Origin of the sequence: Streptomyces alboflavus, assembly GCF_000716675.1 — a bacterium.
GTDB classification, from domain to species: domain Bacteria; phylum Actinomycetota; class Actinomycetes; order Streptomycetales; family Streptomycetaceae; genus Streptomyces; species Streptomyces alboflavus.
Genome location: NZ_JNXT01000031.1, coordinates 1 through 91,376, shown reverse-complemented (window position 1 = coordinate 91,376; position 91,376 = coordinate 1). Strand labels below are relative to the sequence as shown.

92 protein-coding genes and 1 tRNA gene are annotated in these 91,376 nt (G+C 70.9%); 45 read left to right on the top strand and 48 right to left on the bottom strand.

Going from position 1 to position 91,376, the window contains the following annotated elements; genetic code table 11:
• Positions 1–216: 216 nt before the first annotated feature.
• The 3 genes from OO63_RS23420 to OO63_RS23410 all read left to right on the top strand — a co-directional run bounded on the left by OO63_RS23420 (position 217) and on the right by OO63_RS23410 (position 3,203).
• Positions 217–1,197 carry an ArsR/SmtB family transcription factor gene (locus OO63_RS23420; protein WP_030361256.1) on the top strand — a complete coding sequence of 327 codons (981 nt, stop codon included), beginning with the start codon at positions 217–219 and terminating at the stop codon, positions 1,195–1,197.
• A 111-nt stretch (positions 1,198–1,308) separates the two neighbouring features.
• Complete coding sequence (locus OO63_RS23415; RefSeq protein WP_030361255.1) at positions 1,309–2,337, top strand: glycoside hydrolase family 6 protein; 1,029 nt, start codon at positions 1,309–1,311, stop codon at positions 2,335–2,337.
• A gap of 107 nt (positions 2,338–2,444) precedes the next feature.
• Positions 2,445–3,203: a 2-phosphosulfolactate phosphatase gene (locus tag OO63_RS23410; RefSeq protein ID WP_030361254.1), complete on the top strand. Its 759-nt coding sequence runs from the start codon at positions 2,445–2,447 to the stop codon at positions 3,201–3,203.
• Between the two features lie 52 nt (positions 3,204–3,255).
• On the opposite strand, the gene glxA is transcribed toward OO63_RS23410, so the two are convergent.
• The 7 genes from glxA to OO63_RS23375 form a co-directional block, all read right to left on the bottom strand.
• A complete protein-coding gene (gene glxA, locus OO63_RS23405) occupies positions 3,256–5,235 on the bottom strand; it encodes a radical copper oxidase GlxA (protein WP_030361253.1) in 1,980 nt (659 codons plus the stop codon).
• A gap of 4 nt (positions 5,236–5,239) precedes the next feature.
• Entirely contained in the window at positions 5,240–7,042 is a 1,803-nt protein-coding gene (locus OO63_RS23400) for a glycosyltransferase family 2 protein (RefSeq protein ID WP_030361252.1), read from the bottom strand.
• Between the two features lie 506 nt (positions 7,043–7,548).
• Positions 7,549–8,196: a TetR/AcrR family transcriptional regulator gene (locus OO63_RS23395; protein ID WP_030361251.1), complete on the bottom strand. Its 648-nt coding sequence runs from the start codon at positions 8,194–8,196 to the stop codon at positions 7,549–7,551.
• On the bottom strand, positions 8,193–8,873 hold the full coding sequence (locus tag OO63_RS23390; RefSeq protein ID WP_030361250.1) for a DUF4166 domain-containing protein: 681 nt from the start codon (positions 8,871–8,873) through the stop codon (positions 8,193–8,195). The genes OO63_RS23395 and OO63_RS23390 overlap by 4 nt, the downstream gene beginning before the upstream one ends.
• The gene (locus OO63_RS23385; protein WP_030361249.1) at positions 8,870–9,640 is read right to left on the bottom strand and encodes a hypothetical protein; all 771 of its coding nucleotides are present in this window, start codon (positions 9,638–9,640) and stop codon (positions 8,870–8,872) included. The genes OO63_RS23390 and OO63_RS23385 overlap by 4 nt, the downstream gene beginning before the upstream one ends.
• Before the next feature lie 199 nt (positions 9,641–9,839).
• Positions 9,840–10,133 carry an MTH1187 family thiamine-binding protein gene (locus tag OO63_RS23380; protein WP_030361248.1) on the bottom strand — a complete coding sequence of 98 codons (294 nt, stop codon included), beginning with the start codon at positions 10,131–10,133 and terminating at the stop codon, positions 9,840–9,842.
• Positions 10,130–10,474: a DUF3817 domain-containing protein gene (locus OO63_RS23375; protein ID WP_030361247.1), complete on the bottom strand. Its 345-nt coding sequence runs from the start codon at positions 10,472–10,474 to the stop codon at positions 10,130–10,132. Before OO63_RS23375 ends, OO63_RS23380 begins: the two co-directional genes overlap by 4 nt.
• Positions 10,475–10,629: 155 nt before the next feature.
• On the opposite strand from OO63_RS23375, the gene OO63_RS23370 reads away from it, so the two are divergent.
• From OO63_RS23370 to OO63_RS23355, 4 genes are all read left to right on the top strand, one after another.
• The gene (locus tag OO63_RS23370; RefSeq protein WP_030361246.1) at positions 10,630–11,268 is read left to right on the top strand and encodes an AIM24 family protein; all 639 of its coding nucleotides are present in this window, start codon (positions 10,630–10,632) and stop codon (positions 11,266–11,268) included.
• A gap of 1 nt (position 11,269) precedes the next feature.
• Positions 11,270–11,920 (top strand): AIM24 family protein, encoded by a 651-nt coding sequence (locus tag OO63_RS23365; RefSeq protein WP_030361245.1) that lies wholly within the window; start codon positions 11,270–11,272, stop codon positions 11,918–11,920.
• Complete coding sequence (locus OO63_RS23360; protein WP_030361244.1) at positions 11,917–12,744, top strand: AIM24 family protein; 828 nt, start codon at positions 11,917–11,919, stop codon at positions 12,742–12,744. Before OO63_RS23365 ends, OO63_RS23360 begins: the two co-directional genes overlap by 4 nt.
• Positions 12,745–12,861: 117 nt before the next feature.
• Positions 12,862–13,338, top strand: a complete 477-nt coding sequence (locus OO63_RS23355; protein WP_030361243.1) for a MarR family winged helix-turn-helix transcriptional regulator — start codon at positions 12,862–12,864, stop codon at positions 13,336–13,338.
• Between the two features lie 282 nt (positions 13,339–13,620).
• Here the strand turns inward: OO63_RS23355 and OO63_RS23350 are convergent, their stop codons facing one another.
• Together OO63_RS23350 and OO63_RS23345 are read right to left on the bottom strand one after the other, a co-directional pair.
• Positions 13,621–15,219: a sensor histidine kinase gene (locus OO63_RS23350; RefSeq protein WP_030361242.1), complete on the bottom strand. Its 1,599-nt coding sequence runs from the start codon at positions 15,217–15,219 to the stop codon at positions 13,621–13,623.
• Complete coding sequence (locus OO63_RS23345) at positions 15,216–15,950, bottom strand: response regulator transcription factor (protein ID WP_051811109.1); 735 nt, start codon at positions 15,948–15,950, stop codon at positions 15,216–15,218. Before OO63_RS23345 ends, OO63_RS23350 begins: the two co-directional genes overlap by 4 nt.
• 134 nt (positions 15,951–16,084) lie before the next feature.
• Between OO63_RS23345 and OO63_RS23340 the strand changes: the two genes are divergently transcribed.
• A complete protein-coding gene (locus OO63_RS23340; protein ID WP_030361240.1) occupies positions 16,085–16,876 on the top strand; it encodes a PepSY domain-containing protein in 792 nt (263 codons plus the stop codon).
• Between the two features lie 217 nt (positions 16,877–17,093).
• On the opposite strand, the gene meaB is transcribed toward OO63_RS23340, so the two are convergent.
• Positions 17,094–18,050 (bottom strand): methylmalonyl Co-A mutase-associated GTPase MeaB, encoded by a 957-nt coding sequence (meaB, locus tag OO63_RS23335; RefSeq protein WP_030361239.1) that lies wholly within the window; start codon positions 18,048–18,050, stop codon positions 17,094–17,096.
• An 87-nt stretch (positions 18,051–18,137) separates the two neighbouring features.
• On the bottom strand, positions 18,138–19,340 hold the full coding sequence (locus OO63_RS23330; RefSeq protein WP_030361238.1) for an acetyl-CoA C-acetyltransferase: 1,203 nt from the start codon (positions 19,338–19,340) through the stop codon (positions 18,138–18,140).
• A 147-nt stretch (positions 19,341–19,487) separates the two neighbouring features.
• Here OO63_RS23330 and mce point away from each other — a divergent pair, with 147 nt between their 5' ends.
• The 5 genes from mce to OO63_RS23305 all read left to right on the top strand — a co-directional run bounded on the left by mce (position 19,488) and on the right by OO63_RS23305 (position 27,058).
• A complete protein-coding gene (gene mce, locus OO63_RS23325; protein ID WP_030361237.1) occupies positions 19,488–19,928 on the top strand; it encodes a methylmalonyl-CoA epimerase in 441 nt (146 codons plus the stop codon).
• A 249-nt stretch (positions 19,929–20,177) separates the two neighbouring features.
• Positions 20,178–24,062 (top strand): polarized growth protein Scy, encoded by a 3,885-nt coding sequence (gene scy, locus OO63_RS23320; RefSeq protein WP_030361236.1) that lies wholly within the window; start codon positions 20,178–20,180, stop codon positions 24,060–24,062.
• Positions 24,063–24,245: 183 nt separating this feature from the next.
• Positions 24,246–25,181: a coiled-coil domain-containing protein gene (locus OO63_RS23315; protein ID WP_030361235.1), complete on the top strand. Its 936-nt coding sequence runs from the start codon at positions 24,246–24,248 to the stop codon at positions 25,179–25,181.
• Positions 25,182–25,270: 89 nt separating this feature from the next.
• Complete coding sequence (locus tag OO63_RS23310) at positions 25,271–26,284, top strand: ABC transporter ATP-binding protein (protein ID WP_030361234.1); 1,014 nt, start codon at positions 25,271–25,273, stop codon at positions 26,282–26,284.
• Between the two features lie 3 nt (positions 26,285–26,287).
• Positions 26,288–27,058 carry an ABC transporter permease gene (locus tag OO63_RS23305; protein WP_030361233.1) on the top strand — a complete coding sequence of 257 codons (771 nt, stop codon included), beginning with the start codon at positions 26,288–26,290 and terminating at the stop codon, positions 27,056–27,058.
• An 8-nt stretch (positions 27,059–27,066) separates the two neighbouring features.
• Here OO63_RS23305 and OO63_RS23300 read toward each other — a convergent pair whose 3' ends face one another.
• A complete protein-coding gene (locus OO63_RS23300; RefSeq protein WP_030361232.1) occupies positions 27,067–27,951 on the bottom strand; it encodes a hypothetical protein in 885 nt (294 codons plus the stop codon).
• Positions 27,952–28,216: 265 nt separating this feature from the next.
• On the opposite strand from OO63_RS23300, the gene OO63_RS23295 reads away from it, so the two are divergent.
• From OO63_RS23295 to OO63_RS23285, 3 genes are all read left to right on the top strand, one after another.
• Positions 28,217–29,116, top strand: coding sequence for a hypothetical protein (locus OO63_RS23295; RefSeq protein ID WP_051811108.1), 900 nt, complete (start codon positions 28,217–28,219; stop codon positions 29,114–29,116).
• A gap of 107 nt (positions 29,117–29,223) precedes the next feature.
• Positions 29,224–30,441 (top strand): ATP-binding cassette domain-containing protein, encoded by a 1,218-nt coding sequence (locus OO63_RS23290; RefSeq protein WP_030361230.1) that lies wholly within the window; start codon positions 29,224–29,226, stop codon positions 30,439–30,441.
• A 158-nt stretch (positions 30,442–30,599) separates the two neighbouring features.
• Complete coding sequence (locus OO63_RS23285) at positions 30,600–31,460, top strand: ABC transporter permease (RefSeq protein WP_030361229.1); 861 nt, start codon at positions 30,600–30,602, stop codon at positions 31,458–31,460.
• Positions 31,461–31,490: 30 nt separating this feature from the next.
• On the opposite strand, the gene OO63_RS23280 is transcribed toward OO63_RS23285, so the two are convergent.
• Positions 31,491–31,832 (bottom strand): hypothetical protein, encoded by a 342-nt coding sequence (locus OO63_RS23280; protein ID WP_030361228.1) that lies wholly within the window; start codon positions 31,830–31,832, stop codon positions 31,491–31,493.
• Positions 31,833–32,079: 247 nt separating this feature from the next.
• Here OO63_RS23280 and OO63_RS23275 point away from each other — a divergent pair, with 247 nt between their 5' ends.
• On the top strand, positions 32,080–33,168 hold the full coding sequence (locus OO63_RS23275) for an LLM class flavin-dependent oxidoreductase (protein WP_030361227.1): 1,089 nt from the start codon (positions 32,080–32,082) through the stop codon (positions 33,166–33,168).
• Between the two features lie 173 nt (positions 33,169–33,341).
• Here the strand turns inward: OO63_RS23275 and OO63_RS23270 are convergent, their stop codons facing one another.
• Positions 33,342–33,734, bottom strand: coding sequence for an SCO5389 family protein (locus tag OO63_RS23270; RefSeq protein WP_030361226.1), 393 nt, complete (start codon positions 33,732–33,734; stop codon positions 33,342–33,344).
• A gap of 256 nt (positions 33,735–33,990) precedes the next feature.
• Between OO63_RS23270 and nucS the strand changes: the two genes are divergently transcribed.
• The gene (gene nucS / locus OO63_RS23265) at positions 33,991–34,662 is read left to right on the top strand and encodes an endonuclease NucS (RefSeq protein ID WP_030361225.1); all 672 of its coding nucleotides are present in this window, start codon (positions 33,991–33,993) and stop codon (positions 34,660–34,662) included.
• Positions 34,663–34,848: 186 nt separating this feature from the next.
• Here the strand turns inward: nucS and OO63_RS23260 are convergent, their stop codons facing one another.
• The 4 genes from OO63_RS23260 to OO63_RS23245 form a co-directional block, all read right to left on the bottom strand.
• A complete protein-coding gene (locus tag OO63_RS23260; RefSeq protein WP_030361224.1) occupies positions 34,849–37,482 on the bottom strand; it encodes an ATP-binding protein in 2,634 nt (877 codons plus the stop codon).
• A gap of 227 nt (positions 37,483–37,709) precedes the next feature.
• Positions 37,710–38,033, bottom strand: a complete 324-nt coding sequence (locus OO63_RS23255) for an STAS domain-containing protein (RefSeq protein ID WP_030361223.1) — start codon at positions 38,031–38,033, stop codon at positions 37,710–37,712.
• Between the two features lie 223 nt (positions 38,034–38,256).
• A complete protein-coding gene (locus OO63_RS23250; RefSeq protein ID WP_030361222.1) occupies positions 38,257–39,105 on the bottom strand; it encodes a 3-hydroxyacyl-CoA dehydrogenase family protein in 849 nt (282 codons plus the stop codon).
• A gap of 170 nt (positions 39,106–39,275) precedes the next feature.
• Positions 39,276–39,914, bottom strand: a complete 639-nt coding sequence (locus tag OO63_RS23245) for a TetR/AcrR family transcriptional regulator (RefSeq protein WP_030361221.1) — start codon at positions 39,912–39,914, stop codon at positions 39,276–39,278.
• A 97-nt stretch (positions 39,915–40,011) separates the two neighbouring features.
• On the opposite strand from OO63_RS23245, the gene OO63_RS23240 reads away from it, so the two are divergent.
• The 3 genes from OO63_RS23240 to OO63_RS23230 are packed head-to-tail and all read left to right on the top strand — an operon-like array spanning position 40,012 to position 42,189.
• A complete protein-coding gene (locus OO63_RS23240) occupies positions 40,012–40,794 on the top strand; it encodes an ABC transporter ATP-binding protein (protein WP_030361220.1) in 783 nt (260 codons plus the stop codon).
• Positions 40,795–40,832: 38 nt separating this feature from the next.
• Positions 40,833–41,588 (top strand): ABC transporter permease, encoded by a 756-nt coding sequence (locus tag OO63_RS23235; RefSeq protein WP_030361219.1) that lies wholly within the window; start codon positions 40,833–40,835, stop codon positions 41,586–41,588.
• Positions 41,589–41,601: 13 nt separating this feature from the next.
• A complete protein-coding gene (locus OO63_RS23230; protein ID WP_030361218.1) occupies positions 41,602–42,189 on the top strand; it encodes a cob(I)yrinic acid a,c-diamide adenosyltransferase in 588 nt (195 codons plus the stop codon).
• Positions 42,190–42,205: 16 nt separating this feature from the next.
• On the opposite strand, the gene OO63_RS23225 is transcribed toward OO63_RS23230, so the two are convergent.
• Positions 42,206–42,787 carry a hypothetical protein gene (locus OO63_RS23225; protein ID WP_030361217.1) on the bottom strand — a complete coding sequence of 194 codons (582 nt, stop codon included), beginning with the start codon at positions 42,785–42,787 and terminating at the stop codon, positions 42,206–42,208.
• A 215-nt stretch (positions 42,788–43,002) separates the two neighbouring features.
• Here OO63_RS23225 and OO63_RS23220 point away from each other — a divergent pair, with 215 nt between their 5' ends.
• The 3 genes from OO63_RS23220 (at position 43,003) to OO63_RS23210 (ending at position 47,033) form a co-directional block, all read left to right on the top strand.
• Positions 43,003–44,202: a sensor histidine kinase gene (locus OO63_RS23220; protein ID WP_030361216.1), complete on the top strand. Its 1,200-nt coding sequence runs from the start codon at positions 43,003–43,005 to the stop codon at positions 44,200–44,202.
• Positions 44,199–44,849, top strand: coding sequence for a response regulator (locus OO63_RS23215; protein WP_030361215.1), 651 nt, complete (start codon positions 44,199–44,201; stop codon positions 44,847–44,849). The genes OO63_RS23220 and OO63_RS23215 overlap by 4 nt, the downstream gene beginning before the upstream one ends.
• Before the next feature lie 222 nt (positions 44,850–45,071).
• The gene (locus OO63_RS23210) at positions 45,072–47,033 is read left to right on the top strand and encodes a glycosyl hydrolase family 18 protein (protein WP_487046639.1); all 1,962 of its coding nucleotides are present in this window, start codon (positions 45,072–45,074) and stop codon (positions 47,031–47,033) included.
• A gap of 163 nt (positions 47,034–47,196) precedes the next feature.
• Here the strand turns inward: OO63_RS23210 and OO63_RS23205 are convergent, their stop codons facing one another.
• The 25 genes from OO63_RS23205 to OO63_RS23085 all read right to left on the bottom strand — a co-directional run bounded on the left by OO63_RS23205 (position 47,197) and on the right by OO63_RS23085 (position 73,965).
• Positions 47,197–47,655, bottom strand: a complete 459-nt coding sequence (locus OO63_RS23205; protein WP_030361213.1) for a DUF2550 domain-containing protein — start codon at positions 47,653–47,655, stop codon at positions 47,197–47,199.
• Positions 47,656–47,804: 149 nt separating this feature from the next.
• Positions 47,805–48,179, bottom strand: a complete 375-nt coding sequence (locus OO63_RS23200; protein WP_030361212.1) for a F0F1 ATP synthase subunit epsilon — start codon at positions 48,177–48,179, stop codon at positions 47,805–47,807.
• A gap of 132 nt (positions 48,180–48,311) precedes the next feature.
• Positions 48,312–49,754, bottom strand: a complete 1,443-nt coding sequence (gene atpD, locus OO63_RS23195) for a F0F1 ATP synthase subunit beta (RefSeq protein ID WP_030361211.1) — start codon at positions 49,752–49,754, stop codon at positions 48,312–48,314.
• Positions 49,754–50,671: a F0F1 ATP synthase subunit gamma gene (locus tag OO63_RS23190; RefSeq protein WP_030361210.1), complete on the bottom strand. Its 918-nt coding sequence runs from the start codon at positions 50,669–50,671 to the stop codon at positions 49,754–49,756. Before OO63_RS23190 ends, atpD begins: the two co-directional genes overlap by 1 nt.
• 20 nt (positions 50,672–50,691) lie before the next feature.
• Positions 50,692–52,284, bottom strand: a complete 1,593-nt coding sequence (gene atpA / locus OO63_RS23185; protein WP_030361209.1) for a F0F1 ATP synthase subunit alpha — start codon at positions 52,282–52,284, stop codon at positions 50,692–50,694.
• 118 nt (positions 52,285–52,402) lie between these two features.
• The gene (locus OO63_RS23180) at positions 52,403–53,227 is read right to left on the bottom strand and encodes a F0F1 ATP synthase subunit delta (protein ID WP_030361208.1); all 825 of its coding nucleotides are present in this window, start codon (positions 53,225–53,227) and stop codon (positions 52,403–52,405) included.
• On the bottom strand, positions 53,224–53,772 hold the full coding sequence (locus OO63_RS23175; protein ID WP_030361207.1) for a F0F1 ATP synthase subunit B: 549 nt from the start codon (positions 53,770–53,772) through the stop codon (positions 53,224–53,226). Before OO63_RS23175 ends, OO63_RS23180 begins: the two co-directional genes overlap by 4 nt.
• 41 nt (positions 53,773–53,813) lie before the next feature.
• Positions 53,814–54,059 carry an ATP synthase F0 subunit C gene (gene atpE, locus OO63_RS23170; protein WP_030361206.1) on the bottom strand — a complete coding sequence of 82 codons (246 nt, stop codon included), beginning with the start codon at positions 54,057–54,059 and terminating at the stop codon, positions 53,814–53,816.
• A 74-nt stretch (positions 54,060–54,133) separates the two neighbouring features.
• Positions 54,134–54,952 carry a F0F1 ATP synthase subunit A gene (gene atpB / locus OO63_RS23165; protein ID WP_030361205.1) on the bottom strand — a complete coding sequence of 273 codons (819 nt, stop codon included), beginning with the start codon at positions 54,950–54,952 and terminating at the stop codon, positions 54,134–54,136.
• A gap of 228 nt (positions 54,953–55,180) precedes the next feature.
• Positions 55,181–55,642, bottom strand: a complete 462-nt coding sequence (locus OO63_RS23160; RefSeq protein WP_030361204.1) for a Cg1360 family ATP-synthase-associated protein — start codon at positions 55,640–55,642, stop codon at positions 55,181–55,183.
• 260 nt (positions 55,643–55,902) lie between these two features.
• Positions 55,903–57,330 carry an MraY family glycosyltransferase gene (locus tag OO63_RS23155; RefSeq protein ID WP_030361203.1) on the bottom strand — a complete coding sequence of 476 codons (1,428 nt, stop codon included), beginning with the start codon at positions 57,328–57,330 and terminating at the stop codon, positions 55,903–55,905.
• Between the two features lie 102 nt (positions 57,331–57,432).
• Complete coding sequence (locus tag OO63_RS23150) at positions 57,433–58,731, bottom strand: serine hydroxymethyltransferase (protein ID WP_051811107.1); 1,299 nt, start codon at positions 58,729–58,731, stop codon at positions 57,433–57,435.
• 277 nt (positions 58,732–59,008) lie between these two features.
• Positions 59,009–59,713, bottom strand: a complete 705-nt coding sequence (locus OO63_RS23145) for an arsenate reductase/protein-tyrosine-phosphatase family protein (protein ID WP_030361201.1) — start codon at positions 59,711–59,713, stop codon at positions 59,009–59,011.
• Positions 59,710–60,357, bottom strand: a complete 648-nt coding sequence (locus OO63_RS23140; RefSeq protein ID WP_030361200.1) for an L-threonylcarbamoyladenylate synthase — start codon at positions 60,355–60,357, stop codon at positions 59,710–59,712. The genes OO63_RS23145 and OO63_RS23140 overlap by 4 nt, the downstream gene beginning before the upstream one ends.
• Before the next feature lie 73 nt (positions 60,358–60,430).
• Positions 60,431–61,276, bottom strand: coding sequence for a peptide chain release factor N(5)-glutamine methyltransferase (prmC, locus tag OO63_RS23135; RefSeq protein ID WP_030361199.1), 846 nt, complete (start codon positions 61,274–61,276; stop codon positions 60,431–60,433).
• Positions 61,277–61,312: 36 nt separating this feature from the next.
• Entirely contained in the window at positions 61,313–62,389 is a 1,077-nt protein-coding gene (prfA, locus tag OO63_RS23130; RefSeq protein WP_030361198.1) for a peptide chain release factor 1, read from the bottom strand.
• 99 nt (positions 62,390–62,488) lie between these two features.
• Entirely contained in the window at positions 62,489–62,713 is a 225-nt protein-coding gene (gene rpmE / locus OO63_RS23125; RefSeq protein WP_030361197.1) for a 50S ribosomal protein L31, read from the bottom strand.
• A gap of 171 nt (positions 62,714–62,884) precedes the next feature.
• Positions 62,885–64,009 (bottom strand): LCP family protein, encoded by a 1,125-nt coding sequence (locus tag OO63_RS23120; RefSeq protein ID WP_030361196.1) that lies wholly within the window; start codon positions 64,007–64,009, stop codon positions 62,885–62,887.
• 373 nt (positions 64,010–64,382) lie between these two features.
• Positions 64,383–66,425 carry a transcription termination factor Rho gene (gene rho / locus OO63_RS23115; RefSeq protein WP_030361195.1) on the bottom strand — a complete coding sequence of 681 codons (2,043 nt, stop codon included), beginning with the start codon at positions 66,423–66,425 and terminating at the stop codon, positions 64,383–64,385.
• A gap of 388 nt (positions 66,426–66,813) precedes the next feature.
• The gene (thrB, locus tag OO63_RS23110) at positions 66,814–67,731 is read right to left on the bottom strand and encodes a homoserine kinase (protein WP_030361194.1); all 918 of its coding nucleotides are present in this window, start codon (positions 67,729–67,731) and stop codon (positions 66,814–66,816) included.
• A gap of 254 nt (positions 67,732–67,985) precedes the next feature.
• Positions 67,986–69,044, bottom strand: coding sequence for a threonine synthase (thrC, locus tag OO63_RS23105; protein WP_030361193.1), 1,059 nt, complete (start codon positions 69,042–69,044; stop codon positions 67,986–67,988).
• 6 nt (positions 69,045–69,050) lie between these two features.
• Positions 69,051–70,340: a homoserine dehydrogenase gene (locus OO63_RS23100; protein ID WP_030361192.1), complete on the bottom strand. Its 1,290-nt coding sequence runs from the start codon at positions 70,338–70,340 to the stop codon at positions 69,051–69,053.
• A 198-nt stretch (positions 70,341–70,538) separates the two neighbouring features.
• Complete coding sequence (lysA, locus tag OO63_RS23095) at positions 70,539–71,930, bottom strand: diaminopimelate decarboxylase (RefSeq protein ID WP_030361191.1); 1,392 nt, start codon at positions 71,928–71,930, stop codon at positions 70,539–70,541.
• A 22-nt stretch (positions 71,931–71,952) separates the two neighbouring features.
• Positions 71,953–73,005 carry an ArgS-related anticodon-binding protein NrtL gene (nrtL, locus tag OO63_RS23090; RefSeq protein ID WP_030361190.1) on the bottom strand — a complete coding sequence of 351 codons (1,053 nt, stop codon included), beginning with the start codon at positions 73,003–73,005 and terminating at the stop codon, positions 71,953–71,955.
• A 423-nt stretch (positions 73,006–73,428) separates the two neighbouring features.
• Positions 73,429–73,965: a response regulator gene (locus OO63_RS23085; RefSeq protein ID WP_078619310.1), complete on the bottom strand. Its 537-nt coding sequence runs from the start codon at positions 73,963–73,965 to the stop codon at positions 73,429–73,431.
• Positions 73,966–74,128: 163 nt separating this feature from the next.
• On the opposite strand from OO63_RS23085, the gene OO63_RS23080 reads away from it, so the two are divergent.
• Entirely contained in the window at positions 74,129–74,722 is a 594-nt protein-coding gene (locus OO63_RS23080) for a 3'-5' exonuclease (protein WP_030361188.1), read from the top strand.
• Between the two features lie 350 nt (positions 74,723–75,072).
• Here the strand turns inward: OO63_RS23080 and OO63_RS45530 are convergent.
• Positions 75,073–75,142: transfer RNA gene (locus OO63_RS45530), tRNA-Arg, on the bottom strand.
• Between the two features lie 328 nt (positions 75,143–75,470).
• A complete protein-coding gene (locus OO63_RS23075) occupies positions 75,471–76,181 on the bottom strand; it encodes a creatininase family protein (RefSeq protein WP_030361187.1) in 711 nt (236 codons plus the stop codon).
• A gap of 85 nt (positions 76,182–76,266) precedes the next feature.
• On the opposite strand from OO63_RS23075, the gene OO63_RS43700 reads away from it, so the two are divergent.
• Together OO63_RS43700 and OO63_RS43695 are read left to right on the top strand one after the other, a co-directional pair.
• Entirely contained in the window at positions 76,267–76,713 is a 447-nt protein-coding gene (locus OO63_RS43700) for a GntR family transcriptional regulator (RefSeq protein WP_078619309.1), read from the top strand.
• Positions 76,714–76,724: 11 nt separating this feature from the next.
• Positions 76,725–77,294: an HD domain-containing protein gene (locus OO63_RS43695; RefSeq protein WP_199819533.1), complete on the top strand. Its 570-nt coding sequence runs from the start codon at positions 76,725–76,727 to the stop codon at positions 77,292–77,294.
• Here the strand turns inward: OO63_RS43695 and OO63_RS23070 are convergent.
• Together OO63_RS23070 and OO63_RS23065 are read right to left on the bottom strand one after the other, a co-directional pair.
• Complete coding sequence (locus tag OO63_RS23070; protein WP_030361186.1) at positions 77,282–77,755, bottom strand: NUDIX hydrolase; 474 nt, start codon at positions 77,753–77,755, stop codon at positions 77,282–77,284. The genes OO63_RS43695 and OO63_RS23070 overlap by 13 nt on opposite strands.
• The gene (locus OO63_RS23065) at positions 77,755–78,522 is read right to left on the bottom strand and encodes a helix-turn-helix domain-containing protein (protein ID WP_030361185.1); all 768 of its coding nucleotides are present in this window, start codon (positions 78,520–78,522) and stop codon (positions 77,755–77,757) included. Before OO63_RS23065 ends, OO63_RS23070 begins: the two co-directional genes overlap by 1 nt.
• 892 nt (positions 78,523–79,414) lie before the next feature.
• Between OO63_RS23065 and OO63_RS23060 the strand changes: the two genes are divergently transcribed.
• From OO63_RS23060 to OO63_RS22980, 18 genes are all read left to right on the top strand, one after another.
• Positions 79,415–79,609 (top strand): hypothetical protein, encoded by a 195-nt coding sequence (locus OO63_RS23060; RefSeq protein ID WP_030361184.1) that lies wholly within the window; start codon positions 79,415–79,417, stop codon positions 79,607–79,609.
• Between the two features lie 99 nt (positions 79,610–79,708).
• A complete protein-coding gene (locus OO63_RS45525; protein WP_157854035.1) occupies positions 79,709–79,849 on the top strand; it encodes a hypothetical protein in 141 nt (46 codons plus the stop codon).
• Between the two features lie 169 nt (positions 79,850–80,018).
• Positions 80,019–80,831 (top strand): DUF4097 family beta strand repeat-containing protein, encoded by an 813-nt coding sequence (locus OO63_RS23055; protein WP_030361183.1) that lies wholly within the window; start codon positions 80,019–80,021, stop codon positions 80,829–80,831.
• 142 nt (positions 80,832–80,973) lie between these two features.
• Positions 80,974–81,264 carry a hypothetical protein gene (locus tag OO63_RS23050; protein WP_030361182.1) on the top strand — a complete coding sequence of 97 codons (291 nt, stop codon included), beginning with the start codon at positions 80,974–80,976 and terminating at the stop codon, positions 81,262–81,264.
• Positions 81,261–81,791 carry a hypothetical protein gene (locus OO63_RS23045; protein WP_051811106.1) on the top strand — a complete coding sequence of 177 codons (531 nt, stop codon included), beginning with the start codon at positions 81,261–81,263 and terminating at the stop codon, positions 81,789–81,791. Before OO63_RS23050 ends, OO63_RS23045 begins: the two co-directional genes overlap by 4 nt.
• On the top strand, positions 81,788–82,810 hold the full coding sequence (locus OO63_RS23040) for a hypothetical protein (protein WP_030361180.1): 1,023 nt from the start codon (positions 81,788–81,790) through the stop codon (positions 82,808–82,810). Before OO63_RS23045 ends, OO63_RS23040 begins: the two co-directional genes overlap by 4 nt.
• Entirely contained in the window at positions 82,810–83,196 is a 387-nt protein-coding gene (locus tag OO63_RS23035; RefSeq protein ID WP_030361179.1) for an RRQRL motif-containing zinc-binding protein, read from the top strand. Before OO63_RS23040 ends, OO63_RS23035 begins: the two co-directional genes overlap by 1 nt.
• A 67-nt stretch (positions 83,197–83,263) precedes the next feature.
• Entirely contained in the window at positions 83,264–83,626 is a 363-nt protein-coding gene (locus OO63_RS42370; protein WP_051811105.1) for a hypothetical protein, read from the top strand.
• Positions 83,627–83,721: 95 nt separating this feature from the next.
• A complete protein-coding gene (locus OO63_RS23025) occupies positions 83,722–85,950 on the top strand; it encodes a cell division protein FtsK (RefSeq protein ID WP_030361177.1) in 2,229 nt (742 codons plus the stop codon).
• A 141-nt stretch (positions 85,951–86,091) separates the two neighbouring features.
• Complete coding sequence (locus OO63_RS23020) at positions 86,092–86,388, top strand: hypothetical protein (protein ID WP_030361176.1); 297 nt, start codon at positions 86,092–86,094, stop codon at positions 86,386–86,388.
• The gene (locus OO63_RS23015) at positions 86,379–86,567 is read left to right on the top strand and encodes a hypothetical protein (protein WP_030361175.1); all 189 of its coding nucleotides are present in this window, start codon (positions 86,379–86,381) and stop codon (positions 86,565–86,567) included. Before OO63_RS23020 ends, OO63_RS23015 begins: the two co-directional genes overlap by 10 nt.
• A gap of 9 nt (positions 86,568–86,576) precedes the next feature.
• Complete coding sequence (locus tag OO63_RS23010; RefSeq protein ID WP_030361174.1) at positions 86,577–86,897, top strand: hypothetical protein; 321 nt, start codon at positions 86,577–86,579, stop codon at positions 86,895–86,897.
• A gap of 17 nt (positions 86,898–86,914) precedes the next feature.
• Positions 86,915–87,304, top strand: coding sequence for a hypothetical protein (locus OO63_RS23005; protein ID WP_030361173.1), 390 nt, complete (start codon positions 86,915–86,917; stop codon positions 87,302–87,304).
• A gap of 8 nt (positions 87,305–87,312) precedes the next feature.
• Positions 87,313–88,017 (top strand): exonuclease domain-containing protein, encoded by a 705-nt coding sequence (locus OO63_RS23000; protein WP_033264376.1) that lies wholly within the window; start codon positions 87,313–87,315, stop codon positions 88,015–88,017.
• The gene (locus OO63_RS22995; protein ID WP_030361171.1) at positions 88,010–88,189 is read left to right on the top strand and encodes a hypothetical protein; all 180 of its coding nucleotides are present in this window, start codon (positions 88,010–88,012) and stop codon (positions 88,187–88,189) included. The genes OO63_RS23000 and OO63_RS22995 overlap by 8 nt, the downstream gene beginning before the upstream one ends.
• Positions 88,190–88,279: 90 nt before the next feature.
• Positions 88,280–89,140, top strand: coding sequence for a bifunctional DNA primase/polymerase (locus OO63_RS22990; protein WP_030361170.1), 861 nt, complete (start codon positions 88,280–88,282; stop codon positions 89,138–89,140).
• A gap of 2 nt (positions 89,141–89,142) precedes the next feature.
• Positions 89,143–90,618 (top strand): hypothetical protein, encoded by a 1,476-nt coding sequence (locus OO63_RS22985; protein WP_030361169.1) that lies wholly within the window; start codon positions 89,143–89,145, stop codon positions 90,616–90,618.
• A gap of 511 nt (positions 90,619–91,129) precedes the next feature.
• Positions 91,130–91,333, top strand: coding sequence for a helix-turn-helix transcriptional regulator (locus tag OO63_RS22980; protein ID WP_078619307.1), 204 nt, complete (start codon positions 91,130–91,132; stop codon positions 91,331–91,333).
• Positions 91,334–91,376 lie beyond the last annotated feature (43 nt).

The following is a 91,376-nucleotide window of genomic DNA, read 5'->3' as shown; positions in this document are numbered from 1 at the left end:
CCCCCGTCCCCGCCCCGCCCCCTGCCCCAGCCGTCTCCCCCACACCTGCTCCCACGCCCGCCGCCTCGGCCCCGTCTCCGTCTCCGTCTCTCATGCGCTCACCCTGGCGGCACCCCGCACCGGTCCCTAAAGTTTCGGCTCCAGCCGAATCGACGGTGACGGTGACGGGCGACGGCGACGGCGACGTGGCCGATGACACGGGAGGGAGGACGGGCCGTGCCCTTCGAGCTGCGGTTCGGGGAGGACGATCTGCTGCGGTGCCGGTTCGCCGTGTCGCCCCTGTGGGAGACGCAGGAGGCGGTGCGGACGCTGAAGCGGCGCGAGCGGCACGCGTACCACCCGGGGTGGCTGCGGCGGATCAAGGAGGCGGGGGCGGGGCTCGACCTGGAGGCCGTGTGGCTGTTGATGCCGTCGCGCGGGCACAGCCCGGACTTCCTCGGGCCGCCGCCGCTCGGCCCGGCGACGGGGTTCGACGAGGAGATCGCGGCGGTGCGCGCGGCCGACCCGGAGGCCGCGCGGGACGACATGGCGAAGGCGCTCGCGGAGACTCCGGGGGCCGCGGCGAGCCCGCTCGGGCGGCATCTGCTCGACGACCCGGCGCGGGCGGTGCGCGAGCTTGCGGACGCCCTGGAGTGCGCCTGGCACGCGCTGGTCGAGCCGTACTGGCCCCGGCTCCGCGCCCTGCTCGAAGCCGACGTGGCGTACCACTCCCGGCGCCTCGCGGAGGTCGGCCTCGGCGCCCTGCTGCCCGAGCTGGACCGCCGCCTCGCCTGGGACTCCGGGACGCTGACGGCGCAGTGGCGCGGGCGGCACGTGCGGGACCTGGACGGGCGCGGCCTGGTCCTGATGCCGAGCGTGTTCAGCTGGCCGGACGTGATCAGCGGCTACGACCCGCCCTGGCAGCCGACGCTGGTGTACCCGGCCCGGGGCCTCGCCGGACTGTGGCGCGCCCCGGCCGACCACGCCCCGGACGCCCTCGCCCGCCTCCTCGGCCGCCATCGCGCCGCCGTCCTCGTCGCCCTCGCCGAGCCCGCGGGCACGTCGGCCCTCGCCCACCGCCTGGCCCTGGCCCCGTCGTCGGTGTCGGCGCACCTGACGGCGCTGCGGGACGCGGGCCTGCTCACCTCGCGCCGGTACGGGCACCAGGTCCTGTACGAGCGGACCCCGCTCGGGATCGCGCTCGCGGCGGGCGGCTGACTGCGGCGGCGCCGCGCGGTGTCGTACACGGGGACGATTGATCCCTTATGTCACGATTGCCGCACGACTCGCCTGCCCGTCACCGTCGACACCGTCGCTCAAGGGGTCTGGATGCACCGGCTGCTCCGTACGTTCACGGCACTCACGGCCGTCGCGGTCCTAGGGCTCGCGGCGGGGTGCTCCTCCGGGTCGGAACCGGACGGGGAGAAGAAGAAGGACGAGGGGACGCCCGCCGTCCGGCCCGAGGCGGCGCGCTCCGCGCAGCACCGCTTCTGGGTCGACCCGCAGAGCGAGGCGGCGCGGCAGGTCAGACAGTGGCAGCAGGAGGGCCGTACGCAGGACGCCGAGGCGCTGCGCCGGATCGCCGAGCAGCCGATGGCGGTGTGGCCCGCCGGGGACGACCCGGCGCCCGACATCGCGAAGGCCACCGCGGGCGCGGCGGACGAGGGCCGCACGGCGGTGCTCGTGGCGTACAACATCCCGCACCGCGACTGCGGCCAGCACTCGGCGGGCGGCGCCCAGGACGCGGCGTACTACCGCCAGTGGCTCGGCGCGTTCGCCGACGCCATCGGCAACAGCAAGGCCCTCGTGGTCCTGGAGCCGGACGCCATCCCGCACATCGTGGACGGCTGCACGCCCGCCCAGTACCACGAGGAGCGCTACGAGCTCCTGTCGGAGGCGATCGAGCGCCTCAAGCGGCAGCCGAACGTCAAGGTCTACCTGGACGCGGGCAACCCCGGCTGGATCAACGACGCGCGCAAGCTCACCCTGCCGCTGAAGCGGGCGGGCATCGAGAGGGCCGACGGGTTCTCGCTGAACGTCTCCAACTTCCAGAGCGACAGCACGACCAGCGCCTACGGCCGCACCCTCGCCGCCACGGTCGGCGGCAAGCACTTCGTGATGGACACCAGCCGCAACGGCAAGGGCCCGCTCGCCGGGGACCGCCAGGACGCCTGGTGCAACCCGCCCGGACGCGGCCTCGGCACCCCGCCCACCGACCGCACCGGCGACCCGCTCCTCGACGCCTACCTGTGGATCAAGCGGCCCGGCGACTCCGACGGGCCCTGCCGCGGCGGCCCCGCCGCAGGACAGTGGTGGCCGGACTACGCGCTCGGGCTCGTGCGCAACGCGAAGGCGTAGCCGATCTGATGATCGAGTGGACGGACTGTGGAGGTCAACTCGCGGACCGGGAAAGGCCTTTGGCCACGCTGGCCAAAGGCACCGGCCACCTGGCAGCCTGAGGGCGCATGGGGCGTGAAGACTTCTCGCAGGCGGGCTACGGCGTACGGTTCGAGTGGGGCACGGCCGGAGCGAAACGCCTCGCGCCCGCCGTCGCCAGTCTGGTGATCGTCGACGTCCTGTCGTTCACCACGTCGGTGTCGGTCGCCGTCGAGTCCGGGTCCCGGGTCTTCCCGTATCCGTGGCGCGACGAGAGCGCGACGGCGTTCGCCCGCCAGATGGACGCCCGGCTCGCGGTGGGCCGCAGGGCCGTCACCGAGGCCAGCCCCTGGTCCCTGTCCCCGGCCGCCCTGCGACGCGCCCCGCTCGCCCCGCGCCTGGTCCTGCCCTCGCCCAACGGCTCGGCCATCGCCGCGTCGGCGGGCGGTGCGGACATCGCCGCCGGGTCGCTGCGCAACGCGACCGCCGTCGGCCAGTGGCTCGCGGACCGGGGCCACGGCACCCCCGAGCACCCCGTCGGCGTGATCGCCTCGGGCGAGCGCTGGCCGGACGGCACGCTGCGGCCCGCCCTGGAGGACCTGCTCGGCGCGGGGGCCGTGATCACCGCGCTGCGGGACCGCGGCGGCACGGCGCTGTCCCCGGAGGCCGCGTCGGCCGCTTCGGCGTTCGTCGCGGCGGTGGACGTGGGGGACGCGGTGGCGTCCTGCTCCTCGGGCCGGGAGCTGGCCGACGGCGGCTACGCGGAGGACGTGGCCATCGCGACGGAGCTGGACGCGTGCGCGGTGGTGCCGGTGCTCACGCACGGGGCGTTCGTCGCGGCCAAGTGAAGAGGCGGGGCGGGACACTCGGTCCCACCCCGCCCCCACGCCGCGGGGGCCGCTACTTCACGTGCACCCACTTCGCCTCCGACGACGCCCCGGCCGCGTCCGTCACGAACAGCATGTACCAGCCGGGCGGCACCAGCGCCGCGTCCTCACGGGGCACGTCCACCGTCACCGAGCCCGGCCCCTTGGTGAGCCCGAGCGCGATCGAGCGCTGCTCCACGTCCGTGGTGTGCGTGACGGCGCTCGGCCGCATGAGCCGGGCCGAGACCAGCTTCTCCGGGTGCGCGGTGCGGAAGGTCGCGCGGCCGTCGGCGGGCAGCACGCCGGGGCCCTCACCGAGCACGGGCCGGTTCTTGCCGGACTTGTGCAGGGCCGGCGGCGTGAAGATCTCCATGCGCTGCTCGAAGTGGCCGAGCTTGGTGTTCTGCTCGTCGTCGAAGAGCGGGTCGGAGCCGAAGGTGGCGACGCGCCCGTCGGGCAGGAGCAGGGCCTCGGAGTGGTAGTTGCGGCCGACCTTGGGGTCGGCGGCGGGGCGGAAGGCGCCCCGGCCCGCGTTGGCCTTCGGATCGTAGAACTGGGCCTTGAAGATGTTGCTCGCGCTGCGGCCGCGGTAGTCGGTCGAGCCGTTGGTGGTGAACACCGAGTCGTCCGGCATCAGGACGCTGTTCAGGTAGCGCGTGCCCTGGGGCAGTTCGGGCCCGGTCCGGAAGGTGGGGTTGTCCTCCTTCAGGTCGATGACGGCGGTGCGCTTGGTGGACTTCTCGGACTCGCCGACCCCGCCGCCGCCGAGGATCATCACCTTCTGGTCCTGGGCGGGCGGGAGCAGCACGGACGCCGACGTCTCGGTCTGGTCGAGGTCGGTGAGGCCTGGCACCTTCTCGAACTTGTTGGTCTTCAGGTCCCACAGGCCGGGCGCGCGGCCCTTCTTGGCGGGCCCGTAACCGGCGTTGGAGGCGGGGTAGAAGAGCTTGCCGCCCTTGGTGAGGAACAGCGCCGGGTAGGTGGGGAAGTAGCGCTTGGGCCCGTCGGTCCACTTCTTCGTCTTCGGGTCGTAGATCTCGTTGTCGCCGGGGTCGATGACGCCGACGTCGTCGAGCCCGGACACGGCGAGCACCCGGCCGTCCTCCAGGCCGACCAGGGTGGGGTACCAGCGGGCCTTGTCCATCGGCTCCACGGGGATGTACTTCTCCGCGACCGGGTCGAACTCGTAGGCGGCCTTGATGCCCTGGAAGTCCTGCTTGTCCATGGTGAGCTTCTCGGCGATGCCGTACGTGTTGTCGGCCTCCTTGCCGGTCAGCCCCTCGATCTCGTACTGCGCCGACTTCTCCGTGACCGAGGGGGCGCCCTCGCGGACGGCCTCCACGAAGACCCGGGCCTCGCTCGCGACGACCTTCGTCTTCCAGGGCTGCATCGCGCCCGACTTGGAGTACGTGATCTCGAAGTCCCGCTCGGCCTTGGGGACCGTCACGTCGAACCGGCTGACGTACTCGACGCCGGACGGCGAGCGGAACTTGGTGCCCTTCTTCAGGACGACGGGCTTGTCCGGGTTCTCGTTCTTGACCCGCATGCCGCCGCCGGCCCGCTCCACCTCGCCGTCGAGGAGTTCGTAGCGCGCGGTGCCGCCCGCGACCAGGAGACGGCCGTCGGGGAGCTGGGCGTGGCCCGAGCAGAAGAAGTCCTCGGGGGTCTCGATCTTCTTGAAGGTGTTCTTCTCCGGGTCCCACAGGACGGTGTCGAAGGACCCGGCGTCGAACTTCTCCTGCTCGTTCCCGGACCCGGCGACGATCAGGACCTTCCCGGTGTGCAGGAGGGCGGCGTGGATGGCGTTGGTGCGGAACTCCTCGGGAATGCCGACCTGCTGCCACGACCCGTACTTCTTCATGTAGCCGGGCCGGGAGATCTTGTACTCGTGGTACTTCTCCTCGGCGAAGGAGACCGCGGCGGGGGCGTTGAGGCCGATGAGCACGGCGCCCGCGCCCACGCCGAAGACGATCTTCTTGGTGCGCTTGGAGAACTCGGGGGGCCGAAAGGGCATGGCGTCAGTTACCTCCAGTCGTCGTGCCGGTGGCGAAGGCGGGCTCCGGCTCGCCGTCGGTGTCCGCGCCGCTGTCCTGCCGCCGCAGGGCCGCGGCGGCCTTGCGGGCCCGCTGCTCGCGGACCGCGGTGAAGGACCACACCGCGACCGGCGCCAGCGAGATGGCCAGGGCGAGCACCGCCCAGGTCCGCATCGCGACGTGCGTGTGGTCGAGCACGAACGACGCGACGAGCGAACTGGCGAGCACCACCGCCCAGAACAGATGGATGCGGAAGGTGAGCAGCCGGTCAGGGGTGGCCCCGCCGCCCTTGGGGGTGACGACGAAGCGGCACGGGCGGCGCAGCGCGGCGGCGCCGAGCGACTTGGCGTAGATGGGCGCGGACAGCGCGGACATCGCCATCCCGGCCAGGCCGCCGGAGCCCTCGGGTTCGTGCGGCGAGACGTTGTGGCGCCGGTTCCACAGGTAGAGCCCGATCTGCAGGGCGGCGGCGTCGCTGTAGAGCATCAGCCACACGGAGGCGGCGACCTGGGTGCCGGAGGCCCCGAACCACAGGAAAAGGACGCAGCTGAGGGCGCCGAGCAGCCAGTTGACGGCCGTCATCGGGTAGTAGACGAGCATCAGCGTGTACGAGAAGAGGCGCCCTGGAGGCATCGTGAACGGCGCCTTCCAGTACTGCTTGATCAGCGTCTCGTAGGTGCCGCGCGACCAGCGCATCTGCTGGGTGAAGAAGTCCGTCCAGGAGGCCGGGCCCTCGCCCACGGCGAGCACGTCCGGGGTGTACACCGAGCGCCAGTGCCGTCCGGTGACCGGGTTCTTGTGCCGGTGCAGCTCGAAACCGGTGGCCATGTCCTCGGTGATCGAGTCGTGGAGGCCGCCGACCTGGCGCAGGGCGGCGATGCGCACGACGTTGTTGGTGCCGACGAACATGGGTGCCCGGTAGCGGTTGCCGGCGCGCTGGATCAGGGCGTGGAAGAGGAACTGCTGGGACTCGGCGGCCTTGGTGACGGGTGAGACGTAGTTCCCGTACACCTGCGGGCCCACGACGAAGGCCACGTCCGGGTCGCGGAAGAAGCCCATCATCCGCTCCAGGAAGTTCGGCAGCGGTACGTGGTCGGTGTCCACGGAGGCGAAGAAGTCGTAGTCGCCGCCGTGCATGGCCAGCCAGGCGTTGTAGTTGCCGTGCTTGGTGCGGGTCTTGTGGGGGCCCTTCTTCCGGTTCCACTCCGCGACGCCGAGGCGGGTGAAGTGGCGTACGCCCAGCTCCTCGCAGAGCGCCTTCGCCTGGTCGTCGTCGCCCTCGTCGAGCAGCCAGACGTCCAGGGGGCCGGTGTGGTGTATCCGGACGGCGCCCTCCAGGGTGGCGCGCACCATCGCGAGCGGTTCCTTGCCCGGTACGTACGTCGTGAGGAACGCGACGCGGGTGCCCTCCTCGGGCACGACCGGGACGGGGTCGCGGGCGACCATCGTGGCGTGCGCGATCGACACCACGTTGACCAGCATGAACACCTCAATCAGGCCGATCGCGACGAGCATCGTCACGTCCAGGCCGACCAGCCAGCGGTCGCCGCCCTCACGTTCCGTCCAGTGGGTGGGCCAGACGAGGTACACCAGCAGGGCGCCGGTCAGGAGGGGGGCCAGCGTCATCAGGAGGAGGGCGCGTATTCGGTGGGGCTCGCGGGCGAGGAGCGGCCGGTACTGCACCCGGTAACCGGCGTGGCCGGTGCCGGTGCCGGCGCCGCCCTCCGGCTCGGTGAGCGGTCCGGCGAGCCGGCTGTGGGTGTCGTAGTCGTAGCCCTCCGGCCGCACAGCGCCCTCCAGGTGATCGAACAGGCCGATACCCTCACAAAAGTGGAGATTGGTCGGCGTGTCGAACCGGACGCGTCCGTGCGAGCGGTTTTGCCTGCGGCTCGCTTGAGGACGGGGGGCGCCCCGTGCCCCTGGGTGGCCGCCCTTTCCCGCCCGCTTCGCGGCGGATCTCTCCCACCCGCCCACCCGTTTCCACTCGACCGCAGGCCTCGGGCCGCCTGTGCCACCTGAGGCCGCCTGGCGTCCGCCCATCCGCTGTGGCCTGTAGCCCGCCCGCTCCGCGGCGGATCTCTCCCACCCGCCCACCCGTTTCCACCCGGCCGCGAGCCTCGGGCCGCCTGCGCCGCCTGAGGTTGTTCGGCGGCAGCGGGTCTCGGGGGAGCCTCGCTGCAGCTGCCGCCCCCTCTGTGGGCAGGCGTTCCGCAGGGCGGAACGGGTGGGCACAGCCCAGGGCGAGGGCCACTGTGATGTGTGGGGAAGGGCAGTCCGGCCCCCGGCCCGGGGCGTCAGGGGCGCGTCGCGCGGCGCAGGTGGTGGCGTACTGCTCGTTGGGCCACGGGGCCCAGCTCGTCCAGGGCTGTGATCAGTGCGCCCAGCTGGTCCAGGGCGTCCAGGGCCCGCAGCGCCCCGCCACGGTCGACGCCTTCGTACAGCTCGATGCCGACGAAGGACGCCGCGACGGCGCGTGCCAGGCCGGCGGGGTCGGTGAAGTCGCCGAGGGGCGACGAGCCGAGGACGCGTACGAGGACCTGCTCGACCTCGGTGACCCACAGGGAGAGGCCCGCGGCCGTCGCTGCGGCGAGACGCGGCTGCGTCTGTGCCCCGGCGAGCAGCTGGGCGAGCACGGCCACATGCCCCGCCTCCCGCTCCTCCTCGTGCATCTCCCGGCCGAAGGCGAGCAGTTCACCGAGGGAGGAGACCGCGGCGAGCCGCTCCCGATAGCGGCCGACCCGCTGCTCCGTCGCGTACCGGCACGCTTCGGAGAGCAGTTCGTCGACGGACCCGAAGTGGTAGAAGACGAGCGCCTGGTTCACCCCGGCGGCCGCCGCCACGCTCCGCGCCGACGTCTTGGCGATCCCCTGCTCGGTGAGCGTCCGCACGGCCCCTTCGAGGAGCTTCTCCCGCGTCCCGGGCCCCGCCTGCGGGCGGCTCACGCGCGCACCTCCTCACGCACGGGCCGCAGCCCGTCCCGCACCCCGCACTCCCGTACGTCCCGGTACGCCGCCGCGAACGACCCCTCGTACCCGAACAGCGGCCCGAAGTAGCGGTTCACGACCCGCACCCGGATCCGGAAGCGGCCGGACCGTTCGTCGTAGGACTCGCGCACCTCCGCGTCGCCGCCGATGACGTCGGGCACGGGCACGTCCACCGGGCCCTCCCGGAACCGGTGCGCCCCGGACCGGATGACGAGCGACCCGTCGGGCCGGGCGGAGAAGTGCAGGTCGCTCGCGAGGTGCTGATGGGTGCCCAGGTAGTCGAGCACCCGGTCGCCGCGGGGGCCGAGGACCATCTGGGCGTCGAAGCGCCGGGCCCTGCCGGGCAGTTGGAAGGTACGCACGAAGGTCACCGTCTCACGGCCGAAGGAGTCGGCGTACGGCACGTTCTCGATGGTGAAGGGGATGTTCCGGCCCGCGCGCGGGACGAGGATGTTGCGGGTCGCGCCGACCGCGAGGAACGGCTTCACGAAGCTGCCCCCGTGCCAGATCCGGTCCATCACGCCCTGCCCGAAGCACGCCTCGCCGCTGTCGAGCCCGACGGAGAAACGCCGCTGGAGCGCCGGGTGCAGGCGCTCGAAGTCGGCGCCCATCACGGTGCGGAAGATCGACGTCATGCGGGCTGCTCCTCGGAGTCGGCCGGGCGGTCGGCGGGTGCGGTGAGGCGGTCGAGCAGGCGTGGGGCGCGTACCGGCGCGGGGGGCGTGCGCAGGCAGCGGCGCGCCGCCGGAGTCGTCGGCAACGGCGGCACGACGCACATGAGGACCGCGGCGGCGAGCGCGGCCGTCAGCGCGAGCACCGTCCCGGCCGCCGGTCCGGCGAGGAGTCCGGCCGCCACGGCCACCAGTGCGCGGACGGCGACCTCGCAGAGGCCGTGCGCGAGCCCCCGCCGGGGGCTGATCCCGCGCTCAAGCCACAGCCGCAGCCGGTCGAAGGACCAGGCCGTCGCCCAGCTCATCAGCGGCCGCAGCGCGAAACGGTCGGCGAGCGCCCCCGCCCGTCCCCACCGCGGCCGGTAGTCGTAGCCGGTGAGGAAGCGGACTCCCTCGGCCGTCGGTACGTAGCGCCAGTAGCCGCTGCCCTCGGCGAGCAGCGACAGCGGGTGCGGCGAGGCGAAGCGGAGCGCCGATGTCCGGGTCCCGTCGGGGCGGCGCTTCTCGCCGGCGCTGACGCCGGTCCCGGCGATCGTGAGGAAGGGCAGGACCCGCGTCGCGTACCGGAAGCGCTGTGGTGCCCCCGGCTCGGCGGGCAGGTAGTCGATCTCCGTGAAGCGCAGGTCCCAGCGCTGGTGGGACGCGGGCTCCTGCGTCCTCTCCCACAGCGTGTCGAGGTCGGCGCGGATCAGCGCCTCGACGTACAGACTCGGCGGACTCCCGTAGCTCATCGCATACCCCCAGGCAGACCCCTGTTTGAGCGACTGCTCAAACCCTCAGGGCGGCAATCTACAGCGAGTTTGAGCAGTCGCTCAAGTACGGGTCCGGTGGCTCGGCAGGGGAAGCGCCACTCCGCGCGTGGGCATGCGAAAAGCCCCCGCCGGGTCTCCCCGGCGGGGGCTCAAGGGGCGGCCGGATCGGCCGCGGCGATCACGCGGACAGGTGGCGCTCCACCGTCTCGACCTTGGAGGTCATCCCGTCCGTCACGCCCGGGCGGATGTCGGCCTTGAGGACGACGGAGACGCGCGGCGCCCGTGCCTCGACGGCGGCGACGGCGCGCTTGACGACGTCCATCACCTCGTCCCACTCGCCCTCGATGGAGGTGAACATCGCGTCGGTCCGGTTGGGCAGACCGGACTCGCGGACGACGCGGACGGCGTCGGCGACGTACTCGCCCACGTCCTCGCCGACACCGAGCGGCGCCACGGAGAAGGCGACGATCACGCGTTCACGACCCCTTCGCGGCGGGCGCGCGAGGCCATGACCGCGGCCTCGGCCTCGCGCTTCAGCTTGCGGTCGGCGAAGAAGCCACCGGCGGGCAGCACGGAGAGGACGAAGTAGAGGATGCCCGTCTTGGCGTCCCACTTGGTGCGGTTCCAGGCGTCGAGCCAGAACAGGACGTACAGGATGAAGAGCAGGCCGTGGATCATGCCCATCGCCGGGACGGCGTTGAAGTCCGTGGTCCGCTTCAGCACCGAGCAGACGATGAGCAGCAGGAAGGACACGGCCTCGGGAATGGAGACCAGGCGGAGGCGGCGGAGTGCGGAGGCGGTCTTGATGTCCACGGGTCACCTTCGGGGCGCGGGGGCGGCGTCGATCTTGTGAACGGATGCACAAGCGCCCCCATTGTGGCATCAGGGACTCCTCGGGGAGTTTCCGGGGTCCGGTCAGGGTCGGCGACCCTGTCGCCGGGGACCGCGCTGCGGATACCTTCGCCTTCGTGGCTACGTTCCGATTGCAGGGCAGCAGAATGCTCGCCGTCGACATGACCGGCGACGCCGTCAAGGCAAAGAACGGCTCGATGGTCGCCTACGACGGCACGATGACCTTCAAGAAGCTGACGGGGGGCGGTGAGGGCATCCGCGGCATGGTCACGCGGCGCCTCACCAATGAGCAGATGACGGTGATGGAGGTGAAGGGGCACGGCACGTGCTGGTTCGCCGACCACGCGACGGAGATCAGCCTGGTCGGGCTCCAGGGCGAGAAGCTCTATGTGGAGTCGAGCAATCTCCTGTGCGCCGACGCGAGCCTGCGCACGGGCACGACGTTCACGGGCCTGCGCGGCGCGACGCAGGGCAACGGCGTCTTCACCACCACCGTCGAGGGCATGGGCCAGGTGGCCCTGATCTCGGACGGCCCGGCGGTGATCCTGCGCGTCACGAAGCAGTACCCCCTCCATGTGGACCCGGGGGCGTATGTGGCGCACCAGGGCGATCTCAAGCAGAGCTTCCAGTCGGGCGTGACCTTCCGCACGCTCATCGGAGAGGGCGGCGGCGAGGCCTTCCAGATCCGCTTCGAGGGCGAGGGCCTCGTCTATGTCCAGGCCAGTGAGCGCAACACGATCGCGGGAGACGTGTGACATGCCGTTCCGTGAGGTCAACGCGAAGATGGTCGAGGCGACCGTCCAGCCGGGCACCAAGATGTTCAGCCAGCGCGGCGCCATGCTCGCCTACAAGGGCGATGTCACCTTCACCCCCAACGTGGCCGGCGGGCAGGGCGGCCTGATGTCCATGATCGGGCGCAGGCTCGCCGACGAGTCGGTCCCGCTGATGACGGTCGAGGGCAGCGGCACGGTCATGTTCGGGCACGGCGGCCACCATGTGCACGTGATCAGCCTGACCGGCGACACGATGTACGTGGAGGCGGACCGCCTGCTCGCCTTCGACGGCACCCTCCAGCAGGGCACGATGTTCCTCGGCTCGCAGGGCGGCGTCCTCGGCATGGTGCGCGGCCAGGTCTCGGGCCAGGGCCTTTTCACCACGACCCTGAAGGGCCACGGCGCGGTGGCCGTGATGGCGCACGGCGGCGTGGTGGAGCTGCCGATCACCCCCCAGCGCCCGGTGCACGTCGACCCCCAGTCGTACGTGGCGCACCACGGCGACGTGCGCAACAAGCTGTCCACGGCGCTCAGCTGGCGCGACATGGTGGGCCGCGGCTCGGGCGAGGGCTTCCAGCTGGAGCTCAGCGGCAACGGCGTGGTGTACGTCCAGGCATCGGAGGAGAAGCTGTGAGCACACCCGTGATCTTCGACCCGATGACGCTGCCGAGCGACGACAACGTCAACGCGTACACCTTCTGCGTGGAGCTGTCGGGCAGCCAGTGGTTCCTGCAGAAGGGCAAGATGATCGCCTACTACGGGCGCATCGACTTCAACGGCATCGGACACGGCCGCCTGGACCGCCTCGTGCGGACGTCCTTCCACTCACCGCTGCACGCGAGCGACTGGGTGGTGGCCGAGGGCGAGGGCAAGATGCTGCTCGCCGACCGCGCCTTCGACGTGAACTCCTACGACCTTCAGGACGGCAACCTCACCATCCGCGCGGGCAACCTCCTCGCTTTTCAGCCAACTCTCGCGCTGAAGCAGTCCATCGTCCCCGGTTTCCTGACCCTCATCGGGACCGGCAAGTTCGTGGCGGTGTCGAGCGGTCCGGTGGTGTTCATGGAGCCGCCGATCCGGGTGGACCCGCAGGCGCTCGTCGGCTGGGCGGACTGCCCCTCGCCCTGCCATCACTACGACCACCAGTACATGACCGGTGTGATCGGCGGCCTGCGGGCGCTCACCGGGATCGGCGGCACCTCCGGGGAGGAGCACCAGTTCGAGTTCGTGGGCGCGGGCACGGTGCTGCTGCAGTCCTCGGAGGCGCTGATGCCGGAGACGGCGACGGGCGCGGTGCCGCACCAGGACGGGGTGCCGGGCGGCCAGGGCGGTCAGCGCGGCCAGGGCGCCCAGGGCTCATCGGGACAGCGGGGGCAACATGGCCAACGTGGACAGCAGCCGCAGGGACCGCGCCTTCCCGGACAACTAGGGGACCTCCAGCGTCGCTTCGGCCTGTGAGCGGTAGTCTGCGGAGTGTGACGGCGAACGCCTGTACCCCTCGAAATCCGAGGGGTGCGAGGCGTGTCACACCCCGACACTCGTTCACCATTCAACTTCTTAGGTAGAATCGATTCCATGGAGACCGAGACGGCCCCGCAGTGGCTGACCGACGAGGAACAGTGCGCCTGGCGCACCCACGTGGAGGTCAACAGGATGCTGACGTACCAGCTGGAGAAGGATCTCCAGCCGTTCAACCTCACCATGAACGACTACGACATCCTCGTACATCTCTCCGAGTCCGAAGACCACCGGATGCGTATGAGCGACCTCGCGGCCGCCACCCTGCAGTCCAAGAGCCGGCTCTCCCACCAGATCACCCGCATGGAGAACGCGGGCCTGGTCCGCCGGGAGAACTGCGAGTCCGACCGACGCGGCCTCTTCACCGTGCTCACCGACGAGGGCATGGACACCATGAAGCGCGTCGCACCCCACCATGTCGCCTCCGTGCGGCAGCACTTCGTCGACCTGATCTCGCCCGAGGCGCTCGGCGACCTCCACAAGGCGCTGACGCCGATCGCGGAGCACTTGCGCGGACTGCGCGGCAAGCCATGACGCTGTCGCTGTGACGTAGCGGGGTGGGGCGGGCGAACCCCGCCGCTTCACTGCTTCGCTGGAGGTGCAGTGTCCGACTGCGGGCCGTCAGTGGCTGGTCGCGCAGTTCCCCGCGCCCCTTCGGGGCGCTCACGTACCGCGAGGCTCGGCGATCGGTAGGCGCAGGGTGGGCGAACCCCGCCGCTTCAGCGCTCCCCCGGAGGCGCACTGTCACACTGCGGGCCGCCAGTGGCTGGGCGCGCAGTTCCCCGCGCCCCTTCGGGGCGCTCATCCTTGGGGCGCTCACGTACCGCGAGGGTCAGCGACAGGCAGGCGCAGCACGAAGACCGCTCCCCCACCCGGGGCGCCGTCGACCGTGAGGGTGCCGCCATGGCGCGCGGCCACGTCGCGGGCGATGGCGAGGCCGAGACCCGCGCCTCCCTCATCACGGCTGCGCGCGTCGTCGAGCCGTACGAACCGCTCAAAGATCCGTTCCCGCTCCTGCGGCGGCACTCCGTCGCCGTCGTCCGCCACCTCAAGCACGGCCCAGTCCCCGTCGGCCCGAGTGGTGACCACGACCCGGGAGCGGGTGTGCCGCTGCGCGTTGGTCACGAGGTTGCCGAGCACCCGCGCCAACTGACCGCGGGAACCGGCCACTTCGACACTCTTCAGTTCCGTCGTCACAGCCACCCGGTCCCCCGTGCGCTGCGACAGCTCCTCACGGGTCAGGGCCGCCAGATCCACCCGGCCCTGGCCCGGCTTCTCACCGGCGTCCAGGCGGGCGAGCAGCAGCAGATCGGCGGCCAGCTCCTGGAGGCGCACGGTGTCCTCGACGGCGCCGGGCACGTCGAGGAGGTCCGGGTGGGCGGCGCCCACCTCCAGCTGGGTGCGCAGCGAGGCGATGGGGCTGCGCAGCTCGTGGGAGGCGTCGGCGACGAAACGGCGCTGGCGCTCCACCGAGGTCTGCAGGGCCGCCAGGGTCTCGTTGGTGGTCCGGGCCAGGCGCGCGATCTCGTCGTGCGTGTCCGGCTCGGGCACCCGGCGCGCCAGGTCCTCGGACGCGGTGATCGCCGCCATCTCGGCGCGGATCGCGTCCACGGGCCTGAGCGCGCGGCGCGTGACCAGCCAGGTCACGCCCGCGATCACGGCGAGCAGGACCGGGAAGCCGATCAGCATCGCGGTCAACGCGGTCTTCACGGCGCTCTGTTCGGCGGCCAGGGGGGCACCGGCGTGGACGGTCAGCTCGCCCTTCGCCTCGGTGTCCACGCGCACGGCGGCGAAGCGGTAGTCCTGGGTCTCGCCGTCGACCCGCGCCGAGCCCTCGCTGGTGCGGGTCTTGTCGGAGAGGGCACCGGCCACGGGGGAATCCTTGTCCTCTGCGGCGTCCTCCGCCGCCTCCTCGGCGGCTTCCCTGCGGTCCTCGGCGGCTTCGCTCGCGTCGCTCTCGTCGTCGCTGTCGTCACTGTCGTCGCTGTCATCGGCGTCGTCGCCGGTGTCCGTGGGTTTCGGGGTGGGCTTCGCAGTGGGCTTCGCGCTGGGATTCTTGGAAGGCTTGGAGCTGGGCCCGGGCTTCAACAAGCCCGGTTCGGGACGTACGGCGCTCACTCCCGTGCCCGTCACCGACTCCAGCTCGTCGCTGGCCGCGAGGAGGCGGTCCTTCTCGTCCACGACCTGGACGGGGTTGTCCTCGCCGTCCGGGAGCTCCAGCTCGCGGTCGGTGCTGATGGCGAGCTGCGCCGCCACCTTCCGGGCGGCCGACTCGGCCTGCGAGTCGGCCTGGTCGATGAGGCTCGCGCGCAGCGAAAGGAGCACGGCGGCGCCCGCGGCGACCAGGGCGAGCGCCACGACGAGGGTCGCGCCCACGGTCGCGCGGGCGCGCACAGAGCCGAAGAGCCGCCTCATCGGGGGGCCTCCAGTCGGTATCCGGCACCGCGGACGGTCTTGATCAGCGGGGCGCCGAGCTTGCGGCGCAGCGTGCTCACGTACACCTCGACGATGTTGGGGTCGCCCTCGTACGCGAAGTCCCAGACGTGGTCCAGGATGTCGGCCTTGGACACCACCTGGCCGGCCTTGACAAGGAGCTGCTCCAGGACGGCGAACTCCTTCGCGGTGAGGGTGATCTCCGTGCCCGGTTCGCCCTCGCCCGCGCCGCGCACCACGCGCCGGGCGGCGGTGTCGATCCGCAGGTCGCCCAGGGTGTGGACGGGCGAGGGGGACGCGGCGCGGCGGCGCAGCAGGGCCTTCACGCGGGCGACGAGGACGACGTACGAGAACGGCTTGGTCAGGTAGTCGTCGGCGCCGGTGTCCAGGCCCTCGGCCTCGTCGTACTCGCCGTCCTTCGCGGTCAGCATCAGGATCGGTACGTCGTGTCCGGCGGCGCGCAGGGTCGAGCAGACGCGGTAGCCGTTCATGCCCGGGAGCATGATGTCCAGGATCAGCAGGTCGTACGAGCCCTCCGTGGCGCGGTGCAGACCGTCCAGGCCGTCGTGGACGACGTCGACGGCGTAGCCCTCGGCCATCAGGCCCTTGGCCAGGGAGAGGGCAAGTCGCTTCTCGTCTTCCACGATCAACAGACGAAAGGGGTGACGCGCAGCGTCTCGAGCAGGGTGGTGGTGGGAGACGGGCGGGAGCATGCGTTCAGGATGCCTGAGCCAACCTGAAGAGTTCTTCAGGCTCCTTCAGGAGGGCTTCAGGAACGTTCAGGCAACTTGGTTCTCGTCGGAACGGACGGCCCCGCAACGGGGCCAACCACTCGGGAGGAACCCTCATGAAGCGCAACATCGTCATCGCCACCGTCGTCGCCGCCACGCTCGTCGGGGGCGGGACCGCGACGGCCTTCGCGCTGGGCGGCGACGACGAGTCGTCGGCGGCGGGCAAGTCCAGTGTGCAGCTGAAGCACGACGACAGCCGGGTGAACGACGACCGGGACGACGCCGACGACGCCGCCGAGGACGCGGCGGACGACGCCCAGGACCGTCGGGACGACGCCCGGGACGACCGGGACGACGACCGCGACGACGCTCGTGACGACGACCGGGACGACCTGGACGACGCCCGTGAGGACGCCCGTGAGGCGCAGGGCGACAAGGCCGAGAACGCCGCCGAGGCGAAGGGCGCGAAGGTCGACGCCGCCGAGGCCGTCGCCGCCGCGCTGAAGGCGAAGCCGGGCACCGCCGTCTCCGTCGACCTCGACGACGAGAACGGCGGCCTGATCTGGGACGTCGACGTCCTCGGCAAGGACGGGCGTACCTGGCACAGCGTCCAGGTCGACCCGGGCAACGGCAAGGTCCTCGGCTCGCACGTCGACCGAGACGATGACGGGGACGACGCCGCGGAGACCTCGCGGATCGCCGCCGCCCTCAAGGGCTCCTCGGTCACCGCGGGCGAGGCCGCGAAGGCCGCCGCCGACAAGGGCAAGGTGACCTCCGTGGACATCGACGACGACGGCGCCCGTGTGAACGTCTGGGACGTCGAGACCACGTCGGCCGACGGCACCGAGGCCCACTGGAACGTCGACCTGACCTCCGGCAAGGTCACCGCCGACCGCTACGACGACTGACCCTCCGCGCCCCACCCCAAGACCACGGCGCCCCCACCCCCCAGGGCGCCCCGCCCCGCCACTCAGTGGCGGACCCCCCGGCCCACCCACCCACTGCCGTCGGCCCCGAGCCCCGGCCCGGGTGGGTGGGCTCCCCCATCCCACCGGCCCGCGCGACGCCGTGCGGGCCTCCGGCCGGCCCCGGCCCAGCCCCGCAACAAGGCCCCGGCCGGGCCCCTCAGCCCGAAGTCAATCCCTCCACCAGCGAATCCGCCGCCGCATAAGGATCCAGCTCCCCCGCCACGATCCGCTCGGCCAGCGCCCCCAGGCGCACGTCACCGTGCAGGTCGGCGATCCGCTCGCGCAGGGCGGTGACGGCGATCGCCTCGACCTCGCCCGCCGCGCGGGTGGCGCGGCGGGAGGCGAGGACGCCGCGCTCCTCCATCCACGCCCGGTGCTTCTCCAGGGCCTCGACGAGTTCGTCGGTGCCCTCGCCGCGGGCGGCGACCGTCTTGACGATGGGGGGCCGCCAGTCCCCGGGGGAGCGGGACTCGCCGAGGCCGAGCATGTGGTTCAGCTCGCGCGCGGTCGCGTCCGCGCCGTCGCGGTCGGCCTTGTTGACGACGTACACATCGCCGATCTCCAGGATCCCGGCCTTCGCCGCCTGGATCCCGTCGCCCATGCCGGGCGCGAGCAGGACCACCGACGTGTCGGCCTGCGCGGCGATCTCCACCTCGGACTGGCCGACGCCGACGGTCTCCACCAGGATCACGTCGCAGCCGGCCGCGTCGAGCACGCGGATGGCCTGGGGGGCGGCCCAGGCGAGCCCGCCGAGGTGGCCGCGGGTGGCCATGGAGCGGATGTAGACGCCGGGGTCGGACGCGTGGTCGGACATCCGGACGCGGTCGCCGAGCAGCGCGCCGCCGGAGAACGGCGACGACGGGTCGACGGCGAGCACCCCGACCCGCTTCCCAGCCCGCCGATACGCGCTGACCAGCGCCGACGTGGACGTCGACTTGCCGACGCCGGGCGATCCGGTGAGCCCGACGACGTACGCGTGCCCGGCCAGCGGAGCCAGCGCCGCCATCACCTCGCGCAGCTGCGGCGACGCCCCCTCGACCAGCGAGATGAGCCGGGCCACGGCCCGCGGCCGGCCCTCGCGGGCCTGCGCGACGAGGGAGGGGACGTCCTGCATTGCGGCTCCGTTCCGTACGTTACGTGGACGAGTCGAGCGTCAGCGGCGGGGCGAGGGGCCGGGGCAAGCACGCCCCGGCCGACCGTCTCAGCTCTTCGCCACCTTCAGGATGAGCGCGTCGCCCTGGCCACCGCCGCCGCACAGCGCGGCCGCGCCGACGCCGCCGCCGCGCCGCTTCAGCTCCAGGGCCAGGTGCAGGACGAGACGGGCGCCGGACATCCCGATCGGGTGACCGAGGGCAATGGCCCCGCCGTTGACGTTCACCTTTTCCGTGGACACCCCGAGGTCCTTCATTGACTGGACCGCGACGGCGGCGAAGGCCTCGTTGATCTCGATGAGGTCGAGGTCGTCGACGGTCAGGCCCTCCTTCTTCAGGGCGTGCCGAATGGCGTTGGACGGCTGCGACTGGAGGGAGTTGTCGGGGCCCGCGACATTGCCGTGCGCGCCGATCTCCGCGATCCAGGCGAGGCCGAGCTCCTGGGCCTTGGCCTTGCTCATCACGACGACGGCGGCGGCGCCGTCGGAGATCTGCGAGGCGGTGCCCGCGGTGATGGTGCCGTCCTTGGCGAAGGCGGGGCGCAGCTTGCCGAGCGACTCGGCGGTGGTCTCGGCGCGGATGCCCTCGTCGCGGGAGACGAGCACCGGGTCGCCCTTGCGCTGCGGGACCTCGACGGGGGTGATCTCGGCGTCGAAGGTGCCGTTCTTCTGGGCGGCGGCGGCGCGCTGGTGGGAGAGGGCGCCGATCTCGTCCTGCTCCGGGCGGGCGATGCCGAGACGGGTGTTGTGCTTCTCCGTGGACTCGCCCATGGCGATGTTCTCGAAGGGGTCGGTCAGGCCGTCGTGGGCCATCGCGTCGAGCATCTCGATGGCGCCGTACTTGTGGCCCTCACGGGACTTGGGGAGCAGGTGCGGGGCGTTGGTCATGGACTCCTGGCCGCCCGCGACCACGATGTCGAACTCACCGGCGCGGATCAGCTGGTCGGCGAGGGCGATGGCGTCCAGTCCGGAGAGGCACACCTTGTTGACGGTGAGTGCCGGGACGTTCATGGGGATGCCCGCCTTGACGGCGGCCTGGCGCGCCGGGATCTGCCCCGCCCCGGCCTGAAGCACCTGCCCCATGATCACGTACTGCACCTGGTCGCCGCCGATGCCCGCCCGGTCGAGCGCCGCCTTGATCGCGAAGCCGCCGAGGTCCGCGCCGGAGAAGGACTTGAGCGAGCCGAGCAGACGCCCCATGGGCGTGCGCGCGCCCGCGACGATCACTGAGGTGGTTCCGGTCGTTCCAGACATGTGGCACGGCCCCTTCCAGCTGGGGAGCTGAGGAGAGTGAACGAGGGTTTACTCGAATGTACTGAGCGGTACGGCGCACGTCACCGGGCAGCCGGTGTGATCGCGCGCACGTTGCGTAATCACGGTCGGGGGCGCTGCACTTGACGCATGCTGACGCGAATCGACCACATCGGGATCGCCTGCCGGAACCTCGACGAGACCGTCGAGTTCTATCGTGCTACGTACGGTTTCGAGGTGTTCCACACCGAGGTCAACGAAGAGCAGGGCGTGCGCGAGGCCATGCTGAAGATCAACGAGACCTCGGACGGCGGCGCCTCCTACCTCCAGCTCCTGGAGCCCACCCGGGAGGACTCCGCCGTCGGGAAGTGGCTCGCCAAGAACGGGGAGGGCGTGCACCACATCGCCTTCGGCACGGCCGACGTCGACGGCGACGCCGCGGCCATCAGGGACAAGGGCGTCCGGGTGCTCTACGACCAGCCGCGCATCGGCTCCATGGGGTCCCGGATCACCTTTCTGCACCCCAAGGACTGCCACGGGGTCCTCACCGAACTCGTCACTTCCGCACCCGCCGAACAGACGGAGCACTGACCCCCACATATCCGGGCCGGTAGGGTTGGGGGCGGCCGTCCGAAACCTTGGGCGGTCGCTTGCCGGGGTCCGGGTTTCGGGGGACGAGCATCGGGGCAGCAGCCCGAGCTCCACTGTTGATCTGACACCATTCTCCGGGGGTCCCGTTCGGCGGCTGGACGGGACTCGTACGGCAGGGGTGTGAGACCAGGAACGGGGTCACCCCTGCTCGAGCGAAGCCGAGAGCTTGGGGAAGGACGGGACCGCGCAGTGCGGGGCTACGAGAGCCAGGACAGCCGACGACCGGCTGAGGCCGACCATCTTTCTCGGTTCGAGGCCGAGATGGACCGGCTGAAGACCGAGCGGGAGAAGGCCGTCCAGCACGCCGAGGACCTCGGCTACCAGGTCGAGGTGTTGCGCGCCAAGCTGCACGAGGCGCGCCGCAACCTCGCGTCCCGGCCTGCCTACGACAGCGCCGACATCGGCTATCAGGCCGAGCAGCTGCTGCGGAACGCGCAGGTGCAGGCCGAACAGCTGCGCGCCGACGCCGAGCGCGAGCTGCGCGACGCCCGCGCCCAGACGCAGCGCATCCTCCAGGAGCACGCCGAGCAGCAGGCCCGGCTCCAGTCGGAGCTGCACGCGGAGGCCGTGTCCCGGCGCCAGCAGCTCGACCAGGAGCTGAACGAGCGCCGCCAGACCGTCGAGTCGCACGTCAACGAGAACGTGGCGTGGGCGGAGCAGCTGCGCGCCCGCACCGAGCAGCAGGCCCGGCGCCTCCTCGACGAGTCGCGCGCCGAGGCAGACCAGGCCCTCGCCGCCGCCCGCGCCGAGGCCGAGCGCGTCGCCGAGCAGGCCCGCCAGCGGCTCACCGCGGACGCCGAGAGCGCCCGCGCGGAGGCCGAGGCGCTCCTGCGCCGGGCCCGCACCGACGCCGAGCGCCTCCTGAACGCCGCCTCCACCCAGGCCCAGGAGGCCACCGAGCACGCCGAGGCGCTGCGCTCGTCCACCGCCGCCGAGTCCGACCAGGCCCGCCGCAAGACCGCCGAGCTGAGCCGGAGCGCCGAGCAGCGCATGGCGGAGGCGGAGACGGCGCTGCGCGAGGCGCGCACGGAGGCCGACAAGGTCGTCGCCGAGGCCAAGGAGGCGGCGGCCAAGCAGCTGGCGTCCGCCGAGGCCGCGGGCGAGCAGCGCACGCGTACGGCCAAGGAGCAGGTCGCCCGGCTCGTCGGCGAGGCCACCAAGGAGGCCGAGGCCGCCAAGGAGGCCGCCGAGCAGAAGGTCCAGGACGCCCGCGCCGAGGCCGAGAAGCTGATCGCGGACGCCGCGGAGAAGGCCCGTTCGATCACCGCCGAGGAGACGGCGTCGGAGATCGCGAAGGCCGCGCGGACCGCGGAGGAGGTCCTGGACAAGGCGTCCGAGGAGGCGAAGGCGACCACGCGCGCCGCCGCCGAGGAGGCCGAGCGGGTCCGCGCCGAGGCGGAGGCCGAGGCCGACCGGCTGCGCGGCGAGGCGCACGACATCGCCGAGCAGCTGAAGGGCGCGGCGAAGGACGACACCAAGGAGTACCGCGCCAAGACGGTCGAGCTGCAGGAGGAGGCGCGGCGGCTGCGCGGCGAGGCCGAGCAGCTGCGGGCCGACGCGGTCGCCGAGGGCGAGAAGATCCGCGGCGAGGCCCGGCGCGAGGCCGTCCAGCAGATCGAGGAGGCGGCGCGCTCCGCCGAGGAGCTGCTCGGCAAGGCCAAGGCCGACGCGGAGGAGGCCCGGCAGGCCGCGACCACCGAGGCCGAGCGGGTCCGCACGGAGGCCATCGAGCGGGCCACCTCCTTGCGCAAGCAGGCCGAGGAGACCCTGGAGCGCACCCGCGCGGAGGCCGAGCGGCACCGCACGGAGGCCGCCGAGCAGGCCGAGACGGTCACGTCGGAGGCGCAGACCGCCGCGCAGGCGCTGCGCGAGGAGACCGAGCGCGCGGTCGCGGCCCGCAAGGCCGAGGCCGACACCGAGCTGACCCGGCTGCACACCGAGGCCGAGGAGCGCCTGGCCGCGGCGGAGCAGTCGCTGAGCGACGCCCGCGCCGAGTCCGAGCGGATCCGCCGTGAGGCCGCCGAGGAGACGGAGCGCCTTCGCACGGAGGCGGCCGAGCGGATCCGGGCGCTGCAGTCGCAGGCGGAGACGGAGGCCGAGCGCCTTCGCACGGAGGCCGCGGCGGACGCCTCGCAGGCGCGTGCCGAGGGCGAGTCGGTGGCGGTGCGGCTGCGTTCGGACGCGGCCGCCGAGGCGGAGCGGCTGAAGACCGAGGCGCAGGAGTCCGCGGACCGGGTGCGCGCGGAGGCCGCCGCGGCCGCCGAGCGCGTCGCCGCGGAGGCCGCCGAGGCCCTCTCGGCCGCGCAGGACGAGGCGGTCCGGCGCCGCCGCGAGGCCGAGGAGACCCTGGGCGCGGCGCGCACGGAGGCCGACCAGGAGCGGGAGCGGGCGCGCGAGCAGAGCGAGGAACTGCTCGCGTCGGCGCGCAAGCGCGTGGAGGAGGCCCAGGCCGAGGCGGTCCGTCTGGTCGAGGAGGCCGAGGCGCGGGCCACGGAGCTGGTGTCGGCGGCCGAGCAGAAGGCCCAGTCGGTCCGGGACTCCGTGTCGGGCCTGCAGGAGCAGGCGCAGGAGGAGATCGCGGGCCTGCGCTCGGCGGCCGAGCACGCCGCGGAGCGCACCCGCAGCGAGGCGCAGGAGGAGGCGGACCGCGTCCGCGCCGACGCGTACGCGGAGCGGGAGCGGGCCGGCGAGGACGCCAGTCGTACGCGCAGGGAGGCGGCGCAGGAGGCGGAGGCCGCCAAGGCCCTTGCCGAGCGCACGGTCGCGGAGGCGATCGCGGAGTCCGAGCAGCTGCGGTCGGACGCGTCCGAGCACGCCCAGCGGGTGCGCACGGAGGCGTCGGACACCATCGCGACAGCCGAGCAGGACGCCGCCCGCACCCGTGCCGACGCCCGCGACGACGCCAACCGCATCCGCAACGACGCGGCGAGCCAGGCCGACACCCTGATCGGCGAGGCCCGCAGCGAGGCCGAGCGCCTGACGGCGGAGACGATCGCCGAGACCGACCGGCTGAAGGCCGACACGGCCACCGAGGCCGAGCGGGTGCGGGCCGAGTCCGTGGCGAAGGCCGAGCAGCTGATCTCGGACGCCTCGGGCGACGCCGAGCGGCTGCGCGCGGAGGCCGCGGAGAACGTGGGCTCGGCGCAGCAGCAGGCCGAGCGGATCCGCACCGAGTCCGCGCGCGTCAAGGAGGAGGCCGACGCCGAGGCCGAGCGGGTCAGGTCGCAGGCACGCGAGGAGGCCGAGCGCACCCTCGACGAGGCGCGCAAGGAGGCCAACAAGCGGCGCACGGAGGCCGCGGAGCAGGTCGACACGCTCATCACGGAGGCCGCGGCCGAGGCGGAGAAGCTGACGGCGGACGCCCAGGAGAAGGCGCTCAAGTCGGCGACGGACGCGGAGGCGCAGGCCGACACCATGGTCGGCGCGGCCCGCAAGGAGGCCGAGCGTCTGGTCGGCGAGGCCACCGTCGAGGGCAACTCGCTGGTGGAGAAGGCGCGTACGGACGCCGATGAGCTGCTCGTCGGTGCCCGCAGGGACGCGACCGCGATAAGGGAGCGCTCCGAGGAGCACCGCGACCGCATCACGACGGAGATCGAGGAGCTGCACGAGCGCGCCAGGCGCGAGTCGGCGGAGGCGATGAAGACCGCGGGCGAGCGCTGCGACGCGCTGGTCAAGGCCGCCGAGGAGCAGCTGGCGGAGGCCGAGGCGAAGGCCAAGGAGCTGGTCGCGGACGCCAATTCGGAGGCGAGTTCGGTGCGGATCGCCGCCGTGAAGAAGGCCGAGGGCCTGCTCAAGGAGGCCGGGACGAAGAAGGCCGAGCTGGTGCGCGAGGCCGAGCGGCTGCGTGACGAGGCGCGGGCCGAGGCCGAGCAGATGGTCGACGAGGGCAAGCGGGAGCTGGAGGTGCTCGTGCGGCGCCGCGCGGACATCAATGCGGAGATTTCCCGTGTCCAGGACGTGCTCGAGGCGTTGGAATCCTTTGAGGCCCCGCAGACCGGGGGCAAGGACGGTGGCGTCAAGGCGGGGGCCGCGGCCGGTGCGACTCGTTCGGGTGGCAAGCCGTCAGAAGGCTAGCCACCGGGCCTGTTCCGTGCTCGGCGAGGACCTTCGGCCCTGTCGCTGGCAAGCAGTCTGCCGGTTAGCCACTCAAAAGGGGTGTCATTCTCCAGATCAAACGGGCATACGCTCGATGACACGCCGCAACGCCCCCTAGGATTCCCTCTATCACCTCACCCGGTCTCATTCGACAGGAACCCCATGAGCGACACTTCCCCCTACGGCTTCGAGCTTGTGCGGCGTGGGTACGACCGCGCTCAGGTGGACGAACGTATCTCCAAGCTCGTCTCCGACCGAGACTCCGCTCTCACCCGTATCACTGCTCTGGAAAAGCGCATCGAGGAACTCCACCTCGAGACGCAGAACGCCCAGGCTCAGGTGGCCGACGCCGAGCCGTCGTACGCCGGGCTCGGTGCTCGCGTCGAGAAGATCCTCCGTCTCGCCGAGGAGGAGGCGAAGGACCTGCGCGAGGAGGCGCGGCGCGCCGCCGAGCAGCACCGTGAGCTCGCCGAGTCCGCGGCCCAGCAGGTGCGCAACGACGCCGAGTCGTTCGCCGCCGAGCGCAAGTCCAAGGCCGAGGACGAGGGCGTCCGCATCGTCGAGAAGGCCAAGGGCGAGGCGAGCGCGCTGCGCGCCGAGGCGCAGAAGGACGCGCAGTCCAAGCGCGAGGAGGCGGACGCCCTCTTCGAGGAGACCCGCGCCAAGGCCGCCCAGGCCGCGGCCGACTTCGAGACGAACCTCGCCAAGCGGCGGGAGCAGTCCGAGCGCGACCTGGCCTCGCGTCAGGCCAAGGCCGAGAAGCGCCTCGCGGAGATCGAGCACCGCGCGGAGCAGCTGCGCCTGGAGGCGGAGAAGCTGCGCACGGACGCCGAGCGCCGCGCCCGCCAGACCGTCGAGACGGCACAGCGCCAGGCCGAGGACATCGTCGCGGACGCGAACGCCAAGGCGGACCGGATCCGCAGCGAGTCGGAGCGGGAGCTGGCGGCTCTCACCAACCGCCGCGACTCCATCAACGCCCAGCTGACGAACGTCCGCGAGATGCTCGCGACGCTCACCGGCGCGGCTGTCGCCGCCGCGGGCACGCCCGCGGAGGACGAGCCGATCTCGCGGGGGGTCCCGGCCCAGCAGAGCCGCTGACGCGGAGAGCGCCAACACGGGGTGAACGACGACGGAGCCCCCTGCCACGCCGAGTGGCAGGGGGCTCCGTCCCGTCTTAGCGTGTGCGCATGATCGAGCTTGAGGGGCTTACCAAGCGGTACGGCGAGAAGGTCGCCGTCAACAACCTCACCTTCACCGTCCACCCGGGCACCGTCACGGGCTTCCTCGGGCCGAACGGCGCGGGCAAGTCGACGACGATGCGGATGATGCTGGGGCTCGACAACCCGACCGCGGGCGATGTGCGGATCGACGGCAAGCACTACGCCCAGCTGAAGGACCCGCTGAAGTACATCGGCGCGCTCCTCGACGCCAAGGCCATGCACGGCGGCCGCAGCGCCTTCAACCACCTGCTGTGCCTGGCGCAGTCCAACGGCATTCCGCGCGCCCGGGTCCACGAGGTCCTGGACACCGTGGGCCTGACGGCGGTCGCCAGGAAGAAGGCCAAGGGCTTCTCGCTCGGCATGGGCCAGCGCCTGGGCATCGCGGGCGCGCTGCTCGGCGACCCCGAGATCCTGATGTTCGACGAGCCGGTGAACGGGCTCGACCCCGAGGGCATCCACTGGATCCGCAATCTGATGAAGTCCCTCGCCGCCCAGGGCCGCACGGTCTTCGTCTCCTCGCACCTGATGAGCGAGATGGCGCTCACCGCCGAGCACCTCGTCGTCATCGGCCAGGGCCGGCTGCTCGCCGACACCTCCATGTCGGACTTCATCCGGCAGAACTCGCGCTCCTACGTCCGCCTTCGCTCCCCGCAGCGCGAGCGTCTCCTTGACGTGCTGCACGAGGCGGGCATCACCGCCGTCGAGGCGGGCAACGGCACGCTCGAAGTGGACGGCGCCGGCTCCGAGCAGCTGGGCGAGCTGGCCGCGCAGCACCAGCTCGTCCTGCATGAACTCAGCCCGCAGCAGGCCTCGTTGGAGGAAGCTTTCATGCAGCTCACGGCCGAGTCGGTGGAGTACCACGCGCACGCGGACCACCAGCCGCCCACCACCGCCGACCCCGGTTCGGCACCGCCGCCCGGCGGGACTCCCCCGGGTCAGGGCTGGGGCGCCACCTGGCAGCAGCCGGGGAAGGGGAACTGAGCCATGGCCGCGACGCAGGTACTCAGGTCGGAGTGGACCAAGATCCGCTCGGTGGCCTCGACCGTCTGGACGCTCGGCCTCGCCGTCGTCGTCACGATCGCCCTCGGCATGCTGATCAGCATCCTGTCGAAGAACGACTACGACAACCTCAGCCGCGAGGACAAGATCACCTTCGATCCGACGTACATCAGCTTCGCCGGGATGTCGCTCGGCCAGCTCGCGATGATCGTCTTCGGTGTCCTGGTCGTCTCCAACGAGTACAACACCGGCATGATCCGCACCTCGCTCGCGGCGGTCCCGCAGCGCGGCACGTTCCTGTTCAGCAAGGTCGCGGTCGCCGCGCTGCTCGCGTTCGTGGTCGGCATCGCCACCAGCTTCGTCGCGTTCTTCCTCGGCCAGGCGATGCTCGGCGAGTACAAGGCGCACCTCGGCGATCCGGGCGTGCTGCGGGCGGTCATCGGCGGTGGGCTCTACATGACGCTGATCGCGATGTTCTCGATGGGCGTCGCCGCGATGCTGCGCAGCCCGATGCTGTCCCTCGGCATCCTGATGCCGTTCTTCTTCCTGATCTCCAGCATCCTCGGCAATGTGTCGGCGACGAAGAAGATCGGCCGCTTCCTGCCCGACCAGGCCGGAAGCAAGATCATGCAGGTGAAGTCGCCCTTCGACGACGACACCCCGTACGGCCCCTGGGGCGGACTCGGCATCATGGTGGCGTGGACGGCCCTGGCCCTGCTCGGCGGCTACGTCCTGCTGAAGAAGCGCGACGCCTGACGCCCGCCTCAGCCGGCCCCCTGCCCGTCCCCCGGCGGCAGCAGGTCGTCGAACCGCGACCAGCCGCCCCACCGCCACACGTCCTTGTCCAGGTCCGGCTCAAGCGGCACGAAGCGGCCCAGCTCGAAGTCCCCGGCCTCCAGGTCGAACCAGCGCTCGTCCGCGACCTCCGTGCCCAGGCGCACCGTGCGCGCGCTCAGCCGGACGAGCAGCTTGACCCCGCTCGACCGCGACAGGTCCTTGCCCTGGATCTCGCGGAACGGCAGCCGTGGCACCGGGGCCTCGATCGGTATCCACACGGTGAAGGGCGCGCCGCGCTCCACGGCGAGCCAGTAGCGCTCGTCGGCGGGCTCGCCCTTCTCGTCCAGGACCTTCAGCCACTTCTTGTAGATGACGAGGCTGCCGTCGTGCGGTGAGGGCTCCAGGTAGCGCAGGTGCGCCCGGGCCCTGAGGTCGACGACGGACAGGTTGTCGAAGCGGTTGTAGAAGCGGATGGCGATGACCGCGTCCTGGCCGCTCGCGCAGCGCAGCGCGTAGTCGGGAAAGTCCGTGGTCCTGGCCTGGGAGATGCTCGCGCGCCGCCGCCAGACGAAGGGCCGCAGCGCGAACATCTTGATCAGCACGATGCCGAGGAGGACCGCGGGGGCGAGCGCGCCGGTGATCGAGGCGACGGTCGCGAGCAGTTGCTGCGCGGTGTTGTCGCGCTGCGGTTCGAGATTGTCGGTGCCGACGCAGGCGCGCAGGACCGTGAGGCCGAGGTCGAAGACCTGTTCCTGGGCTCCGAAGCGCTCCCCCAAGGACCGCTTCGACGTCTCGGCGAGCGTCCACAGCGCCGCGACGAGGGCGGAGAGGACCGCGAGCGCGGCCAGCGCCATCAGGAGCAGCGAGTGCACGGAGTGACCGGCGATCCACCAGCGAACGGATTTCCGGTACCGCGGGTGCGGACCCCGCCCGTGTCGTCGCGACCGATCCACCACCAGCCTCAAGTCCCCTCGTTGTCAGGCCAGTTGGAGAGGCAACCTAGAATGGACTGGCATCTTTCCCAGGACACGTCCCGAGCAATCGCGCCACGGGAGGCGAGGGCGGGTCCCGGGACGGTCGGACCCCGCGTGGCAGGCTGCGTCTCCGCATCGCGCGACCATTCCGAAAGGCGTCACCGTGACGACAAAGGACCGAAGCCTCGCAAGCCTCGGCTTGGACGACGTACCGGCGAGAGCGCCGCTGACCTACCCCGGACGCCCGACCCCCGGCCCTTCCCTCCTGACCGGCGACGAACTGCTCCGGCTTGACGTGCGCCCGCGGCGGCTCGGCGACTGGCGCGTCACGGAGCTCGACGGGCAGCCGCTCGACGCCGTCCTCACCGACCTCGGGCAGGCGAGCACGGGCGACCGGCACCCGGTCATCGCGGTCGGCTCGAACGCCTCGCCCGGCCAGGTCGCGCACAAGCTCACCCGCCTCGGCATCCCGGCGGCGGTGCCGATGGCGCCGGTGCGGGTGGAGGGGATCGCCGTGGGCTGCTCGGGGCACATCAGCCCCGCCGGGTACGTGGCGGCCACCCCGTACGTGGAGCGCGCCGCGGCGACCGAGCTCGTCCTGACGTGGCTGGATTCGGCGCAGCTCAAGGCGGTCGACGAGACCGAGTTCCCGGACTACCGGCGGGCGGTGCTTCCGGGTGACCAGTTCCCGATGACGCTGCCGTCGGGCGAGCGGCTGAGCGGCGCGTACATCTACTTCAGCGCGCACGGCGTCCTCACCGACCCCGGCGGCGCCCTGCCCAGGCCGGGCGGCGGCGACCAGGCGACGCTGCTGCGGGCGCTGCTCGCGGCCTCCCCGCGCCTGGGGAAGCTGGTCGGGCCGGACCCCGAGACCTGGGTGGCCCGCGCCGGAGCCGAGCGTTCCGTGCGCGAGGAGGGCACCCGCGTCTTCGGCGAGGAGGGCTGGGTGCTTCCACAGACGGACTTCCTGCCGTACGCCGACGAGTCCGCGGAGCTGCTCCGGTACGACGACCTGCCTCCGCTGGGCGGCTCCCTGACCGATGGACCCGCCCCCTCGGCTTGACCGGAGTTTTACTCGCTCTTGGCTGGAACCGTCAGCCCACAGATATCCTCCTAACCCTTACGGGGGCGTGTGCCCCGACGTCCTGAACCATTCGATGGGTGCGGAGAATGATCGAGGCAGTCGGCCTGACGAAGCGCTACGGCGCCAAGACAGCCGTGTACAACCTTTCCTTCCAGGTGCGGCCCGGCACCGTGACCGGCTTCCTCGGCCCCAACGGGTCCGGCAAGTCGACGACGATGCGCATGATCCTCGGGCTCGACGCGCCCTCGCAGGGGCAGGTGACGATCGGCGGCTACCCGTACCGCAAGCTGCCGAACGCGCCCCGCCAGGTCGGTGCCCTGCTCGACGCCAAGGCGGTGCACGGCGGTCGGCACGCCCGCAACCACCTGCTGTGCCTCGCGCAGCTCTCCGGCATCCCGGCCCGGCGCGTGGACGAGGTCCTCGGGGTCGTCGGCCTCCAGGAGGTGGCCCGGAAGCGCTCCAAGGGCTTCTCGCTCGGCATGGGCCAGCGCCTCGGCATCGCCGCCGCGCTGCTCGGCGACCCGCAGGTGCTGCTCTTCGACGAGCCCGTCAACGGCCTCGACCCCGAGGGCATCCTCTGGGTGCGCAACCTGATGAAGTCGCTCGCCGCGGAGGGCCGCACGGTCTTCGTCTCCTCGCACCTGATGAGCGAGATGGCGCTCACCGCCGAGCACCTGATCGTCATCGGCCGCGGACAGCTGCTCGCGGACATGAGCGTCAGGGACTTCATCTCGGCGAACTCCGCCGACTTCGCCCGGGTGCGTACCCCCGACACCGACCCGCAGCAGCGCGAGAAGCTCACCGCCGCGCTCACCGAGGCCGGCGGCCAGGTGCTGCCCGAGCAGGACGGCGCGCTGCGCGTCACCGGCCTGCCGCTGCCCCGCATCAGCGACCTCGCGCACGGCGCGGACGTCCGCCTGTGGGAGCTCTCGCCGCACCAGGCCTCGCTGGAAGAGGCGTACATGCGCATGACGCAGGGCGCCGTCGACTACCGCTCCACCGTCGACCAGCGCGCGGGCCTGCAGCAGCAGCTCCCGCCCGGCGCCATGGCGCAGCCGCAGCAGCCCCAGCTGCCGGTGCCCGGCCAGAACCAGCCCGGCTGGTACGCCCCGCCGCCGCCCCAGCAGGGCGGCCAGCCCTTCGCGATGCCGCAGGGCGCGCCCGCCGCGCCGCCCGCCCCCGACGCGAACCCGTACGCCGCGGCCCCCCAGGCCCCGGCCGCGGCCCCCCAGGCCCCGGCCGCGGCCCCCTCCGCCGCGCCCGACATGACCAAGAGCGCCACCGACAACGAGGAATCCCGATGACCACGCCTCCGACTCCGCAGCAGCCGCAGGCGCAGCCCCAGCAGCCGCAGGACCAGCAGGCCCCCGCCGCCCCGGCCCAGCAGCCCCAGCCCCCCGTGCAGCAGCCCCAGCAGGCCTACGCGCACGCCGGGGCCCCGGTGCCGCACGGCGCCCCGGGCATGGCGGGCGCCCCCGCCGCGCCCGCGCCCGCCGCCCCGGCCCCGCCGTCGGCCTGGCAGCAGGCGATGAGCAACGCCTACACCTCGCCGATCCCGATCAAGAAGACCAACCTCGGGCACGCCCTCGCCTCCGAGTGGACGAAGATCAAGTCGGTCCGCTCCACGGTGTGGACGCTGAGCATCTTCCTGATCCTCGTCATCGGCATCGGGCTGCTCGCCGTCGCGAACACGCAGGCCGACGACTACCGCGACGTGCCGTTCACGGTCCCGGCGTTCTTCGGCCTGATGCTCGGCCAGATCTGCCTGATCACGCTGGGCGTCCTGGTGACCTCGTCCGAGTACGGCACCGGCATGATCCGCACCACGTTCACCGCGTCGCCGCAGCGCCACCGCGTGCTCGCGGCGAAGGCGCTGATCTTCTTCATCATCGCCTTCGTGGCGTCCGCGGGCTCGATCCTGCTCGTGGGTCTGATGGCGTCGGGCGCGCACAGCGGCCCGGAAGCGGGCGACATCGCCTGGGGCGGCACGGTCGTCAAGGGCGCCCTGTACGTCTCTCTGCTCGGCGTGCTCGCGCTCGCCGTCGGCTCCATGCTGCGCCACTCCGCCGGTGCCATCACGACGATGCTCGGCGTGGTCCTGGTGCCCGCGATCCTGCCGGGCTTCCTCGGCATCTGGGACAGCACCCAGAAGCTCGGCGACAAGATGGCCGACTACAACGCCATCAACTCGCTCGCCAAGATCTTCCGGATCGACGGCCTCGACAGCACCAGCACGGGCACGTCCCAGCTGATGCTGCTCGTCGTGATCACGGCCGCCGCCGTGATCGGCGCCTTCGCCCTCCTGGAGAAGCGCGACGTCTGACCGGACCTGGCCCGCCCCGCGGGAACGGCCCTAGTACCTCGGCGCGTTACGGGACCGCCGCACCCGCGTGGTGCGGCGGTCCTTCGCGTTCCAGCACGCCGTGTGCCAGTGCCTGCGCTCGTCCACGCCCGAGTGCTCGGGCCAGGCGACCACGTGCGCGAGGCCGGAGGGGATCTCCTGGTCGCAGCCCGGGCAGCGGTAGGTCTTGCCGGCCGCGCTGGCGCCCGCGACATGGCGCACGCTCCACTGTTCGCCCTGCCAGCTCTCGGCGCGCTGGAAGCCGCCGTAACGGCCGGCGGGCTCCGCGCCCTCGGCGGCCTGGCCCGGCCTGGGATCTCCGGCGCCCTTGGGGCGGTTACGACGCGGCGACACGGGACACCTCACGGAAGGGACAGTACTTGGCGTGGCTCGGCTGGGCGGGCCGCCGACAGCGGGCGGCGGTATGTCCAGCCTACGCACCGTACCGAGGGGTACACGTCCTCCACCAACCCCCACAGATCCCCCCTGCGCCGCGCAGAAAATCTGCCAATCTGCCCGCGAAGCCGTGCCTTTGGCACTTGTCACGCGTTGTTGCCGGTAGGGGAGTGCCTGCATCGGTGCCAAGGAGGCAGGAAGTTCGATGCGCTTAGGAAGTTTTGTGCTGGCCGCCCAGTTCCCGGGCCAGGGCCACGGGGAAGCACTGCACCGCGCCGTGCGGTCCGTCGAAGTCGCCGAGGAAGCGGGCCTCGAATCGGCCTGGCTCGCCGAACACCACTTCGTGCCGTACGGCACCTGTCCTTCCGCGATCACGCTCGCGGCCCTGCTGCTCGGCCGCACCCGGCGCATCCGCGTCGGCACGGCCGTCAGCGTACTGCCCACCGTCCATCCCGTGGCCCTCGGCGAACAGGCCGCGCTGCTGCACCTCACCTCCGGCGGGCGCTTCTCGCTGGGCGTGGGACGCGGCGGCCCCTGGGTGGACCTGGAAGTCTTCGGCTCGGGCATCGAGGCGTACGAGAAGGGGTTCCCGGAATCCCTCGACCTGCTGCTCAGCTGGCTCAGCGGGGCGGGCCGGGTGGCGGGCCCCGGCGGCCGGTTCGCCTTCCGCGACGTCGCGGTCGTGCCGCGCCCGACGGAGTCCCTGTGCCCGGCCCCGGCCCCCTTCCCGGACCGGCCCGCGCCGCCGGAGCCGGACGGCGCCGGGCCGTCCGCGGGCCCCGAGGTGGTCGTCGCCTGCACCTCGCCGTCCAGCGTCCGGCTCGCCGCGGCCCGCGGCCTGCCGATGCTCCTCGGCATGCACGTGGGCGACGAGGAGAAGGCCGAAATGGTGGCGTTGTGGAGCAGGCACGCGCGGGCCGCGGGGCGCACGCCGGACGAGGTGGCGCGGGCCGCGCACGTCTCGGCCGGGGTCGCCCAGATCGCGGACCGGCGCGTGGAGGCCAACGAGACGCTCACGAAGGCGATGCCGGGCTGGCTGAAGTACGGCCTCGACGCCCATGTCACGGTCGACGGCCGCGTTCGCGCCATGCGCGACCCTCTCGGGTACACGGAAATGCTGTGCGGCATCCACCCCGTGGGGACCCCTCAGGTCTGCGCGGACCGCCTGGCGGCGACCTCCGAGCGCACAGGCATCACCCGCTTCGCACTCCTGGTGGAAGGCTCAGGCGACCTCGCGACGACAGAGGAGAACGTACGCCGCCTGGGCACAGAAGTACTCCCCCAACTGACCTGACCAAGCGCCCCAAAGGGGCGCGGGGAACTGCGCGCCCAGCCCCCACAGCCCCGCAGACAAGAAAAAAAGGGGGCCACCCCCAAGGGAAACCCCACACAAAGGCGCCCCCGCCAGAAGAATGCTGCCGCCCCGGACTGAAACACCTCCCGCGTACGGAGCGGCAGCAACTGTCCTCAGCAGTCGCGAAGCTTCGGCGACTGATTCAACAACTGGCCACGGATCGAGGTGAACTTGGCCAGCCTGTCGTCTGCGGAGCCGTCCAGCGGGAACACCGCCACACGGTGGCAGTTCTGGAACGCCAGGCGGACACCGAAGTGGCGCTGCAGGGCGCCGCGAATCGCGTCACTCGCGAGCGCGCGGAGCAACTGACCGCGCGCCTGCTCGTCCGGCGGCGGCGTCTGGTTGTCGGCGAACTCGCCGCCGTCGACCTTCAGCTGGGCCACCAGGGAGCTGACCATCTCCCACGCATAAGGCAGGGAGGTCCGGACGCAGTCGACGAATGCTGCTTCGTCGACCTCGCCTCGCTCGGCCTGTTCCAACAGTGCCGGTGAGACGTCGAGCGACATGGGTTCTCCTCTCGCACCCCCAGGGAGCAGGGGCTTACGGACAGGGAAGGAGCTCGCATACGCAGCGTGCACGTGCGACGACCTCCTGCTTATACGGTAGGCAACGGCTCGGTGGACCACCAGGAGATTGGGCGCATAACCGGCCAGGATCGAACGGGTTCATCGCTGGACAAGTGGTGCGGTCCAAGGGCCCGCGGAGTCGGGAGCGACCCACGGAGTTCGCCGCACCACCCCGCGTCGAGTAGCGTTGCCGACCATGCGTCTCGTCATCGCCCGCTGCTCCGTGGACTACGCGGGCCGGCTCACCGCCCACCTCCCGTCGGCCCCCCGCCTGATCCTCGTCAAGGCGGACGGAAGCGTCTCCATTCACGCTGACGACCGGGCCTACAAGCCCCTCAACTGGATGTCGCCGCCGTGCGCCCTCAAGGAGGGCTCCGGCGACGACGCCGGTGTGTGGACGGTCATCAACAAGGCGGGCGAGAAGCTCATCATCACCATGGAGGAAGTCCTCCACGACTCCTCGCACGAACTGGGCGTCGACCCGGGTCTCATCAAGGACGGCGTGGAAGCACACCTTCAGGAGCTGCTCGCCGACAGGATCGAGACACTCGGAGAGGGATATACGCTGATCCGCCGCGAGTACATGACGGCGATCGGCCCGGTCGACATCCTCTGCCGCGACGCCGACGGGCAGACGGTCGCCGTCGAGATCAAGCGCCGCGGCGAGATCGACGGCGTCGAGCAACTCACCCGCTACCTGGAGCTGTTGAACCGCGACCCGCACCTGGCTCCGGTCCGGGGTGTCTTCGCCGCCCAGGAGATCAAGCCGCAGGCGCGCGTGCTCGCCACCGACCGCGGCATCGGCTGCGCCGTCCTCGACTACGACGCGCTGCGCGGCATCGAGGACGACAAGCTGCGCCTGTTCTGAACCGCCCGCCCCACCGGGGCGACCCGCACGTGCGAAGGGGCCGGACTCCCGAGGGAATCCGGCCCCTTCGCGTATCCGTGCGTTCCCGCCCCTTCGCGCATCCGCGCGTTCCCGGCCAGGGGGGCGCGACCGGCCCACGGGCACGCCCCCGTGTGTCCGGGCGCCTCCGTCGGCGCGTACGCCCCGTCAGGTCACCGCCGCCGCACCGGACCCGGACGTGCCGCCCGTCGTCGGGCCGGAGGAGGTGACCGGGCTCGACGACGTCGGGCCGCTCGCCGACGTGGAGGTGTCCGGCGAGGACGGCGGCGACGGGGTGGTCGGCGGCGGCGTGGTCGGCGGAGTGGTGGGCGGGGTCGTCGGCGGAGTCGTGGGCGGCTTCGTCGGCGGCTTCGTGGGCTTGGTCGGCTTGTCCGTCGGCTTCGTGGGCTTGTCCGTCGGCTTGGTCGGCTTGTCGCTGGGCTTGGTCGGTTTGTCGGTGGGCTTCGTGGGCTTGGTCGGCTTGCCCGACGGGTCCTTCGGTCCTTCGCTCTTCGAGGGCTCGCCGCTCGCGCCGGGCTTCGGGTCGTCGGAGGTGCCGGGGACGCCGTCCTCGCCGGGGTCGGCCGGACCCTCGGAGGAGCCGTCGCTCGGCTTGTCCGCGCCGAGGCCGCCGCCGTCGTCGTCCGCGCTGGCCGACTGGTCGGTGCGCACCCGGTCGGGCGGCCCGTCGTCCTTGTCGGAGGTCGCGCCGAGCGTCACCACGGTGCCGAGGACGGCGACGAGGAGCGCGCCCGCCCCGGCCGCGACCAGGTTGCGCCGGGTGCCGCGCACGATCGAGCGGCGCGTCGATCCGGCACCGGAGCCCGCGGCCGCGCCGGCGCCCGCGGGGACGGCCTGCCGGGTGACGACGGTGTCGGCCTCCGGAGGCGGCGGCGCGGGCAGCGCGAACGCCGCGGGGATGCCACCGGGCGGCGACGCCGACTCCTCGTACCGGGCGTCGGGCACCTCCTCGCCCGCCGTCGCCCGGCCGTCCGGCAGCAGCCCGCCGGAGCGGTCGGCGACCAGGGCCAGCGCCCTGCGGCCCGCGATCATGCCGCGCTTGTCGGCGAGGGCGCCGCGCAGGCCGATGGAGGCCTCCAACTCGGCGCGGGCCCGGTCGAGGCGTCCGGCGCAGAGCGCGAGGATGCCCAGCTCGTGGTGGAAGTAGGCCTCTTCGGCGACCTCGCCGGAGGTGCGCGAGGCTTCCTGCCCAGACCTGAGCGCCCGCTCCCAGGCACCCCAGTTCAACCCACCGGCGAAGGCGGGCGCGGCCGTGCGGGCGAGGAGCACCGCGGCGGACGGCTCGGTGCCGCCGTCGGTGCCGCCGTCGGTCCCGGCTCCGGGGCCGTTGACCAGGGCGGTGAGCGCGGCGAGGACCGCGTCGGCCTCGGCGGCGACCCGCTCGGGGGCCACCGAGGGATGCCCGGACCACCAGGCGTAGTGCCGGGCGGCGGACTGGGCGTTCGCGGCGGCGTCGTCGGCGTATCCGGCGCCCTCCAGCTGGGTGCACACCCCGGCCGCGAGGCGGTAGTGGCCGCCGACCGGGGTGACGAGGGCGCAGTCGACCAGTTCGGCGAGCGCGGCGTCGGCGTGGGTGTCGCCGACGAGCGCGGGCAGGTGGGCCGGGTGCGGCAGTTCGCCGCCGAGCGCGACGGCGAGCCGCAGCGCGGCGCGCGCGGACGCGCTGAGCCGGGAGGCGAGCAGCGCGGCGGGCGCGGCGCCGTCGGCGAGGGACGGCAGCGGCACGTCGTGCCCGGCCGTCTCGAAGGGCGCGTCGTAGCCGGGGTCCTGGCCGGGGCCGTACTCGTCGAAGGCGCCGGGGTCGGCGAGGAGCCGGTCGCGCTGCCGCAGCAGGGCTCCGGCCTGGACGAAGCGCAGCGGCAGGCCCTCGGACTCGAACCACAGGTCGCCGGCCCAGTTGGCCTCGTCGTCGGTGAGGACGCGGCCGACGACGCGCTCCAGGAGCTCCAGGCCCCCGCCGCGGCCGAGGCCGCCGAGGAAGACCTCTTCGAGGTGGGACTCGGGCGAGGGCGCGGCGATGTCGGGCGTCGCGGCGACGAGGAAGGCGCACTCGGGGGTCGCGTCCAGGAGCTCTTCGAGGGCGGCGCCGCCGAACTCCAGGTCGTCGAGGACGACGACGGCGCCGATGTCGCGGAGCAGTTCGCGCAGCATGGCCCGGTCGGGGCGGTGCAGGGGCGCGTCGTGGACGGCGGCGAACAGGTCGTACAGGAGGTCGCCGACGGTGCGGTGGTATCCGCTGAGGCGGATCACGCCGTCGGGGGCGAGGTCCGCGCAGTCCTCGGCGACGGCGGCGAGCAGCGCCGTGCGGCCGGATCCGGCGGGTCCTGTGAGGCGCACGGAGCGGCCGCGGGCGAGCAGGCGCACCAGGCGCTCGCGCTCCTCCTGCCGTTCGAGCAGGGGCAGGCGGGGCAGGGCGGGGCCCGGCGGCACCGGGGGCTGGGCGGCGCGGCGGCGTTCGGCGCGCTCGACGGCGGAGTGCTTGGGCGGGTGTCCGGGCTGCTCCCCCGGCGGGCAGGGCTCTATCTCGCTGCCGTCGACGGGGTTCACGGTCAGCAGGAAGTCGCCGGACACCACTTGGACGGTGCGGGCGACGGCGGGCGGCCCGAAGTCGGCCGTGGCCGAGGGGCCTGGTGCGGGTGGGCCCGGTGGTGCGTCCTGCGGCGTCCGGTGCTCGGGTGCCGCCGCGCCGTCGTCGTGGGTGCCCTCGCGGCCGATGCCCGCGCCGTCGCGGTCGTCACCGTCGTGGCCGTACTCTTCCGGTCCCCGGTTCATCGGGTCCATGGTCTCAGCCCCCCAGATGCGTCGTGTGCGAAGCCCCCTCCGGCCTTGAGCACACCGCGCTGTCGCTTCTGGTCCGGTGCCCCCCGTGCGGGTTCGTCTATCGGCAGGCGACCGAACCCTAAACCTTCTTCAGTATCCCCGTGGAGGGCGGGGTACCGCCCAGTCCGAGACGTCACAGTCTCGTGAGGATTGTGCGTGAGGGAGCGCTCCCGCCCCCCTCGCGCGGCTTATACGCGAGGGAGGGATTCGACCCCGATGCCGCCTTCGATGGCGAGGATGCGGTGGAGTCGGGTGGCGACGAGGAGGCGCTGCATCTGCGGGGGTACGCCGCGCAGCACCAGGCGGCGGCCGCAGCGTCCGGCGCGCCGGTGGGCGCCCATGATGACGCCGAGTCCCGTGGCGTCCCACGAGTCGAGTTCGGACAGGTCGAGCACCAGGTCGCCGGCGCCGTCGTCGACGGCCGAGTGCAGGACCGTACGGGCGTCCGCCGCGCTGCGTACGTCGAGGCGTCCCCCGACGACCAGCTGGGCCTGGTCGCCCCTGATGTGCATATGCGCTCCCCAAGAGTGCGGTGTCGTATGTGGCGCCTGTGCCGCAAGGCGTCTGTGTATGTCACAGCAACTGACTGCCGCTCGGGTAAGGAAGTTGCCGTCTGTAAGCGAACCGATACCGAATTCACCCCGAGGGGTGATCCCAGGAGGCGTACAGGCGTCGGTATCCGCGTCAGTGCTTGTCGAGGCTCAGTGCTTGTCGAGGCTCAGTGCCCGTGAAGGCTCAGTGCTTGTAGAAGCCCTGCCCGCTCTTGCGCCCGATGTCACCGGCGTCAACCATCCGGCGCATCAGCTCCGGCGGGGCGAACTTCTCGTCCTGGGACTCCGTGTAGATGTTGTCGGTGGCGTGCAGCAGGATGTCGACGCCGGTGAGGTCGGCCGTCGCGAGCGGGCCCATGGCGTGGCCGAAGCCCAGCTTGCAGGCGATGTCGATGTCCTCGGCGCTGGCGACGCCCGACTCGTAGAGCTTGGCGGCCTCGACGACGAGGGCGGAGATGAGACGGGTGGTCACGAAGCCCGCGACGTCGCGGTTGACGACGATGCAGGTCTTGCCGACGGACTCGGCGAACTCCCGGGTGGTGGCGAGGGTTTCGTCGCTCGTCTTGTGGCCGCGGACCAGCTCGCACAGCTGCATCATGGGCACCGGCGAGAAGAAGTGGGCGCCGACGACGCGCTCCGGACGGTCCGTCACGGCCGCGATCTTGGTGATCGGGATGGCGGAGGTGTTGGAGGCGAGCACGGTCTCGTCGCGCACGATCTTGTCGAGGGTGCGGAAGATCTCGTGCTTGACCTCGAGCTTCTCGAACACGGCCTCGACGACGACGTCCGCGTCGGCGGCGGCGTCCAGGTCGGTGGTGGTCGTGATGCGGCCGAGCGCGGCCTCCGCGGCGGCGACGTCGAGCTTGCCCTTGGCGACGAACTTCTCGTACGAGGCCTTGATGCCGTCGGTGCCACGGGTCAGCGCCTCGTCGGTGACATCACGCAGGACGACGTCCCAGCCCGCCTGTGCGGATACCTGGGCGATGCCGGACCCCATGAGTCCGGCTCCGATGACGGCGAGCTTCCGTGCCACGTTACGACTCCCCTTACTTACCGACGACTGAGCGCTTACCCGCTGTTTACGTATCGCTCTGGCCCGGACATTAGCGCTCACAGCCGCTCAGGGGACCGCTAAGAGACGCACGCCACGTCCCATTTGACGGACATCACACCGGGAGGGGTCCCGGTGTGACCGTCGGGGTGTCATGTGGCCGTGCGGATCCCGTAGTTGAGGACCTGCTCGCCTAGCACGTCCTCCAGTTCGTCGAGCAGGTCGAGGGCCTCGCGGGAGACCTCCTCGGGCACCCGGCGCGCCATCATCTCGGCGCCGATCCAGGCGAAGACCGTGCCGTACGCCCAGGTGAGCTGGCCCGCGACGAGTTCGGGGAGGCGGCCGGGTACGGGGCCCGCCTCCTCGCGCAGGGTGGTCTCCAGGTCCTTGAGGCTCTCCTGCTGCAGGGCCCACAGGCGGGAGCGCAGGGCGGGCGACTCGGCGATGACCTTCATGAAGTCGGCGTACCCGGCGAAGAGCCCGACGGTCGGCGAGACACCCTCGACCAGGACGCGCAGCTCGCGCAGGACGGCGGCGGCGGGGGACTCCCCCACCCGGCGCCCGCGCACCCACCGGGAGAGCCGGTCGACCATCTCGACGCCGCGGTCGAGGAACAGGTCCTCCTTGGCCGGGAAGTAGTTGTAGACCGTGTTGACCGAGACGTCGGCGGCGTCGGCGATCTCCGCGACGGTCACGGTGACGAATCCGTGCTCGACGAACAGACCGGTCGCGATGTCCGAGATCCGCTGCTTGGTCTGCCGCTTCTTCCGCTCCCTGAGCCCCTCAGTCATGCCCCCATCGTAGCTTCGCTGGTCTCCATGAAAACTTGAGCTCACCGAAAATTTGGGTGCATTGCAAAATTCCAGAGTCTCTGTTTTTGTGGTCTCCATGGCAATCATCAGCACGGCCGGACTGGCCAAGACGTATCCGACGAAGGCGGGCCCCGTGGAGGCCGTGCGCGGCATCGACCTGACCGTCCAGCCCGGCGAGATCCTCGGCTTCCTCGGCCCGAACGGCGCGGGCAAGACGACCACGCTGCGCATGCTCACCACGCTTCTGCCGCCCACCGCCGGCGCCGCCACCGTCGCGGGCTTCGACCTGGCCCGCGAGCCGGCGGCGGTGCGCGGCCGGATCGGGTACGTGGCCCAGTCGGGCGGCGTCGACCTGAACATCTCGGTGCGCGAGGAACTGGTCACCCAGGGGCGGCTCTACCGCCTCACCAAGGCCGAAGCCGTCGCCCGCGCCGAGGAGTTGGCCCGCGACCTCGGCCTGTCCGACCTGCTGGAGCGCAAGTGCGCCGCACTCTCCGGCGGCCAGCGGCGGCGGCTCGACATCGCCATGGGCCTGATGCACCGGCCCGCGGTCCTCTTCCTCGACGAGCCGACGACGGGCCTCGACCCCGGCGCCCGCGCCGACCTGTGGGACCTGGTCCGCCGCCTGCGCGCCGACCACGGCACGACCGTGTTCCTGACCACGCACTATCTGGACGAGGCGGACGCCCTGGCCGACCGGATCGTCGTCGTGGACCAGGGCGTCGTCGTCGCCGACGGCACGCCGAGCGCCCTCAAGCTCCAGTACGCGGGCTCGGCCGACGCGCCCCTCCAGGACGCCTTCCTCGCCATCACCGGCCGCGGCCCGGCCCCGGTCGACCGCACCCCGGTCGCCGTCTAGCCCCGGACCCCAGCCCGACCACGACCCCAGGACACCCCATGCCCGCACTGCTCTCCGACACCGCCCTGGTCTTCGGGCGCTACGCCCGCCAGACCCTGCGCTCCAAGTTCCAGATGCTCTTCGGCGTCCTCACGCCCCTGCTCTACCTGCTCTTCTTCGGGCCGCTGCTCACCGATCTGCCGCTGGGCTCGCGCGGCGACTCCTGGCAGGTGCTCGTGCCGGGGCTGCTGCTCCAGCTCGGCCTCTTCGGGGCGACGTTCAGCGGCTTCGCGATCATCATCGAGAAGCAGTTCGGCGTGGTGGAGCGGATGCGGGTGACGCCCGTGAGCAGGCTCGCGCTGCTGCTCGGGCGGGTGCTGCGGGATGCCGCGCTGTTCGTGTTCCAGGCGGTGCTGCTCGTCCTTGCGGCGCTCGCCATGGGCCTGCGGGCGCCGCTCGCGGGCGTCCTCATCGGCTTCGCCTTCGTGGGCGTCCTGACGCTCTCGCTCGCCTCGCTCTCGTACGCCCTGGCCCTGAAGGTCTCCAAGCCGCACGAGTTCGGGCCCGTGGTGAACGCCGTGAGCATGCCCTCCATGCTGCTCTCCGGCCTGATGCTGCCGATGGCCCTCGCGCCGGGCTGGCTGGACGTCCTGTCGCACTTCATGCCGTTCCGCTACCTCGTGGACGCGGTGCGGGCGGCGTACGTCGGCGACTACGCGAGCCACGCGCTGCTGTACGGCGTGGTGACGGCCGCGGCGTTCGCGGCGCTGTCCGTGATCGTGGGCACGCGCGTGTTCCGGACGGCCGGGGCCTAACTACTCTGGCCGCATGGTCAATCTGACGCGCATCTACACCCGGACCGGCGACCAGGGCACCACCGCCCTCGGCGACATGAGCAGGACCTCCAAGACCGACCTCAGGATCTCCGCGTACGCGGACGCCAACGAGGCCAACGCCGCCATCGGCACCGCCATCGCCCTCGGCGGCCTGGCCCCGGAGGTCGTGGCGGTCCTCACCCGGGTCCAGAACGACCTCTTCGACGTGGGCGCCGACCTGTGCACCCCCGTCGTCGAGGACCCGAAGTACCCGCCGCTGCGCGTCGAGCAGCCCTACATCGACAAGCTGGAGGCGGACTGCGACCGCTTCAACGAGGACCTGGAGAAGCTCCGCAGCTTCATCCTGCCGGGCGGTACGCCGGGCGCGGCCCTGCTGCACCAGGCGTGCACGGTGGTCCGGCGGGCCGAGCGGTCCACCTGGGCGGCGCTGGACGAGCACGGTTCCGCCGAGAAGGGCGGCACCATGAACGCGCTCACCGCGACCTACCTCAACCGCCTCTCCGACCTCCTCTTCATTCTCGCCCGAACGGCGAACAAGGAGGTCGGAGACGTGCTGTGGGTGCCCGGCGGGGAGCGCTGAAGGCGGCGGGAGGGCTTCAGACCTTGGTGAGGTCGTGCGGGCGCTCGTCGCGCTCCCCCGGGGCCGGGGCGGGCTTCCGCTTCGGGAACAGCGTGTAGCTCAGCGCGATCAGGCCGTGGATACCGGCGGCGCGCCACGCGGTGTACATCCACGAGTCGAGCGAGCCCGTGCGGCCCGGGTCGTCCACGTACCACTTGGCGAGCAGCAGCAGCCCGGACGCGACCGCCGCCGCGACCACCGTGCCCAGCCAGACCTTGCCCTCGTGCTGGGCACGCGGCCAGCCGTAGCGCGGCGGGCGCGGCACCGGGGTGCCGTTGAAGCGGTGCGCGGCGTGGCCGTCGAGCCACTTCACGGTGCGGTGGCCGTGGCCGACGGTGTAGCCGATGTAGACGGCGGCCAGGCCGTGCTTCCAGCTCGGGTCGGCGCCGTTCTTCAGGTCGATGGCGGTGACGACGAGCAGGAGCAGTTCGAGCAGTGGCTCGCAGAGCAGGATCGCGAGGCCGAGGCGCGGCATCTTCAGCAGATAGCGGGCGCCGAGACCGGCGGCGAGGATCACCCAGAAGCCGACCTCGCAGATGATGATCAAGGTGACGATCACGGCTCGTTCCTCCTGCTGCGTTGTCCCGGGGGACGACCCCCGGCTCCCCGGCCGAAGGGCCGGACCCTGTTCCTCGTGCTCACTCCTCCAGGCTCCCGCCGGTCAAGGGGCGGATCGTCGTCGCGAGTGACGAATCGCGGCTGCATCCTTCGATGTACCGGGGCTTCACCCGGCATAGGGAGGCCAGGGCCCGCCGGGCCGTGTTGGATGGAGTCATGCCGCTGTCGCTCCCCCGCCGCCCGGACGTCGTCGACGTCCGCATCTGTGTGGTCAGTCTGGTCAGCGGTCTCGGCCTGTACGCGCTCGGCATCACGATGCAGAGCCGCGCGCTCGGCCCGAACTGGTCGCTCCTGCCGTTGTTCGTCATGTCCGGCCTGGTGCTCATGCGCCGCACCGCTCCACAGTTCGCGCTCGCCGTTGGCACCCTCGCGCTCATCGCCGACCAGTTCACGACCGGGAATCTCGCGACGGTCGTGATGTTCACGGACCTCGTGTACGCGGCCGTGGTGTACGGCACGCCCGCCCAGGCTCGCCGCATCCCCGTGACGACGGGCCTGATCACGGTCGCGGTGACCGTCGGCTTCCTGGCCTGGTTCCGGCAGGCGGACGCGATCCTGGTGGGTGCCGTGACCGCGCTCGTGTCGTTCGCACCCGCGACCACGGGCGTCCTGGTCCGCAACCACCGGGAGGCCGCCGACCTGGCCAGGCTGCGCGCCGAGCAGACCGCGCTGCTCGCCGAGAAGGACCGCGCGCAGGCCGTCACCGCCGAGCGCGCGCGGATGGCCCGCGAGCTGCACGACATGGTCGCCAACCACCTGTCGGCCATCGCCATCCACTCCACGGCCGCGCTGTCCCTGGACGACCCGCGCACCACGAAGGACGCGCTCACCGTCATCCGCGAGAACAGCGTGGAGGGCCTGGCCGAGATGCGCCGCCTCATCGGCATCCTGCGCGACTCCAGCGGCGACCTGGAACCGGCCGCCGCCCCCACCCTGGACGGCCTAGGCGCCCTCGCCGGGAACGCCCGCACCAACGGCCTGGACGTCCGCCTCGACGACGCCCGCACCCCGGACGACGCGCCCCTGCCCGCGCCGGTCGAGCTGGCCGCGTACCGCATCGTCCAGGAGTCCCTCACCAACGCCCTCAAGCACGCCGCGCCCGGCCAGGTCACCGTGGCCCTCGTCCGGGAGCGCGACGGGCTCCGCGTGCGGGTGACCAGCCCGTTCGGCGAGGTCAAGGGGCCGCGCGCACCCGGCTCCGGCGCCGGTCTCGTCGGCATGGAGGAGCGGGCCGCGCTGCTCGGCGGGACCTTCGAGTCCGGCCCCGAGGTGCATCCGGACGTGCCCGGCGCCAAGGTGTGGCGGGTCGAGGCCCGCCTGCCCATCGACCCCAAAGACCAAGGAGTCCCCGAATGATCCGCGTGCTCGTCGCCGAGGACCAGTCCGCCGTGCGGGCGGGCCTGGTCCTGATCCTGCGCAGCGCGCCCGACGTGGAGGTGGTCGGCGAGGCCGCGGACGGCGAGCAGGCGGTGGCCCTGGCCCGGGAGCTGCGGCCCGACCTGATCCTGATGGACGTGCAGATGCCCCGGCTCGACGGCGTCTCGGCGACCCGCCAGGTGGTGGCCGAACAGCTGGCGGACGTGCTCGTCCTGACCACGTTCGACCTCGACGAGTACGTCTTCGGGGCGCTGCGCGCGGGCGCGTCCGGCTTCCTCCTGAAGAACACGGAGGCGAGGGACCTCCTGGAGGCGGTGCGCACGGTGGCCCGCGGCGAGGGCCTGATCGCCCCCGCGGTGACCCGCCGCCTGATCGCCGAGTTCGCCACGCCGAAGCGCACCCCGCGCCAGGGCAGCACGGTGGACCCGGCGGTGCTCGACACCCTCACCCGCCGCGAACGCGAGGTCCTCTCCTGCCTCGGCGAGGGCCTCTCCAACGCGGAGATCGCGGGCCGCCTGGACATGGCGGAGGCGACGGTGAAGACCCATGTGAGCCGGCTGCTCGGCAAGTTGGAGCTGCGCAGCAGGGTGCAGGCGGCCGTGCTCGCCCAGGAGCTGGGGGTCTGAGGAAGCGTCAGACTGGCGCGGGCAGAGCTCTACCGTCCTGCCGCAGCCCGCACACCCGGCCAACGGCGAGCGATAAATAGCCCGTCCGGCGATTGAGGACGAGCCCGAAGGGCGATCGGGGGCGCCCGACACCAAGGGACACCCAACCGCCCAGGGCCCAGGGGCCAGGCCTCTTGACCGTTGGTCCAGACCTTTCTATTCTCGCGGCACTGCGGTGGGCACATGACAGGCACAGATCAGACACAGCGTGCTCACGGGCGTCGCAGGGATTCACCCCCACCCCGGAACTCGACCGAGGAGCACCCCTTGCGCGTCAGACACAGGTCAAGACATCGGCTGACAGCCGGGCTCACCACTCTGCTGCTCCCGCTCGCCACCCTGGTCGCCCTCGGCGGCAACGCCGAGGCGGCCCCGGACACCGCGCCGAAGAGCGCCCAAGCAGCCCCCAAGGCCGCCGCCGGGGCCACCGCCACGTACGCCAAGACCCAGGACTGGGGCTCCGGCTTCGAGGGCAAGTGGACCATCAAGAACACCGGCACCACCGCTCTCAGCTCCTGGACGGTCGTGTGGGACTTCCCCGCGGGCACCAAGGTGACGTCGGCCTGGGACGCGACCGTCACCAACTCGGGCGACAAGTGGACCGCGAAGAACCTGGGCTGGAACGGCTCCCTCGCCCCGGGCGCGAGTGTCTCCTTCGGCTTCAACGGCTCAGGACCCGGCTCCCCGGCCAACTGCACGCTCAACGGCGAGAGCTGCGACGGCGGCGGCCAGCCCGGCGACAACCCGCCCTCCGCCCCCGGCACCCCGACCGCCTCCGGCATCACCGACACCTCGGTGAAGCTGGACTGGAAGGCCGCGACCGACGACAAGGGCGTCAAGAACTACGACGTGCTGCGCGACGGCGCGAAGGTCGCGACGGTGACCGGCACCTCGTACGCGGACTCCGGGCTCACCAAGGGCACCGACTACTCGTACAGCGTCCAGGCCCGTGACACCGCGGACCAGACCGGGCCCGCGAGCGGGTCGGTGAAGGTGCGCACCACGGGCGGCGGCACCGACCCAGGCCCCGGCGACAAGGTGAAGCTCGGGTACTTCACCAACTGGGGCGTCTACCAGCGCAACTACCACGTGAAGAACATCGTGTCCTCCGGCTCCGCCGAGAAGATCACGCACATCAACTACGCGTTCGGCAACGTCCAGGGCGGCAAGTGCACCATCGGTGACGCCTACGCCGACTACGACAAGGCGTACACCGCCGACCAGTCCGTCGACGGCGTCGCCGACACCTGGGACCAGCCGCTGCGCGGCAACTTCAACCAGCTGCGCAAGCTGAAGGCCAAGTACCCGCACATCAAGGTCCTCTGGTCGTTCGGCGGCTGGACCTGGTCCGGCGGCTTCACCGACGCCATGAAGAACCCGGAGGCGTTCGCGGACTCCTGCTACAAGCTGGTCGAGGACCCGCGCTGGGCCGATGTGTTCGACGGCATCGACCTGGACTGGGAGTACCCGAACGCGTGCGGCCTGAGCTGTGACAGCAGCGGCCCGGCCGTGATGAAGACGATGATGCAGGCGTTCCGGACCAAGTTCGGCGCGAACAACCTCGTCACCGCCGCCATCACCGCCGACGCCTCCCCCGGCGGCAAGATCGACGCCGCTGACTACGGCGGCGCCGCGCAGTACACCGACTGGTACAACGTGATGACGTACGACTTCTTCGGCGCCTGGGACGCCAAGGGTCCGACGGCCCCGCACTCGCCGCTGACCGACTACCCGGGCATCCCGAAGGGCGGCTTCAACTCCGCGGCGGCGATCAACAAGCTGAAGGCCAAGGGCGTACCGGCCAAGAAGCTCCTGCTCGGCATCGGCTTCTACGGCCGAGGCTGGACCGGCGTCACCCAGAAGGAGCCAGGCGGCACGGCCACCGCGGCCGCGCCGGGCACCTACGAGGCGGGCATCGAGGACTACAAGGTCCTCAAGAACTCCTGCCCGTCCAACGGCACGGTCGCGGGCACGGCCTACGCGCACTGCGGCAACAACTGGTGGTCGTACGACACCCCGGCGACGATCCGCGCCAAGATGGCCTGGGCGAAGGAGCAGGGCCTCGGCGGCGCCTTCTTCTGGGAGTTCAGCGGCGACACCGCGAACGGCGAACTGGTGGCAGCGATCAATGACGGCCTGAAGTAACAGGCCCACACGACGAAGCCGGGTTGACGGGAACGCCCCCCGTCAGCCCGGCTTCTTCATGGATTCGACACCCGACGCCCGAGGGGGTCGCGCCCCAAAGGGGCGCGGGGAACTGCGCGCCCAGCCCCCACAAACCCGCAGACGACAAACCCGCAAGACGCCGTCAGGCGACATTCACCCGCTGCCCAGGAGGCGCAGCCTCCAGCCACGCCAAGAACCCGGTCAGCGCATCCTCACTCATGGCGAGTTCCAGCCGCACCCCACGGTGCAGACACCCCAGAACGACGGCGTCCGAAAGCAGCGCAAGCTCCTCCTCGCCGTCCGGGGCGCGCCGGTCGACGACCTCGATCGCCGAGCGCTCCAGGATGCGGCGCGGCCGGGGGGCGTAGGAGAAGACGCGGAACCACTCGACCCGGTCGCCGCTGTAGCGGGCGACGCCGTAGCCCCAGCCCTTGCCGGAGACTCCGGCGGAATCCTCGGGCTCCGGGGCGTGCCAGCGCAGGCTGCAGTCGAAGGTGCCGCCGGAGCGCTGGATCAGCCGGCGGCGCAGTCCGAAGACGAAGAGCCCCAGCAACACCAGCGCGATCAACACAAGTCCGCACACGAGCAGAACGAGGATCATCGGCACCGACCTCCTCGCCTCAACACGACTTCTCGAAACGGACCAAACAACCGCACCCGGAACCGCACCCGCATCGCCTCAGCCGCGACCAGGTCCGGAAGGCTCCGGTCCTGGCCGCGGCTGAGTCACGTTACGCCGCGCGCCGGGGGTCAGCGCGCCGCCACCGCACGAAGTCGAACGTCGGCGCGCCGCTCGGCGGAGGCGTCGGCCTCCGACTTGGCACGCTCGAACGCCCGCTCCGCGCGCTGGACGTCGATCTCGTCGGAGAGCTCGGCGATCTCGGCGAGCAGCGACAGCTTGTTGTCGGCGAACGAGATGAATCCGCCGTGCACCGCGGCGACGACCGTCCCGCCGTCGCTCGTACGAATGGTCACCGGGCCCGACTCCAGCACACCGAGCAGCGGCTGGTGACCGGGCATGACGCCGATGTCGCCGGACGTGGTGCGCGCGACGACCAGGGTGGCCTCGCCGGACCAGACACTGCGGTCCGCGGCGACCAGCTCGACATGCAGCTCAGCAGCCAAGGGTGGCTCCTCGGGTCACCACCCGGCGGTTCAGCCGGGTGTTGGGTCAAATTCTAGTGGGCGTAGGGAGAAGGGCGGACACGACCCCGTGTCGCGGGGTGTACCCGCCCCTCTCCCGATGAGCTGCTTGGCTCAGGAGACGCCGAGCTCCTTGGCGTTCTTCTTCAGGTCCTCGAGACCACCGCACATGAAGAACGCCTGCTCCGGGAAGTGGTCGTACTCGCCGTCGCAGATCGCGTTGAAGGCCGCGATCGACTCGTCGAGGGACACGTCCGAACCGTCCACGCCGGTGAACTGCTTGGCGGCGTGGGTGTTCTGGGAGAGGAAGCGCTCCACACGACGGGCACGGGACACGACGAGCTTGTCCTCTTCGCCGAGCTCGTCGATACCGAGGATCGCGATGATGTCCTGGAGGTCCTTGTACTTCTGCAGGATTCCCTTGACGCGCATGGCGGCGTCGTAGTGGTCCTGCGCGATGTAGCGCGGGTCCAGGATGCGGGACGTGGAGTCCAGCGGGTCCACGGCCGGGTAGATGCCCTTCTCGGAGATCGGACGGGAGAGCACCGTCGTCGCGTCGAGGTGGGCGAAGGTGGTGGCCGGGGCCGGGTCGGTCAGGTCGTCCGCGGGGACGTAGATCGCCTGCATCGAGGTGATCGAGTGACCACGGGTCGAGGTGATGCGCTCCTGGAGGAGACCCATCTCGTCGGCCAGGTTCGGCTGGTAGCCCACCGCGGAGGGCATGCGGCCGAGCAGGGTCGAGACCTCGGAACCGGCCTGGGTGAAGCGGAAGATGTTGTCGATGAAGAACAGCACGTCCTGCTTCTGCACATCGCGGAAGTACTCCGCCATGGTCAGACCGGCCAGGGCCACGCGCAGACGCGTGCCCGGCGGCTCGTCCATCTGGCCGAAGACCAGCGCGGTCTTGTCCAGAACGCCGGCTTCCTCCATCTCGACCATGAGGTCGTTGCCCTCACGGGTGCGCTCGCCGACACCGGCGAAGACGGAGACACCGTCGTGCAGCTTGGCCACACGGACGATCATTTCCTGGATCAGCACGGTCTTGCCGACACCGGCACCACCGAACAGACCGATCTTTCCACCCTTGACGTACGGGGTGAGAAGGTCGACGACCTTCAGGCCGGTCTCGAACATCTCGGTCTTGGACTCGAGCTGGTCGAAGGCCGGGGCCTTGCGGTGGATCGTCCAGCGCTCGGCGTCGGCGACCGTGGACGCGTCGTCGTTCAGGACCTCACCGAGGGTGTTGAACACCCGGCCCTTGGTGACGTCGCCGACCGGGACGGAGATGCCCGCACCCGTGTCGGTCACCGGGGCCTGGCGGACCAGGCCGTCGGTGGGCTGCATCGAGATCGCGCGGACCACGCCGTCGCCCAGGTGCTGGGCGACCTCGAGGGTCAGCGTCTTCTTCGCGCCCTCGGTCGACGGGTCGTCGACCTGGACGTGCAGGGCGTTGTAGATCTCCGGCATCGCGTCGACGGGGAACTCCACGTCGACGACCGGGCCGATGACCCGGGCGACGCGGCCCGTGGCAACGGCCGTCTCAACAGTGGTCGTCATTACTTGTCACTCCCCGCGGTCGCGTCGGACAGGGCTGCTGTGCCGCCGACGATCTCGCTGATTTCCTGGGTGATTTCGGCCTGGCGGGCCGCGTTGGCAAGCCGGGACAGATTGTTGATCAAGTCTCCGGCGTTATCGGTGGCCGACTTCATCGCGCGGCGCGTGGCGGCGTGCTTGGAGGCAGCCGACTGCAGCAGCGCGTTGTAGATACGGCTCTCGACGTAGCGCGGCAGCAGGGCGTCGAGGACGTCCTCCGCCGACGGCTCGAAGTCGAACAGCGGCAGGATCTCGTCCTTCGCCGTCGACTCCTCGGCCACCTCTTCGAGGCTGAGGGGCAGCAGGCGGCCGTCGACCGCCGTCTGCGTCATCATCGACACGAACTCGGTGTAGACGATGTGGAGCTCGTCCACGCCGCCCTCGGCCGTCTCCGTCTCGATGGCCTCGATCAGCGGGCCCGCGACCGCCTTGGCGTCCGCGTACTCGGGCTGGTCGGTGAAGCCGGTCCACTGCTTCGCGATCTTGCGCTCGCGGAAGTTGTAGTGGGCCACACCGCGGCGGCCGACGACGTAGACGTCGACCTCCTTGCCCGCGGCCTCGAGGCGCGCGGTCAGCTGCTCCGCGGCCTTGATGGCGTTGGAGTTGAAGGCGCCGGCGAGACCGCGGTCGCTCGTGAGGAGCAGCACCGCGGCACGCGTCGACGTCTCCGGCTCGGTCGTCAGCGGGTGCTTGGTGTTCGAACCGGTGCCCACCGCCGTGACCGCGCGCGTCAGCTCGGTCGCGTACGGCGTGGAGGCCGCCACCTTGCGCTGCGCCTTGACGACGCGCGAGGCGGCGATCATCTCCATCGCCTTGGTGATCTTCTTGGTCGCCGTGACGGATTTGATGCGACGCTTGTAGACCCGGAGCTGGGCTCCCATGAGTCAGGTCCCTTCCGTCGTCACTTGCCGGCAGCGGCAGGAACGTCCTCGCCGAGAAGCTTCCCGTCCGAGGTCTCGAACTGCTTCTTGAACTCCGCGACGGCGTCACCGATGGCCGTGATGGTGTCGTCCGACATCTTGGCGCCCTCCTTGATGGAGGTCATCAGGCCCTGCTCCTTGCGGTGCAGGTAGTCGAGCAGCTCGCGCTCGAAGCGCCGGATGTCGTTCACCGGTACGTCGTCCATCTTGCCGGTGGTGCCGGCCCAGACGGAGATGACCTGGTCCTCGGTCGCCATCGGCTGGTACTGCGGCTGCTTGAGCAGCTCGACCATGCGCTGGCCACGCTCCAGCTGCGCCTTGGACGCGGCGTCCAGGTCGGAACCGAAGGCGGCGAACGCCTCCAGCTCACGGAACTGGGCGAGGTCCACGCGCAGTCGTCCTGAGACCTGACGGATCGCCTTGTGCTGCGCGGAACCACCGACTCGGGAGACGGAGATACCGACGTTCAGCGCGGGGCGCTGACCGGCGTTGAACAGGTCCGACTCCAGGAAGCACTGGCCGTCGGTGATGGAGATGACGTTGGTCGGGATGAACGCCGACACGTCGTTCGCCTTGGTCTCGACGATCGGCAGACCGGTCATCGAGCCCTTGCCCATCTCGTCCGAGAGCTTCGCGCAGCGCTCGAGCAGGCGGGAGTGCAGGTAGAAGACGTCACCCGGGTAGGCCTCGCGCCCCGGCGGGCGGCGGAGCAGCAGGGACACGGCGCGGTAGGCGTCGGCCTGCTTCGACAGGTCGTCGAAGACGATGAGGACGTGCTTGCCCTCGTACATCCAGTGCTGGCCGATGGCCGAGCCGGTGTACGGCGCCAGGTACTTGAAGCCGGCCGGGTCGGACGCCGGGGCGGCGACGATGGTCGTGTACTCCAGGGCGCCGGCCTCTTCCAGGGCACCGCGCACGGAGGCGATGGTGGAGCCCTTCTGACCGATGGCGACGTAGATGCAGCGGACCTGCTTGTTCACGTCACCGGAGCGCCAGTTGTCGCGCTGGTTGATGATCGTGTCGACGGCCAGGGCGGTCTTGCCGGTCTGGCGGTCACCGATGATCAGCTGACGCTGACCGCGGCCGATCGGGGTCATCGCGTCGACGGCCTTGTAGCCGGTCTCCATCGGCTCGTGCACCGACTTGCGCTGCATGACCGTGGGGGCCTGCAGTTCAAGGGCGCGGCGGCCGGACGTCTCGATCTCGCCGAGGCCGTCGATCGGGTTGCCGAGCGGGTCGACGACGCGGCCGAGGTAGCCCTCGCCCACCGCGACCGAAAGGACCTCGCCGGTGCGCTGCACCGACTGACCCTCCTCGATGCCGCTGAACTCACCGAGGATGATCGAACCGATCTCGCGCTCTTCCAGGTTCAGCGCGAGACCAAGGGTCCCGTCCTCGAACTTCAGCAGTTCGTTGGCCATGGCCGAGGGCAGGCCCTCGACCTTCGCGATGCCATCGCCGGCCAGGGTGACCGTACCGACCTCCTCGCGCGAGGCCGCGTCCGGCTTGTACGCCTGGACAAAGTTCTCCAGCGCGTCCCGGATCTCCTCCGGCCGGATCGTGAGCTCCGCCATCTGGGTTCCCTGCTCTCCTTGTTGGGCCCGAAGTTTCTTTGGGGGATCTGGGGGCTCCCCCCAGAAACTTTGCATCCTGTGCACGGCCCAACCAGGGCCGTCGATCTTGCTTGTTGAGTTACTGGCCCGCCATACGGCGGTGCGCGTCCTCGATGCGGTCCGCGATGGAGCCGTTGATGACCTCGTCGCCCACCTGCACCCGGATCCCGCCGAGGACCGTCGGGTCCACGTCGAGGTTCAGGTGCATCTGGCGCCCGTAGATCTTCGCGAGCGCCGCGCCGAGCCGCTGCTTCTGCTGGTCCGACAGCGGAACAGCGGAGGTGACGACGGCGACCATGCGCTGCCGGCGGTCCGCGGCCAGCTTGGAGAGGGACTCGAGGCCCTCTTCCAGGCTACGTCCACGGGGCGCGGTCACAAGACGCTCGACCAGACGCTCCGTGACGACGTCCGCCCGGCGGTCGAGCAGGCCGTGCACCAGGCCGCTCTTGGCCGTGGCGTTCACGGCCCGGTCGGTGAGCGCCGACCGCAGCTCGGTGCTGGAGGAGACGATCCGGCCGAACCGGAAGAGCTCGTCCTCGACGTTGTCCAGCGCGCCCGACTTCTGCGCGGCGGTCAGGTCGGCGAGGTTGGTCAGCTCCTCCAGGCCGTCCACCAGGTCGCGCGACTGCGACCAGCGGGAGCGCACCATGCCGGCCACCAGGTCGGCGGTCTCGCCGCCGACCTTGCCGCCGAGCAGCCGGGACGCCAGCTCCGCCTTGGCCTCGCCGGACTGCGCCGGGTCGGTCAGGACTCGACGCAGCGAGACCTCGCGGTCGAGCATCGCGGTGACCGCGGCCAGCTCGTCCGCGAGCTGCTTCGCGTCGACCGAGGTGCTGTCGGTCAGCGCGTCGAGACGCTCACGCGCGGCGGCCAGGGCCTCGCGGCTGGCTCCATGCGCTGTCATCGAGTGGCCTCTGCCTTCGCGTCGAGGTCGTCGAGGAAGCGGTCGATGGTGCGGCTCTGCCGGGCGTGCTCTTCGAGCGACTCGCCGACGAGCTTGCCGGCCAGTTCGGTGGCCAGCTGGCCCACGTCCTGGCGCAGCGCCTGCGCGGCGGCCTTGCGGTCGGCCGCGATCTGGGTGTGACCGGCGGCGACGATCTCCTCGCGCTGCCGCTGGCCCTCGGCCCGCATCTCGGCGATGAGCTGGGCGCCCTGCTCCTGCGCCTCCTGGCGCAGCCGCGCGGCCTCGTGGCGGGCCTCGGCGAGCTGAGCCTTGTACTGCTCGAGGACGCTCTGGGCCTCGGTCTGAGCGGCCTCGGCCTTCTCGATACCGCCTTCGATCGCCTCCCGGCGCTCGTCCAGAACCTTGTTGATGTTCGGGATGAGCTTCTTCCAGAAGAAGAAGAAAACGATGGCGAAGGCGATGGCGCCGACAAGCAGCTCGGGGCCCGGAGGAATGAGCGGGTTCTGCTCTTCCTCGGCCGCCAGCTGAACCAGGTTGGCGATCACATCAGTGCCTTTCGTCGAACGGGACTATTCGTCTGCGGCGATCAGGAGCCGTAGACGAACGGCATGACGATGCCGATCAGGGCGAGCGCCTCACAGAAGGCGAAACCGAGGATCTGGTTGGCACGGATCAGACCGGCGGCTTCGGGCTGACGGGCGAGCGCCTCGGTGCCCTTGCCGAAGACGATGCCGACGCCGATGCCCGGGCCGATGGCCGCGAGGCCGTAGCCGATGGAGCCGAGGGCCTTGATGTTGCCTTCGAGGGCGGCGAGCTCGAGAGTCGCGGACATGCCGTTACTTCCTTCTCTTTCTTGGACCGGTGGGGGTTGGCCACCGGGCGCTTAGGGGGTTGCGGGGAGGGTGCTCAGTGGTGCTCGGCGAGAGCGCCCTGGATGTAGGAGCAGGCGAGGAGCACGAAGACGTACGCCTGGACGGCCTGCACGAAGAGTTCGAAGCCGATCATCGCGATGGTCATCACGAAGGAGACACCGGCGGCCGGGATCAGCCAGCTGTTCAGCAGGTACCAGGAGGCGACGGTGAACATCACCAGCATCAGGTGACCGGCGAACATGTTGGCGAAGAGTCGCACCGCGTGCGTGAACGGGCGCACGAGCAGGTTCGAGAAGAACTCGATGAAGGCGACGAGCCACTTGATCGGGCCGAGCGAGTTGTCGTAGCCGGTGATGTTCTTCCAGCCGCCGACGAAACCGTGGCGCTTGAACGTCAGGGGGACCCAGACGAAGTACACGATGCCCGCGAGGACGAACGGGTAGGCGATGACCGACGACACCGGGAACTGGGCCAGCGGGATCACCGACCAGATGTTCATGATCCAGATGAAGAAGAACAGCGAGACCATCAGGGGGACGTACTTCTCGCCGTCCTTCTTGCCCATGGTCTCGTACACGATCCCGCGGCGTACGAAGTCGTAGCCGGCCTCGCCGATCATCTGGACCTTGCCCGGGACCATCTTCGCCTTGCCGAAAGCGGCGTAGAAGAAGGTCACCACCAGCGCGGTCGAGATCAGGGCGAGCAGCATCACCTTGTTGAACTCGAACCCACCGACCTCGAAGATCGGCTTGAAGAGGAACGAGTGCAGGCCCGGAGCCGGGAAGCCACAGCCGTTGTCGGACATGATCCGACAGCTCCAGTCAAAGGCGAGCTCAGTTTGGTCAGCACTCACCGCGGGCTCCTTCGGCGTGACGCATAGGTACGGCAACCTCGTTGTCGTGTCGGCGCGGCGCGCAGCCGCGGGTCGGCACCGGACTGGTGTTTCGGAAGTGTGAGCGGCGCTCAGGCATCGAGCCTCGCGATGGTGCAGGCGTCAGCTCAGATGCCCGCGCCTGCAGTGCCGCAGTTGGCACCGGACGATAGCAGGATCTCGAACGGGCATTTATCCCGGCCCTACCACTCACGTCGTGGACCCCGACTTCTCCGCCTTTTCGCTCTTCTCGGAAGAGTTGGCGGAGGAAGGTTCGGGTTCCGGGTCGACGTAGAAGATCTTGGCCTTCATGTGCGCGCGGGCCTGTGACGCCATCCACACGACGGTCGAGACGGCGAGAGCGAGCGCGAAGACCTTCGGGTTGAACAGGGTGGTGTCCTTGAACAGACCCATGAAGATGAGAAGCAGCAGCAACTGGGCGACGTAGAGCATCATGCCCATCGCCTGGAACAACTGCGGAAGCGATTTTGCCGTCCGCTGGAGGACGTACACACCGAGCCCCATGAAGGCGACGACCACCACGGTGCCGACGACAGCGCCGAGTGCTCCCTTGCCGCCCGAGACCACGCCGCTGACGACGGCGATGATCGCGCCGACGGCAGCCGTGGGCACGGCGCACTGCAGGAGATTCCGGGTGTCTTGAGACGGCATGGCGGCAACTCCGCTTACAGATGGGGGCAGGGTGTCGTCATGGACGAGCGTAGACCCGGTCCGAGTGGGGTCCTCGGGCCAAGAGACCGTCGCACTACGGTCCTTCGGCTCTGTCGCCGGGTTTCGTGAACGGTATCACAAACTATTTGATGAGGTCTTTACCTGTCAGGTGTGCCCGCCGTCACACATGAGAAGTAATCCGCGCGTCTGTGCACTTTGGCGGGCGACTTGTCTGGTAATGGGCCGCTTTGGCGGTCGCGTCAACGCGACGAACCGGCCTTGCGCCGGTCCAGGAAGCGCGGGCGGGTGCCGAGGGCGGTCGCGCCGTTGACGCCCGCGCCGACCGGCCGACGGGACCCCCCGTCCTCGCCGGCGCCCGCGTCGGCCCCGGCGGACTCCCCCGCGCCCTCCCCGGCCGTCTCCGCGGCCCCGGCGGCCCCACCGGCACCGGCGGCCACAGCGGCCCCCGGCGTCCCGTACGCGGCCTCGTCGGCGGCCGCACGCGCCGCCAGCTCCGCCCGCCTGCGCCGGTACCGCGGCGGCACGAAGCTCTCCGCCCAGCCGGGGGTGTGCGGGGTGAAGCGGGGCAGCAGGAGCAGGGCGAGGCCGACCGCGCTGAGGAAGACGATCAGGAGCAGGATCCACATGCTCGTGGAGTGCACCGAGTAGGCGACGGTGCCGAAGGCGATGAGGGCCGACCAGAAGTACATGATCAGGACGGCTCGGCTGTGCGAGTGGCCGACCTCCAGGAGCCGGTGGTGCAGATGGCCGCGGTCGGCGGCGAACGGCGACTGGCCCTTCCAGGTGCGGCGCACGATGGCGAGCACCAGGTCCGCGAACGGGATCGCGATGATCGTCAGCGGCATGAGCAGCGGGATGAAGACCGGGAGCATCGCGTGCGTGGCGTCCCGGGTGCCGCCCAGGTTCAGCTTCATCGCGTCCGGGTCGACCTGCCCGGTGATGGAGATGGCGCCCGCGGCGAGGACGAGGCCGATGAGCATCGACCCCGAGTCGCCCATGAAGATCCTGGCCGGATGCATGTTGTGCGGCAGGAAGCCCAGGCACATGCCCATCAGGATGGCCGCGAAGAGCGTTGCGGGGGCGGCGGCCTCGATGCCGTACCCGTACCAGATGCGGTACGCGTACATGAAGAACGCCGCGGCCGCGATGCACACCATGCCCGCCGCCAGGCCGTCCAGGCCGTCCACGAAGTTCACCGCGTTGATCGTGATGACCACCAGGGCGACCGTGAGGAGCGTGCCCTGCCACTGGGTCAGGGAGACCGTCCCGGCGCCCGGGATGGGCAGCCAGAGGATCGTCAGGCCCTGCATGACCATGACGCCAGCGGCGATCATCTGGCCGCCGAGCTTGATCAGCGCGTCGATCTCGAACTTGTCGTCGAGGACCCCGATGAGCCAGATCAGCGCGGCGCCGGAGAGCAGCGCGCGCGGCTCGTTCGACTTCGTGAAGACCTCATTGAGGTTCGGCAGGTGGTCGGCGACCAGAAGCCCCGCGCACAGCCCGAAGAACATCGCGATTCCGCCGAGCCGGGGCGTCGGCTCCCGGTGCACGTCGCGCGCGCGGATCTCCGGCATGGCGCCGGCCACGATCGCGAACTTCCGCACCGGGCCGGTCAGCAAATAGGTCACCGCGGCCGTGATGCAGAGCGTCAGCAGATATTCACGCACGGGCTTCCCCACAGGTATCGCTGGCCATCTCAGCACCACACCCTAGCTTCGCGCGCATAAGGTTGGGGACGTCTGGGTAGCGACGATCGTTGCACAAGTCCGCTACGCAGGTGCCGATCGCCCTCTCCCCGCACTCGGATACGGCGGAAATCGGCCTGCCATTTCCCGCACCGCGTCCCTGACTTTGGCCTCCTCACGGACCGCGCCCGCGAACAGCGCGGCGATTCTTGCCATTTCACCCTCGCCCATGCCCTGTGTGGTGACGGCCGCCGTGCCGAGCCTGAGGCCCCGGCCGTCGCCGACCGTGACATCAGCGGCTCCGCCGTGGGGCAGCGCGCAGGTGTCCAGGACCAGTCCGGCCGCGGCGAGACGGCCGCGCGCCACCGCCGCCGACACCCCCTGCGGAGCCGGGTCGGCCAGAATCAGGTGCGTGTCCGTGCCGCCGGTGCTGATGTCGAACCCCTCCCCCGCGAGCGCCTGCGCCAACACCCTCGCGTTCGCCACGACTTGATGCGCGTACGCCGTGAAGGCCGGTGTCGCCGCCTCGCCGAACGCGACCGCCTTGGCGGCGATCGTGTGCATCTGGGCGCCGCCCTGCGTGAACGGGAACACCGCCCGGTCCACCCGCTCCGCGAGCTCCCGGCGGCACAGGATCATGCCGCCGCGCGGGCCGCGCAGCACCTTGTGCGTCGTCGCGCACACCACGTCCGCGTACGGCACCGGGTTCGGCGCCGCGCCGCCCGCCACCAGGCCCACGGGGTGGGCCGCGTCGGCGATCAGGTGGGCGCCCACGTCGTCCGCCACCGCGCGGAACGCCGCGTAGTCGATGTGCCGCGGGTAGGCGATCGAGCCGCACACGATGGCCTTCGGCCGGTGGGTGCGCGCCAGCGCCCGCACTTCCTCGTAGTCGATCAGCCCCGTCTCCGGGTCGAGGCCGTACCCCACGAAGTCGAACCATCGCCCCGAGAAGTTCGCGGGCGAGCCGTGCGTGAGGTGACCGCCGTACGGCAGGCCCATCGCCAGGACCGTGTCGCCCGGGCGCAGCAGGGCCGCGTAGGCCGCGAGGACGGCCGCGGATCCCGAGTGCGGCTGTACGTTCGCGTGGTCGGCGCCGAACAGGGCCTTCGCTCGGTCCGTGGCGATGCGCTCCGCCACGTCCACCAGCTCGCAGCCGCCGTGGTGGCGGGCTCCCGGGTAGCCCTCCGCGTACTTGTTCGCCAGCGGTGAGCCCAGGGCCGCGAGGACGGCCTCCGACGTGAAGTTCTCCGCCGCGATCAGTTGCAGGCTGCTCGACTGCCGCTCCAGCTCGCCGAGCACCACGTCGGCCAGCTCCGGGTCCTGCCGCCGCAGCCCCGCATACGCCGCCGCAGCGGCGGCGGGTCCCGCGTCGGCCGTCGTCATCCTTCCAATGTAGGCCGGGGGCGGTGGCGCTGCGCGGTGGGCGCTACCGCGAAGGTCCCCAACCCCGCCCCTTCCCGAAACCGGGGGCTCCGCCCCCAGACCCCCGCTCCTCAAACGCCGGAGGGGCTATTTCTAGCCCGTCCGGCGATTGAGGACGAGCCGCGGAGCGGCGATTCGGCGGAGGCTGTCCCACCCGCCCGGGACCCCCCACCCGGGGGCCCGGGGGCAGCGCCCCCGGTTTCGGGAAGGGGCGGGACTGGGGAAAGCCCCGCAGGGACTACGCCCGCGCCGCCGGCACCCCCGTCAGCGCCGTCACCACGGGCTCCAGCGCCTGCTGGATCTCGCCGCCGACGGAGCGGAAGAAGGGGAGGGGGGCGCCGTAGGGGTCGTAGACCTCGTCGGCCTCGGCGGAGGGGGCGAGGAGCCAGCCACGGAGGGCGGCGGCGGCACGCACGAGCGCGCGGGCACGCTCGACGATGCCGTCGGTGCCGTCGGGATCGGGCAGCGTGGCGGGATCTATGGCCCGCACGAGCCGGGTGAACTCCTTCAGGGTGAAGGTGCGCAGCCCGGCGGAGTGCCCCATGGAGATGACCTGGGCCCGATGGTCCCGGGTTGCGGTGAGGACGAGGTCGGCCCGGATGACGTGGTCGTCGAGCAGCTCCCGCCCCACGAATCCGGAGGCATCGGCGCCGAAGTCCGCGAGGACGGCCTCGGCGTTGGTCTCCATGGGCGCCCCCTCGTGCCCCCAGGTCCCGGCGCTCTCGACGACGAGCCCCCCGGTGAGCGGGTCACCGAGCCGGTCGGTGAGGGCATGCCGGGTCAGCCGCTCGGTGATGGGCGAGCGGCAGACGTTGCCGGTGCTGACGTGGAGGATGCGGAAGCTGCCGGGTGTGCCCGCGGCTCCGAGGGAACCGAAGGACACCGAGTGCTCGGCTGTCTCACTGCGGCCCGCTATGCCACGCCCCGACTCAGGGGCCCTCAATTGGCCACCTCGAGGTCGGGTACGACCTTGCGCAGCTCGTCCGCGTCGAGCGCGCCGGCCCGCAGCAGGACGGGCACCTTGCCGGTCACGTCCACGATGGAGGAGGGCACGATGCCGGGCGTGGGCCCGCCGTCGAGGTAGACGGAGATGGAGTCGCCGAGCATCTCCTGGGCGGCGTCGCAGTCCTCAGGCGCCGGGTGCCCGGTGAGGTTGGCGGAGGACACGGCCATCGGGCCGACGTCGGTGAGCAGCTCGATGGCGACGGGGTGCAGGGGCATCCGGATGGCGACGGTGCCGCGGGTGTCGCCGAGGTCCCACTGCAGGGAGGGCTGCTGCCGGGCGACGAGGGTGAGGGCCCCCGGCCAGAAGGCGTCGACGAGCTCCCAGGCGGACTCGGAGAAGTCCGTGACGAGGCCGTGCAGGGTGTTCGGGGAGCCGATGAGGACGGGCGTCGGCATGGAGCGGCCGCGGCCCTTGGCGTCGAGGAGGTCGGCGACCGCCTCGGGGCTGAAGGCGTCGGCGCCGATGCCGTACACGGTGTCCGTGGGCAGCACGACCAGTTCGCCACGGCGGACGGCGGACGCGGCCTCGCGCAGACCGGTCGTACGGTCGGTCGCGTCGTTGGTGTCGTATCGCCGTGCCATCAGCTGGCCTCCTCGTACACGTACGTCTCGTCGGCGTACATCACGTGCATCGTCTTCTGCGTCGCCGCGGTGGTCACGGCATCGCCTTGCGGGCGGTCGCGAACCGCGGCCGGTTGTTCAGGTCGGGGTGGTCGGCGGCATCCGCCCAGCCCCGCTCCTCCGTGAAGATCCACGGCACTTGGCCGCCCTGGGTGTCCGCGTGCTCCACCACGACGACCCCGCCGGGCCGCAGCAGCCGGTGCGCGGTGCGCTCGATGCCGCGGATCAGGTCGAGGCCGTCCTCGCCGGAGAACAGGGCGAGTTCGGGATCGTAGTCCCGGGCCTCCGGCGCAACGTACTCCCATTCCGTCAAAGGGATGTACGGGGGGTTGGAGATGACCAGGTCGACCTGGCCGTCGAGGTCGGGGAACGCGTCGCGCGCGTCGCCCTGACGGAGGTCGACCCTGGAGCCCTCGACGTTCTTGCGGGTCCACGGCAGCGCGTCCGAGGACAGCTCCACGGCGTGCACGCGCGAGCGCGGGACCTCCTGCGCCATGGCGAGGGCGATGGCGCCGGAGCCGGTGCACAGGTCGACGATCAGCGGCTCGACGACGTCCATCGCGCGCACGGCGTCTATGGCCCAGCCGACGACCGACTCGGTCTCGGGGCGGGGCACGAAGACGCCGGGCCCGACCTGGAGCTCCAGGTAGCGGAAGAAGGCGCGCCCGGTGATGTGCTGGAGCGGCTCGCGGGCCTCGCGGCGCGCGATGGTCTCCCAGTAGCGGGCGTCGAAGTCCGCGTCCTTGACGGAGTGCAGCTCGCCCCGCTTCACGCCGTGCACGAAGGCGGCGAGCTCCTCCGCGTCGTTGCGCGGCGAGGGCACGCCGGCGTCGGCCAGCCGCTGGGTGGCCTGGGCCACTTCCGCGAGCAGCAGGTTCACGCTGGTCCTCCGGGGGCGGTTCGTCGAAGGGTGGGCTTACGCGGCGGCGAGCTTCGCGGCGGAGTCCGCGTCGACGCAGGCCTGGATGACGGCGTCGAGATCGCCGTCGAGCACCTGGTCCAAGTTGTACGCCTTGAAGCCCACTCGGTGGTCGGAGATGCGGTTTTCCGGGAAGTTGTACGTACGGATCTTCTCGGAGCGGTCGACGGTGCGGACCTGGCTGCGACGGGCGTCCGCCGCCTCCTTCTCCGCCTCCTCCTGCGCCGCGGCGAGAAGCCTGGAGCGCAGGATACGCATCGCCTGCTCCTTGTTCTGGAGCTGGCTCTTCTCGTTCTGGCAGGAAGCGACGACTCCGGTGGGGATGTGCGTGATGCGCACGGCGGAGTCGGTGGTGTTGACGGACTGCCCGCCGGGGCCCGAGGAGCGGTAGACGTCGATCCGCAGGTCGTTCGCGTGGATCTCGACGTCGACCTCCTCCGCCTCGGGCGTGACGAGGACACCGGCCGCGGAGGTGTGGATGCGGCCCTGCGACTCGGTGGAGGGCACGCGCTGCACGCGGTGCACCCCGCCCTCGTACTTCAGCCGCGCCCAGACGCCCTGGCCGGGCTCGGTGGCGCCCTGGCCGCCCTTGGTCTTCACGGCGACCTGGACGTCCTTGTAGCCGCCCAGCTCGGACTCGGTGGCGTCGATGATCTCGGTCTTCCAGCCGACGCGCTCGGCGTACCGCAGGTACATGCGCAGCAGGTCACCGGCGAACAGCGCCGACTCGTCGCCGCCCGCGCCCGCCTTGACCTCCAGGATGACGTCCTTGTCGTCGCTCGGGTCGCGCGGCACGAGCAGCAGCCGCAGCTTCTCGGTGACGTCGTCGCGCTCCTTGTCCAGCTCCTTGACCTCGGCCGCGAAGTCCGGGTCGTCGGCGGCGAACTCGCGCGCGGTCTCGATGTCGTCACCGAGCTGCTTCCAGGTGCGGTACGTCGAGACGATCGGGGTCAGCTCGGCATAGCGCTTGTTCAGCTTGCGAGCGTTGGCCTGATCGGCGTGGACCGAAGGGTCGGCGAGCTTCTTCTCCAGGTCGGCGTGCTCGCCGACCAAATCCTCGACCGCCTCGAACATCGGGGGCTCCTGGTTCTGCGTGAAGGGGCTGCGGGACGGCAAACGCCGGTCCCGGCCGCCCCCTGGTGAGGGCGGCCGAAGACCGGCGCAGGTGGCTCGCTACTTCTTGGCGGAGCCGGCAGCCTTGCCGAAGCGGGCCTCGAAGCGGGCCACACGGCCACCGGTGTCGAGGATCTTCTGCTTGCCCGTGTAGAACGGGTGGCACTCGGAGCAGACCTCGGCGCGGATGGTGCCGCCGGAGATCGTGCTACGGGTGGTGAACGACGCGCCACAGGTGCAGCTGACCTGCGTCTCGACGTACTCGGGGTGGATGTCGCGCTTCAAGGTGTCTCCTAGTTTCGGGAGGGCACCGGGTCGCAGACGCGGGATGCGGATGCGTGAACCGGGGCCGACGTACCAGTCTGCCAGGACTGGCCGCATCTGCCCAAACCGGGGTCGGCCCGGAAGTATTCCCGGAGCGACCCCGGAGGGGTATGAGGGTGTGCCCCGTGAGGGTCAGTCGCTGGTGACGACCTTGCCGGCGCTGCCCTTGTCGCCCGCGGACTTGTCGGTGGCGGACTTGGGGATGGGCTTGTCGGCCTTGAGGGCGTCCCAGACCTGCTGTCCCGCCTCCTCCAGGGGAAGGACGCGGTTGCGGTCGGCCGGGTCGTACTGGATGGGCAGCGTGACCATCTTCATGTCGCCCGAGCCGATGCCCTTGAGGCCATTGGCGAAGCCCGCCAGGTCCTTGACCGTGTCCAGCTCGGAGTCGGTGGTGATGGCGCTGGTGGCGGAGTCCGCGAGGTCGTAGAGCTTCTTCGGGTTGCCGAAGAGGTTGATGTCCTTGACCTGGTTCATCAAGGCCTTGATGAAGGCCTGCTGGAGCTGGATGCGGCCGAGGTCGCTGCCGTCGCCGACGCCGTGCCGGGTGCGGACCAGGCCGAGGGCCTGCTCGCCGTTCAGGGTGTGGGAGCCCGCCGGCAGGTCGAGGTGGCTGTCCTTGTCCTTGATCGGCTGCTTGGTGGTGATGTCCACGCCGCCGAGGGTGTCGATGAGCTTCTTGAAGCCCGTGAAGTCGACCTCGACGTAGTGGTCCATGCGGATGCCGGACATCTTCTCGACCGTCTTCACGGCGCAGGCCGGGCCGCCGACCTCGTACGCCGTGTTGAACATCTGGCGCTGGCCGCCCGGGTCGACCTTGCCGTCGCCGTCCTTGACCGCGCACTCGGGCCGGGTGATGAGGGTGTCGCGGGGTATGGAGACCACGCTGGCCTTCTTGTGGCCCTTGTAGACGTGCACGATCATCGCCGTGTCGGAGCGGGCCGCGCCCTCGTCCTTGCCGTACTTGGCGTTCTTGCCGGAGCGCGAGTCGGAGCCGAGGACGAGGATGTCCTGGGAGCCGTTGTCGATGTTCTCGGGGCGGTCGGTGCCGAGCGCGGCGTTGATGTCGACGCCCTTGATGTTGCCGTTGAGCTTGAAGTACACGTAGCCGAGGCCGGTGCCCCCGAGGACGACCACGGCGGCGGCGGACCACGCCGTGATGACGAGCGCCTTCTTGCGCTTGCTGCGCGGCTTGCGTCGCCGGCCGCCCTTGCCGCGGTGCTTCGGCTTCGCGTCGGCGGGGCTGCTCTCGTCGGTCATGCGCTCCTCAGTCCTCGTCGGTCGGGTACCCCCTGCTTTCAGGGCCAGGCATTGGCTTTTCGTCAATTGTCAGACGTGAAAACCGAAAGAAGGGTTGCATGGCACCCTGTGAGCGCCCCGAGGTCCGACGGCTACGCACTGTGTGCGTCGTCTAGTACTTTTGGCCCCCCACCTGCGGTTTCGCTCGCGAGGACGCTACCGCCCGTGACCGTAAGAAACTCTTATCCGTGTGGGCAAGGTCTCTCGGCCGGGCTCGGCCCTCACCGGTGCCGACCGGCCTCTCCCGCACACCCCGACATACGGAAGGGGCCGCTCCCGTCGTGAGACGGGAGCGGCCCCTTCCGGTGCGCCTGGTGTGGGCGCCCGCGCCAGGTCAGTCGTTGCCGTTGCCGGGGGCAGGCGTCGTCTTCTGGATCTGGAGCAGGAACTCCGCGTTCGACTTCGTCTGCTTCATCTTGTCCAGGAGCAGCTCGATCGCCTGCTGCTGGTCGAGCGCGTGCAGCACGCGGCGCAGCTTCCAGGTGATGGCGAGCTCGTCGCTGCCGAGCAGGATCTCTTCCTTGCGGGTGCCGGACGCGTCGACGTCCACCGCCGGGAAGATGCGCTTGTCGGCGAGCTTGCGGTCGAGCTTGAGCTCGGCGTTGCCGGTGCCCTTGAACTCCTCGAAGATCACCTCGTCCATGCGCGAGCCGGTGTCCACGAGCGCCGTGGCGAGGATGGTCAGCGAGCCGCCGTCCTCGATGTTGCGCGCGGCGCCGAAGAAGCGCTTGGGCGGGTAGAGGGCCGTCGAGTCGACACCACCGGACAGGATGCGGCCGGAGGCCGGGGCGGCGAGGTTGTACGCACGGCCCAGACGCGTGATCGAGTCGAGCAGCACGACCACGTCGTGACCCAGCTCGACGAGGCGCTTGGCGCGCTCGATGGCCAGCTCGGCGACCGTGGTGTGGTCCTCGGCCGGACGGTCGAAGGTCGAGGAGATGACCTCGCCCTTGACCGACCGCTGCATGTCGGTGACCTCTTCCGGACGCTCGTCGACCAGGACGACCATCAGGTGGCACTCGGGGTTGTTGTGCGTGATCGCGTTGGCGATCGCCTGCATGATCATGGTCTTGCCGGTCTTCGGCGGGGCCACGATCAGGCCGCGCTGGCCCTTGCCGATGGGCGCGACGAGGTCGATGATGCGGGTCGTCAGGACGCCCGGGTCGGTCTCCAGGCGGAGCCGGTCCTGCGGGTAAAGGGGCGTCAGCTTGTTGAACTCCGGCCGTCCGCGCCCGGATTCGGGCGCCATGCCGTTCACCGAGTCGAGGCGGACCAGCGCGTTGAACTTCTCGCGGCGCTCGCCGTCCTTGGGCTGGCGCACCGCACCCGTGACGTGGTCGCCCTTGCGCAGGCCGTTCTTGCGGACCTGGGCCAGCGAGACGTACACGTCGTTCGGGCCGGGGAGGTAGCCCGACGTACGGATGAAGGCGTAGTTGTCGAGGATGTCCAGGATGCCCGCGACCGGGATCAGGACGTCGTCCTCGGACACCTGCGGCTCGCCCGCGAAGTCCTCGCGGCCGCGACGGCCACGGCGGTCGCGGTAACGGCCGCGGCGGCCGCGGCGGCCACCGCCGTCGTCGTCGAAACCGTCGTCCTGCGGGCCGTTGTCGCGGTCCTTGCGGTCCTGACGGTCCTGCCGGTCCTGGCGGCCGCCTTGCTCCTTGCGGTTGCCGCCGCCCTGCTGGTCGTCGCCCTTGTTGCCGCGGCGGTCGCGGTCCCGGCCGCGGCCCTGGCGGTCGCGGCGGCCCTGGCGGCCCTCGCCGCCGTCGGAGTCGCCCCGGTCGCCACGGTCGGCCTTCTCCGCCTCCGTCTTGACGGCACCGGCCTCGGCCTTCGGCTCGGCCTGGGCCTTGGCCTCGGCGGTCACGGTCTCGGGGCTGCCGGCCTCGGCGGTGACACGACGACGGCCGCGGGCGCCGGAGGACTTGTCCTCACTCGCGGGCTGGCCCGGGATGTCGATCTGCTGCTGGGCGGCCTTCGGCTGCTCGGCCGGGGCCGCGACGGCCTCATCGGACTTGGCGGCCTTGGTCGCGGCGGCCTTCTCGGCGGCGTCGCCGGTGCGCGCCCTGGAGGTGGCGCGGCGCTTCGGCTTGGTCTCGGCGTCCCCGGCAGAGGCTGCGGCCGGGGCGCTCTTCGCCGGGGCTCCGCCTGCGGCCTGCGCCTCCTTGATGACCTCGATCAGCTGGCTCTTGCGCATCCGCGCGGTGCCCTTGATTCCGAGGCCCGATGCGACCTGCTGCAGTTCGGCCAGCACCATGCCCTCGAGGCCGGTGCCGCGGCGCCGCCGTCCGGCCGAAGCACCGGTGGCAGGCGCCGCGGAGGCGTCCGTGGCGGGCGTGTCGGCAGTCACGCCCATCAGATCGGTGGTGTCGCTCACGAAGGGTCCTTCCCTGGAGCGGACGTCGGCCTGTCTGGCTCGGCGACCGGTTGTGCTGTCCGGCGGTCCCTGGTGTGCGGACCGTGCCGGGGCGGTTGTCCGCCAACGCGGCGGAAGAGTTCACAGATGTGGCGATTCCCGGTGCCGGGCCACTGAGGTGCGGTGGTCACTCGGCTCGGTCACGCCGGTTCCGGAGCGTGCTCGGCACCGCTCAGTGCGGGGCACAGAGCAGTTTGGGAGGCTCCCGGAAGGATGGATGTCCCGGACGGGGACACAAAGCACCTCGCCATGGTGGGGTCGGGTGCAGACTTGAGGTTAACACTACCGGATCCAACAAACATTCCCCCTCTCCAAATCCGGACTCCGCGGATTTGCCGCTGTCACCGTCTCAGGGTGCAAGCGGCAGCACGCTCGCTCCGGTGGCGTCGAGCGCCAGGCGGTTCGCCGCCCAGCCCTCCCCCGCCAGTCGTGCGACCTTGTCGGCCGCACTGTCCTCGGCCAGCGCGAGGACCGTGGGTCCCGCGCCGGAGATCACCGCGGGCACGCCGTCGGCGCGCAGGCGCTCCACCAGGGCGGCGCTCTCGGGCATGGCCGGGGCGCGGTACTCCTGGTGCAGGCGGTCCTCGGTGGCGGGCAGCAGCAGCTCGGGGCGCCTGGTCAGGGCCTCGACGAGCAGGGCGGCCCGGCCCGCGTTGGCGGCCGCGTCCACGTGCGGGACGGTGCGCGGCAGCAGTCCGCGGGCGGTTTCGGTGAGCACGGGCTTTCCGGGGACGAAAACCACCGGAACGATGGAATCGGCGGGATCCATCCTGATCGCGCGGGCCGCGGAGCCGTCCATCCAGGACAGCGTGAAGCCGCCGAGCAGGCAGGCGGCGACGTTGTCGGGGTGGCCCTCGATCTCGGTGGCAAGCTCCAGGAGCGCGGCGTCGTCGAGCTTGCTGTCGCCGCCTATGGTCACCGCGCGGGCGGCGACGATGCCGGCGCAGATGGCGGCGGAGGAGGAGCCGAGGCCCCGGCCGTGCGGGATGCGGTTGGCGCAGACGATCTCCAGGCCGCGCGGCTGTCCGCCGAGCAGGTCGAAGGCGGTCCGCAGGGACCGCACGAGCAGGTGCGACTCGTCGCGGGGCAGCGTCTCACTGCCCTCTCCCGCGATGTCGACGCCCAGGCCGGAGTCGGCGACGCGGACCACCACGTCGTCGTAGAGCCCCAGCGCCAGGCCCAGGGCGTCGAAGCCCGGGCCGAGGTTTGCGCTGGTGGCAGGCACGCGCACCCTGACGGCGGCGGCGCGGAACGCGGGACCGGCCATCGCTCGTTGATCTCCTTGAGCTCTGTTTTGTGGAGGACTTGCCGCCTGGACCAGCACACGTCCGGCATGGGACGGCAGCACCCGGGAGCCGTCTCTGCGGACGGCACCACGGCATATGTGGTGGCATATGCGGGGTGGGTTGGCTACAGCCTATCGAAGGAAGGTTCTGCGGCGACATAGGGCGCACAGGAGGCGCACGATGCGTGTCGCGAGCCCCCTGTGCACCCCCTGTGGGGAGTTGAGAGGTTTGGGCGTTACGCCAGGCCCAGGCGCTCCGCCGCGGCGGCCGCGTCGACCGGCACCGTGACCGGCTGCGGGGCACCCGCGACGGCCCAGTCCGGGTCCTTGAGGCCGTTGCCCGTCACCGTACACACGATGCGCTGGCCCTTGTCCACCTTGCCCTGCTCGGCCGCCTTCAGCAGACCGGCGACGGACGCGGCGGACGCGGGCTCCACGAAGACACCCTCCTGGGACGCCAACAGCTTGTAGGCGCGCAGGATCTCACGGTCCGTCACCTCGTCGATGAAGCCGCCCGACTCGTCGCGCGCGGCGAGCGCGTGCTGCCACGAGGCCGGATTGCCGATGCGGATCGCGGTGGCGATCGTCGAGGGGTCCTTGACGACCTCGCCGCGCACGATCGGCGCGGAGCCGGAGGCCTGGAAGCCCCACATGCGCGGGGTGCGCGTCGACACCGAGTCGGCCGCGTACTCCTTGTAGCCCTTCCAGTAGGCCGTGATGTTGCCCGCGTTGCCGACGGGGAGGACGTGGATGTCGGGCGCGTCGCCGAGGGCGTCGACGATCTCGAAGGACGCCGTCTTCTGGCCCTCGATGCGGAACGGGTTGACCGAATTGACCAGCGCCACCGGGTAGTTCTCGGAGAGCCCGCGCGCGAGGTTCAGGCAGTCGTCGAAGTTCCCGTCGACCTGGAGGATCTTCGAGCCGTAGACGAGCGCCTGGCCCATCTTGCCGAGGGCGATCTTGCCCTGCGGCACCAGGACGGCGCAGACCATGCCCGCGCGGACGGCGTAGGCGGCGGCCGAGGCCGACGTGTTGCCGGTGGAGGCGCAGATGACGGCCTTCGCGCCCTCCTCCTTGGCCTTGGTGATCGCCATGGTCATGCCGCGGTCCTTGAAGGACCCCGTGGGGTTGGCACCCTCGACCTTGAGGTGGACCTCGCAGCCCGTGCGCTCGGAGAGCACCTGCGCCGGCACGAGCGGCGTGCCGCCCTCGCGGAGCGTCACGACCGGCGTGGTGGCGGAGACCGGAAGGCGGTCCCGGTACTCCTCGATGATTCCGCGCCACTGGTGGGTCATTGCTGCTTACTCCCCTTCAACCCGCATGATGCTGGCGACACCACGCACGGTGTCGAGTCGGCGCAGCGCCTCGACGGTGCCGCTGAGGGCGGCGTCGGGCGCGCGGTGGGTGACGACGACGAGGGACGCCTCGCCGTCCTTGCCCGTCTGACGGACCGTATCGATGGATACGCCGTGCTCGGCGAAGACCGTCGCGACCTGGGCGAGCACGCCCGGCTTGTCGGCCACGTCGAGGCTGATGTGGTACCGCGTGACGACCTCGCCCATGGGGCTCACGGGCAGTTGCGTGTACGCGGAGTCGCCGGGCCCGGTGGCCTCGCCGAGCTTGTTGCGGCAGACCGCGACCAGGTCGCCGAGGACGGCGGAGGCGGTGGGCGCGCCGCCCGCGCCGGGGCCGTAGAACATCAGCTGACCGGCGGCCTCGGCCTCCACGAAGACGGCGTTGTAGGCCTCGCGGACGCTTGCCAGCGGGTGGCTGAGCGGGATCATCGCGGGGTGCACGCGCGCGGTGACGGAGCCGCCGTCGGCGGCCCGCTCGCAGATGGCGAGGAGCTTGATGGTGCAGCCCATGCGCTTGGCGGAGGCGAAGTCGGCGGCGGTGACGTCGGCCATGCCCTCGCGGTAGACGTCGTCGAGCCGGACCCGGGTGTGGAAGGCGATGCCGGCGAGGATCGCGGCCTTGGCGGCGGCGTCGAAGCCCTCGACGTCGGCGGTCGGGTCGGCCTCGGCGTACCCGAGGGCGGTGGCCTCGTCGAGGGCCTCCTGGTACCCGGCGCCCGTCGAGTCCATCTTGTCGAGGATGAAGTTCGTGGTGCCGTTCACGATGCCGAGCACGCGGTTGACCTTGTCCCCGGCGAGCGACTCGCGCAGCGGCCTGATCAGCGGGATCGCGCCCGCGACCGCCGCCTCGTAGTACAGGTCGCGGCCGTGCTGCTCGGCCGTCGCGTGCAGGGCCGCGCCGTCCTGGGCGATCAGCGCCTTGTTCGCGGAGACCACGGAGGCGCCGTGCTCGAACGCGGTGGTGATGAGCGTCCGGGCGGGCTCGATGCCGCCGATGACCTCGACGACCACGTCGATGTCGCCTCGTTTGACCAGCGCCGTCGCGTCCGTCGTCACCAGCGCCGGGTCGATGCCCGCGCGCACCTTGGAGGGGCGGCGGACGGCCACCCCGGCCAGCTCGACCGGGGCGCCGATCCTCGCTGTGAGGTCGTCGGCGTGCGTCGTCATGATGCGCGCCACCTCTGAGCCGACAACCCCACAGCCCAGCAGCGCCACCTTCAGCGGACGCGTACGCATCATCCGACCTCGTTTCCTTCTCCAACTGCGGTGGGACCAGTCTCACCCACCGAAACGGTGTTTCCGACCATAGTCCGGATCGTGAGACACGTATTTCACGAACCGGGAGCTTTTCGGGGTGGTGTCACCCACGTCGAGCGGGATGGTGTCATCCCACGTCGCGTGGGGTTCTCTCACCCCACGTCACGTGGGGTTCTCTCACCCCACGTCGAGACGGAGCAGGTCCTCCTCCGTCTCGCGGCGCATGATGAGGCGCCCCGCGCCCTCGTGCACCGCCACGACCGGCGGTCGCAGCGCGTGGTTGTAGTTGCTCGCCATCGAGCGGCAGTACGCGCCCGTCGCGGGCACGGCGATCAGGTCGCCGGGCGCGAGGTCGGCGGGCAGGAACGCGTCCCGCACGACGATGTCGCCGCTCTCGCAGTGCTTGCCGACGACCCGTACCAGCATCGGCTCGGCGTCGGACGAGCGCGACACGAGCGCGACGCTGTACTCGGCGTCGTACAGCGCCGTACGGATGTTGTCCGACATGCCGCCGTCGACGGAGACGTACGTCCGCAGTCCGTCGAGCGGCTTGATGGTGCCGACCTCGTACAGCGTGAACGCCGTGGGGCCGACGATGGCGCGGCCCGGCTCGACGGAGATGCGGGGCGTGCGCAGCTTCGCCGCCGCGCACTCCCGCGTCACGATCTCGCGCAGCGCCGTGGCGATCTCGTGCGGCTCGCGGGGGTCGTCGTCCGAGGTGTACGCGATGCCGAGGCCGCCGCCGAGGTCGATCTCGGGCAGCTCGACGCCGTGCTCGTCGCGGATCTCGGCGAGCAGCGACACCACACGGCGGGCGGCCACCTCGAAGCCCGCCGTGTCGAAGATCTGCGACCCGATGTGGCTGTGGATGCCGATGACGTCCAGGCCGTCCAGCTTCAGCGCGCGCCGCACGGCCTCCGCGGCCTGTCCCCCGGCGAGCGCCAGGCCGAACTTCTGGTCCTCGTGCGCGGTCGCGATGAACTCGTGCGTGTGCGCCTCGACGCCGACCGTCACCCGGATCTGCACCCGCTGGCGCGTGCCGAGCCGGTCCGCGATGTGCGCGACCCGCACGATCTCCTGGAACGAGTCGAGGACGATGCGGCCCACCCCCGCCGCGACCGCGCGCTCGATCTCGTCCACCGTCTTGTTGTTGCCGTGGAACGCGATCCGGTCGGCCGGCATCCCGGCGTCGAGCGCCGTCGTCAGCTCGCCGCCCGAGCACACGTCGAGGTTCAGGCCCTCTTCGTGCAGCCAGCGCACGACGGCCCGCGACAGGAACGCCTTGCCCGCGTAGAAGACGTCGGCGTCCGGGCCGAAGGCGTCGCGCCACGCCTGGCAGCGGGCGCGGAAGTCGGCCTCGTCGAGGAAGTACGCGGGCGTGCCGAACTCCTCGGCCAGCCGCTTCACTTCGACTCCGCCGACGGTGACCGTGCCGTCTTCGGCGCGGGTGACCGTGCGGGACCAGACCTTAGGGTCCAGGGCGTTCAGGTCGGCGGGCGGGGCGGAGTAATGCCCCTCGGGCAGGACGTCTCCGTGGCGGGGGCCTGCGGGGTGTGCGGAACGGCTCATGGCTCTTCTGGCTCTTCTCGTCTCACAAGTATTCGGGCGCGCTGATGCCGAGCAGGGACAGGCCGCCTGCGAGCACCGTCCCCGCGGCCTCGGCGAGCGCCAGGCGGGAGCGGTGGGCGGCCGAGGGTTTCTCGTCGCCGAGCGGCAGCACCGTGTGGGCCTGCGCGAGGAAGGCGTCGGCGGTCCGGACGAGGTGCCGGGTCAGGCGGTCCGGGGCGTGGCGGCGGGCTGCGGTCGCCAGGACGGTGGGGTGGTCGCCCAGGGCTCCCAGGAGGTCGTGCGCGGACGCGTCGGTCGCTCCGGGAGCCGCTGTGAAGCCTAGGTCGGCCGCGTTGCGCGTGAGCGCGCGGGTGCGTGCGTACGCGTACCGGATGCGGAACAGGGGGTTCGACTCGTGCTGGGCGAGGTGCTGCTCGGGGTCGGTGTGGGGGCGGTCGTGGGGGGCGGGGTGCAGGAGGGCCCAGCGGGCTGCGTCGGCGCCCAGGTCCAGGGGGTCCGGGCTGCCGGGGGGCGGAGGGACGGGGCGGAGGGTCGTCAGGGGTGTCGGAGGCCGTCCGTACGCGTCCACGCGCACCCCTGCGAGCTCCACCCACCGCTCGTCCGGCGCCTCGTCGCTCGTCACGCGTACGAGGGCGCCCTGCGAGCGCAGAATCCTTCGTGCCGCGTCGGCCACGACGAGTGCGCGCAGGTCGTGGGGGGTGTGGAGCTGGACAAGGGCGCCGGTGTCCCGGGCCACGTGGCCGTAGCTCTCCCCTTGCTCGCGGATCTCCGCCACGAGGGCGGGGGCGCCGTGGGGATCCAGGGTGATGCTGACGAAGCCCGGTCCTGTGGCCTCGGCGTGGGCGATGCCGGGCTCCGCGGTGAGGCGGGCGGAGAGCAGCTCGGCGACGCGGCGCGGGGGTGCGCCCGCCTCTTTGGCGATCCGCAGCGCCAGGTTCGTCGCGTAGTCCCCCGTGCCGCCCGGCCTCGGCCGCTCCACGTGGGCGTCGTCCGGGACGGTGGCGCTGAGCTCCCCGGCGTCCACGGCGCGGCGCATGGCGCGCAGGACGGTACGGGAGAGCTGTGCCGGGGTCACGGGACAAGGGTATGGGAGGTGGGGGGTGGGGTGCGCCGGGGTTTCTGGCGGGGGCGCCTTGTCGTGGTCGTTCGCCGTCCGTCCGGTGGGTGGGTGTGGTCCTTTGCTCTCGCTCCGGTGGGTGGGTGCGGTCCTTCGTCCTCGGGCTGGTGGGTGGTTGCTGTCCTTCGCCCTCGCTCCGGTGCGTGGGTGCGGGGCCGTGCCGGTATGTCCGTGCTCGCGTGTGTGGCGGCGCCTACGTCTTGTGTACGCCCCTCGTGGTGGGCCGAGCTGCGCGCGGACATACCGGCACGTCCCCTCCGGTTCGGATTGCGGCAAACGGTTCGGTGGGGGTGCGGTCTATTCCTGCCGCCACCCGCTGTGCCCACGGCCGACGGTGCCTGTGATGTCCGCGCAAGGGAACGGCCCCGCCCTCCGGAGGGGCTAGGGGCAGCCCGGGACCGCGGAGGGGTCCGGGGTCCAGTCGCGGGGGCCCCGGCCCCGGTCGACCAGCTGTCGGACGATCCCGAGGAGCTCGGCGGGCTCGAACGGCTTCGCCAGAAACGCGTCGACCCCGACCTCGATGCCCGCCTCGACCTCGTACTGCGTACAAGCACTCACGACCACAAGCGGAAGCCCCCGCGTCCGAGGATCGGACCGCAACCGCGCCGCCGTCCGAAGCCCGTCGAGCCGCGGCATCACCACATCGAGCGTCACCACATCGGGCCGCACCTGATGGACGACTTCCAGACACTCGGCACCATCGGCCGCGGTCACGACCTCGAAGCCCTCCAGCTCGAGATTGACCCTGATCAGTTGCCGGATGACCTTGTTGTCGTCAACAACAAGCACACGGCCGGACACGCCTGGCACAACTTGAGAGTAGGTCGACAGCCGCCATCGCGTCCGGGTTTTGCCTACTTCTGCCACTTGCGGGGGAGCCGCAGCGGGCCGCCGAGGTCCGGACCAGGGCGGACGCACCGACCCCCGCCCACCGAGCACGACACCGTGTTGCCGAACACACGAACGCCCGCTGGCGACGCCCCACGCAGCACACGCACCACACGGGAATCCGCCAGGCCAGCCCGGCCGGGCGATACGCTCCGCAACGCCAGCGGGAGGCCGTCCACAGGGAAAGGCCGTCATGTCAACCTTCGTTGTATTCGACCTGGAATTCACGACATGGCCGGAAGCACTCGAGCAGGACTGGTCGGCACCGGGCCAGTACCGCGAGATCGTCCAGATCGGCGCCCTGCGCCTGCGCCACGACTTCTCCGTCGTCGAGGAGTACGAGGCCCTGGTCCACCCCGTGATGAACCCGCGCCTGTCCCCGTACTTCACCGAACTCACCGGCATCGACCAGGAGTCGGTGGATCGGGACGGCCTCCCACCGGCCGAGGCTCTCGGCGACTTCCTGTCCTTCTGCCAGGGCCAGTCCGTGCTCTCCTACGGCAACGACATGGTCGTCCTCGGCGAGAACATCGCCTGGGCCCGAGCCCGCGGCGAGCACATCAAGAGCTCCTTCCTGACCGCCGGTTTCCTCAACGTCCGCCCCTGGCTGAACACCGTCGCCCCGGAGACGGCGACCTCCAACGTGGGCCGCCTGTGGCAGGTCTTCGGCCTCCCCGAGCCGACGGCGGGCCGGGAGCACTCGGCCCTCTTCGACTGCCATTCCTTCGCGGTCGCGTTGAAGCATCTGCACGCCACCGGCGCCTCCCTGCCCGCGGCCTTTCTCTGACGGGCAAGGGCCGGCGAACGGCCTTGGCGGCGATGCCGGTCCTCGACCGCCGACGGTGCGAGTTCGTCGTCGACGACATCCGGGCAGGGGCGGATCATCCGGCTCCTGCTCGCCGTCGGCCACATCAGGCCGTAGTCGACCGTCGAGGGGGGCGCAGAGCTGGGCCTCCCGGATCTCGACCTCGCAGCCGGGGTTCCGGGCCCGGAACAGCTCCGCGGCCCGCACCACGGACCGGACCAGCCGACCCGCAGGACAACGAAAAGGGCGGGAGTCAGTGAGACTGACTCCCGCCCTACTTCTTTCGGCATCCGCACAGATCACATACCAACTTGGGCAGCTGATCCGGCGAGTGCCCCCGGCAGGATTCGAACCTGCGCACACGGCTCCGGAGGGCATGATCATGCGCCGCGTGATTACGGCTCTGGCCTGCGTCTATACCTATCGGGCACCTTGTCTGGACGGATCTCACTCGCTACTCACTCGCAGGGCGCCGTTGCGCTACTCCGTGCAAGGCTCTGGGTCTCGGTCACGATGGCCCGCTGAGGGATGCCGGATGGCGTGAGCGCATCCGAGAAGAGGCTCACGAGGCCGAATGGTCAGCTACTTACGGGTTTGCGGTGAAGGTGAGTAAGGGGTGATTGAGCGTGCCAGTGCGAGATGCGTGCCCCCGATGTGGTGCAGCGAAGGAAGGTCCCTGGGGCCCATGCAGGAAGTGCGGGGCCTGGTGGCCCCGCACTGAATAGTGCGGCTACGCCTCCCCAAGAGCCGTGAGGTGGTCCTCGAAGCTGGCGGTGAGGCTGGCCAGTACGGCCTTGCCCTTTTCCGCAGTGGCGTACGAGGGAAAGCCGATGACTCCTGAATCGGTGTACGCCTTCATGCCGAGGGTGAGCAGGAACGGCCGTTCCCCGCTGTCGTGATCGGCGCTTTCGTACCCCGGGCGGACGAATGACGGCTCTGCATGCAGCAGGATCGAGGTCTCGATCTCTCCCGCGTGCATGTCGTCGTGGGCATTGCTGACAAGCCCTGCCTGCTCGCGGGCTCGGTCCCATTCCCGCCCCTGCGGGAAGAGGCTCATACGCGGCTCGGTGAGATTCGCCTCTTGGACGATGTTGGACAGCACGTAGTTGCCGCCGTGGGCGTTGACGAGCACCAGCTTGCGGATGCCGGATGCCTCCAAGGACTCCGCAACGTCTGTGATCACCAAGTGCAAGGTTCGCGCGCTGATGCTGACGGTGCCAGGCCAGGTGCCGTGCTCATGGCTGCACGCGATCGAGATGGGTGGCAGGGCGAGGACGGGGTACGCCGCAGCTAGTCCGCGAGCGATGACACAGGCGATGGCCGTGTCGGTGATGAGCGGCAGATGACCCCCGTGCTGCTCGTACGACCCGATCGGGAGTACGGCTACGCGCGGTGCCTGTTCCTGGACATCGACAGTGGTGATGGTGGGAAGCAGGTTCACGGCTCTCCTCTGGTCCGGTCAGCTCCCCTTGATACTGCCTGAGGTCATGGCACTCTTGGCCGTGGAGCGAGGGAGAGGAGCTGACGTGCCGGAGGCCAGTCCGCGCGGAACCTACCTGGTCATTTCAGAGGCCCTGCGGAAACGGATCGGCGAGGATGAGACTGCCGACGCGCTGCCATCAGAGGCTGATTTGATCCGTGAGTACAACGTGTCGCGTAACACGATCCGCCGAGCACTCAAGGTCCTCGAACGTGATGGTGTCGTGGAGTCTGCTCCCGGGATCGGGTGGCGGATCGCACGGGGTGGTGACCGACGTTCCCTCGCCGAGCGGATGGCAGACCTGATCGCAGAGGATTCGCTGTCGGTCGGAGACACCTACCCCTCGGAAGCGAAGCTTTGTGAGCGCTTCGATGCCTCCCGTACGGCCGTACGGCGTGTCCTGGCTCAGATGGAGGGGCACGGCTTGCTCGCCACCGTCCATGGCAAGGGGCGGACGGTACGTGCTCTCCCTGCTCCCGCCAGTCGGCCGTAGCCTTGGCAGTCATGGGACTCACCGAGTGGGCGTACCTACTCTCCGAATCGTTGCTGTCCGATCCGCTTCCGCGCCGATGGGCGCACTCCCTGGGCGTCGCCGAGCGTGCCCGTTCCTTGAGCCCAGTCCTGAGCGATGATGCTGAACTGCTCGAAGCTGCCGCAGTGTTGCACGACATCGGCTATTCACCCGCCCTCGCCGCCACTGGCTTTCATCCGCTGGACGGCGCCCGGTTCCTCCGACACCACGAGCGGGCGGACGAGCGAGTCGTCTCCCTTGTCGCTCATCATTCGTGCGCGCTCCTGGAAGCCGAGGAGCGGGGATTGAGGGCCGAATTGGAGAGCGAGTTCGAGCTAGAGCGCCCCGACCTTGTGGACGCTTTGCTGTACTGCGATATGACAACGACCCCAGACGGCACACGGACCACGCCGACACAGCGCTTGGAAGAGATTGTGCAGAGGTACGGTCCGGACACAATCGTGGGCCGATTCATTCAGCGAGCAACACCCGACATCTATGGAGCTGCGAAGCGTGTTGAAGAGCGGCTAGCGCGCGCTTCTGTTGACGATCAGCCGATGTAGGGATCTCGTGCAGAGTCGTCAAGACCGTGCCGGATACGCAACATCATCGACGGATGAATGTCCAGCCCAACGAGTTCTGCCGGGTCAACCCAGCGGACCTCCTTTGATTCACTACTCGTACGCAGCGTGCCACCGACGGGGTGGGCCCGGAAGCAGATGGAGAACTGCTGCCGGACCTCCCCATCGTCGTAGGCCAGCACGTGCTCGGGATCGGTATAGAGCCCGACGATATTCTCAAGTTTGACGTGAATCCCCGTCTCCTCCAACACTTCTCGGACTGCGGTGTCGCCGATGCGCTCACCGATGTCGTGCCCGCCCCCCGGTAGTGCCCACAAGTCGTTGTCAGTCTTGTGGATAAGAAGCAGTCTTCCCGAATCGTCTCGGACAACAACAGTTACTGAGGGCACCACTGAATTAGCAGTAGGGGCGTTTGGATCACGGTAGTAGTCGATACGACTCATCAGTTCTTTCCTTCCCAATCGGTGGGTGAAGATATCGGGCGAGCCGATTCCCAGACCCTCTCAAGGCTCTCGGCATATGCGTCAAAGAGTTCCCCGCCAGGCACCCTCCGCAGGTGCAGCACGGGTGCCATGTAGGCGCCGACACCATAGAGGTGGCCGTTTGCCAGCATCTCGCCATCGGCTCGATAGATCGAGTTGTAGAGGGTGGTGCCGTGCAGTCGGAATTCAACACCGGGAAGCCCGAAGAGCGGGCTGTAATTGATGAGTGCGTTCCGAATTTTGCCCGCCATAGCCGTGCCGATTCCCTCGTCTTCTCCGCGTGTGGCCACGGCCTGTGATGTGGGGTCTCCCAGCATGAAGCGGATCAGGACTCCGTCGGCGGACTTCTCCTTGACGATGCGGTGGAACGTCGCATCCTCGGTGAGCCAGAAGCCGGAGTATGCCAACACGTCGAACTGGCACGTGGACTTGGAGTAGAGGCTTGTCCAGAGGGTCTGCATCACGACGGATCGGTGCGGATAGAGCCGGACTAACTCTGCGTTGCCGGATGCTGTGACCTCAGCGGACGTGCGTTCGTCTGGCCAGAGGTAAGACACCTCGCACTTCAGCAGCGAGGCGGTCGCGTACTGGAAACGCCGGTACGGCTTGCGCTCGGGCTCATTGATCCAGCGCTCGACCGTCTTTGGCGCGACCCCGAGCCGCTGTGCGACCTCATCAAGGGTCAGCCCCAAGTCCACGATCGCCCCGCGTAGCCGCTCGTTCGCCATGCCAACCTCCGCCTCGCCGGGACGACTTGGTACGACTTCACGCTAGCCAAGAGCGACCCAAGTCGTACAGGTGCGAAGTCGAGCGTCGCTGGCGCCGACGCCAGGCTATAGACGCACCGCAGCGAGGTGCTCGCCGAACTCCAACAGTCGATGGGCTTGACGGCGCGAACCCCTCTCTACATGATGAGGAACACGTACTACATGTCCCTCATCATGACCGTCCGGAGGGCTTCGGCTCGAAGGACGCGACTGAGGCTTGAGAACTGAAGAGTGATCGTGCGGGGCTGACGCGGGAGCGGCGGTCGCGGCAGGTGCCTAGGGCGAGGGTCCGGGGGCAAACCGCCGTGATGAACGCGGCTCTCCCCCTACGCGCCTGGCAGGCGCCACCCGGTTTCGGGTGTGGGGAGGCACAGCGGGGTCCCAACGCACGTGGCGGCAAGAGTGAGACCGCCCCCGCGACGGCCGGGTGATGTCGTCGGCGGCAATGCCAAGCCCATCAGCTCCGGAGAACACCCCACTCGACTTTGGGGTGCCGCCTGGTGTGGGCCGCCCTGCTGAGTGCGTCAGAGCAGTGAGGATGACGCCCCGATTTCCCGGCTCGGGGCCGGTGGTTCGAGCGACGAACCGCCGGTGAAGCCGCGTCCCGACTTCGTTGAGGGGGTCGGTGTGAACCGACGACATCTCAAGGCGCCGCCGTGGCCGACCGGCACGGCGGCGCCGTTTCGCCTCCTGGCCCGTGAGCGCGATCCAGCGCCGCGGCCGACCGGTCGCCTTCCACCGATGCGCGGCGGCTATCGCTGCGCCGGTTGCTCGCCTCGCCTGTGCGACGGCTCTGCGGAGCACGGCGTACGGGCGGGGTTGAGGGGAGCCGGAGCCCATCGAGGGAGTTCTCATGTCTGAGATGCCGTATCTGCAACAGCGCATCCTCGTTCACGCTGCTCAGCGCGATGACCACAAGGTGGCGTCGAAGAACGCCGACGCGGTGATGAGCCTGTACGCGGCCGATCTGGTCGCCCGTTCGGTGCTCACCCCGTCCGGGCTCGCCCTCGCGCGAAAGCTGATCCACCGCGAGCGCGCACCGCACTGACACACAGCCCCGGTGACGTGCCGTGAAGGGCGCCGGATCAGATCCGGCCCGGGGCGCTGCTCCATCCGAACCCGTTGATTGATCACCGAGAGGACGTCCATGTCTGATCCCGATTTCCAGCGGCGGCAGTTCGAGGCCGACGAAGAGGTCCTGGCCCGCATCAACGCCGGTGAACCGATCGATGTCGAGGCAGCACTGATGGACGCCCACCTGAAGGCGTCTGTCCCCGACGACAACTGACCGGCAGCTCGATGGCCCCGATGGTCGCAGGCCGGGTTCGACTCCCGGCCGGGGCGCCCCTCCCGCTGATCTGCGCGGGCCCCCGCGCCGACCGCCTGCAGCCGCTCAGCCTGCGGTCACCGTTCCGCGTGTTCCTCGCTCGACTCCAACCCACTTGAGGAGCCTCACCATGACCAAGCGCACGATCCCCGTGGACGCCTTCGGCCCGATCGCTCTGGACCTGACGATGCACACCGGCACGATCCACCTGGCCGTCGACCCCGCGTTGAAGCAGGCGCGGGTGGAGCTGACGACGGACGCCGAATCGGGTCCGTCGGCCGACGCGATCCGGGACACCGACGTCAGCCTCACCGGGCAGAACCTCACCGTCCGTGTCCCGGACACCGCCGGCGCAACGGCGGGCCACACGACCGTGAGCTTCAACGGCAACACGATGACGTTCTCCGGCGGCAACGGCGTGCGGATCAACGGCGGCAACATCTACGTCTCCGGGCACGGCCGCGGCAAGGTCTTCGTCAACGGCCGCGAGGTCACCGCCGACGGACCCGCCGGGCACGCGGTGACGCCGATCACCCTCACCGCCCATCTGCCCACCGGGTCCGTGGCGTTGGTCAGCACGCACAGTGCCATGACGGTCGTCACTGGCGAGCTGGCGCGCCTGGACTTCGACGCCACCTCCGCAAGCCTGACCGCGGAGCGCATCGGGGACCTGGACGCCACGATCACCAGCGGCAAGGTGCTCGTCAGCGACGTGACGGGCTCCCTCGCCGCGAACCTCACCTCCGGTTATCTCGCCGTCGGCGCCTACAGCGGTCACGACGCGCGGCTGAACCTCACCTCCGGCCAGGCCCGGATGGCCGCGACCTCCAAGTCCAGCGGCCGCATGGCAGTGGGCGTCACCTCCGGCCAGGCCTACATCACCGGCGCCGCGCACCTGAACGTCCGCCGCCGCTCCACCAGCGGCTACGTCCAGGTCAGCTAGCGCCGCTGCCGCCCCGATGGTCGCAAGGCCGGGTTCGACTCCCGGCCGGGGCACTCACCTTTCCGCCCGGGGCGGGCGTCGTCTCTCCACAAGCCGTGCCCGCCCTGGTCTCTCCCATCCCTCTGTGATCAGGAGTTTCGCCATGCGTTCCTACATCGGCGGCCAGCGGGCCGTGACCAGCAACGACTTCATTGAACTCGCCCTCGGCACGCCCCTTGAGCTGTGGCTGGGTGTGGAGGGCGAGAGCGAGATGGAGCGCGCGGCCCGTCTGGATGCGGCCCGCGACATCCTCGCCGCCGACCCCGGGATGGCGGACGACGCGATCCGGATCGCCGCCGCGGCGATCGAGGAGTACGCGCCGGAGCTGTTCAACGTCGTCCCGCTCGCCCGGCCCGCCCGTTCCCGCCGGGTCCGGAACGGGGCGGCGGCATGATCCGCATCGTCACCGAGAAGCGCCTCGCGCTGCTCGAAGCTGACCGGCTCGCCGCGTTCGAGCGGGCCCGCCAGGCGACCGAGGACGCGAAGGAGGCATCCGCCCGGCACACGGTCGACCTGTTCGACGTCACCGGCCGCGCGGAGCGCGCGGAGGCGACCGCGAAGGAGGTGGGCACGCTCCTTGCCGTGGCGCTGGACGAGCTGAGTGCCGCGCAGGAAGAGCTTCTGCTGAAGGACATCGAGCTGCGGCGGCAGCGCGAGGACCTCACTGAGGCGCTTCTGCCGCCGCGGGCGGTGTTCGTGCTCGTGCACTACGGCACCCCGGCCATGGTCTATCGCAGCCGGGAGGACGCCTACGCCGACACCGCCACCCACGGCGTCCCGAGCGACCGCACGTGGGGTCCGGCGCGGCGGTTTTGGGCGGATGCGGAATGGGTGCTGTCGGCGTTCACGTACGACTTCACAGCGCGCGGGTTCCGCGGTTCGCTCACCCCGCTAGCGGAACCGGTCGGGGGTGCGGCGTGAACGCTGTTCATATCCGTTCAGCCGAGAAAGCCCTGTCCGTCGGCACGTGGCTGATCGTGTTCGGGGCGATGCTGTTCTCCGTCCTGACGGTCACGCCGCTGATGGCCCAGCACACCGCCGATTCGTGGGCGTGGACGGCGCCGATCCTGCCGCTCGTGGTCGACGCGGCCGTGGTGATCGTGGTCAAGCTCGATGACGTGCTGGCCCGCCTCGGTGGGCACGGCGGCCGGTGGCCGGTGGTGCTGCGCTGGATGACGGGTCTGATGACGCTGGCGCTCAACACCGCCGACTCCGCGTTGAAGAAGGACCTGGTCGGCGTGGCCGTACATGCTGTGGCGCCGCTCCTGCTCATCGTCACGGCTGAGACCGGCCTTGCCTACCGGCGGGCCATCGCACGGGCCGTCAGCGCCCTGGAGACCAAGCAGCAAGCCGAGCGCGAACAGCGCGAGCACGCAGCCCGCGAGCGCGCCGCACAGGCCCGTGCAGAGGCCCGCGAGGAGCGCGAGCACACCGAGCGCCTGGCGCGTGAACAGCGCGACCACGAAGCCCGTTTGGCCCGTGAGCAGGCTGAGCGTGATGAGCGTCAGCGCCGTGAGGAGCGCGCCGCCCGGGAGCGGGCGGAGGCTGCCGAGCGGGAGGCTCGTGAACGCCGTGAACGCGAGCATGAACAGCGTGAACGCGAGCGCGCGGCTCGTGAACGCCAGGCCCGCGAGCGGACCGAAGCGGAAGCGCGCGAGCGCGCTGCGGCCGTGGCGCGTGAACGCCGTGAACGCCAGGAGCGCACCGCGCGTGAACGCGACGAACTCCTGAACCGTGGCCCCGCTGAGAGCAAGCTCCCCGAGCACGAGGCACGCCGCATCGTGGCCGCCGCGTTCACCGCGAGCCTGCCGGTGCGCCAGGCAGCGGAGCTGTCCGGCTGGTCGGTGGGCTGGGTGTCCTCCCGCTACGCCGAACTCCGCGAGCCCGACGCGAGCCCGCGCGCTGGCCTCGCGTCCCGTGAAGAGCGGACGGCCGCCTGATGCCCGCCGCGTTCGGCAAGTGCTACGACCCCACCGGGCGCCGCTACGGCATACCGACCTACCCCTGGCACTTCGCCCCCACCGGCCTGGCCACCCGCCGACAGCTTCGCGCGCAGGGCCTGCGCCCGGGCGGCCAGCCGGTCGTCGCGCAAGTGATGCTTCGTCACCGCAGGCGCAAGGGCGGCGCGTTCGTGGCCTACCTCTACCGCGAAGACCTCGCCAAGCCGGTCCGGCCGATGACCTCTCGCAAATGGGGCGCCCTCGCGTTGGCGATGCTCGCCCGCCGCACCTGCCCGCAGTGCCGCCGCGACGCCGGATACGTCATCCCGCCCTCACTCGGCACCTGCGTCACCTGCGCCTACCCCGAAGAGCAGCGCGCCGCCTGAACTACCCCGCGAGGCCCGACCGCAGCGTGCGGCCGGGCCCCTCTACCTTCCGTGAAGGAGTCGCAGCGTGAGCACCACCACCTTGGGCGAGCAGGCCGCGGCCATCGCCGCCTGCTCCGTCCTGGCCAACCGCTACGCCCACCTGCCCGCCGCCGACCTGAAAGTCAGCGCCGTGATAACCCCGCACGCGGTCACCCAGGGCGTCACAGTGAGCGTTCATGACGGGCTGGACGTCTTCGAGGCCTGGCGCGAGGCCCTGGACATCAGCCCCGACAGCCTGACCATCCAGCACCTGCCCAGCTGCCTCTCGCTGGAGGGCTGGACCTTCACCAACGGCGTCCCTGTGCGCCTGATCGGCTACGGCGACGAAGCGCCCGCGCCGACCACACCTCTGACCGGCGGCGCCCACACCGCCGCCCACGCCGTCTGAACAGCCCTGCACGCACCCCCTGCGGAGCCCGGCCGCTCAACCTTCCACAGCCAGCGGCCGGGCTCCTCTATCCCCTCTGCAAGGAGGACAGTTCAGTGAAGCACCCCGACGACGACCACGAACTCGCCCCCCGGCTCGAAGCCGAGATGAGCACCACCCACGGCCTCACCTCCGACGGCACGGTGGTCGACCTCGACAAGGCCCGATCGGCCCGCACCGAGTCGGCCCTCGACCCATCGGTCGACTCCGGCCCGATCGAGTCGAGTTCGGCGCCGGTCACCGAGTCGGCCGACCCGGACCAACGGTTGATGGTCGACCAGCCGACGGTGAAGGCGGCCGGGCCGGGTTACCTGGGTCGGCTGATGGGCTCCCGGCGCCGCGAGATGATCCCGGTGTGGCTGCGGTCGACGGCGGAACTGAAGACCGCCACCGCGTGGGTGGCCCGGCACTACGCGCACGCGGCCGGGTATCACGCGCTGCGCTCCCCGGTCTACGCCGCCCGCCTCGCCCTCCAAGCCCCCGTCGGGGCAGCGCGGTTCACCGGCGCCACGATGCGCTGGGTCGCCGACACCGAGGGCGAGCCGGTCCGCCTGGCCGCAGTGCGGCGCGAGGACGCAGCCGAGTACCTGAAGCTCTCCCGGCAGCGCGACGGCCGGGTCCGCCTGCGCACCCTGGTCGCGGCGTTAGCCATGTTCACCGGACTCGGCTCCGCTCTGGCGATCTACGTGCTCGCCCCGGCCTGGCTGCACGCGCTCTCCGTCGGCGCGCTCGTCATGGCGCTCGGCTGCGTGGGCCGTAAGGCGGATGCCCCGGTCATCCACCGGTCGGTCGACATGCCCAAGGCCGTGAAGCTCACCAGCGACATCGTCCTGCGCGCCCTCGGCTCTCTCGGTATCCCCGCGATCAACCAGGCGCAGGGCAAGGGCCGGGACGGGTTCGAGTTCACCGCCCCGATCACCCGCGACGGCCCCGGCTGGCGCGCGGAAGGCAACCTCCCCTACGGCGTCACGGTCACCGACGTCATCGAGCGCCGCGACCGCCTCGCCTCCGGCCTGCGCCGCCCGCTGGGCTGCGTGTGGCCCGAAGCGGTGCCGGACGAGCACACCGGGCACCTTGTGCTGTGGGTCGGGGATCAGGACATGTCCAAGGCCAAGAAGCCCGTGTGGCCGCTGATGAAGTCCGGCAGCGTGGATCTGTTCAAGCCCGTCGCCTACGGCACCGACCAGCGCGGACGCTGGGTCGACCTGACGCTCATGTACGTCGCGGGTGTCATCGGCGCGATCCCGCGCATGGGCAAGACCTTCCTGCTCCGCCTCCTGACGCTGATTGCCGCGCTGGACCCGCGGGCGGAGCTGCACACCTACGACATGAAGGGCACCGGCGACCTGGACCCGGTCGGTGACGCCGTCTCCCACCGGCACGCCGCGGGCGACGATGACGAGGTCATCGAGTACATGATCCGCGACTTCCGGGAACTGCGTGAGGAACTGCGCCGCCGGACCAAGGTGATCCGTTCGCTGCCGCGCGACGTCTGCCCGGAGTCGAAGGTCACCAGCGCCCTCGCCGACAAGCGCTCGCTGGGACTGCACCCGATCGTGATCAGCGTAGACGAGTGCCAGGTCCCCTTCGAGCACCCCAAGTACGGCAAGGAGTTCGAGGAGATCGCCACCGACCTGGTCAAGCGCGGCCCCGCAACCGGCATCGTGCTGCTCCTCGCCACCCAGCGACCGGACGCCAAGTCGCTGCCCACCGCCATCAGCGCGAACGCCTCCCTGCGGATGTGCCTGAAGGTCATGGGCCAGCTGGAGAACGACATGGTGCTCGGCACCTCCGCCTACAAGCGCGGCGTGCGGGCCACCATGTTCGCCTGGGCCGACAAGGGCATCCACTACCTGGTCGGCGAGGGCTCCGACGCCCGCATCGTCTACGGCGTGTTCGTCGACGCCCCACAGGCTGCGGCCATCGCCGCCCGGGCCCGCAAGGCCCGCGAAGCACGCGGACTGCTGTCCGGCCACGCCCTCGGTGAGGCACCGGAGCCGACCGCGAACGCTTACGACCTGCTCGCCGACATCCTCGCCGTGGTCACGGCCAAGGAACCCAAGCTCTGGTCGGAGACCGTCGTGGCGAGGCTGGCGGAACTGCGCCCGGAGGTCTACGACGGGTGGGACCCCGACGCGCTCGCCGCGGCGCTGAAGCCGCACGGCATCGCCACCATCCAGGTCGGCCGCCGGGTCAAGGGCAAGGTCGTCAACCGGCGCGGCATCGACCGCTCCCACATCACCACCGCAATTGCGGAGCGTGACGGAAAGCGGGACGCGGGCTGAGGTTCCGGGGCCGCTAACGATAGCGGCACACCCCGCTAACGTTAGCGGCCCCGCTAGCACCCCAAACCTGCTCTGATCAGGCCGCTAGCGGATAGCGGCCCACCTGCGGAAACCCCTGAAACCCGCCCGGGAGGGCCCGTGATGACCCCTGCCCTACTCGCTATCACTCTCCTCATAGGCGTAACACTCTGTTACGCCGCTGTGTGTGCCTGCTCGCCGTTCGGGAACTGCCGCAAGTGCTCCGGATGGGGCTTTGCGATGAAGACCGACCGCAAGGGCCGCCTCAAGCGCGGCAAGGACTGCCGCCGCTGCCACGCCACCGGCAAACGCATCCGCACCGGCCGCTGGCTCTACAACCGCTGGGCCCGCGTCTACCGCGACGGCACCCGCACCTCCGCCACGACCCCGGCCTCGAAGGGAGGCCCGACGTGGTCGTGACCCTCTCCCTCGTCCTGGTGTCCGGAGTGGTCCTCGCGCTGCTCGTGCACCACCGCAAGGTCGCCGTCGGCGGCGCCACCGTCGCCGTGCTCTTCGGGTTCCTGCTCGCCTCCACCGACGCCGGACCCGACATCAGCGACTCCCTCCAGTCCATCGCCGACAACATCTCCGACCGGTAGGAGGCGCCCATGCGCCACCGTGCTCCGCCCCCGACGCCGGGGGTCCTCGCCCCGCACATCCCCGCCGACACCTACCGCCGCGCGCAGGCCACCGGCGAGCCAATCATCCTCGTGCACCCCGTGCCCACCGTGCCCGCCGCCCCACGGCGTACTGCCCGCGGCTGCCTGATCGCCGTCGGCGTCGTCATCGCGGGCGGCATCGGCGGCATGGGCCTGGTCGTCGCCTTCCTCGCGCTGCTCGACATCGCCGCGCACACCGCCACCGCCATCGGCGGCGCGCTCGGCATCGGCGGCATCACCGTCAAGCTCACCCGCCCCAAGACCAAGTGATCCGAAAGGAACGAGCCGTGACCCTGCACACCACGCCCCTCGCGCTGATCGTGGGCGCCGACCGGGCGGACGCCTTCCTCCGCTCCCGCGCCCGCGAACTCGTCGACCTGGACCACCTCCCCGAGCCGGTGGCGTTACAGCTCACCTACCGGCGCGCCCTGCGCGGCGACCCGATGGTGCTGGCCGCACCCGGCCAGGTCTGGACGCTACGCGCGGACACCGACCCCGACGACGCCCCCGCCCACCGTCTGACGGTGGAGGCCCGCCTCACAGAGCCGCCGCGGGTGATGGTCACCGACCCCGACGACTCCACCGGCGAGACGGACGAACTCCTCATCGAGGTCCTGGAGATGTACCAGCTGGCCACCTGGAACCCGGCCTTCGATGCTGTGTGGGGGGCCGCGTGAGCGACTGGATGAGCGGGCCGATGATGGCGCTGGATGTGGAGACCACCGGCACCGACCCGGAAACCGCCCGGATCGTGGCCGCCGCCATCGCCGCCGTCGGCGGCGACAGCCCGCCGGAGACCACCGCATGGCTGCTGGACCCCGGCATTGAGGTTCCGGCGGAAGCCGCCGCCATCCACGGGATCACCACCGAGCAGACCCGCGCCGACGGACAGGCACCCGCCGACGCGCTGGCCGAGATCATCGCCGCGCTCGCCGAACCGCTGGCCGCGGGTTGCCCGCTGGTGGTCTTCCGCGCTCCGTACGCGCTGACCGTGCTGGCCCGTGAGTGCGCCCGCGCAGGCGTGCCGTTCCTGGACGGAGACGTGGCGCCGGTCATCGACCCGTCCGTGCTCGACAAGCAGGTCGACCGCTACCGGCGCGGGCGGCGCACCCTGCCCGCCCTGTGCGAGCACTACCGCGTCCGCCACGACGGCCCCAACGACCCCGTGCAGGACGCGTTGGCCGCGGCCCGGCTGGCCTGGCGCCTGCCTCGCGGCTTCCCCGACCTGGCCGCGATGGCGCTAGCGGACCTGCACACGCAGCAGCGGACATGGGCCGCCGCGCAGGCTGCGGGCCTGCAGGCACACCTGCGCCGCACCGATCCTGCCGCAACGGTCACCGCCGACTGGCCCCTCATTCCGCCCAACTCCCAGGAGTCGAGCAGTGTTTGAGATCCGGATCATCTGCGACGACCGCGACGCGGACGCCATCACCCGCACCCTGGGTGAAGCCTTCCGTACCGGGGCCGCACGCACCTACCCCACCCGCGACGGCATGCGCACCCGCTTTTACTTCACCGCCGACCTGACGCGGCCCGAGGACAGCCAGCCGGACGCCACCTAGCTAGCTGTGCCCGGGGCGGGCGCCGTCTCTCCACAAGCCGCGCCCGCCCCGGGTTCTCCCATCCCTCCAAGAGAGCAGGAGAACCCCAGCATGACCCATCCCGCCCTAATCCGGCGAGAGCACCTCAGCACCGCCCTGCGCCTCGCGGCCGACGGCCTGCCCGTCCTGCCACTGCGCAAGGGCAAGGTGCCCTTCGCCAACTGCCCCGCCTGCCTGTACACCTCGTGCGGCGGGCGCCCCAACATGAAGACCCCCGGCCCCTGCACGTGCCCGCACCCGTGCCACGGCTGGGCCGCCGCCACCACCGACCCGCGGACCCTCAACTCCCCCCAATGGGAGGCCGCGTGGCGCGAGGCGGCGGCAGTCGCCTACTGCCCGGGCGGCGCGGGCCTGACCGTCGTCGACCTCGACACGCCGGACGCCGTCGCGTGGGCCCGCGAGACCCTTCCGGTCACCCGGACCGTGCGCACCACTCGCGGACAGCACTGGATCTACCAGGGCACCATGACCTCCGCGAACGGGGTGCGCGACGGCGTCGACATCAAGTCGACGATGGCCTACGCCCGCTGGCGCGGACCCAGCACCGGCACCCTCACCGCACTGCCCGACGCGGTGCGCGCGCTGGCCGTCAAGCAGCCCGCCCCTGCCCAGCCCGCCCCGTGCGCCGTCACCGTGCCCGCGCGGTCTGCTGAGGGCGTGTGCAGGCACCGTTCGCCCGTCTTCCTGGAACGCGGCATCGCGATGGCGGTGCAGCGCATCAGCGAGGCGTCCAGCGGCATCCACGCGACCGTCTACGCCACGTTCCTGGCCGTGCTCTCCGTCCACGGCCGGTGCGGCTGCCTCACCGACGGCCACGTGGCGTGGCTGTTCGCCGCAGCGCAGGCCAAGGGCGAAACCCCGCGGCACTGCACCGACGCATGGGCCAACGCCCGCGCGAAGCTGGGACTGTAGCCATGTCCGAGGACGACAAGACCCCGGCCCGCGAGATCATCACCGACTACGCGCAATCCCACTTCCGCTACTTCCGCACCGCCGACGGCACCGTCTACGCGCAGAAGAACGGCCACCCCGTGGCCCGCCCGATCCGCTCCCAGGGCACCACCGGAAGCCACCGCCAAGAACTCATGGTCGGACTGTTCAAGGACGGCTGCGGCGTCTTCAACGGCACCGCCCTGAAAGAGGCGCTGGACCTGATCGAAGCCCTCGCGCTCACCGAGGACACACAGGCCGTGCACATCCGCGTCGCCCCCGGCTTCGACGGGGCGACCTGGCTGGACCTGGGACGCGCCGACGGCCAGTCGGTGCGCATCCACCCCACCGGGTGGGACGTCGCCGTTCCCGACCCGCGGGAAGTGTGCTGGCGCCGCACCCAGCTCACCGGAGAACTGCCCCTGCCCACCAGGGACACCGACGGCAAGGGCATCGACCTCTTGCTCCGGCTGTGCAACTTCGCCACCGCGGAAACCGAGTGCCTGGCGATTGCCTGGCTCATCGGCTGCCTCGGGCCCTGCGTGCCCGTCCCGGCCCCGTTCCTGACCGGGCCGCAGGGCGCGGGCAAGTCCACCGGCGGCCGGATGCTGGTCCGGATCGTGGAGGGCATGAGCGGGGACCTGCGCCGCGCCCCGAAGGACGAGGAGAACCTGATCGCGGCCGTGGCCGCGGGCTGGGTCACCGCGCTCGACAACCTCTCCCACATGACGCCGGACCTGTCCGACGCCATGTGCTGCATCGTCACCGGGGCCGAGAACGTCAAGCGCGCCCTGTTCACCGACGGGGACGTCTTCCGCGCCCGCTACCGCCGCCCGATGCTCCTGACCGGCATCGACGTCGGCGTCATCCGCCCCGACCTCGCCGAACGACTCCTGCCCCTGCGCCTGGAACGCCCCAAGGTCCGGCGCACGGAGGCGGAGCTGTGGACGGAGTACGAAGAGGTGCTGCCCGTCGTGCTCGGCTCGCTCCTGGACCTCACGGTCCAGGTCCGCGCCGCGGAGGCGGAGACCCCGACCGATCTGCGGATGGCGGACTTCGCGCACCTGTGCGCGCAGCTCGATGCCGCGACCGGCCTTGGGGCGCTCGCCGCCTACCGGGCCAGCCTGGACGACCTGAACGACGACGTCATCGAGGGCGATCTGCTCGCGCAGACCGTCCTGCGGCACGCCGACACCATGGAGCCGGGCGCAGCGCAGCGGATGACGTCCACGGAGTGGCTGCACGTCCTCAGCGTCCTCTACAGCGGTGAGGAGCTGCGGGCCCTGCCCAAAGGGTGGCCGACCACGGGAAAGGTGCTCTCCGACCGTCTCAAGCGCCTTCAGCCCACCCTCGCCGCCCGCGGCGTCCTCATCGACTCGGGGCGCACCAGCGAGGGCCGCTACCTCGAACTGACCCGCGCGACGGCCCCGGCACCGCCCGAACAGAAGGGCATGTTCTGACCGCCGCGCGGCGGCGGGCGCCCTTTTGGACAAGCAAGAAGAGCACCCGCCGCCGACGTGCTCTTCTTGCTGTTCGGCGGAACGCCGCTCGAAGGACGCGCCGCGCAGCGGCTCCTTCTTCACGCTCTAAGGCGGCACCCAACTACAACACCAGCCCCTCTTTTTGTCCTAAGAGGGAAGACGCTGCGTCATCTGCGTCATGCGAGCCGGAAAACGGCCACTGAACAGCGGCAACAGGCATGACGCAGACACTCAGCTCTGCGTCATCCTGCGTCATCTGCGTCATGCCGTGACGCAGCCCATGACGCGCCCATGACGCACCCCCACACCACTGCGTCACGCAAAACCACAGGTCAGAAGCCCGAATGACGCTGATGACGCAATGACGCAGAAATCCGAACCTCGGACAGAGGCGAGCTTGCCCCCGAGGGCGGTGCCCCCCTCGTTCGCCCAACTTCCTTCGTGGCACGGCTCCCAGTGGGCCGCGCCACCGCATGCCCAAGGAGGAGTCGTGGCCAAGTCCCGCGACGAAATGCTGACCATCCCTGAGGTCATCGCAGAGATTGGCGTCCCGCGAGCGACCTTCTACCGCTGGCGACAGCTCAGGAAGGGGCCCAAGGCCATCAAGCTCCCCAACGGCTCCGTCCGCATCCGCCGCTTGTTAGGCGGCACTGATCATGCTCACGGGTGGGGCATTCAGGGTGCCGATGGTTGAGAAGCGGACTGCCCCGCAGGGGCGGTCCCTGCGGGGCAGTTGT

Coding starts and splice junctions, on each gene's coding strand:
- OO63_RS23415 (WP_030361255.1), top strand. CDS start 1,309: ATGCACCGGCTGCTCCGTACGTTCACGGCACTCACGGCCGTCGCGGTC.
- OO63_RS23410 (WP_030361254.1), top strand. CDS start 2,445: ATGGGGCGTGAAGACTTCTCGCAGGCGGGCTACGGCGTACGGTTCGAG.
- glxA (WP_030361253.1), bottom strand. CDS start 5,235: ATGCCCTTTCGGCCCCCCGAGTTCTCCAAGCGCACCAAGAAGATCGTC.
- OO63_RS23390 (WP_030361250.1), bottom strand. CDS start 8,873: ATGACGTCGATCTTCCGCACCGTGATGGGCGCCGACTTCGAGCGCCTG.
- OO63_RS23385 (WP_030361249.1), bottom strand. CDS start 9,640: ATGAGCTACGGGAGTCCGCCGAGTCTGTACGTCGAGGCGCTGATCCGC.
- OO63_RS23365 (WP_030361245.1), top strand. CDS start 11,270: ATGCCGTTCCGTGAGGTCAACGCGAAGATGGTCGAGGCGACCGTCCAG.
- OO63_RS23355 (WP_030361243.1), top strand. CDS start 12,862: ATGGAGACCGAGACGGCCCCGCAGTGGCTGACCGACGAGGAACAGTGC.
- OO63_RS23350 (WP_030361242.1), bottom strand. CDS start 15,219: ATGAGGCGGCTCTTCGGCTCTGTGCGCGCCCGCGCGACCGTGGGCGCG.
- OO63_RS23345 (WP_051811109.1), bottom strand. CDS start 15,950: ATGCTCCCGCCCGTCTCCCACCACCACCCTGCTCGAGACGCTGCGCGT.
- OO63_RS23340 (WP_030361240.1), top strand. CDS start 16,085: ATGAAGCGCAACATCGTCATCGCCACCGTCGTCGCCGCCACGCTCGTC.
- meaB (WP_030361239.1), bottom strand. CDS start 18,050: ATGCAGGACGTCCCCTCCCTCGTCGCGCAGGCCCGCGAGGGCCGGCCG.
- OO63_RS23330 (WP_030361238.1), bottom strand. CDS start 19,340: ATGTCTGGAACGACCGGAACCACCTCAGTGATCGTCGCGGGCGCGCGC.
- mce (WP_030361237.1), top strand. CDS start 19,488: ATGCTGACGCGAATCGACCACATCGGGATCGCCTGCCGGAACCTCGAC.
- OO63_RS23315 (WP_030361235.1), top strand. CDS start 24,246: ATGAGCGACACTTCCCCCTACGGCTTCGAGCTTGTGCGGCGTGGGTAC.
- OO63_RS23310 (WP_030361234.1), top strand. CDS start 25,271: ATGATCGAGCTTGAGGGGCTTACCAAGCGGTACGGCGAGAAGGTCGCC.
- OO63_RS23305 (WP_030361233.1), top strand. CDS start 26,288: ATGGCCGCGACGCAGGTACTCAGGTCGGAGTGGACCAAGATCCGCTCG.
- OO63_RS23290 (WP_030361230.1), top strand. CDS start 29,224: ATGATCGAGGCAGTCGGCCTGACGAAGCGCTACGGCGCCAAGACAGCC.
- OO63_RS23285 (WP_030361229.1), top strand. CDS start 30,600: ATGGCGGGCGCCCCCGCCGCGCCCGCGCCCGCCGCCCCGGCCCCGCCG.
- OO63_RS23275 (WP_030361227.1), top strand. CDS start 32,080: ATGCGCTTAGGAAGTTTTGTGCTGGCCGCCCAGTTCCCGGGCCAGGGC.
- OO63_RS23270 (WP_030361226.1), bottom strand. CDS start 33,734: ATGTCGCTCGACGTCTCACCGGCACTGTTGGAACAGGCCGAGCGAGGC.
- nucS (WP_030361225.1), top strand. CDS start 33,991: ATGCGTCTCGTCATCGCCCGCTGCTCCGTGGACTACGCGGGCCGGCTC.
- OO63_RS23260 (WP_030361224.1), bottom strand. CDS start 37,482: ATGGACCCGATGAACCGGGGACCGGAAGAGTACGGCCACGACGGTGAC.
- OO63_RS23255 (WP_030361223.1), bottom strand. CDS start 38,033: ATGCACATCAGGGGCGACCAGGCCCAGCTGGTCGTCGGGGGACGCCTC.
- OO63_RS23245 (WP_030361221.1), bottom strand. CDS start 39,914: ATGACTGAGGGGCTCAGGGAGCGGAAGAAGCGGCAGACCAAGCAGCGG.
- OO63_RS23240 (WP_030361220.1), top strand. CDS start 40,012: ATGGCAATCATCAGCACGGCCGGACTGGCCAAGACGTATCCGACGAAG.
- OO63_RS23235 (WP_030361219.1), top strand. CDS start 40,833: ATGCCCGCACTGCTCTCCGACACCGCCCTGGTCTTCGGGCGCTACGCC.
- OO63_RS23230 (WP_030361218.1), top strand. CDS start 41,602: ATGGTCAATCTGACGCGCATCTACACCCGGACCGGCGACCAGGGCACC.
- OO63_RS23220 (WP_030361216.1), top strand. CDS start 43,003: ATGCCGCTGTCGCTCCCCCGCCGCCCGGACGTCGTCGACGTCCGCATC.
- OO63_RS23215 (WP_030361215.1), top strand. CDS start 44,199: ATGATCCGCGTGCTCGTCGCCGAGGACCAGTCCGCCGTGCGGGCGGGC.
- OO63_RS23210 (WP_487046639.1), top strand. CDS start 45,072: ATGACAGGCACAGATCAGACACAGCGTGCTCACGGGCGTCGCAGGGAT.
- OO63_RS23205 (WP_030361213.1), bottom strand. CDS start 47,655: ATGATCCTCGTTCTGCTCGTGTGCGGACTTGTGTTGATCGCGCTGGTG.
- atpD (WP_030361211.1), bottom strand. CDS start 49,754: ATGACGACCACTGTTGAGACGGCCGTTGCCACGGGCCGCGTCGCCCGG.
- OO63_RS23190 (WP_030361210.1), bottom strand. CDS start 50,671: ATGGGAGCCCAGCTCCGGGTCTACAAGCGTCGCATCAAATCCGTCACG.
- atpA (WP_030361209.1), bottom strand. CDS start 52,284: ATGGCGGAGCTCACGATCCGGCCGGAGGAGATCCGGGACGCGCTGGAG.
- OO63_RS23180 (WP_030361208.1), bottom strand. CDS start 53,227: ATGACAGCGCATGGAGCCAGCCGCGAGGCCCTGGCCGCCGCGCGTGAG.
- atpE (WP_030361206.1), bottom strand. CDS start 54,059: ATGTCCGCGACTCTCGAGCTCGCCGCCCTCGAAGGCAACATCAAGGCC.
- OO63_RS23160 (WP_030361204.1), bottom strand. CDS start 55,642: ATGCCGTCTCAAGACACCCGGAATCTCCTGCAGTGCGCCGTGCCCACG.
- OO63_RS23150 (WP_051811107.1), bottom strand. CDS start 58,731: ATGACGACGGCCGACGCGGGACCCGCCGCCGCTGCGGCGGCGTATGCG.
- OO63_RS23140 (WP_030361200.1), bottom strand. CDS start 60,357: ATGGCACGGCGATACGACACCAACGACGCGACCGACCGTACGACCGGT.
- prfA (WP_030361198.1), bottom strand. CDS start 62,389: ATGTTCGAGGCGGTCGAGGATTTGGTCGGCGAGCACGCCGACCTGGAG.
- OO63_RS23120 (WP_030361196.1), bottom strand. CDS start 64,009: ATGACCGACGAGAGCAGCCCCGCCGACGCGAAGCCGAAGCACCGCGGC.
- thrB (WP_030361194.1), bottom strand. CDS start 67,731: ATGGCCGGTCCCGCGTTCCGCGCCGCCGCCGTCAGGGTGCGCGTGCCT.
- thrC (WP_030361193.1), bottom strand. CDS start 69,044: ATGACCCACCAGTGGCGCGGAATCATCGAGGAGTACCGGGACCGCCTT.
- OO63_RS23100 (WP_030361192.1), bottom strand. CDS start 70,340: ATGCGTACGCGTCCGCTGAAGGTGGCGCTGCTGGGCTGTGGGGTTGTC.
- lysA (WP_030361191.1), bottom strand. CDS start 71,930: ATGAGCCGTTCCGCACACCCCGCAGGCCCCCGCCACGGAGACGTCCTG.
- OO63_RS23080 (WP_030361188.1), top strand. CDS start 74,129: ATGTCAACCTTCGTTGTATTCGACCTGGAATTCACGACATGGCCGGAA.
- OO63_RS43695 (WP_199819533.1), top strand. CDS start 76,725: ATGGGACTCACCGAGTGGGCGTACCTACTCTCCGAATCGTTGCTGTCC.
- OO63_RS23070 (WP_030361186.1), bottom strand. CDS start 77,755: ATGAGTCGTATCGACTACTACCGTGATCCAAACGCCCCTACTGCTAAT.
- OO63_RS23065 (WP_030361185.1), bottom strand. CDS start 78,522: ATGGCGAACGAGCGGCTACGCGGGGCGATCGTGGACTTGGGGCTGACC.
- OO63_RS23060 (WP_030361184.1), top strand. CDS start 79,415: ATGTCTGAGATGCCGTATCTGCAACAGCGCATCCTCGTTCACGCTGCT.
- OO63_RS45525 (WP_157854035.1), top strand. CDS start 79,709: ATGTCTGATCCCGATTTCCAGCGGCGGCAGTTCGAGGCCGACGAAGAG.
- OO63_RS23055 (WP_030361183.1), top strand. CDS start 80,019: ATGACCAAGCGCACGATCCCCGTGGACGCCTTCGGCCCGATCGCTCTG.
- OO63_RS23050 (WP_030361182.1), top strand. CDS start 80,974: ATGCGTTCCTACATCGGCGGCCAGCGGGCCGTGACCAGCAACGACTTC.
- OO63_RS23045 (WP_051811106.1), top strand. CDS start 81,261: ATGATCCGCATCGTCACCGAGAAGCGCCTCGCGCTGCTCGAAGCTGAC.
- OO63_RS23035 (WP_030361179.1), top strand. CDS start 82,810: ATGCCCGCCGCGTTCGGCAAGTGCTACGACCCCACCGGGCGCCGCTAC.
- OO63_RS23020 (WP_030361176.1), top strand. CDS start 86,092: ATGACCCCTGCCCTACTCGCTATCACTCTCCTCATAGGCGTAACACTC.
- OO63_RS23010 (WP_030361174.1), top strand. CDS start 86,577: ATGCGCCACCGTGCTCCGCCCCCGACGCCGGGGGTCCTCGCCCCGCAC.
- OO63_RS23000 (WP_033264376.1), top strand. CDS start 87,313: ATGAGCGGGCCGATGATGGCGCTGGATGTGGAGACCACCGGCACCGAC.
- OO63_RS22990 (WP_030361170.1), top strand. CDS start 88,280: ATGACCCATCCCGCCCTAATCCGGCGAGAGCACCTCAGCACCGCCCTG.
- OO63_RS22985 (WP_030361169.1), top strand. CDS start 89,143: ATGTCCGAGGACGACAAGACCCCGGCCCGCGAGATCATCACCGACTAC.